This window comes from Xanthomonas hyacinthi (assembly GCF_009769165.1).
GTDB lineage: Bacteria > Pseudomonadota > Gammaproteobacteria > Xanthomonadales > Xanthomonadaceae > Xanthomonas_A > Xanthomonas_A hyacinthi.
This window is the reverse complement of record NZ_CP043476.1, coordinates 1,483,104-1,598,446: the sequence shown is the minus strand read 5'-3', so window position 1 is coordinate 1,598,446 and position 115,343 is coordinate 1,483,104. Positions and strand designations below refer to the sequence as shown.

Below are 115,343 nucleotides of genomic sequence, written 5' to 3'. Positions count from 1 at the left end.
GGCGGCCCACCTCGTCGTTGCGGGCCAGCAGGTCGATGTCCTTGTCCAGGCCCAGCGCGGTCAGCACGCGCAGCATGGTGGACAGGCTGAGGGCCGGATCGCCGCGCTCGAGTTTGCCCACGGTGGGCACGCTCACGCCCACCCGGGCGGCGAGTTCGGCCTGGGTCATCTGCCGGCGCAGGCGCGCGGCGCGCAGGCGCTCGCCCAGGTCGCGGATCTGGCGCTGGGCACGGGGCATCGCGGGCGGGGTTCGCTTTGACATGGGAAATTAAATTACATTTCCAGCCGGGAAATGCAAATTAATTTTCTCTGGAGGGAACTCCTATTCCGCGTGGCCAGATCGATTGCCCCGATCCGAGTGGGTCGGCCGACGGCGGCGGCCAGGCGCTGACGTGTACAGCGACGGACTGGGTGCCTTCCCGGTGCTGGAGGCCGAGTACGCTCACACGGTGATCGAGGGGCGTGGCCGCCGCCGCTGCGAGCAAGCCAACGCCCGCTGGGTCAATGTGGTGCTGTCCAACCTGAAGCGGTCGCTACCATGCCTTCAAGTTCAACAAGGACGCGCATCGCGATCGGGCCGAGACCCAATGTGGTTCAACCGGCGCTTCGATCTGACGGTTCTGGTGCCGGTGCCGCGCTAGCTGGTGGCAGCGGCCAGGCTCACGCCCTGGCCGCAGGCCACGCTGCGCGCCGCGCCGGTCTTCTCGGCTGAAGTAGCGTGCTAATCAGGTGCGGTCTTGATGACGGCTCTGGTCAATAAACGCAAGGTGGACGTGCAAGCCAGCCGGTGCAGTATTTTCGAGATCTATCTGAAATAGCGAAGTTGTGTTGGTGCATTGTCGTAGCGATACAGTACGCTTCTAATTGATAATAGTGAGGGGTGCTTTTAATCGTTAGGATGCTTCTAGTGAATGAAATCAATCACTCAAAAATTGCAAGGACGAGTCATGTTGAAAATCCGAGTGGTTAAGGCAATGCTGCGCGTCACCGCCGCAGCGGCCATTTCATTGCTCGTCGTGTTCAGCGCCTCGGCGCAGACGGTTCGGTATGTCCATACGGATGGGCTGGGTTCGGTCGTGCTGACGACGGACAAGGACCGGAACATCGTCGAGCGCAGCGAGTACGATCCGTATGGCAGCCTATTGAATCGCCCGTTGACGGATGGGCCTGGTTATACGGGGCATGTCATGGATGCGGCGACGGGGCTGGCATATATGCAGCAGCGGTACTATGACCCTAGCATTGGGAAAATGCTCAGCGTTGATCCGGTTACTGCCTATGAAAGCAGTAATTGGAAGCAATTCAATCGATACGCCTACGCTATCAATAATCCCTACCACCGCCCATGTGTCGGCATCGCTGCACAAGGTGAGCGAACGTTTCGATATGCCGTGCGGATCAGGGCTGGAAGCGCCACCGCATCTGTGCAGCAACGCCGGATGCGGGGACGGGCGCAGCCTTGCGCACCCAATTCCACGAGACGCTTCGCGTCGGACCCTCACCCCAACCCCTCTCCCGGGGGAGAGGGGCTGCCGGACCCAGGGGGGGAGGGGCTGCTGGCCGACTATTTGTACGGCCCCGGGCCGCGCCAGACCAATTGGCCCTGCTTGTAGACCTGCAGCATGGTGATGACGTCGCGGGCGTCGCCGATGGCCTTCAGTTCCGGGGAATCCGGCGGCAGCGCGCGGCATTTGCCGGAGCCGCGCTTCATCGCGATCTCCAGCGGGCAGGCCATGCGGTACTGGGTGCCGGGCAGCAGGATGAAGAATTCCTTCATGCCCTGGTCCATCCAGGCGCGCAGCAGGGTTTCGCTGCGCAGGTCGTAATAGACCAGGTAGCCGCCCAGTTCCATGCTGGGGCCGGCATCGGTCGGATCGCCGCGGCGGCCGCCGCGGCCGGCGCCGTCGCGCACCAGCCCGGCCTCGTTGGGGCCGAGGTCCTGGTCGATCGCGCCCGGCGGCCGCCCGGTCCAGGTCTCGCGGCGCTGGGTCGGTTCGGGTTCGCTGGCGGCGGCCTGGGCCTGCTGCTGCGCGGCGTCGTCCGCTTGCGGCGGGGCCGGTTGCGCGGCGGGCGTGGGCGGGCGTTGCGTCTGGCTGCCGGCCGCGGCGACCGGATCGGGTGGCGGCACCGGAGCGTCGGCATGCGCAACCAGGGTGGACTGGACCGGCGAGGTCGCCGGCCGCGTCTTGGCCGGCGCCGGCTTGTGCTTGGGCTGCGGGCTGGGCGGCGTCTTGAGCGGATGCACGGGCTGGCGCGTGGCGCCGATGAAGTCCACCTTGGTTCGGCCGCCGCTGGCGGCGCCTTGCGGCGTGTTCATGGTGGGCGGGTCGGCCAGCAGCAACAACAGCAACAGCAGCAGGTGCAGCACTGCGCTGACGATCGCGGCAATCCAGGGGTCCAGGCGTTCGTCCCAGCATATGGCCCGGGGGTTCGCGCGATGCGACGCGTTGCTCATGCCGCCGCGGGGGCGTCGGGAGTGCGGGCCTTCATGGGGGGTCTGCAGGGTACGGCCGGTGGGGGCGCCATCGTAACGCGGACCAGGCCTGCTTCATTTGTCGGGCCGCAGCGCGCTTAGGGTCTGTTGGCGTTGGCGGGACACGGCGATCCGGCCAGGCCGTGCCTGCGCGCGGTCGGCGCGCGCAGCGTCCGCAAGAATGCACGGAGTCCGCGGCCGGCCCAATGGGACGCGCCAGCGCGGCGCTGCGGCCGCCCGGCAGCTGCCGGGATCAGCCGCCGCGCAGTGCCATCTTCCGTCTCATGCCCAGATGCCGCCGGACCTGGGCGCCGCGCTCGCCGCGGATCCGGCGGCCCGCGCCACCTGCGACGCCATCACCGCGCCGGCGCGGCGCGACTGGATCTTCTGGAGCGTGTCGGGCAAGAAGGCCGACACGCGGCTCAAGCGCATCGCCAGCGCCTGCGCCATGCTCGCCTCGGGCAAGCGCCGCGCCTGCTGCTTCGACCGCTCGGGCATGGACAGCAAGTCGCTCGGCGCGCCGGACGCGGCGGAATGACCGGTGGCGGTGTGTCGCGCCCGCGCCCGTGCGCCGCGCTCGGGCCGCCGGTGGCCGCCACGGCGTCCTCGCAAACCGCCGCCTATACTCCGGCGGTATCCACTTGAAGGATCTGAGCATATGAGCGCACCCGCATCGCCGACCGCCGCCGCTTCCGGCGCCGCGCCCGGCAGTCTCCGCCGCTCGGTGTCCAATACGCTCAAGGGCTCGGCCGGCAACCTGGTCGAGTGGTACGACGTCTACGTCTACTCGGTGTTCGCCACCTACTTCGAGTCGCAGTTCTTCTCCAAGGAAGACAAGAACGCCACGATGTTCGTGTGGGCGATCTTCGCGATGACCTTTCTGATGCGGCCGATCGGCGCGTGGTACTTCGGCCGCTTCGCCGACCGCTACGGCCGCCGCCTGGCGCTGACCATCTCGGTGTCGCTGATGGCGGTGTGTTCGTTCGTGATCGCAGTGACGCCGACGGTGGCGACGATCGGCATCGCCGCGCCGATCGTGCTGCTGCTGGCGCGGCTGCTGCAGGGCTTCGCCACCGGCGGCGAGTACGGCACCAGCGCCACCTACATGTCCGAGGCGGCGATTCCGGGCCGGCGCGGCTTCCTGTCCTCGTTCCACTACGTGACCCTGGTCGGCGGCCATGTGCTGGCGCAGGCGACCTTGCTGGTGATGCTGCATTTCTTCGACACCGCGCAGGTGTCCGCGTGGGGCTGGCGGGTGGCGTTCGGCCTCGGCGGCATCGGCGCACTGGTGGTGTTCTGGCTGCGCCGGTCGATGGACGAGTCGCTGGGTTCGGACTCCATCGCCGAGGCCAAGAAAGGCGGGGCGCGTGCGGCGGGTTCGCTGCACGAGCTGTTCGTGCACCAGTGGCGGCCGCTGCTGCTGTGCTTCCTGGTGACCGCGGGTGGCACCATCGCCTTCTACACCTATTCGGTCACCGGGCCGAAGATGATCCAGACCGCGTTCGCCGGCGACGACGTGATGGCCGGCACCATCATCAACCTGGTCGCGCTGACCGTGCTGATGCTGATGCAGCCGGTCGGCGGCTGGCTGTCGGACATCGTCGGGCGCAAGACCCTGCTGGTGTTCTTCGGCATCGGCGGCGTGCTGTACACCTGGTTCCTAGTGCTGGAACTGCCCAGGCAGAGCGATTGGCTGACCGCGTTCGCGATCCTGACCGGCGGCTTCGTGATCCTGACCGGCTATACCTCGATCAACGCGGTGGTCAAGGCCGAGCTGTTCCCGACCCACATCCGCGCGCTGGGCGTTGGCCTGGGCTATGCGCTGGCGAACTCGGCCTTCGGCGGCACCGCGCCGCTGCTGTACCAGGCTTCGCTGAAGACCGGCCACGTCACCGCCTTCGTCTGCTACGCCACGGCGGTGATCGCGGTCTCGCTGGTGGTGTACATATTCTGCCTGAGCAACAAGGGCGCGAACTGGCTCGACGACGAGCGCGCGCTGCGCGCGCGCCGAAGCGCCAAGGCGGCGGCCGCGCGTAGCTGACGCCAGCGGCGCATGCACGGGCGTGGCCTGGCCACGCCCGGCAGCGGCGCGTGCTGCCCTCCCCGCCGGGGCGGGCAGCCGCCCCGGGTTCGGCGGCGCGCGTGCGACTCGGGTACCATGCAGCCCCCCCTCACGGGCGTTTTCGCTCATGGCCGACTCCAAGAAGACCCCCGATGCCCCGGTCACCCAGGACCAGGCCGAAGCCGCCGTGCGCACCTTGCTGCGCTGGGCCGGCGAGGACCCGGAGCGCGAGGGCCTGCTGGACACGCCGCGGCGCGTGGCCGAGGCCTATGGCGACTGGTTCAGCGGCTATCGCGCCGACCCGCGCGAGTACCTGCTGCGCACCTTCGAGGAAGTGGCCGGCTACGACGAGCTGATCGTGCTGCGCGACATCGAATACGAGAGCCATTGCGAGCACCACATGGCGCCGATCATCGGCAAGGTCCATGTGGGCTACCTGCCGCGCGGCAAGGTGGTTGGCATCAGCAAGCTGGCGCGCGTGGTCGAGGCCTACGCGCGGCGCTTCCAGGTGCAGGAAAAGATGACTGCGCAGATCGCGCAGTGCATCCAGGACGTGCTGCAGCCGCTGGGCGTGGGCGTGGTGGTGGAAGGCGCGCACGAGTGCATGACCACCCGCGGCATCCACAAGCGCGGCGTCAGCATGGTCACCTCGAAGATGCTCGGCACCTTCCGCGAGGACGCGCGCACCCGCGCCGAGTTCCTGCGCTTCATCGACGGCGGCAAGCGCTGAGCGTGCCGCGAAGCGGTGATGGCTGATAGATTGATGTATCCATAGGTCGATGGCGGCCAACCCGAGCAACGGCATGCAGATCGAATCCATAGAAATCAAGAACTACAGGCTGTTTCGCGACGCCAAGCTGACCCATGTGCCACGGCTTTGCGTTCTGGTAGGCGCGAACGGAACCGGGAAGTCGACGCTGTTCGATGTGTTTTCCTTCCTGAAAGACTCACTCTCGATGAATGTGGGTAAGGCGATCGCGAAGCGTGGCGGCTATCGAGAGGTTGCCAGCCGAGGATTCGCGAATGAACCCATCGAATTTACCTTGCAGTTCCGACTGGAGATCACCGGCAAAGAGCGGCTGGTGACATATGTGCTGAAAATTGCGCCTGGTTCCGGGTCGCGTGTGGAAATCGAACGTGAGGTGCTGCGTTATAAGCGTGGCAGCTATGGTGCGCCGTTCCGCTTCCTGGATTTCGCGCATGGCAAGGGGTACGCGATCACCAATGAAGAGGAGTTCTCCAAGAAGGACGAAGAACTCACCCGGGAAGAGCAGGAGTTGGACTCCCCCGACATTCTGGCTATCAAGGGTCTGGGTCAGTTCGAGCGGTTCAAGGCGGCCAGTGCGTTTCGCTTGATGATCGAACATTGGCATGTCTCCGATTTCCACGTTTCCGAAGCCAGGCCTAGTCAGGAAGAGGGCTTTGCGGAACACCTGTCAACGCGTGGGGACAATCTTCCACTGGTTGCCAATTACCTTTACGAAAACCACCGCGATCGGTTCGATCGTGTGTTGCAGGCGATGAGTCGACGTGTTCCTGGCGTCTCCGTGGTGCAGCCGCAGCAGACGGTCGATGGGCGTCTGGTGTTGCGTTTTCAGGATGGCAGCTTCAAGGATCCCTTCATCGGCCGCTATGTTTCCGATGGCACCATCAAGATGTTCGCGTATCTGGTGCTTTTGAACGATCCCAAGCCCTACCCTCTGCTGGCCGTCGAAGAACCCGAGAATCAGCTCTATCCCGAATTGCTGCCGGACCTGGCCGAAGAGTTCCGTGAATACGCCAGGCGCGGTGGGCAGGTATTCATCTCCACGCACTCGCCGGATTTCCTGAATGCCCTGACGTTGGACGAGATCTATTGCCTGCGCAAGGAGAATGGGTTCACCACCATTACCCGTGCCAGCGACTCGGATAATGTGCGCGCCTTGTTCGAAGCGGGAGATTTGCCCGGCTACCTCTGGAAGCAAGGACTGTTCGAGGGCCTGAACCGGGACGTGGCCTAATGCAAGGACGGATTATTTTCTTGCTGGAAGAGCCTTCGATGAAGGTGTTGTTGGATGGATTGCTGCCGCGTCTGCTACCGGGCTGGGAGAAAGGCCGGGATTTCCAGTGCGTGCCGCATGATGGGAAGAGCGATCTCGAGCGCAGTTTGCGGATAAAGCTACGCGCCTGGCGTGTTCCGGGCGACCGCTTCGTCGTGGTGCGCGACAACGATGGTGGCGATTGCCTCGACATCAAGCGTCGTCTTGCGCAGCTCTGCGAACAACACGGGCGCCCGGAGACGTTGGTGCGGTTGGTCTGCCAGGAACTTGAAAGCTGGTATATCGGCGACCTGAAGGCCTTGGCTTCGGCATATCCCGAATACAAGCTCGACACTCCTTCACTGCGCAAACGATTCGCACAGCCGGATACATGGCGAAAGCCTTCGGTGGAATTGGAACGGCTGATCCCTGAATTCCAAAAGCGCAGTAGCGCGCGTTTAATGGCGGATCACTTGCAGAAAGACGGAAATGGCTCGCCAAGTTTTCGCGTCTTCGTGAGTGGGGTGCGCCGGTTGGCGACGCAGATGGGCTGCCCAGTCGCGTCATGAAGCACCGCGCCCGCATCGCCCGCTACCGCAGCCTGCGCGAACAGCCGCTGTGGAAGCTGCTCGCCGCCGACCAGGCGCCGGAAGTCGTCGGCCTGCTGCAGTCCCTGCTGCTGGATACCGAACGCCGGCTGCCGGCGGCGGCGTTGCACGAACGCCTGCAGCGCATGCTCGACGAACTCAATGCCGAGCAGCTGTCGCGCGAGCTGCCGCGCACCGCGCAGGCCTACGTCGCGCACTGGCTGGCGCAGGGCTGGCTGGAGCGGCGGCTGCCGGACGGCGCGCAGCAGGAGGAATACGAACTGTCCACCCAGGCCACGCAGGCGATCCGTTTCGCCGATGGCCTGGAGCACGCGCGCGGCGCGGCCACCGAGAGCCGATTGGCGCTGGTGATGCAGCAGCTGGCGCAGCTGGCGGCCCTGACCGAGACCAATCCGGATGCGCGGCTGTCGGCGCTGCGCGATGAGCGCGACCGCATCGATGCGGAGATCGCGCAGGTCTCCAAGGGCAAGGTGGCGGCGCTGGACGGCAAGCGCGCGCTGGAGCGCGCACGCCAGGTGATCGCGCTGGCCGACGAACTGACCGAGGATTTCCGCCGCGTGCGCGACGATTTCGAGCAACTCAACCGCGACTTCCGCGAGCGCATCATCGACGACGAGGGCGAGCGCGGCGAGATCCTGGGCAAGCTGTTCGAAGGCGTGGACGTGATCGGCGACAGCGATGCCGGGCGCAGTTTCCAGGCGTTCTGGGCCTTGCTCAACGATGCCGAGCAGAGCGCGCAACTCGACGCGGCGCTGGAGACGGTGCTGGCGCGTTCGTTCGCGCGCAAGCTCGACCGGCGCGAGCGCGGCTTCCTGCGCGGGCTGACCGGCACCATGCTCGAGCGCGGCGGCCAGGTGCACGACGTGATGCAGCATTTCGCGCGCAGCCTGCGCGGTTTCGTGCAGAGCCGCGGCTATCTGGAGCAGCGCCGGCTCAACCAGCTGCTCAAGCAGGCGCAGGCCGAGGCTCTGGCGCTGCGCGATCACATCCCCGCCCAGCGCAGCATCGGCCGCGACCTGAACCTGACCACCAGCCGGCTGCGCTCGCTGGCGCAATGGCGGCTGCACGACCCGCGCCAGCAGCAGGTCGAGGGCGGCATCCAGCGCAACGAGGCGGCGGCGATTTCGCTGGACAGCGTTGGCGAGCTGGTGGCGCAATCGGAAATCGACTTCCGCAGCCTGCGCCGCGACCTGTACGACCTGCTCGGCGAACAATCGCAGCTGTCGATCGCCCAGGTACTGGCGCAGCGCGAGGCCAGCCAGGGCCTGGGCAGCGTGATCGGCTATCTGTCGCTGGGCACGCGGCATGGCGTGGTCGCCGCCGGGCAGCACGAGATCGCGCAATGGCGCGGCGGCGACGGCCAGTGGCGCCGCGCGCGCATTCCGCTGGTGTGGTTCACCCAGGAGAAACGCCATGAACTGGCATGAGCACGAGCAGCACGAGCTGGATGCCGAGCAGGAACGCCTGCCCGACGCGGCCGACAGCGCGGCGCCCGCCGTCGGCAGCGGCCTGTTCCCCGGCGACAGCGGCCGCCTGCCGGTGGAGGCGCGGCGTGCGCTGTGCCAGCTGCTCAGCGGCCCCAGCGTGGACGCGCAGCGCCACAGCAAGCTGTGGCCGGCGCTGCTGCGCAGCGAGGCGGCGATCCGCAGCGCCCTGGCCGACCTGTTCCTGGAACTGGTGCTGGACCGCGAGGCCGGCATCGCCTTCACCCGCCAGGCCGACACCGGCGAACTGGAAGCGCCGGTGCTGCTGCGCTCCTCGCCGCTGACCTTCATCGATTCGGTGCTGCTGCTGCACCTGCGCCAGCAACTGGCCGAAGCCGATGCGCGCGGCCTGCGCGCGGTGGTGGAGGAAGCGCAACTGGGCGAGGCGCTGGCGGTGTACGAGAAGAACCTGTCCACCGACCGCGCCGGCTTCCTGCGCCGGGTCGGCAACGCCGTGCAGAAGATGAAGGACAACCACATCCTGACCCGCCTGCGCGGCGAGGACGAACGCTACGAAGTCTCGCCGGCGCTGAAGCTGCTGTTCTCAGCCGAGGACGTCGCCGCGCTGGCGCAGGTGTACCGGCAGCTGCGCGAAGGCCCGGGCAGTGGCGAGGACGCCGCCGAGCCGGCGCAGGAATCCTAGGACGCGCTTTGGCAGGCGCAGGCTGCCGCGGCAGCACCCGTGCCGGCTTGGTTCCGTGCGTCCCCGTCCCTAGGGCGTGTCATCCATCCCCGCGCAGGCCGCGCCGCGCTTGCGCGTGCATGCGGCAAGGAAGAGGGAGGAAGTGGACACCTGTCCACGCCCGAGCGATGACGCGGCCGCGTGCGTGCGCAAGAACGGCCCTGCGGGTTGGATCTGGCAGGCGGCCAGCCGGCGCCGCGCGGCTTGACCTGACCGCCAGTCAGGCGCTGCGCCACGCAGCACCCGCTGACGGCCTGCCAGATCCAACGCGGCCTACTCGGGAATGGCTGACACGCCCTAGACTGTACCGATGAAATCCTCCGCTTCCACGCCTGGCCTGTTCGCCGGCGATCTGCCCGATCCGCGCCTTCAGCAGTTCCGCATGCGCCGCCTGCAGGTGCACAACTGGGGCACGTTTTCCGGCCTGACCGAGATCCCGATCGCCGCGCGCGGCTTTCTGTTCGTCGGCCGTTCCGGCTCGGGCAAGTCCACCCTGCTCGATGCGATGTCGGCGTTGCTGACCCCGCCGAGCATCGTCGATTTCAACGCCGCCGCGCGCGAGGCCGAGCGCAGCGGCCGCGACCGCAACCTGGTCTCCTACGTGCGCGGCGCCTGGGCCGACCAGCAGGACAGCGAATCCGGCGAAATCGCCACCCAGTACCTGCGCAAGGGCGCGACCTGGACCGCGCTGGTGCTGGAATACCGCAACGGCGAGGACCGCGTGGTCAGCCTGGTGCGGCTGTTCTGGATCGCCGGCAACGGCACCGCCGCGGCCGATGTGCGCAAGCACTACATGGTGGCCGAGCGCGCGTTCGATATCGCCGCCGACCTGGACGGCTTCGACCTGGACCTGCGCAAGCTCAAGCAGCGCCTGCACGACGTGCACCATTTCGACAGCTTCGCCGGCTACGCCGAACGCTTTCGCCACCAGCTCGGGATCGGCAACGAGATGGCGCTGCGGCTGCTGCACAAGACCCAGTCGGCGAAGAACCTCGGCGATCTCAACGCCTTCCTGCGCGGCTTCATGCTCGACGAGCCGAAGACCTTCGACGCCGCCGAGCGCCTGGTCGGCGACTTCGCCGAACTCGACGGCGCGCATCAGGCGGTGGTGACCGCACGCCGCCAGGTCGAGACCCTGCTGCCGGCGCGCGGACACCACGCCGAGCTGATGGCGGTGCGCCGCCAGCGCAGCGAGCTGGACGAACTCAAGCTCGGCATCGACAGCTACCGCGAGCAGCGCCGGCTGGCGCTGCTGGACGCGCGGCTGCAGGAACTGGATACCCGCGATCGCGGCCTGGCCGGCGAGGAAGGGCAGCGCCGCGCCGCGCTGGACAACCATCAGCGGCGCCTGGACGACCTGGAGGCGCAGCGCCGCGCGCAGGGCGGCGAGCGCATCGATGCGCTGGAGCGCGAGCGCGACCAGCAGCAAGCCGAACGCGACCGCCGCGCCGCCAAGCGCCGCCAGGCCGAGCAGGCCTGCCGCCAGCTGGAGCAGGGCCTGGCCGGTAGCGCGCAGGGCTTCGCCGAACAGGCCGCGCAGGCGCGCGCGGCGCTGGAGGACGGCACGCGGGTGGCGGCCGAACTCGACGAGGCGATCGGCGAGCGCATGGCCGGCAAGCGCGAAGACGAAAAGCGCTTTGCCGAGGTCCGTGCCGAGATCGACGCGCTCAAGCGCAACCCGTCCAATATCCCGGCGCCGATGCAGGCGCTGCGCGCGCGCCTGAGCGCCGACACCGGCGTGCCCGAGGCCGCCTTGCCGTTCGTCGGCGAGCTGCTGCAGGTGCGCAGCGAGGACTCCGACTGGCGCGGCGCCATCGAGCGCGTGCTGCACGGCTTCGCGCAATCGCTGCTGGTGGACGAGCGCCATTACGCCGACGTGGCCGACTGGGTCAACCGCACCCATCTGGGCATCCGCCTGGTCTATTACCGGGTGCGCGACAACGAACACGCCTTGCCTGGGCGCGCGCCGGCCGCCGCCTCGCTGCTGCACAAGCTGGAACTGCGCGAGCACGCCTGCGCCGGCTGGCTGCGCCGCGAACTGGGCAAGCGCTTCGACTACGACTGCGTGGACAGCGCCAAGGCACTGCGCCATGCCGAGCGCGCGATCACCCGCGAAGGCCAGGTCAAGCATCCCGGCGAGCGCTACGAGAAGGACGACCGGCATGCGGTGAACGATCGCCGGCGCTGGCTGCTGGGCTTCGACAACCGCGACAAGCTGGCCTTGTTCGAAGAAGAGGGCGTGGCGCTGGCGCAGCGCATCGCCGCCTGCGACGCCGACGTGGCCGCGCTGCGCACGCGCCGCGAACGCGACGGCGCGCGGCGCCTGGCCCAGCACACCCTGGCCAACCTGGCCTGGGAGGAGATCGACGTGGCCGCGCCGCTACAGCGCCTGGACGACATCGCCACGGCGCTGCGCCAGTTGCGCGAGGGCGATGCCAACCTGCGCGCGTTGGGCGCGGCGATCGACTTGGCGCGCGCCAACGTCGAACAGGCCGAGCGCACCTATGAGGGCGTGCACAAGGAGCGCGCGAAGCTGGAAGGCCAACGCGAAAGCTGGGAGAAGGTCCGGGCCGGGTGCGCCGATGCCCACGCACGCAAGCTCACACCGCTGCAGGAGCGCGGCCTGGGCGAACGTGTGCACGGCCTGGGTGTGCTGAGCCTGGAAAACCTGGACGCGCATTTCCGCGAGATCACCAAGGTGTTGGAGGAGCAGCGCACCGAATCGCTCACCGCGCAGAACCGCATCGAGCAGCTGCTGCTGGAGTGCTTCAAGCGCTACTGCCGTGCCTGGCCCGAAGACAGCGGCGACTTCACCGTCAGCGTGGACGGCGCCGAGGATTTCCTCGCGCGCCTGCAGCGCCTGGAACGCGACGGCCTGCCGCAGCACGAGGCGCGCTTCTTCGAGCTGCTGCAGAGCCAGAGCAAGAACAACCTGCTTGCCTTGCAGCGGCATACCGCCGAGGCGCGCAAGTCCATCGCCCAGCGCCTGGACGAGGTCAACGCCAGCCTGGAGCAGGTGCCGTTCAACCGCGGCACCTTGCTGACCATCGAACTGGGCGACCGCCGCCTGCCGGAGGTGATCGAGTTCCACCAGCGCCTGCGCGACGTGCTCGGCCACCACCAGACCGAGCAGCGCGAACTGGCCGAGCAACAGTTCGCGGTGCTGCGCGAACTGGTGCGCCGGCTCGGCTCGCAGGACGGCGAGGACAAGCGCTGGCGCGAACTGGTGCTGGACGTGCGCCTGCACGTGGAATTCGTCGGCGTCGAACTCGATGCCGCCACCCGCCAACAGGTGGAGATCTACCGCAGCGGCGCCGGCAAGTCCGGCGGCCAGCGGCAGAAGCTGGCCACCACCTGCCTGGCCGCGGCGCTGCGCTACCAGCTCGGCGGCGAGGACGGCGAACTGCCGCGCTATTGCGCGGTGGTGCTGGACGAAGCCTTCGACAAGGCCGACAACGAGTTCACCGCGCTGGCGATGAACATCTTCGAGAACTTCGGCTTCCAGATGGTGGTGGCCACGCCGCTGAAGTCGGTGATGACCCTGGAACCGTTCATCGGCGGCGCCTGTTTCGTCGAGATCAGCGGCCGCCACGATTCGGGCGTGCTGCTGATCGAATACGACGAGCAGGCGCGCCGGCTCAAGCTGCCCGAGCGCAGCCGCGGCGCGGCGGAGCCGCCGGCGGTGGAAGGCGCCGCGACCGCGCCGAGCCGCTTGCGCACGGGCCCCGCAGCGGTCGTGCGCGGCGCTGCCGGTGATCCTGCGGTTGCCGATGGCCCCACGCCGGTCGCGCCGTGCCCGCGCCGCACGCCGCCCAAGCCGAACAATCCGTCCAAGGCCTGACCTGGATGGCGCGCGCTAACGCGATGCTGCTGCCCGACGCCGCGCTGGCCGCGCTGCGCGGGCAATGGCGGCTGCACCGCGGCGCCTGGCTGCTCGGCGAGGCCGCACCGCAGCCGGTGACGCTGCGCATGCCGACCCAGGCCCAGGCCAGCGCCGGATTCGACGCGTTCGGCGCCTGGCTGCGGGCCTGGCGCGCCACGCCGTTGCCGGGGCAGGTGGAATGGCGCGAGGTCAAATGGCCGCAGCTCGGTGCGCAATGCCTGCCGCAGGCCTGGCAGGTGAGCGCCGATGAGGCGGCGCTGGCGCTGGGCGAGCAGCCACGTTGGCAGCGCGCACGCCAGCGCTGCGCCGTTCTCCTGGCCCGTTGGCCACAAGCAGCCGGCCTGGCCGCGCGTCTGCGCCGGCAGTTCGACCTGCTCGCCGATGCGCCGGAACCGGAGTTCGCGCGTCTGCTCGCGGTGGTCGACTGGCTGCAGGCGCATCGCAACAGCGGCCTGTTCCTGCGCCAGCTGCCGATCGCCGGCATCGACAGCAAATGGATCGAGCCGCGCCGCGGGATCGTCGCCGACTGGCTGGCCGGGCTGCGCGACAGCGCCGAACCGCGCGGCTTCGACAGCCTGTCCGGGCTGCGCCGCGCGCCGGACCGGGTGCGCCTGCGCCTGCTCGATCCGATGCTGCGCGCGCAGCTTGGCGGGCTGGAGGACGTGCACGCGCCGATCGCGCAGATCGCCGCGCTGCAGCTGCCGGTACGCCAGGTGCTGATCGTGGAGAACCGCGAGACCGGCCTGGCCTGCGAAGACCTGCCCGGCACGCTGCTGCTGATGGCGCGCGGCTACGCGGTGGACTACGTGCGCGCTATCGACTGGCTGCAGGGATTGCCGCTGTACTACTGGGGCGATATCGACACGCACGGCCTGGCGATCCTGCATCGGCTGCGCCAGCACGCGCCGCGGACGGTCGCGCTGCTGATGGACGCAGCCACCTTGCGCGATACGCCATCCGAGCTGTGGGGACACGAGCGCCGCCAGCATCGCGCGCAGCGGCTGGACGCGCTCACCACCGCCGAGCAGGCCTTGTACACCGACCTGCGCAGCGGCCGCTTCGGCCCCGCCCCGCGCCTGGAGCAGGAGCGCATCGCCTGGGATTACGCATGGCCACGCATCCGCGCCGCGCTGGTCCGATAGCGCGCCGAACCGCCCGGCCTCAGCGCAGCAGGTCCCAGCCCATCTTGCCGATCAGCACCACCACCAGCACCAGGAACAGCTGCCGGATCAGCGGCGTGCCGCCGCGCAGCGCCAGCCGCGTGCCGGCCACCGCGCCGCCGATGTTGGCCGCGGCCATCGGCACCGCCACCGCCAGCAGCACCTGCCCGCTGGGCACGAAGAAGCACAGCGCGGCCAGGTTGGTGGCCAGGTTGACCACCTTCGCCGCGGCCGAGGCGCGCAGGAAGTCCAGCCCGAAAAAGCGGATGAACAGGAAGATCAGGAAGCTGCCGGTGCCGGGGCCGAAGAAGCCGTCGTAGAAACCGATCGCCGCGCCCATCGCCAGCGCGATGGCCAGTTCGCGGCGGCCGATGTGGCGCGGCCGGTGCAGCGCGCCGAAGTCCTTCTTGACCAGCGTATAGGCCAGCATCGCGATCAGCAGCGCCAGGATCAGCGGCCGCACCGCCTGTTTCGGCAGCAGGCTGACCGTGCTGGCGCCGAGGAAGGAACACGCGAACGCCGCCGCGGTGGCGTACAGCACCGGCCGCCACGGGAAGCGCAGGTTGCGCGCATAGCGCCAGGCCGATACGCCGGTGCCGGCCATCGCGCTGAACTTGTTGGTGCCCAGCAGCACCGCCGGCGCCTGCTGCGGCAGGGTCGCGAACAGGCCCGGCAACTGGATCAGGCCGCCGCCGCCCACCGCCGCATCCACCAGCCCGGCGACGAAGGCGATGCACAGCAGCCAGGGCAGCTCGGTCGGGATCGACTCCAGCAAGGCGGCGCTCCGGGCGATGGGGGCGCAAGCATAGCCGGGGCCGCCGCGCAGGGCAGCGCTGGCGTGCGCCGCGCCGCCGCAGCCGGCACAATCGGCGCATGCCTCCGTCCGCTCCGCGCCTCGCCGATCCCTGCCCCTGCGGCCGCCCGCGCGATTACGCGCAGTGCTGCGGGCTGTACCACGCCGGCGCCGCGGCGCCCGATGCCGAAACCCTGATGCGTTCGCGCTACAGCGCCTATGTGCGCCGCGATGCCGACTACCTGCGCGCCAGCTGGCACCCGTCCACGCGCCCGGCGGAACTGGAATTGGATGCGCACACCACCTGGCTCGGCCTGACCGTGCAGCGGGTCCTCGCCAGCGGCGGCGACCGCGCCGAGGTCGCGTTCCTGGCGCGCTACCGCGTCGGCGGCGGCAGCGCCGTGCGCATGACCGAGCACAGCCGCTTCGTGCGCGAGGACGGCCACTGGTACTACCTGGATGCGCTGGACTGAACCGATGCGCAGCGGCGGCATCGGAGTTGCGGGGCGCGGGCCGATGACGTCGGCAGTGTCCGCCGTTGCTGCCGTCGCGATGTCTTTCGTGTTGAGCGCGCTCTTCGCCCGGTGGCGCCGCTGGCGCGGCGGCGGCCGGGCATTCCTGTCGGGCTGCCTGCTGCTCGCCTGCGCCGCCGCCGCGGCGGCACCTGCGCCGGTGCTGCAAGGCGCCTGGCGCCCGGTCGCCGCCGCCGACCGCGGCGCGGCGCCATCGCGCGCCGATCCGGCGCTGCGCCGTTTCGATCCGGCGCGGCTGACCGCGCTGCGCGGCGGCGATGCCGGTGCCTGGGTGCTGCTGTGGCCGGCGCAGGGGCAGTGGCCGCCGCCGCCGTGGGTGCTGGAAGTGCCCAGCCCGGCGCTGCAGCGGGTCACCCTGCTGGCACCGGTCGTTGGCGCGGCGCCGCAGCAGCGCGGGTTGATGCGCGACGACCCGCAGGCGCTGCCCGGCAATGGCCGCCTGGGTTTCCGCATCGAGGCGCTGCCGGGGGCCGGGCAGCCGCTGCGGCTGTGGCTGGACCAGCGCGGGGTCATGCCCGCTTCGCTGCGCTTCCAGCTGCGCAGCGAGTCCGACTACCTGCGCCAGGACGGCCGCTGGCTGGTGATCGCCAGCCTGAGCTTCGCGATCATGCTGAGCATGGCGGCGATGGCGCTGGTGTTCGCCTGGCGCCTGCGCGAGGCGACGTTCCTGTACTACGCCGTCTACGTGCTCGGCTACGGCCTGGTGATGGCGCTGGAAACCGGCTATGTGGTGCATCCGCTGGGGCTGGAGGCGACCGGCCAGGCCGCGCGGTTCTGGGGCCGGCTGGGCACCACCACCTCGATCGTGGCCGCGGTGCTGTTCCTGGAACGCTTCGCCGACTTGCCGCAGTACCTGCCGCGCGCGCGACGCTGGCTGCGCGGGTATGCGGCGCTGGTCCTGCTGATCGGGTTGCCGGCGCTGCTGCCGCTGCCATGGCTGGACGCGCTCGGCCGCACCCTGGTCAACCCGCTGCTGATCCTCGGCGGGCCGTTGCTGATCGGCATCGCCGTGGCGGCGGCGTGGCGCGGCTCGCGCTATGCCGGGCTGTTCCTGCTCGGCTGGACGCCGCTGCTGCTGGTCACCGTCTGCAGCAGCTTGCAGGGCTTCGGCGTGGCGGCGAACTGGACCTGGAGCGAGGAAGCCGCACTGGCCGCCGGCGCGTTCGAGGCGCTGGTGCTGTCGCTGGGCCTGGCCGAGCGCAGCACCTCGCTGCGCCGCGACCGCGACCAGGCGCGGCAGCTGGCCGATCTGGATCCGCTGACCGGCCTGCTCAACCGCCGCGCCTGGCACGAGCGCCTGAGCGCGCTGAAGCAGGCCATGCGCCGCCGGCGCCAGCCGTTGGCGCTGATGTTCCTGGACGTGGACCACTTCAAGCGGCTCAACGACCGCTATGGCCACCGCGCCGGCGACGACGGCCTGCGCGCGCTGGCCCAGGCGCTGCGCGAAGAACTGCGCAGCGACGACCTGGTCGGCCGCTACGGCGGCGAGGAGTTCGTGATCGCCTTGCCCGGCACCGATGCGGCGCAGGCCACCCCGATCGCCGAGCGCATCCGCGAACGCTTCCGCGAGCAGGCCGCGCTGGCCTTTCCCGACCTGCAGCCGACGGTGAGCATCGGCGTGGTCCAGCTGCGGCCCGGCGACGATGCCAACGACCTGGTGCAGCGCGCCGACGAGGCGCTGTACGCGGCCAAGAGCGCAGGCCGCAACCGCGTGGTCGCCGTGCATTGAAATGAGCGCTGTGCGGCAGCGCATCGGGATCGGTGCGGGTGGCGACGGCAATCCACTGTGGGACTTCAGTCGCGACGGGCTCTACCGGGAAAGCCCGTCGCGACTGAAGTCGCTCCCACAACAGCACAGGACCCTGCAAGACCGCCACCACGCGGGCGCACCGCACCACGTGAGCAACCCATTCCCCACGGTTGTTTATGATGTCCGGCCTGCTGTTGGCGAGGACCTTTCGATGATGCGTTTCGCCTGGGCCTTGCTGCTGGCCGCGCCCTGCGCCGCCGCGCAGACCCTGCCCGCGCCGCCGCCGGCGCCGGCGCCGGACCCCGCGTTCGTCGGTTGCCTGTCCACGCTGCGCGCCGCCGCCGCCAGGAGCGGCGTGGCCGCCACCGCGTTCGACCGCTTCACCGCTGGCGTGCAGCCGGACATGAGCGTGTTGCCGCTGCTCGACGCGCAGCCCGAATTCACCACGCCGATCTGGGACTACCTGGCCGGGCTGGTGGACACGCAGCGCGTCGCCGACGGCCGCGCGATGCTGGCCACCCACCGCGAGTTGCTCGCCCAAGTGGCGCAGCAGTACGGCGTGGACGCGGAAACCGTGGTCGCGGTGTGGGGCGTGGAGAGCGACTACGGCCGCGTCTCCGGCAAGCGCCCGCTGCTGGTGTCGCTGCTGACCCTGGCGTGCAACGGCCGCCGCCAGCCGTTCTTCCGCGGCGAACTGTTCGCGCTACTGAAGCTGCTGCAGGCCGGCGACCTGCAGCCCGACGGCCTGACCGGCTCCTGGGCCGGCGCGTTCGGGCATACCCAGTTCATGCCCAGCACCTATGCCCGCGTTGCCGTCGATGGCGATGGCGACGGCCGCCGCGACCTGGTCGCCAGCATTCCCGATGCGCTGGCGTCCACCGCCAACTACCTGAAGCTGGCCGGCTGGCAGAGCTGGCAGCCGTGGGGCATGGAGGTGAAGCTGCCGGCCGGCTTCGATCCGGCCCTGGCCGGGCGCACCCAGCGCCGGCCGCTGTCCGACTGGCGCACGCGCGGCGTGACCGCCACCGACGGCAGCGCGCTGGAACTGCCCACGCTGGCGCCGCAGACCCCGGCCGCGGTGCTGATCCCGGCCGGCACGCAAGGCCCGGCGTTCCTGGTGTTCCGCAACTACGACGCGATCTACGCCTACAACGCCGCCGAAAGCTATGCGCTGGCGATCGCGCTGCTGTCCGACCAGCTGCGCGGCAAGCCCGGCCTGGCCCGCGCCTGGCCCACCGACGACCCCGGCCTGGGCCGTCCGGAGCGGCGCGAACTGCAGACCCTGCTGCTGGCGCGCGGCCACGCCATCGGCCAGGCCGACGGCATGATCGGCAGCGCCAGCCGCCGCGCGATCCAGGCCGAGCAGCTGCGCCTGGGCCTGCAGCCGGCCGACGGCCGCGCCGGGCAGCGCATCCTCGACGCGCTGCGCCGCGAGGCGCCCGGCTTTCCAGCCGCCGCACCCGCCGCACCGACCACGCCGACCACGCCGACGCCAGCACCCGCACCATCCACGCCGTTCGGCGGCAAGCCCGCCACCGCGTTCCGCGTGCCGGCGCGCTACCCGGCCTTCGTCCAATCCCCCGCGCCACGGAGCATCACCCCCATGTCCGAGATTCCCGGCCTGAGCACAGGCGATTTCCACGGCTACCCCTCGCTGCTGGTGGAGACTCCTCACTCCACCGCCGCGATCAGCCTGTTCGGCGGCCAGTTGCTGTCGTTCGTGCCCAAGGGCGGCACCGAAGTGATGTGGCTGTCGCCGAGCGCGCAGCCCACGCCGACCCCGATCCGCGGCGGCACCCCGGTGTGCTGGCCGTACTTCGGCCGCCAGGGACAACCCGACGACGTGCCGGCGCACGGCTTCGTACGCACCGTGCCGTGGCAACTGCAGGACGCGCGCCGCGAGGCCGACGGCAGCATGCTGCTGACCCTGGCGCCGCCGGACTTCGACGACCTGCCGCTGCGCCTGCGCATGCAACTGCGCATCGGCGCGACCCTGGAGCAGCGCCTGATCACCGACAACGTCGGCCGCGAACCTGCGCGCTTCACCCAGGCGCTGCACAACTACTTCCACGTCGCCGACGCCACCCAGGTGCGGGTGCAGGGCCTGGACGGGCTCGACTACCTGGACAAGTTCGAAAACTACGCCACGCCGCACCGCCAGCACGGCGACTGGAGCCTGCAGGACCCGCGCGACCCGGGCCGCAGCGACCGCATCTACACCGGCGCCGGCGGCCGCTACACGCTGCTCGACCCGGGTCTGCAGCGCCGCATCCAGATCGCCACCGCCGGCAGCCGCACCCTGGTGGCCTGGAATCCTGGCGAAGCCGGCGCACAGAAGATGCTCGACGTCGGCGCCCACTGGCGCCAGTTCGTGTGCCTGGAAGCGGCCAACGCCGGCCCCGAGGTGATCGAACTGGCCGCCGGCGCGCAGCACGTGCTGCAGCAGACCATCGCGGTCGCGCCGCTGTGACGGCGCGCGCTGCCGCGAGCGTTCGCGCCGGATAGGCAGGGGCTGCGGTGGCCTCAGTTCCTCAGCCGCAACCGCGTTATCGACCGGCACCAGGCGGAATCGACCGCTCCAGGCCAACGCGACCCCTGTGGGAGGGACTTCAGTCCCGACGCGCTGTACCGACAAGGCGTCGGGACCGAATCCGCCCGCCGCGATTGCACTCTGCGCACAGATGCTCCTGCGGGCAGGCAATCACAATGGCAGATACCGTCCGGATCACTGGGACCTTGGGCCATCAGCCCCGTTCCACGGCTCTGGCGCCGGGCCATCGGCCGTTTCCCGGTCGCCACCGCAGCCGCTGCCGCCGCGCCCCCAGCCCCACCCGCAACCCCACGCCTGCCGATTACACTGCCGCCTCCATCGGGAGACCATGCCGTGCATTCCTCGCCCCCTGCTGCGCGCACGCGCCGCGCCGCCCTCGTTTTCATCTTCATTACCCTGCTGATCGATGTGCTGGCCTTCGGCGTCATCATTCCGGTGCTGCCCGGGCTGGTGCGCGGCTTCACCGGCGGCGATTTCGCCACGGCCGCCAAGTGGGTCGGCTGGTTCGGTTTCCTGTTCGCCGCGCTGCAGTTCGTCGGCTCGCCGCTGCAGGGCGCGCTGTCCGACCGCTACGGCCGGCGCCCGGTGATCCTGGCCTCGTGCCTGGGGCTGGGCGTGGACTTCGTGGTGATGGCGCTGGCGCAGAGCCTGCCGCTGCTGCTGCTGGCGCGGGTGGTGTCGGGCGTGTTCGCGGCCAGCTTCACCACCGCCAACGCCTACATCGCCGACATCACCACGCCGGACAAGCGCGCCCAGGCCTACGGCATGATCGGCGCCGCGTTCGGGCTCGGCTTCGTGATCGGGCCGCTGCTCGGCGGCTGGCTGGGCAGCTACCATCTGCGCGCGCCGTTCTGGTTCGCCGCGGCGCTGGCGCTGCTCAACTTTCTCTACGGCCTGTGGGTGCTGCCCGAATCGCTGGCGCCGGAGCGGCGCACGCCGCGCCTGGACTGGGCGCACGCCAATCCGTTCGGCGCGCTGCGGCTGCTGCGCAGCTACCCGCAGGTGTTCGCGCTGGCCGCGGTGATCTTCCTGGCCAACCTGGCGCACTACGTGTATCCGAGCATCTTCGTGCTGTTCGCCGAGTACCAATACCAGTGGGGACCGAAGCAGGTCAGCTGGGTGCTGGCCCTGGTCGGGGTGTGCAGCATCGTGGTCAACGCGCTACTGGTCGCGCGCGTGGTGCGCCGGCTCGGCGAACGCGGCGCGCTGCTGTTCGGGCTGGGCTGCGGGGTGGCCGGCTTCGCCATCTACAGCGTCGCCGGCAGCGGCGCGATGTTCCTGCTCGGGGTGCCGGTCAGCGCGCTGTGGGCGGTGGCCGCGCCGTCCGCGCAGGCGATCGTCACCCGCCACGTCGGCGCCGATGCGCAGGGCCGCGTGCAGGGCGCGTTGATGAGCCTGGTCAGCCTGGCCGGCATCGTCGGGCCGCTGCTGTACGCGTGGGTATTCGCGCTGTTCATCGGCAACAACGCCCCGGCGCATCTGCCCGGTGCGCCGTGGCTGCTGGCCGCGCTGTTGCTGGCCGTCGGCTGGGTCCTGGCCTGGCGCCGCGCGCGCCTGCCGGAGCGTGCGGCCGCTGCCGCTTAGCGCCTGTCCCGATCCCACCCGCGCCGCGGCCGGCGGATGAATCGCTCAGTTCGAAGGGCGCGGACCTGCGCGCCGCCACCGCCACCGCGTCGGCTGGAGCCACATATCCAGCAACGCCTGGAGCAGGCCCTGCCCACCCCGGCGCTGCGCCAGGCCGCAGTCGGCGGCGCCCGCGCGATGTTCGCGCACTTCCACACCCACTTCGCCCTGGAGGCAGTTGCATGAGCGAGACCGTCGCGCCCCTGGACATGGCCGCCTGTGCGCGCGAGCCGATCCATCGATCCAGCCGCATGGCGTGCTGTTGGTGATCGAACCCGGCGACGGCCGCATCGTGCAGGCCAGCACCAGCGCCGCCGACCTGATCGGCGTGCCGCTGGCCGACCCTACGACGCGGTGCTGACGCTGCAGGACCCGTGGGCGTCGGCGGACGCCGCCGAACGCACCAAGCTTGGCTACAGCGACGTCGGCTTCCCGCGCCGCGCCACCGCCCCGCGGCAGCGCTGGGCCGGCGCCTGGCACCTGTACCCGGAGCAGTGGCTGCTGGAACTGGAGCCGCGCGGTGCGCCGCTCGCCGACGCCACCTTGCGCGAGGCCTTGCCGCTGCTGCGCCGGCTCGAGACCGACAGCAGCATCGACGAGGCCTGCCAGCGTGCGGCCAAGAGCCTGCGCACGCTGATCGGCTACGACCGGGTGATGATCTACCGCTTCGACGACGAGTGGAACGGCGATGTCGTGGCCGAGGCGCGCGCGCCCGAGCTGGAGTCCTATCTCGGCCTGCACTATCCGGCCAGCGACATTCCGGCGCAGGCGCGCACGCTGTACCTGCGCAACCGCGTGCGCCAGATCGCCGACGTCGGCTACATCCCCTCGCCGATCCAGCCGGTCCTGCATCCGCGCTTGCGCGCGCCGGTGGACCTGAGCGACGTCAGCCTGCGCAGCGTCTCCCCGGTGCACCTGGAATACCTGGCCAACATGGGCGTCAGCGCCACCCTGGTGGCCTCGATCGTGGTCAACGACGCGCTGTGGGGGCTGATCGCCTGCCATCACTACCGCCCGTACTTCTGCAACCACGAGATGCGCGACGTCGCCGACGCGGTCGGCCGCGCCCTGGCCGGGCGCATCGGCGCGCTGACCGCGGTGGCGCGCGCGCATCGAATCGGTGCTGCTGACCGTGCGCGAGAAGCTGATCACCAACTTCAACGAAGCCGAGGCCCTGACCGGCGACCTGCTCGACGACATGGCCTCGGACCTGCTCGACGTGGTCGATGCCGACGGCGTGGCGGTGTTCCATCGTACCGCTGATGCCGCAGGCGCGCAGCGCGCTGCTGTGGACCCGCCGCGAACAGGTGCGCACGGTCAACTGGGCCGGCAACCCGCAGCTGTCCAAGCTGCAGGACATTCCCAACTCGCGCCTGTCGCCGCGCAAGAGCTTCGACCTGTGGCAGGAAACCGTGCGCGGCCGCGCGCGGCCATGGTCGCCGCTGAGCCTGGAGTCGGCGCGCAGCCTGCGGGTGCTGATCGAGCTGATGGAGCGCAAGCGCTTCCAGCAGGATTTCGCGCTGCTGGAGGCCTCGTTGTCGCGGCTGCGCGAACCGGTGGCGATCATCGAACGCGGCAATGACGGCCGCCCCAGCCGGCTGGCGTTCGTCAACGACGCCTTCGCGGCGCTGTACCAGCGCGAGATCGCCGAGCTGGTCGGCTGCGAGCTGGAGCGGCTGTACGCCAGCGATGCCGCCGCCGCGGAAACGCAGCGCATCGCCAGCTTGCTGCGGCAGGGGCGTGCCGCTTGCCGCTGCGCATCGAAGCCGCCGCACCGGCGCATCGCCAGTTCGATTTCGAACCCTTGCCCAGTCCGTCCGGCGTCTCCACCCACTGGCTGCTGCAGCTGCGCGACCCGCGCTGAGCGACGCCGTGGCGGCGTGCGCTCAGCGCGTGCGCCGCCACAGCAGCGCCGTCGCCGCACCGGCCAGCAGGCCCCAGAACGCGGCGCCGATGCCGAACAGCGACAAGCCCGATGCGGTGACCAGGAAGGTGATCAGCGCCGGCTCGCGCTCGCCCTCGTCCTTCAGCGCCATCGCCAGGCTGTTGCCGATGGTGCCGAACAGCGCGATGCCGGCGATCGCCATCACCAGTTCCTTCGGGAACGCGGCGAACAGCGCCGCCACGGTCGCCCCGAACAGGCCGATCAGCAGGTAGAACAGACCGGCGAACACCGCGGCCATGTAGCGCCGCTGCGGATCTTCCTGTGCCTCGCGGCCCATGCAGATCGCCGCGGTGATCGCCGCCAGGTTCAGGCCGAAGGCGCCGAACGGCGCCAGCAGCGTATTGACCACGCCGATCCAGCCGATCGTCGGCGAGATCGGCACCGCATAGCCGGAGGCGCGGATCACCGCCACGCCGGGCAGGTTCTGCGAGGCCATCGTCACCACGAACAGCGGCAGCGCGATGCCGAACAGCGCCTGCCACGACAGCGTCGGCCAGACCCATACCGGCCGCGCCAGGCGCAGCTGCGCGGTTTCCAGATGCAGCGTGCCGCTGCCGGCGGCGATCGCGATGCCCACCGCCAGCGTCGCGATCACCGCGTAGCGCGGGAATGCGCGGCGTCCCAGCAGGTAGACCGCGAACATCGCCAGCGCCATGCCCAGTTGGCTCTGCATCGCCACGAACACGTCCAGGCCGAAGCGCAGCAGCACCCCGGCCAGCATCGCCGAGGCCAGCGACACCGGAATGCGCCGGATCATCCGCTCGAAGATGCCGGAGAACCCAGCCGCGGTACCGAGCAGCGCGGCCAGCACGAACGCGCCGATGGCATCGGACAGCGGCAAGCCGCCGCCGCTGCTGATCAGCATCGCCGCGCCGGGCGTGGACCAGGCCGTCACCACCGGCATCCGGTAGCGCAGCGACAGGCCGATGCAGGTGATGCCCATGCCCAGCCCCAGCGCCCACATCCACGACGCGATCTGCGCCTGCGAGGCGCCCAGCGTGCGTGCGGCCTGGAACACGATCACCGCCGAACTGGCGAAGCCGACCAGCACGGTGACGAAGCCGGCGACCAGCGCCGGCAGTGAGGCGTCGCGCCATAGGGAGCGTCCGGTAGTGGAGGGCATTGCGAGGTCCTGCAGGGGGTGAACCCGCATTCTCGGCCAAGCGCGCCGCCAACGGCAGCAGCGGCGTGAGGCCGCCGCCGACGCGCGCGGACGTGGTGCGTGCGCGTTCTACAATGGGAACGCTGCCGGGAAGTGTCTGCAATGGCCGCATACACACCGAGCGCAAGAAAGCGGTTGACGTTTTTTCCTGGCCCGGTAGACTGCGCGGCCCGCTACGCAGCTGCCGATCTTCGGCTCGATAGAAGCGAAGCGGAGCCGGAAACACCTGGCGAACATCTGGTGTTGACGGTGTGAAAAAAACGGCTAATATGGCCGGCTCGCTTCAACGAAAAGACCTCAGGGTCTTCCGTAAGAAGCGACGTCAACCTCCTGATAAATCAGGGTATTGACGGCAACAAAAAAGCCGTTATGATGTGCGGCTCGGTTCGGCGAAAGGCCTTCGGGTTTGGAGTTGGAGCGGCGTCAGGGCCTCGAAACGCGGTGTTGACGGAAGGAAAAAGCCCGCTATAATGGGCGGCTCGCTGCGACGGAAACGTCGCCGTGACACGGGAAAGGCGCTGAGGCCGGCCCCGACGTTCTTTGACAGTGTGCGCAGGTAACTTGTGAGGGCGCCTGCAGGTGGAAGTATGTCCATCTTGCAGACGTTCGAATCAAGCGCAACAAATCAATTGCTAAGCAAGCGAGACGTAGGCTTGGTTTGAGCTCTGCATATCAAAGTATTGACCTTCGGGTCTGTAATTTTAAGTGAAGAGTTTGATCCTGGCTCAGAGTGAACGCTGGCGGCAGGCCTAACACATGCAAGTCGAACGGCAGCACAGTGGTAGCAATGCCATGGGTGGCGAGTGGCGGACGGGTGAGGAATACATCGGAATCTACCTTTTCGTGGGGGATAACGTAGGGAAACTTACGCTAATACCGCATACGACCTTAGGGTGAAAGCGGAGGACCTTCGGGCTTCGCGCGGATAGATGAGCCGATGTCGGATTAGCTAGTTGGCGGGGTAAAGGCCCACCAAGGCGACGATCCGTAGCTGGTCTGAGAGGATGATCAGCCACACTGGAACTGAGACACGGTCCAGACTCCTACGGGAGGCAGCAGTGGGGAATATTGGACAATGGGCGCAAGCCTGATCCAGCCATGCCGCGTGGGTGAAGAAGGCCTTCGGGTTGTAAAGCCCTTTTGTTGGGAAAGAAAAGCAGTCGGTTAATACCCGATTGTTCTGACGGTACCCAAAGAATAAGCACCGGCTAACTTCGTGCCAGCAGCCGCGGTAATACGAAGGGTGCAAGCGTTACTCGGAATTACTGGGCGTAAAGCGTGCGTAGGTGGTTGTTTAAGTCCGTTGTGAAAGCCCTGGGCTCAACCTGGGAATTGCAGTGGATACTGGGCAACTAGAGTGTGGTAGAGGATGGCGGAATTCCCGGTGTAGCAGTGAAATGCGTAGAGATCGGGAGGAACATCTGTGGCGAAGGCGGCCATCTGGACCAACACTGACACTGAGGCACGAAAGCGTGGGGAGCAAACAGGATTAGATACCCTGGTAGTCCACGCCCTAAACGATGCGAACTGGATGTTGGGTGCAACTTGGCACGCAGTATCGAAGCTAACGCGTTAAGTTCGCCGCCTGGGGAGTACGGTCGCAAGACTGAAACTCAAAGGAATTGACGGGGGCCCGCACAAGCGGTGGAGTATGTGGTTTAATTCGATGCAACGCGAAGAACCTTACCTGGTCTTGACATCCACGGAACTTTCCAGAGATGGATAGGTGCCTTCGGGAACCGTGAGACAGGTGCTGCATGGCTGTCGTCAGCTCGTGTCGTGAGATGTTGGGTTAAGTCCCGCAACGAGCGCAACCCTTGTCCTTAGTTGCCAGCACGTCATGGTGGGAACTCTAAGGAGACCGCCGGTGACAAACCGGAGGAAGGTGGGGATGACGTCAAGTCATCATGGCCCTTACGACCAGGGCTACACACGTACTACAATGGTGAGGACAGAGGGCTGCAAACTCGCGAGAGTGAGCCAATCCCAGAAACCTCATCTCAGTCCGGATTGGAGTCTGCAACTCGACTCCATGAAGTCGGAATCGCTAGTAATCGCAGATCAGCATTGCTGCGGTGAATACGTTCCCGGGCCTTGTACACACCGCCCGTCACACCATGGGAGTTTGTTGCACCAGAAGCAGGTAGCTTAACCTTCGGGAGGGCGCTTGCCACGGTGTGGCCGATGACTGGGGTGAAGTCGTAACAAGGTAGCCGTATCGGAAGGTGCGGCTGGATCACCTCCTTTTGAGCATGACAGCTACGCCTGTCAGGCGTCCTCACAAGTCACCTGCATTCAGAGAGTTCCGCCACAGGGCGGGGCACCCCGATTTCGGGGCCATAGCTCAGCTGGGAGAGCACCTGCTTTGCAAGCAGGGGGTCGTCGGTTCGATCCCGACTGGCTCCACCAGATTGCAGATCCCTCTGCAAGCGCCCGCACATCGGTGTGCGGACTGTCTAAGGGAACTGCGAGAGCCAAGACTTTGGGTCTGTAGCTCAGGTGGTTAGAGCGCACCCCTGATAAGGGTGAGGTCGGTGGTTCGAGTCCTCCCAGACCCACCACTCTGAATGTATGAAGCACACGAAGAATTTAGATGCGCCAGCAGTGAGGCTGGTGCGTGTTCTTTTAAAATTTGTGACGTAGCGAGCGTTTGAGATCAACTATCTCGACGTGTCGTTGTGGCTAAGGCGGGGACTTCGAGTCCCTAGAGTGAGTCGTTATAGTTCGCGTCCGGGCGTTGTACCCCCGGACTCAGCATGACCTCGAGGCAACTTGAGGTTATATGGTCAAGCGAATAAGCGCACACGGTGGATGCCTTGGCGGTCAGAGGCGATGAAGGACGTGGCAGCCTGCGAAAAGTGTCGGGGAGCTGGCAACAAGCTTTGATCCGGCAATATCCGAATGGGGAAACCCACTGCTTCGGCAGTATCCTGCAGTGAATACATAGCTGCTGGAAGCGAACCCGGTGAACTGAAATATCTAAGTAACCGGAGGAAAAGAAATCAACCGAGATTCCCTAAGTAGTGACGAGCGAACGGGGACTAGCCCTTAAGCTGGTATGGTTCTAGAAAAACAACCTGGAAAGGTTGGCCATAGAAGGTGATAGCCCTGTATTTAAAAGGGCCATTCCAGTGAAGACGAGTAGGGCGGGGCACGTGAAACCCTGTCTGAACATGGGGGGACCATCCTCCAAGGCTAAATACTCCTGACCGACCGATAGTGAACCAGTACCGTGAGGGAAAGGCGAAAAGAACCCCGGAGAGGGGAGTGAAATAGATCCTGAAACCGTGTGCGTACAAGCAGTAGGAGCTCGCAAGAGTGACTGCGTACCTTTTGTATAATGGGTCAGCGACTTACTGTTCGTGGCAAGCTTAACCGTATAGGGGAGGCGAAGGGAAACCGAGTCTGATAAGGGCGCATAGTCGCGGGCAGTAGACCCGAAACCGGGTGATCTAGTCATGCCCAGGGTGAAGGTCAGGTAACACTGACTGGAGGCCCGAACCCACTCCCGTTGCAAAGGTAGGGGATGAGGTGTGATTAGGAGTGAAAAGCTAATCGAACCCGGAGATAGCTGGTTCTCCTCGAAAGCTATTTAGGTAGCGCCTCGGACGAATACTGCTGGGGGTAGAGCACTGTTATGGCTAGGGGGTCATCGCGACTTACCAAACCATTGCAAACTCCGAATACCAGTACGTACTATCCGGGAGACACACGGCGGGTGCTAACGTCCGTCGTGAAAAGGGAAACAACCCAGACCCACAGCTAAGGTCCCAAATTCACTGCTAAGTGGAAAACGATGTGGAAAGGCACAGACAGCCAGGAGGTTGGCTTAGAAGCAGCCACCCTTTAAAGAAAGCGTAATAGCTCACTGGTCGAGTCGGTCTGCGCGGAAGATTTAACGGGGCTAAGCAGTGAACCGAAGCTTGGGGTGCATCGCGTTAAGCGATGCGCGGTAGAGGAGCGTTCCGTAAGCCTGCGAAGGTGGATTGAGAAGTCCGCTGGAGGTATCGGAAGTGCGAATGCTGACATGAGTAACGATAATGCGGGTGAAAAACCCGCACGCCGAAAGCCCAAGGTTTCCTTGCGCAACGTTAATCGGCGCAGGGTGAGTCGGCCCCTAAGGCGAGGGCGAAAGCCGTAGTCGATGGGAAGCAGGTTAATATTCCTGCACCTCGCGTAAGTGCGATGGAGGGACGGAGAAGGTTAGGTGTACCGGGCGTTGGTTGTCCCGGGGAAAGGCGGTAGGTTTGGATCTTTGGCAAATCCGGGATCCTTTAAGACCGAGCACCGAGACGAGTCTTTTAGACGAAGTCACTGATACCACGCTTCCAGGAAAAGCTCCTAAGCTTCAGCTTACGCAGACCGTACCGTAAACCGACACAGGTGGGTAGGATGAGAATTCTCAGGCGCTTGAGAGAACTCGGGTGAAGGAACTAGGCAACATGGCACCGTAACTTCGGGAGAAGGTGCACCCTTTTTGGTGGCTCATGCGAGCTATAGCTGAAGAGGGTCGCAGAAACCAGGCCGCTGCGACTGTTTATCAAAAACACAGCACTCTGCAAACACGAAAGTGGACGTATAGGGTGTGACGCCTGCCCGGTGCTGGAAGGTTAATTGATGGGGTCAGCCGCAAGGCGAAGCTCTTGATCGAAGCCCCAGTAAACGGCGGCCGTAACTATAACGGTCCTAAGGTAGCGAAATTCCTTGTCGGGTAAGTTCCGACCTGCACGAATGGCGTAACGACAGCGGCGCTGTCTCCACCCGAGACTCAGTGAAATTGAAATCGCTGTGAAGATGCAGCGTTCCCGTGGCAAGACGGAAAGACCCCGTGAACCTTTACTATAGCTTTACACTGAACGTTGAGTTCGTCTGTGTAGGATAGGTGGGAGGCTATGAAACCATGGCGCTAGCTGTGGTGGAGCCAACCTTGAAATACCACCCTGTCGTGCTTGACGTTCTAACCTAGGTCCGTAATCCGGATCGGGGACCGTGTATGGTGGGTAGTTTGACTGGGGCGGTCTCCTCCTAAAGAGTAACGGAGGAGCACGAAGGTACGCTCAGCGCGGTCGGACATCGCGCACTGTGTGCAAAGGCATAAGCGTGCTTGACTGCAAGATCGACGGATCAAGCAGGTACGAAAGTAGGTCTTAGTGATCCGGTGGTTCTGTATGGAAGGGCCATCGCTCAACGGATAAAAGGTACTCCGGGGATAACAGGCTGATACCGCCCAAGAGTTCATATCGACGGCGGTGTTTGGCACCTCGATGTCGGCTCATCACATCCTGGGGCTGTAGTCGGTCCCAAGGGTATGGCTGTTCGCCATTTAAAGTGGTACGCGAGCTGGGTTCAGAACGTCGTGAGACAGTTCGGTCCCTATCTGCCATGGGCGTTGGAAGTTTGAGAGGGGCTGCTCCTAGTACGAGAGGACCGGAGTGGACGAACCTCTGGTGTTCCGGTTGTCACGCCAGTGGCATTGCCGGGTAGCTATGTTCGGAAGCGATAACCGCTGAAAGCATCTAAGCGGGAAGCGCGCCTCAAGATGAGACTTCCCGGGGCACAAGCCCCCTTAAGGAACCATGGAGACTACGTGGTTGATAGGTCAGGTGTGTAAGTGCAGCAATGCATTGAGCTAACTGATACTAATGATCCGTGCGGCTTGACCATATAACCTCAAGGTGCTTCCAAGCATCCCTTAGCACGACACACGTCGATAGCTATCCAAGCGCTCGCTACGTCACACCCTATGAGAGGCTGGCGCCCAATGCCGTCCTTCCCACACCGCACACACGTGCGCTGTTCGAAGACGCATCGCGGCGACACTCCAACCGTCTCCCTGGTGAAATTAGCGCTGTGGAACCACCCGATCCCATCCCGAACTCGGAAGTGAAACGCAGCTGCGCCGATGGTAGTGTGGCTCAAGCCATGCGAGAGTAGGTCATCGCCAGGGGCTTTACCCCAAATCCCCGTCCACCAGGACGGGGATTTTTTATTGCGCGCTGCCAAAAGCAAAAGCGCGCGCACCTCCGTCTTCTGTGCGCTCACCACGCGCGCAGCGACCCGCGCTCCTCCACGCCCAAGTGGCCTGCGGCCGGCAGCGATGCATCTCCGTCTTGCTCCGGTGAACCGGAACCGCCCCGGCTCCACGGAATCCGGCGCGGTTCACCTGCGTCCTGCGATGACGCTTCCCGGTGCGTTTGCCCTGCGCCTGCATGGCTCGCTCCGTTCCACCGACGATGCGCGCTTTTAATGCCTGTCGGCTTAGACTTTTTGTCCGCTATGCCAGCTTTGACGTGCGCTGCCGGCTCCGACGGCATCGAGGCCGCGCATGCCGCAGTCCCTTCCCCCGTCACCAGAGAACCCTCCCATGAGTCAAGCCAATGGATACGCCGCACTGGCGTCGGATCAACCGCTGACCCCCTATGCGTTCGAGCGCCGCGCGAATGGACCGCACGACGTCAGCATCGAGATCCTCTATTGCGGCGTCTGCCATTCCGACCTGCATACGGCGCGCAACGAATGGCACAACACCCAGTATCCGTCCGTACCCGGACATGAAATCGTCGGGCGCGTGACTGCGGTCGGCGACCAGGTCGAGGCCTTCAAGGTCGGCGACCTGGCTGGCGTCGGTTGCATGGTCGACAGCTGCCGGCATTGCGCCTCCTGCGCCGATGGCGAAGAGCAGTACTGCGAAAACGGTTTTGTCGGTACCTACAACGGTCCCATGTTCGGCGGCGAGAACACCTATGGCGGCTACTCCGACCATATCGTGGTCGACCAGAAGTACGTGCTGCGTATCGGTCACGCCGAAAAGGACCTCGCGGCGGTGGCGCCCCTGCTGTGCGCCGGCATCACCACCTATTCGCCGCTGAGCCATTGGAAGGTGGGGCCGGGCAAGAAGGTCGGCATCGTCGGCCTGGGCGGCCTGGGCCACATGGGCGTGAAGATCGCGCACGCGATGGGCGCGCATGTGGTGCTGTTCACCACCTCGGCGGGCAAGAAGGACGATGCCTTGCGTCTGGGCGCCGACGAAGTGGTGGTGTCCAAGCTGCCGCAGCAGATGGCGGCGCATGCCAACAGCTTCGACTTCATCCTCAACACTGTCGCCGCCGCGCACGACCTGGACGCGTTCCTGGCCCTGCTCAAGCGCGATGGCACGATGACGCTGATCGGTGTACCGGCCGAACCGCATCCGTCGCCGACCGTGTTCAACCTGATCATGAAGCGCCGGCAGCTGGCCGGTTCGCTGATCGGCGGCATCCGCGAGACCCAGGAGATGCTCGACTTCTGCGCGAAGCACGGCATCGTGTCGGACATCGAGACGATCGGGATGGCGCAGATCAACCAGGCCTACGAGCGCATGCTCAAGGGCGATGTGAAGTACCGCTTCGTCATCGACATGGCCAGCCTGGAGAAGGCCAAGCAGGCCGCTTGATGCAGTGGCATGGCCGGCCGCGCAACGATGCGGCCGGCCATGCGCTCTCGCTGCGCAATGTTCGACCAGACGCCTGGGCGCGCGAGTGCCCAGGCGTTTTTTTGTGCGGGTCATGCGCCATGACCTTGCGTTGGATCGGTTTGCGTCTCGGTGGTGACAGGCAACGAAACTTGTCGCGGTGGCTCTGGGTGAATTCAGGACCATCCGTTACAACACGCCATATCAGGACGCCCGTCGCGGCTGATCCCGAAAAGGGGACGAGAGCCGCTCCTACAGGTAGGCGCTCTGGCTTCAAGCTTCAGCGGTGATGGTCGATGCCGTGCAGAACAGTTCGAAACGACAACGGCGCCGCAGCGCCGTTGTCGCGACCGTCGCGAAGCGACGCGTCAGCCGATCATTTGCCCGGCGCGGCCGTTGCCGGCTTGGCGTCGCCCATCATGCTGTCGCGGGCCGCCCTGAACGGATTGTCCTGATACCAGTTCGGCCACGTGTCGCCTGCCGCCAGTTCCTTGCCGACGCCGTAGATGGCCTGCAGGTCGTCCATCACGCCATCGAGCTTCCAGGTGGCCGGATCGTACTGGTCGGCGGGCGTGTGGTAGCGGTGCTTGCCGTAGTCCTCGAAGGCGCGCTTGCCGGCATCGAGGCCGCCATCGATCAGGTCTTCGCCGCCATCGATGTACAGCGCCGGCACGCCGGCCTTGGCGAAGTTGAAGTGATCGGAGCGGAAGTAGAAGCCGCTCTGCGGCGACGACTCGGCATGCAGCACGCGGCCCTGCGCGGCGGCGATCGGCTTGAGCAGGTCTTCCAGTTCGGAACTGCCGAAACCGTTGACCACCAGATCCTTGGCGCGGCCGGCGACCGGCATGGCGTCGAGGTTGATGACGCCGGCGATCTTGTTCAACGGGAAGGTCGGGTGGGCGACGTAGTACTTGGAACCGAGCAGGCCCGACTCTTCCAGCGTCACCGCCAGGAACACCACCGAGCGCTCCGGCCTGGGCTGCTGGTGCACGAACGCGTCGGCGACCTCGAGGATGCCGGCGACGCCGGTTGCGTTGTCGACCGCGCCGTTGTAGATGTTGTCGCCGGCTTCGCCCGCGTGCTTGCCCAGGTGATCCCAGTGCGCCATGTACAGCACCGCTTCGTCGGCGCGGCTGCCGCCGGGCAGCACGCCGACCACGTTGCGCGATTTCTTCTCGGAGATCGTGCTCTTCAGGTCCACCGACAGCGTGGCCTTCAGCGGCACCGGCTTGAAGCCGCGCTTGCTGGCGTCCTTGTAGGCCTGGTCCAGATCCAGCCCGGCGTCGGCGAACAGCTGCTTGGCGGTCTGCGCGGTGATCCAGCCCTGCGCGGGGATGCGCGGTTCCGGATCGTCCTTGGCCGGCAGGTCGTATTGCGCGCCGGACCAGGAGTTCTTGACCACGTCCCAGCCGTAGCTGGCGCCGGGGGTGTCGTGCACGATCAGCGCGGCGACCGCGCCCTTGCGCGCGGCTTCCTCGAACTTGTAGGTCCAGCGCCCGTAGTAGGTCATGCGCTTGCCTTCGAACAACGCGCCGTCCTCGGTGTGGAAGCCCGGGTCGTTGACGAACATCACCACCGTCTTGCCCTTCCAGTCCTGGTCTGCGTAGTCGTTCCACTTCTGCTCCGGCGCGTCCACGCCATAGCCGACGAACACCATGTCGCTGGCGTCGATCTTGACCTCGGTCTGGCCGGTGCGGGTGCCGATCACCATGTCGGTGCCGAACTTCAGTTCGCGCGGCGTGCCGTTCTGTTCCAGCTTCAGCGTGGTGTTCGGATCGGCCGTGGTCTCGGTCATCGCCACGTCCTGGAACCAGCTGTCGCCGTTGCCCGGCTGCAGGCCGATGCGCTGCATCTGGTCGCGGATGTAGGCGACGGTTTTCTCCTCGCCCGCGGTGCCGGGGCCGCGGCCTTCGAACGCGTCCGAGGACAGGGTCTTGACCAACTCGCCGAAGTCGGCCGGCGTGATCTCGGGAGAGAAGGCGTGGGCCGCAGCAGTCACCGGAGCGGGTGGCGCGGCATCGGCGTCCGGCGCCGGCGCCTCGCGCTTGCACGCGGTCAGCGCGGCCGCGGCGGCCAGGCACAGCACAAGCTTGCGGGACATGGGGGCTCCGGGGGGTCTGAGGAATCCCGATTCTATAGGCAAGTCCCGCGCACGCGTTGCCGGCGGCGTCGGCAATGCCTGATCAGTTGTCCGGCGCGGTGTCGCCGTCGAACGGCTGCGCGGTGGCGCCGCTGATCGGACCGGTCTTGGCGCTGCGGTGCACGTACAGGGTCACCTCGCGCTCGAAATGCAGCGGTCCGTCGATCACCGCGCGCGGGCCGATGATGATGCGCGGCTTGCGCGCCGGCTTGAACGACATGCTGAAGCTCGGCTTCTTGATCTCGATCCCGCCGCCGAGGTGCGAGTCGTGGCCGACGGTGATGTCGCCGTTGACCGTCTCGATGCCGCCCTGCAACTGCGTGACGACCAGGCCGATGCCGCCGTTGACGCTCTCCACGCTGCCGCCGATGCGGCTGCCGCGGTCGACGAAGATGCCGCCGTTGACCGTCTCGATGGAATCGGAGATCTGCACCTGCTGGCCCACGCGGATGCCGCCGTTGACCGTGGACAGGCCTTTGGCCTGCGCGTTGTCGGCGATCTTGAGACCGCCGTTGACGGTTTCCACATCGCCGACGCGGGCGCCGGATTCGACGCTGATCCCGCCGTTCACCGTTTCCAGATCGCCGTACTGCTTGCCGGCCTCGGCGGTGATGCTGCCGTTGACCTTGCTGATGCCTTCCGCCGCCAGGGCGGGACCGGTGAGCAGGGCCAGCGCCAACAGGACCGATACATGCGTACGCTTCATCACCCACCTCCACAGGGCCGGCCAGTCGCGGCACCACTTGTGCGGCGATCACAACACGCTTCGCTACAATCCGCACCTGCCTGAAGTCATTGGACCCGCCCTTGCCCGCAACCGTTTCCGCTCCGTTGCGCCCCGCCTCGCCCAGCGCGGTGCGGCGGCGCCTGCCCGCCTGCCGGTGCGCGGCGACGCGGCTGCTGGCGGCGACGGCATTGCTGCTGATCGCGGCGCTGGCGCTGGCGCAGAACCCGCGCGAGGCCGAGCGCCGCCTGGAGAAGGTGCGCGGCGAACTGAAGAGCGTGGCCGAGGAGCGGCGCCAGCTGGAAGGCAAGCGCGGCGACGCCGCGCGGCAGTTGCGCGATGCCGACGAGAAGGTGGCCACGACCGGGCGCAGCCTGGCGCAGACCCAGCAGGCGCTGCGCCAGCATCAGCAGACCCTGGCCGAACTGGAGCGCAAGCGCGACGCGTTGCGCAGCGGCCTGGTGCGACAGCGCGCCGAACTGGCGCAGCTGCTGCGCGCGGCGTATGCGGTCGGCAGCAACGCGCCGCTGAAGCTGCTGCTGGCGCAGGATCGGGTGGCCGATGCCAACCGGCTGCTGGCCTATCACCGCTATCTGCAGCGCGAACGCGCGCAGCGCATCGCCAGGCTGACCCAAGAGCTGCAGGCGCTGCAGCAGGTGCAGCGCGAGGTGGCGGCAAAGCAGCAGCAGCTGAGCGCAGCGCAGCGCCAGCAGCAGGAACAGGCGGCGGCCTTGCAGCGCGACCGCAAGCAGCGCGCCAGCCTGGTGTCCGAACTGGACGAGCGCTACCAGGACCGCAGCGAGCGCGAGAAGGCACTGGGTCAGGACGCCAAGGCGCTGGAAACGCTGCTGGCCAATCTGCGCGCGGCGGCGGCGCGGGCCGAGGCCGAGCGCCGCGCGGCGGCCAAACGCGCCGCCGCCGAACAGGCCGCGCAGGCCAGGGCTGCGGCGAAGAATCCTGCGCGCGGCGGCAGCAAGGTGCCGCCGAAGGTGGTGGCGTCGGCACCGGCGCTGAAGGTTGGCGGCCTGGGCTGGCCGCTGTCCGGCGACCTGATCGCGCGCTATGGCGGCAGGCTGCCCGACGGGCGCACCAGCAGCGGCGTGCTGATCGCCGCGCCGGCCGGCAGCACGATCACCGCCGTGGCCGACGGCACGGTGGTGTTCTCCGACTGGATGACCGGTTACGGCATGATCCTGATCGTGGACCACGGCAACGGCTACATGAGCCTGTATGCCCACAACGACACGCTGTTGCGCGATCCCGGCGCGCGGGTCAAGCGCGGCGATGCGGTGGCCAAGGTCGGCAATTCCGGCGGCCAGGGGCGCCCGGCGCTGTATTTCGAGTTGCGCCGCAACGGCCAGCCGGTGGATCCGTCGTCGTGGCTGCAGCGCCGCTGAGCGCCGCCGCGGCGGCGCATTCAACGCGAATTTAGCCTGCTTTCGCGCATAATCCGGTCAGTTGCGCCGTGCACGGCGCAGACCATCCCCCCAATCGGAGTGCTTCATGCGCGTAGTTCTGTCCGCTGCCCTGTTGCTTGCTCTGGCGCCGCTGCCGTCGATGGCGCAGAGCGCCGGCGAACAGGCGCCCACGGCCCCGGCGGCCAGTGCCGACGATCCGGACGCCACCGAATCGGCCACCTCGCGCGTGCCGCTGGACGAGATCCGCCGCTACGTGGCGGTGTACAACGCGGTCAAGGAAGCCTACGTCGATCCGGTCGACGACAAGAAACTGATGCAGTCGGCGATCCGCGGCCTGCTGCTCGACCTGGATCCGCACAGCACCTATTTCAGCAAGGAAGACGCCGAGGCCTTCGACGAACAGGCCACCGGCGCCTACGACGGCATCGGCGTGGAGCTGCTGCAGCTGCCGGACAACACGCTCAAGGTGGTCTCGCCGATCGACGACACCCCGGCCGCGCGCGCCGGTGTGCGCGCGGGCGACATCATCGTCGCCATCGACGGCAAGCCGATCAGCGCGGTCAAGGCGATGGAGCCGTTGCGCGGCGCGTCGGGCAGCAAGGTGGTGCTGACCATCGTGCGCGAGAAAGTGGACAAGCCGTTCGACGTGACCCTGACCCGGCAGACCATCCGCGTGGCCAGCGTGCGCAGCCGCATGCTCGAGCCGGGCTACGGCTACATCCGCATCAGCACCTTCCAGGCCGATACCGGCGCGGATTTCCACAAGCAGCTGCAGCAGCTGCAGGCCCAGTCCGGCGGCAAGCTGCGCGGCCTGGTGCTGGACCTGCGCAGCAATCCCGGCGGCCTGTTGACCGCGGCGGTGCAGGTGGCCGACGACCTGCTCGACAAGGGCACCATCGTGACCACGCGCGGGCGCATCTCGGTCAGCGATTCCAAGTTCGACGCCACCCCCGGCGATCTGCTCAACGGCGCGCCGATGGTGGCGCTGGTCGATGCCGGGTCGGCCAGCGCCTCGGAGGTGCTGGCCGGCGCACTGCGCGACAACAAGCGCGCGCGCATCGTCGGCAGCCGCACCTTCGGCAAGGGCTCGGTGCAGACCGTGCTGCCGCTGGACAACGGCGACTCGGTCAAGCTGACCACGGCGCGCTACTTCACGCCCAGCGGCAAGTCGATCCAGGCCAGCGGCATCGTGCCGGACGTGGTGCTGCGCCCCGATGAGAGCAAGGAGGACGCGGACACGCCGGCGGTGCTGGCCGACTACAGCGAAGCCACGCTGCCCGGCCACCTGCATGGCGACGACGAAGGCGCCGAGGGCTATAGCGCCGGCGACGTGCTGCCCGGCGATGCGCCGATCGCGCAGGCGCTGGCCGAACTGAAGCAGCCCGGCGCGGTGGCCAGGGCCGCGGCCGCCAAACAGGCCAGGGCCAAGCCGAAAGCCACCGCGCCGAGCGTCGCCAAGCCGGCGCCGCTCGCGCCCAAGAGCGTGGCGCCGAAGAGCGACGCACCGAAGGCCGAGCCGCCCAAGCCCGACGTGCCCAGGCCCGACGCACCCAAGATCGATACGACGGCGCCGCCTTCGGGCGACTGAGGCCGTGGTCGCCGCGCGCCGCGCCGGCCTGTGGCGCGCTGCGGTGGAGGTGCCGGGGTACGACGCGCCGTGCACAGCCCTGCACATCAGCAACTCAGCGCATTTCGATCCGCATGGTGCCTCTTGTGGGAGCGACTTCAGCCGCGACGAAGGGTCCTGTCGGTAAAGCCCGTCGCGACTCCCACAAGGTGTAGAGAACCGATGGGAAACGTACCGCTTGTCCGCGATCGGGAACCGCCTCGGCTCAGCGCGGTTTGCCCGGCATCGGGAACGGGGTGATCACCTTTTCGCCGGTGGCCGCGTCGCGGATCGCGGACTGGCCTTTCTTCTCCACTTCCTCGATGCGCACGATGCTCTGCATCGGCAGATGCAGCATCTTGGTGTCGCCGAATTCCTCGCGCAGGCGTTCTTCGGTGGGATCGACGACCAGGCCGTCGTGCAGGTCGAACAGCAGTGCGCCGATTTCGCTGAAGCCCCACAGGTGACTGCTGCCCACGTGTTGCGCGTACAGCTCGTACACCTTGCCGTGGTTGAGGAATGTCACTTTGTACAAGGGCTTGGCCATGCGCGAAGTATAGAGCGCGGCAGCGCCGCGGCGTGCCGGCTCAGAAGCCCTTGCGCTTGCGCAGGCGCCGCGCGATCGCCGCGCGCACGTACAGCCCGTAGGCCATGCCGAGGGTGAAGCCGGTCAGGTGCGCGGACCAGGCGACCATGCCGAAGGCCGGGCCGATATAGGCGAACACCACCTGCAGCGCCGCCCAGGTGCCGATCAGCAGCGAGGCCGGCGCGCGCACGAATTCCAGGAACAGTCCCAGCGGCAGCACCACGCCGAGCTTGGCGCGCGGGAACAGCGCCAGATAAGTGCCGATCAGCGCCGAGACCGCGCCGCTGGCGCCGATGATGACCCGATCCGGGGTGCCGATCGCGAACACCGCCGCCAGGTTGGAGAGGGCGCCGCCACCGAGGAACAACAGCAGGAAGCGCCACGGCCCGAGCACGCGCTCGGCGGGCAGGCCGAAGATCAGCAGGAACACCAGGTTGCCGAGCAGGTGCGACCAGTCCGCATGCAGGAACAGCGCGGTGAACAGGCGCAGCACGCTGCCGTCCTGCACCGTCGCCAGCCAGTCGCGCGGGCTGGCGACGCCGGCCGAGAGCGCGCCCCAATCCAGCCACAGCGTGGCGCGCGCTTGGTCGGGACGGCTGATCGACCACAGGAACGCCAGCCACATGGCCGCGAACAGCAACGGCGTGGCCCAGCGCAGCGTGGTCCGGTCGCGGGAGGGGATGGAGACGAACATGCCAGTAGCGGGGAACGCGGTCTGTAACGATACCGGCTTCATTCGGCTGAACGCATGCCCACTTCGCATGAAGCTGAACGGGCGATATTGTTATTAGGTTGGGTTAACACAGGTGGTTATACTGCATACGGCGTCGTATGTCGGGAGGGGACTCCGGCGCGCATTCCTGGCTCGTTCAGCGGGATGCGCAGACGCGGACACAGACATTTTCGTCTTCCGGAGAGAGTAACAAGCCATGCAAAACGCAACCCAGTTCGTCCGTTTCACCGCCCTGGCCGTCGGTATTGTCGGCGCCCTGACCATCGGTCAGGCGCATGGCGCCGCGTTTCAGCTGAAGGAAAACAGCGCCAAGGGCCTGGGCCGTGCCTTCGCCGGCTCCGGCAGCGCCGCCGGCGACGCCGCGATCATCGTCAACAACCCGGCCGGCATGCGTCAGCTCGACGGCAAGCTGTTCCAGGCCGACGTCAGCGCGATCCAGTTCTCGGCCAAGTACAAGGGCGATGGCAGCTACGCCACCGGCTCGGCGATCTCCGGCGGCGACGGCGGCGATGCCGGCACGATCGCGCCGGTCCCGGCGGTCTACTTCCACCTGCCGTTCGGCGAGAACAACAACATGCACTTCGGCACCTCGCTGACCGTGCCGTACGGCTTCAAGACCGAATACGACCGCGACTGGGTCGGCCGCTACAATGGCGTCAAGACCGAACTGCAGGCGATCGACCTCAACCTGGCCTTCTCCTACGACGTGAATCCGTACGTGTCGTTCGGCGCATCGGTGTTCGCCGAGCGCCTGGACATCGACCTGTCCAACGCGATCGATCTCGGCAGTGTCCTGGCCGCGCGCCGGGTGCCGGGCTTCGCGCCGGGCAGTGCCGACGGCTTCTCGCGCATCAAGGGCAACAGCACCGATGTCGGCTACACCCTCGGCGGCCTGTTCAGCATCGACGAGAACACCCACATCGGCTTCAGCTACCGGTCGAAGGTCGAGCACAAGATCACCGACGGCGATGCCGACTTCACCACCCCGGCCAACGCCGCCACCGTGCTGGCCGTGGCCGCGTCGGGCACCTTCGTCGACACCAAGGGCCGCGCCACGGTGACCCTGCCGGCCAGCGCGACCGCCAGCTTCACCCACAACATCAACGAGCAGTGGACGGTGATGGCCGACGTCACCCGCACCGCCTGGAGCAAGTTCGACCAGGTGACGGTGGACTTCGCGAACAACCAGCCCGACAGCGTGCTCAACTTCGCCTACAACGACACCACCTTCGTCTCGATCGGTGCCGACTACCGCATGAGCGACACGCTGACCCTGCGTGGCGGCCTGGCCTACGACGAAACCCCGACCAGCAACGAACACCGCGACGTGCGCGTGCCCGACGCGAGCCGCAAGTGGGTCTCGCTGGGTCTGAGCTGGCGTCCGTCCGAGCAGGCCGAGTACAGCTTCGGCTATACCCACCTGTTCACCAGCGATCCGAGCATCAACTCGACCACCGCCACCGGCAACACCCTGATCGGCAGCTACGACGTGAGCGGCAACGTGCTGGCGGCTTCGGTCAACTACACGTTCTGATCCGGCCGGTACTGCAGCGACATCGCCGCGGCGCAGGCCGCGGCGAACAAAAAGCCCCGCTTCGGCGGGGCTTTTTTTGTGCAACCAGGGATCCCGCAGCGCGTGCGGCTTCTAGCTCGAGAGCCTGTTCGGGCACCTTGCGACACAACATTGTGCCAGCGGCCGATGCATCTGCATGGCTGATGGGCGCATGAGGATACGGCGACGGAGCTGTCGATCCGTCGCCAAGCACGCTGAGCTGTCGCGGCTGAAGCCGCTCTACAGAAATGTCGGAGGGAACCTCGCGGCCGGTCAGTCGCCCAGGGTCGGCAACGAAGCATTTCAGTCGCCCAGGGTCAGCAGCGAGGCATTGCCGCCGGCCGCGGTGGTGTTGACCGTGACCACCTTCTCGGTGGCGAAGCGCAGCAGGTAGTGCGGGCCGCCGGCCTTGGGGCCGGTGCCGGACAGGCCCTGGCCGCCGAACGGCTGCACCCCGACCACCGCGCCGATCTGGTTGCGGTTGACGTAGACGTTGCCGACCCGCACGCGCGCGGCGATGCGCTCGATGGTCTCGTCGATGCGCGAGTGCACGCCCAGGGTCAGGCCGTAGCCGGTGGCGTTGATCTGCTCGATCACCGCGTCGAGCTGATCGGCCTTCCAGCGGATCACGTGCAGCACCGGCCCGAAGATCTCGCGCTGCAGCTGCGCCAGCGACTGCAGTTCGTAGGCGCGCGGGGCGAAGAAGCTGCCGTGCGCGGTGCCGTCGTCGGTCGCCGCCACCGCGATCAGGCGCGCTTCGCGGTCCATGCGCGCGGCGTGGTCGCTGAGGATCTGCAATGCGTCGGCGTCGATCACCGGGCCGACGTCGGTGGACAGCAGGCCGGGATCGCCGATCTTCAGTTCGGCCATCGCGCCGGCGAGCATGGTCATCACCTTGTCGGCGATGTCGTCCTGCACGAACAGCACGCGCGCGGCCGAGCAGCGCTGGCCGGCGGAGATGAAGGCGCTGGCGATCGCGTCCTTGACCACCGCCTCGGGCAGCGACGAGGAGTCGGCGATGAATGCGTTCTGGCCGCCGGTCTCGGCGATCAGCACGCCGATCGCGGCGTCGCGCGCGGCCAGCGCGCGGTTGATCGCGCGCGCGGTCTCGGTCGAGCCGGTGAAGGCGACGCCGGCCACGCGCGGGTCGCGAGTCAGCGCGGCGCCGACGGTGGCGCCGTCGCCGGGCAGGAACTGCACCGCCGCTTCCGGCACGCCGGCCTCGTGCAGCAGCTTCACCGCGGCATGGCCGACCAGGTTGGTCTGCTCGGCCGGCTTGGCGATGACGCTGTTGCCGGCGGCCAGCGCCGCGGCGACCTGGCCGAGGAAGATCGCCAGCGGGAAGTTCCACGGGCTGATGCACACGAACACGCCGCGGCCGTGCAGCTGCAGTTCGTTGGATTCGCCGGTCGGCCCGGGCAGGCGCTCGGGCGCGCCGAACTGGGCGCGCGCCTGCCCGGCGTAATAGCGCAGGAAATCCACCGCCTCGCGCACTTCGGCGACGCCGTCGGGCAGGGTCTTGCCGGCTTCCTTGACGCACAGCGCGATGAACTCGGGCATGCGCGCTTCCAGCAGGTCGGCGGCGTGCTCGAGGATGGTGGCGCGGCTGGCGGCCGGGGTGCGGTTCCAGCCCGGCTGCGCGGCCACCGCATTGGCCAGCGCCTTCTCCACGGTGGCGGCGTCGGCCGGCTGCCAGCGGCCAACGGTCTGGCGGCGGTCGGCTGGATTGAGCACCGGCAGCGCTTCGCTGGCGATCACCGCGCCCGGCACCAGCGGCGCGGCCTGCCAGGGCTTGATCGCGGCGTTGAGCTGGTCGGCCAGCGCGCGCAGGTCGTTGTCGTTGGCGAGGTTGGCGCCCATGGAATTCTTCCTGTTGTGGTTCTGGCTGCGCAGCAGGTCGGCCGGCAGCGGAATCTTCGGATGCGGGATGGAGGCGAACGCGGACACCGCTTCGACCGGGTCGCGGATCAGCTCCTCGATGGCCACGTCCTCGTCGGTGATGCGGTTGACGAAGCTGGAGTTGGCGCCATTCTCGAGCAGGCGCCGCACCAAGTACGGCAGCAGGTCCTCGTGCGAGCCGACCGGCGCGTACACGCGGCACGGCACGCCCAGGCGCTCGGCGGGGATCACCTCGGCGTACAGGTCGTCGCCCATGCCGTGCAGTTTCTGGTGTTCGTAATCCTTGCTGCCGGCGATGGCGCGCACCGCGGCGATGGTCTGCGCGTTGTGGGTGGCGAACATCGGGTACAGCGCGTCGCTGTGCGCGAACATGCGCCTGGCGCAGGCCAGGTAGGACACGTCGGTGTTCTGCTTGCGGGTGAACACCGGGTAGCCCGGATGGCCCTCGACCTGCGCGCGCTTGATCTCCGCGTCCCAGTACGCGCCCTTGACCAGGCGCACCGGGATGCGGCGGCCGACGCGGCGCGCCAGCTCGGCGAGGAAGTCGATCGTGTACGGGGTGCGCTTCTGGTACGCCTGCACCGCCAGGCCATAGCCTTCCCAGCCCTGCAGCGACGGATCGGAGAAGGTGGCCTCGATGATGTCCAGCGACAGCTCCAGACGGTCGGCTTCCTCGGCGTCCACGGTGTAGCCGATGCCGTAGGACCTGGCCAGCTGCGCCAGCTCCAGCACGCCCGGCACCAGCTCGGCCATCACCCGCGCGCGCTTGGCGTGCTCGTAGCGCGGGTACAGCGCGGACAGCTTGATCGAGATGCTGGGCGCGGCGAACACGTCGCCGCCCTGGTACGAGCCGTTGGGGCCGCTGCGCCCGATCGCGTGGATCGCCTGGCGGTAGGCGTCGAGGTAGCGGTGCGCGTCCTTCATGGTCAGCGCGCCTTCGCCGAGCATGTCGAACGAGTAGCGGTAGTGCGCGTTGTCGCCCTTCTTCGAGCGCGACAGCGCCTCGCCGATGCTGCGGCCCATCACGAACTGGTGGCCCATGATCTTCATCGCCTGGCGCACCGCCAGGCGGATCACCGGCTCGCCGACGCGGCCGATCAGGCGCTTGAACGCGCCGGCCACGTCGGCGCGGGTCAGGTCGTTGATCTGCACCAGCTTGCCGGTGAGCATCAGGCCCCAGGTGGAGGCGTTGACCAGCACCGAGTCGCTCTCGCCCATGTGCTTGTTCCAGTCCCCATCGCCGAGCTTGTCGCGGATCAGCTTGTCGGCGGTCTCCTGGTCGGGGATGCGCAGCAGCGCCTCGGCCACGCACATCAGCAGCACGCCTTCCTCGCTGCCCAGGTCGTACTGGCGCATGAAGGCCTCGATCGCGCCCTGGTTCTGGGCGCGGGCGCGCACGCGAGTGACCAGGTCGGCGGCCAGCGCCTGCACCCTGGCCTGGTCGGCGGCGGGCAGGCGCGCCTGCTCGAGCAGTTCGCGCACGTGCTCGGCCTCGTCCTTCAGCCACGCGGCGGTGATCGCGGCGCGCAGGGCCTGGCCGGCGGGGGGCAGTTCGGGGGCAAGCAACGGCGCGGGAGACGCGGACGGCATCGCCGGTGCGGAACCGGCGCCAGACAGAGCGTTCATGCAGGAAGAACCAGGGAAGATGCGCGCATTTTATGCCAGCGCCCGCTTGCGCACGCCGTGCCGCGATGCCTGAACCTGCGCGGCGAGAAATCCGGTTGCAATGCAGCATTTTTTATGATGAACCCGCGCTTGCCGGCACGCAGGCCCGGGGCTACCATCGAATCGTTGTTCGCGGCTGGCACAGCGCGGCGGCTCGGAAGCGCGGTTCGACATGATCGAAATGTGTCCGTTTTCTGCGGAAGAAGCGGGGACGCAGCTGCGGCTGCGGCCGCCACGGGCGCTCAGTGCCCGGCAATTCGTGATGTTGTTCGCGGCGCTGGCCGGGGCGATGTGGGTGGTGGCGGTGTTGGGGTGGTTCGCCGGCAACGTGTTCGCGCCGGCGTTCGCCTTGTTGCACAGCATCGTGGTGGCGCTCGCGCTGCGCTGGTCATGGCGCAGCGGCGAGCGCGAAGAGGACATCCGGGTGGGTCCGGGCTGCGTGGAAGTGACCCGCACGAATGCAGGAACGCCGGCGTTCCGCGCCCACCCGCATTGGGTGCGGTTGCGGATCGAAGGCGACGACAGGGTGGTGCTGGCGTGCAGCGGCAAGCAGGTCCGGGTCGGCGAGTTCCTCGGCCCGGGCGAGCGCCGCGAACTGGCGCAGACCCTGGAAGGCTTGCTGGCGGCCGCGACCGGCCGCAACCGATGACGCTCCAAGGGGTCTAGGCAATGAAGCGAAGCGGTAGATGGAAGCAACAGGCGGTCAGGGGCGCACTGGCATTGGCGGCGGCGCTGGCCGCACCGCTGGCGTGGGCACAATCGGCCGATCCGAAACCCTGGCAATTGAACATGGGCCGCGGCGTCACCCAGAGCGCGCGCAACGCCTACGATTCGAACATGCTGTCGCTGTGGATCTGCGCGGTGATCGGCGTGCTGGTGTTCGGCGCGATGGGCTATGCGATGTTCAAGTTCCGCAAGTCCAAGGGCGCGGTCGCGGCGCAGTTCAGCCACAACACCAGGGCCGAGGTGATCTGGACGGTGATCCCGGTGCTGATCCTGATCGCGATGGCGTGGCCGGCCACCGCCAAGCTGATCGCCATGTACGACACCCGCGGCGCCGAGCTGACGGTCAAGGTCACCGGCTACCAGTGGATGTGGCGCTACGAATACCTGGGCGAGAACGTCTCCTTCACCAGCCGCCTGGCGCGCGACTCGGACCGCATGCGCCAGAGCGGCAAGGTGCCGACCCTGCAGAGCAATCCGCATTACCTGCTCGATGTGGACAACCGGCTGGTGCTGCCGGTGAACACCAAGGTGCGTTTCGTGATCACCGCCGACGACGTGATCCACGCTTGGTGGGTGCCGGCGCTGGGCTGGAAGCAGGACGCCATCCCCGGGATCATCAACGAAGCCTGGACCGACATCGACACGCCCGGCGTGTACCGCGGCCAGTGCGCCGAACTGTGCGGCAAGGACCACGGCTTCATGCCGATCGTGGTCGAGGCGGTGTCCAAGCAGGACTTCCAGAAGTGGCTGGCGTCGCGCAAGCCGGCACCGGCCGCGCCGGCCGCCGCACCTGCCGAAGCACCCGCCGCGCCGGCGGCTGCGGATGCGCCCGCGCCCGAGGCCACCGCGCCGGCCGCGCCGGCCGCGCCGCCGCAGGCCATGCTGCCCCGCCTTCGTTCCGGCTCGCACCTGACCGTGCAAGCCGCCTGATCTCCTGCATTCCTTTTTGAGGTAGCCGCCATGGCCCATTCCGCAGTCGATCACCACGACGAGCACGGGCATCAGCAGAGCTTCGTGGAACGGTGGTTCTTCTCCACCAACCACAAGGACATCGGTACGCTGTACCTGCTCTTCAGCTTCATCATGTTCATCATCGGCGCAGGGATGAGCGTGGTGATCCGCGCGGAACTGGCGCAACCGGGCCTGCAGTTCGTCAAGCCCGAGTTCTTCAACCAGATGACCACCGTGCATGCGCTGGTGATGATCTTCGGCGGAGTGATGCCGGCCTTCGTCGGCCTGGCCAACTGGATGATCCCGCTGCAGATCGGCGCGCCGGACATGGCCCTGCCGCGCATGAACAACTGGTCGTTCTGGCTGCTGCCGGTGGCCTTCACCCTTCTGCTGCTGACCCTGTTCCTGCCCGGCGGCGCGCCGGCCGGCGGCTGGACCCTGTATCCGCCGCTGTCGCTGCAGGGCGGCTACAACGTGGCCTTCAGCGTGTTCGCGATCCACGTCGCCGGCATCAGTTCGATCATGGGCGCGATCAACATCATCGCCACCGTGCTGAACATGCGCGCGCCCGGCATCGACCTGCTGAAGATGCCGATCTTCTGCTGGGCCTGGCTGATCACTGCGTTCCTGCTGATCGCGGTGATGCCGGTGCTGGCCGGCGCGGTGACCATGCTGCTGACCGACAAGTTCTTCGGCACCAGCTTCTTCAACGCCGCCGGCGGCGGCGACCCGGTGATGTTCCAGCACATCTTCTGGTTCTTCGGCCATCCCGAGGTCTACATCATGATCCTGCCGGCGTTCGGCGTGGTCAGCGAGATCATCCCGACCTTCAGCCGCAAGCCGCTGTTCGGCTACCAGGCGATGGTGTACGCGATCGCGGCGATCGCGTTCCTGAGCTTCATCGTCTGGGCCCACCACATGTTCACCGTGGGCATGCCGCTGGGCGGCGAGATCTACTTCATGTTCGCCACCATGCTGATCTCCATCCCCACCGGGGTGAAGGTGTTCAACTGGGTCAGCACCATGTGGCAGGGCTCGCTGACCTTCGAGGCGCCGATGCTGTGGGCGGTGTCGTTCGTCATCCTGTTCACCATCGGCGGCTTCTCCGGGCTGATGCTGGCGATCGTGCCGGCCGACTTCCAGTATCACGACACCTATTTCGTGGTCGCGCACTTCCATTACGTGCTGGTCACCGGCGCGGTGTTCGGGCTGATCGCCGCGGTCTACTACTGGTGGCCGAAGTGGAGCGGGCGCATGTACAGCGAGGTCTGGGCCAAGTTCCATTTCTGGTGGACGATGCTGTTCGTCAACCTGTTGTTCTTCCCGCAGCACTTCCTCGGCCTGGCCGGCATGCCGCGGCGCATCCCCGACTACAACGTGGTGTTCGCCGACTGGAACCTGGTCAGCTCGATCGGCGCGTTCGGCATGTTCGTCACCCCGTTCCTGATGGCCGGCATTTTGCTGGCGTCGCTGCGCAACGGCGCGCGCGCCGAGGCGCGTTCGTGGGAAGGCGCGCGCGGCCTGGAATGGACCGTGCCGTCGCCGGCGCCGGCGCATACCTTCACCCTGCCGCCGGTGCTCAAGCCCGGCGACCTGGCCCACGACGACATCAGCCACTGATGACCGCGCAACCGCCGCTCGACGACCTGGCCCTGCGCCGCAAGCGCGCCGTGCGCACCGCGCTGCTGATCGGTGCGATCGCGGTGCTGATCTATGCCGGCTTCATCCTGTCCGGGATACTGGGCCGATGAACGTGCCGGCGCCGCGCGTGCACAGCAGCGCCGGGCTGTTCAAGCTGGTCGGCGTGGCGCTGGCGGTGTTCGTGCTGACCTTCTCGCTGGTGCCGCTGTACCGCATCGCCTGCGAAAAGGTGTTCGGCGTGCGCCTGGAGCGCGGCCCGGGCGAAGGCCCGCAGGCGGGCAAGCCGTTGCTCGGCAAGCGCACGGTCAAGGTGGAATTCGACGGCGGAGTGAACTCCAAACTGCCGTGGTCGTTCCATCCGGAACAGCTGACCATGGACGTAGTGCCCGGCGAACTCAATGAAGCGCTGTACTACGCGCGCAACGACAGCGCGCGTGCCATCGTCGGCAGCGCGGTGCCGTCGGTGGCGCCGGCGCGCGCCTCCGGCTACTTCACCAAGACCGAGTGCTTCTGCTTCACTGCGCAGACCCTGCAGGCCGGCGAGAAGCGCGACATGCCGGTGCGCTTCATCGTCGATCCGAACCTGCCCGGCGACATCACCACCATCACCCTGTCGTATACCTTCTTCAAGAACGATGCGCTGAGCGCGGAACTGGGATCGCCGAAACTGGCCGGTTCCGTGCGCGCGGCCCCCTGACCCGACCCGGAATGCCCGCCATGGCCCAGCCCAGCACCGACGCCACCGCCTATTACGTGCCCAGCCACAGCCGCTGGCCGTTCATCGGCTCGATCGCGATGTTCGTGACCATGATCGGCGTGGCCAGTTGGCTCAACGACGCGGCCTGGGGCAAGTGGACCTTCTTCACCGGCATCGCGATGCTGGTGGCGACCTTGTTCATGTGGTTCGGCGACGTGATCCGCGAATCGATCGCCGGCCACTACAACCGCCAGGTCGACGTGTCGTTCCGCATGGGCATGGTCTGGTTCATCTTTTCCGAAGTGATGTTCTTCGGCGCGTTCTTCGGCGCGCTGTTCTACACCCGCACCTTCATCCTGCCGTGGCTGGGCGGCGACGGCGACGGGGTGATGACCAACGCGCTGCTGTGGGACGGCTATTCGGCGGCGTGGCCGACCAACGGCCCGGGCGCGATCGGCGGCCAGTTCCAGACCATCCCGGCGTGGGGCCTGCCGCTGATCAACACGCTGATCCTGCTCAGCTCCGGCGTGACCCTGACCATCGCCCACCACGCCCTGAAGGCCGGCCAGCGCACGCGGCTGCTGGTGTTCCAGGGACTGACCGTGCTGCTGGGCTGCGCCTTCCTGTACTTCCAGGCCGAGGAATACATCCACGCCTACAAGGAACTCAACCTGACCCTGGGTTCGGGCATCTACGGCTCGACCTTCTTCATGCTCACCGGCTTCCACGGCGTGCACGTGTTGCTGGGCACGATCATGCTGCTGGTGATGTGGCTGCGCGCGGCGCGCGGGCATTTCAGCCGCGACAACCACTTCGCCTTCGAAGCGGCGGCGTGGTACTGGCACTTCGTCGACGTGGTGTGGCTGGCGTTGTTCCTGTTCGTCTATGTGCTTTGAGAGCTGGGAATGGGGAGCCGGGAATGGGGAATCGGAAAGGCAGGAGCGCTGCTCTTGCGATTCCCCATTCCCCATTCCCGATTCCCCACTCCCGGCGTCTCAGCGGCCGAGCCCGTGCGGCTTGATCACGCCGGTGTAGATGCCCAGGATCACCAGCAGGATCAGGCACACCGATAGGCCGATGCGCCAGGTCAACGCGTTCACCGTGCGCTTGCTCTGGCCGCGGTCCACCAACAGGTAGTACAGGCCGGCGCCGAGGTTCCACAGAATGACCAGCAGGAACGCGACGATCAGCAGGGTTTTCAGCGAGTCGTTCATGGGCGTCTCGGTGCACGGTATCGCCGCATTATGACCTTGGCCGCGTCCTCGCGCGTCGCTGCGCGCGCGCGCCTGCCGCTGTGGCTGGGCTGGAGCGTCGCGCTGGCGGTGGCGCTGTGTTTCTGCGCGCTCGGCCGCTGGCAATTGCTGCGCATGCACGAGAAACAGGCGCTGCTCGCGCAGGCCGCGCACATCCGCGATCGCCCGCAGGCGCTGGCCGCTGCCCTGCGCGGCGGACGGCCGGCGCAACTGGCCTGGGTGCACGGCAGTGGCCGTTTCCTGCCCGGGCAGATCCTGCTCGACAACCAGCTGCGCGAGGGCCGCAGCGGGGTCAAGATGTACCAGCCGTTCCTGGCCGATGGCGCGCGCGCGCCGCTGCTGGTGGAACTGGGCTGGCTGCCGCTGCCGGCCGATCGCGCGCTGCCGACGCCGGTGCCGCTGCAGGGGCAGTACACGCTGGTCGGCCTGCTCGGGCCGGCGCCGTCGCATGGGCTGGCGCTGGGGCCGGCGCTGGTCGCCGCGCCGGCGCCGCAGCTGTGGCTGGCGATGCGCCTCGAGCCGGCGGCGATCGGCCAGGCGCTGGGACGCCGCGACATTTTGTCGCAGGTGCTGCGCCTGGATCCGGCCCTGCCGCTGGGCTATCCGCGCGACCTGGACATGCTGCCGAACACGCTGCCGCCCGAGCGCCACCTGGGTTACGCGGTGCAATGGTTCGGTCTGGCGCTGGCCGTGCTGATCACCGCGGGCCTGCTCAGCTGGCGCGCGCGCAAGGGGCGGGGCGGGCGCTGAGCGCGCGCGCATGAGAAAATCCCCGGCATGAATGCCTCCCCCTCGGCTCCACGCCAGGCGACCGCGCGCGGCCGCTGGACGTTGATCGCGCTGTTCGCCCTGTTCTTCGGCTCGATGCTGGTCGCCGGTGCGCTGCGTTTTTCCGGCTGGCAACCGCCCGGCAACCGCAATCACGGCGAGTTGCTGCAGCCGCCGGCCGATCTGCGCGCGCTGCAGCCGCGGCTCGAGGACGGCCGCGTCTACGCCTGGCAGCCGCAGCAGCGGCTGTGGCGTATCGCGCTGGCGCCGCCGCGCGACTGCGGCAGCGCCTGCGAGGCGTTGGCACGCGATCTGGACAAGGTCTGGCAGCTGTTCGGCCACGATGCCGACCACGTGCAGATCCTGTGGATCGGCGCGCCGCCGCCGACGCTGCGCGCGCTGCCGCAGCTGCGCGTGCTGCGCGCCGACGCGGCGCTGCTGGCCGGCCTGCCGCGCGTGCACGATGCGGCCGGGGTGCCGGTCTATGTGATCGATCCGAACGGCTTCGTGGTGCTGCGCTACGCGCCGGGCTTCGACCCGGCCGGGCTGCGCGCGGATGTGTCGAAGCTGCTGAAACTCCTGTGAGTCGTCCCCCTATGAACCTGTTCGCGCCGCCGGCGCTGTTTCGGCACTTCCACCGCATGGCCTGGCTGGCGGCGCTGTTCACCGCCAGCACGATCATGTTCGGTTCGTTCGTGCGCCTGTCCGATGCGGGCATGAGCTGCCCGGACTGGCCGACCTGCTATGGCCGGGTGACCTGGCCACAGACCAGCGACGAGGCCAACACGCATGCGGCCAGCAAGATCCGCCCGCTGGAGACGCACAAGGCCTGGCGCGAGCAGGTGCACCGCTTCCTGGCCGGGGCGCTGGGCGTGGAAGTGCTGGTGCTGTCGCTGCTGGCCGCGCGCCGGCGGCGCCTGGGCATCGCCCAGATCGTCGGCGCCGCGCTGCTGGTGGCGCTGTCGATCCCGCTGTACATGTCCGGCTGGCCATCGCTGGCGATGGCGCTGGCCGCTGCCGGCGAAGCGATCCTGTTGCTGGCGGCGCTGCGCTGGTCCAATAGCGACCTGGCGCGCGCGGCGGTGCTGACCCTGGCGGTGGTGATCTTCCAGGCGCTGCTCGGCATGTGGACGGTGACCCTGCTGCTCAAGCCGATCGTGGTGATGGGGCATCTGCTCGGCGGCCTGTTGATGTTCTCGCTGCTGGTGTGGATGGCCTGGCGCGCCACCCACCTGCCGATCACCCTGGCCGATGCGGCGCGGCTGAAGTGGCTGCTGCGCCTCGGCGTGGCGCTGCTGGCGCTGCAGATCGCGCTCGGCGGCTGGGTCAGCGCCAACTACGCGGCGCTGGCCTGCGGCGGCGGCAGCTGGTCGGCCGACAACTTCCCGCGCTGCGTCAGCCAGTGGTGGCCGCCGCACGATTTCCGCGCAGGCTTCACCCTGTGGCGCGGCATCGGCGTGGACTACGAAGGCGGCGTGCTCGACGGCGCGGCGCGCATCGCGATCCAGATGGCGCACCGGATGATGGCGCTGCTGGTGGCGGCCTATCTGCTGTGGCTGGGCTGGCGGCTGAGCCGCTCGCCGGGCATGCGCGGCTGGGCGGCGGCGCTGGCGCTGCTGCTGCTGGCGCAGGTCAGCCTGGGCATCCTCAACGTCAAGCTGGCGCTGCCGCTGCCGGTGGCGGTGCTGCACAACGCCGGCGCGGTGGCGCTGCTGTTCGTGCTGGTGTCGCTGCTGGCGCGGCTGCGGGCGCCGCAATGAGCGCCAAGGGCATGCATTGGCGCGACTATTGGGATCTGACCAAGCCCAAGGTGGTGGCGCTGATCGTGTTCACCGCGCTGGTCGGCATGTGCCTGGCGGTTCCCGGCGTGCCGACCAGGGCGCAGGTGCGCACTGGCTTGATCGGCTTCTTCGGCATCTGGCTGGCGGCGTCGGCCGCGGCGGCGATCAACCAGTTGCTGGACGCGCGCATCGACGCGCAGATGGCGCGCACCTCGTGGCGGCCGCTGGTGGTGGGCAAGGTGCTGCCGTGGCAGGTGCTGCTGTTCGCCACGCTGCTGACCGCGCTGTCGATGGCGATCCTGGTGATCTGGGTCAACACCATCACCGCGGTGCTGACCTTCGCCTCGCTGATCGGCTATGCGGTGATCTACACCGTGTTCCTCAAGCGCACCACGCCGCAGAACATCGTCATCGGCGGCCTAGCCGGCGCCGCGCCGCCGCTGCTCGGCTGGGCCGCGATCACCGGCATGCAGGGCCAGTGGGACTGGGCCTACGCCTCGCTGCTGGTGCTGATCATCTTCGTGTGGACGCCGCCGCACTTCTGGGCGCTGGCGATCTTCCGCCGCGCCGACTACGCCAAGGCGTCGGTGCCGATGCTGCCGGTCACCCACGGCGTGGCGCATACGCGCAAGCAGATCCTGGTGTACACGCTGCTGCTGGTGGTGGCGACGCTGCTGCCGGCGGCGGTGGGCATGAGCGGCGTGTTCTATCTCGGCGGCACGCTGGTGCTCGACGCGGTGTTCGTCTGGTACGCCTGGCGCATGCTCGATCCGCCGGACGAGATGTTCTCGATGCGCATGTTCGGCTATTCGATCGTGTACCTGATGGCGCTGTTCGCGTTCCTGCTGGTGGATCACTGGCTGCTGCCGGGCTGAGCGGCCCGGGGAGTCTGTATGCAGCGGCTGCGGCGGTGATGTGCGCAGCCGGCGACTGGCTGGCTGCGGATGCCGTCGGGGCTGAAGCCCCTCCTACAGTGCACCCGGCAAGCCGGTCGCAAGTCCTGTGTGCGAGCGACTTCATTCGCGATGAACGAAGTCATGGATCTGCCCTGTTGTAGGAGCGGTTTCAACCGCGACGAGCGGAGTGGTCCAGCTATCCGGCTTCGGAACCTGTCGGGACTGATGGCCCAAGGCCACCCAGAGTCCCTCCTACAGTGCACCCAGCAAGCTGGTCGCAAGTTCCTGCTGGAGCGACTCCGGCGGCCTCGACCCATCAGTCGCGACGAGCGAAGCGGTCGACCTGGCGGCGGCGACTAGCTGGGGCTGGCATAGCCGCAGGTTTTCCTGCTTCGGATCGTCGCTCAGCTCAGCCAGTGCTGGCAGCTGTCGCGGTCCTGGCTGCCGCAGCTTTCCTGCATCTTGTGCTGCAGCCGCGCGAGCACCGCGCTGCCGCCATGGCCCTTGCTCCAACCTTGCAGGGTCTTGGCCAGCGTGTCGAAGCGCTGCCGGGTGCGCTGGTGGTAGCCGCCGGGCTGTGCGGCCAGTTCGGCGACGACCTGGCCGGCCGCGGCCTCGATCGCGGCCGCATTGTCCGGCTGCAGCCGGATCAGGCCATCGACGTAGAGCACGCCCCACTGCACCCGGGTGGCGGGGCCTTCGGCGCTCTCGTAGGCCTTCTTCAGCCAGTACAGCGCGGTCTGCTTGTCGCCGCGCGCCTCGGCCAGGCCGGCCAGTTCCGGCATGTAGTAGTACGGCGTCTTGCTGTGCCCCAGTTCGGCCAGCAGCAGCTGTTCGGCGCCGGTGCGGTCGCCGGCGTCGTCGAGCAGGCCGGCGGCGGTGCTGATCGTGGACTGGCGTTCGTAGTCGGTCTTGGCCGCCTGCTCGGCCCACTGCACGCGTTGCTGCACCTTGGCGACCACCGCGGCCGGCAGCGGCGGATGCGGCGTATCGCCCGGGTCGGCCGGCTGGCCCTGCGCCAGCCGCGCCAGCTGGATGTCGGCGTACGCGGTATCCAGACGATCGCTGATCGGCAGGCTGCTGTCGGCATAGACCCGGTCCAGCGCGCCGGTCAGCGCGTTGGACAATGTGGTCCGCTCGCTGGCATCGGCGGCCGCGGCCTGCACCAGTTCGCGGGCGGAATAGGTCAGCGTGCTGCGGTTGGCGCGGACTTCGGCCGGATCGGCCAGCACCGCCTGCAGCAGGCTGCGATCGGCGGCGCGGCGCTTGGCGTCCGCCACGCCGGCCTTGTCCGGATCCTGCGCGGCCAGCGCCAGCAGCGCGAAGCGGCGTTGCAGCGCCGGTTGCGGCGCGGCGGCGGCCAGCTGCGCGAGCACGCCGGCGGCCTGCTCCGGCTTGATCAGCTGGTTGGCGTCCACCGCCCAACCGTACTCGCCGAGCAGGGTCCAGTCGTCGGCGTCGAGCGTGGCCGGTGCGTGCAGCGCCTTCTGCAGCAACTGCGCCGAGCTGGTGGTGCGGGTCGCGGCCACGCGCAAGGCCTCGGCCAGGCGCGCGGTGTCGCTGTCGCCGGCCAGGCGGGTGACCTCGCTGCGGTCCGGGCGCAGCACGATGATGGTCGGATAGCCCTTGATCCCGAAGCGTTCGCCCCAGGCCTGCGCGCCTTGCGAATCGCCGTCCAGGTGCACCGCGACGAAGGCGCGGGTGCGGGCGATGAAGGCCGGGTCCTTGAACAGGGTGGCCTTGAGCCGGTTGCACGGCGGGCACCAGGCCGCGCCCCAGTACAGCAGCACCGGCTTGTTCTGCTCGCGCGCTTCGGCGAAGGCATCGTCGACGTCGCCCTCGCGCCAGGCGATGCCGGCGCTGTCGGGCGCCTTGGCCGATGTGGCGGCCTGCGGCTTGGCGGGAGCGGGCGGCTTGTCGCAGCCGCCCAGCGCCAGCGCTGCGGCCAGGCTGGCGGACCTCATCACGGAAAGGCGGAGCGTGCGGCGCATACGTCGGTCACCGGGTGGAGAGGGGCGGCGGCGCACGCCGTGCAGGCCATGGCACCAATCGCGCACTGTACCCAGCGGCTGGCGCCGCGGGGACCTGGCGGACATGCCGGTTGCGCATCTGCATATGCCGCGATTCAGCAGCAGCGCGCGGCGCCGTGCGGGCGCTGGCGACGGCGCGGCCTGCATTGCGCAGTCTTCCGGTTTCGCCAGCGCGCAAGCCGATGCATCGCTGCCCGGCGCACCGTGCTTAGCCGCGCTGCGCGGCCCGGCCGTCGCGCGCATAGCGCTGCGCGACGAAGGCGCAGACGATCAGCTGGATCTGGTGGTAGATCATCACCGGCAGCACGATCGCGCCCAGGCTGCCGCTGGCGAACAGCACCTTGGCCATCGGCACGCCGGTGGCCAGGCTCTTCTTCGAGCCGCAGAACACGATCGGGATCTCGTCGTGGCGGCCGAAGCCCAGCCGCCGCGCGGCGAAGGTGATCAGCGCCATCGCCAGCGCCAGCAGCAGCGCGGCCACCAGCGCCACGCCGAGCAGTGCCGGCAACGGCGTCTTGCGCCACAGGCCTTCGATCACCGCGGCACTGAAGGCGGTGTACACCACCAGCAGGATCACCCCCTGGTCGGTGTAGCGCAGCACCGCGCGGCGCCGTTCGACCCAGGCGCCGACCCAGGGCCGCAGCAGGTGGCCGGCCACGAACGGCACCAGCAGCTGCAGCATGATCTTGCCCATCGCCTCCAGCGGGTTGGCCATCGCGCTTTGCGCGCCGGCCAGCAGGCCCATCAGCAGCGGCGTCAGGAACACCCCGAGCAGGCTCGACAGCGAGGCGCTGCACACCGCCGCCGGCACGTTGCCGCCGGCCATCGAGGTGAACGCGATCGACGACTGCACGGTAGACGGCAGCGTGCACAGGAACAGCACGCCGATATACAGCTCCGGGGTCAGCAGCCAGTGCGACAGCGGCTTGAGCAGCAGTCCCAGCAGCGGGAACAGCACGAAGGTGGCGGCGAGGATGGTCAGGTGCAGGCGCCAGTGCAGCGCGCCGGCGACGATTGCCTCGCGCGACAGGCGCGCGCCGTGCAGGAAGAACAGCGCGGCGATGGCGATGTCGGTGACGGCGTCCATGATCGCCGCGGCCTGCCCGCGCACCGGCAGCAGCGAGGCCAGCAGCACGGTGCCGAGCAGGGCCAGGGTGAACGGTTCGATGCGGAGTTTTTTCAGCAGGCTCATCGGGGAGGGAATCTCGGCGAAGGGGGCCGCCGGCAGCGGCGGCGCGGGAAGTGCGATGGCGATGCTGCGTGCCGAACTACGCCGTCGTGCGGATGGCGCGCGACCGCGGCGATAGCGCAGGACGCGGTTGCGCCGCGTGTAGGCCATCGTAGACCACGGACGGCGGCGAGGGCCGCGTGCGAGCGCGCGAGCGCGCTGCGGATCGCATGCGCCGCACGCCGCGCCCGGTGCCGGTCGTCCATGCACGCAAGCCGCGCCGGCACGGCACGCATCCTGGTCGCAGGCAGGCGCATCACGTCAGCGCGCACCGGGGCGCAGCCGCAGCAGCTCGCGCAGTTCGTACTTGTCGGTTTCGTCCAGGCCCTGCGCGCGCTGCTTGGCCTGCAGTTCCTCCAGTCGCTGCTGCAGGGTCTGCCGCTCCAACTGCACCACCACGTCGTGCAGTTCCTGGCGCCAGCTGGCGGTCTCGCCGGGAATCTCCTGCACCGCCAGCTTCTGCAGCGCGGGCAGTTCCTCGCGTTCGTGGAAGTGCTCTAGCAGGGCGCCGGTGGAGATGTCCGGGCGCGTGTGCACGATCTGCAGCAGCTCGAGCATCAGTTCGATGCCGGGCAGGCGCAGGCCGGCGAACGGGTAGGGCGGGGGCAGGTCCAGCGCCAGCGAGGGCGTATGCAGCAGGCGCACGATCGCCTCGCGCACCAGGCTGCGCTTTTGCGTCGGCCGTGCCGCGCGCGGCGGCGGCTTGGCCAGCTGTGCGGCGGCGGGCGCGGGGCCGCCGATGCCGGTGATCTCGGCCAGGCGCTGGCGCATCAGGTCGCCGAAGGCGCCATCGGGGATCTGCGCCAGCATCGGCCGTGCGCGCTCGGCCAGCCGCGCCTTGCCGTCGAGCGTGGCCAGGTTGACCTCGCGCGACAGCTCGTCGAAGAAGAACTGCGACAGCGGCGTGGCCTGCTGCAGGCGCGCGGCGAAACCGTCGGCGCCTTCCTTGCGCACGATGCTGTCCGGGTCCTCGCCGTCGGGCAGGAACAGGAAGAACGCCTGGCGCCCGTCCTTCATCCGCGGCAGCACCGATTCCAGCGCCTTCCAGCCGGCGCGGCGGCCGGCGGCGTCGCCGTCGAAGCAGAAGAACACGTCCGGCGCATTGCGGAACAGCAGCTCGGCGTGCTCGGAGGTGGTCGCGGTGCCCAGCGTCGCCACCGCCTGGGTGACGCCGAACTGGAACAGCGAGACCACGTCCATGTAGCCCTCGACGACGATCAGCCGCTCGATCTTCTGGTTGGCCTGGCGCACCTGCCACAGGCCGTACAGCTCGCGGCCCTTGTGGAACAGCGCGGTCTCCGGCGAGTTCAGGTACTTGGGGCCGTCGTCCTTGTCCATGACCCGGCCGCCGAAGGCGATGACCCGGCCGCGGCGGTCGAAGATCGGGAACATGACCCGGTCGCGGAACTTGTCGTAGACGTGGCCGCGCTCGTTCTTGGAGAACAGCCCGGCGCGCTCGAGCAGCTTGTGGCGGCGCTCGTCGGTGCCCAGCGCGTCCTTCAGCGCGCTGTAGCCGTCCGGCGCGTAGCCGATCTGGAAGCGCGCGCGGTTGTCCGCGTCCACGCCGCGGCCGTCGAGGTAGCCGCGCGCCTTGTCGCTGGACTCGAGCTGGCGCTGGAAGAACTTCGCCGCCGCGTCCAGCGCCGAATACAGGTCGCGATGGTCGTCGCCGGCGGCCTGCGCGGCGCCGCGCTGCTGCGCGTCGCGCGGCACTTCCATGCCGGCGCGCTTGGCCAGCTCGTCGACCGCGTCGAGGAACTCGAGGCGGTCGTAATTCATCAGGAAGCTGATCGCGGTGCCGTGCGCGCCGCAGCCGAAGCAGTGGTAGAACTGCTTGGTCGGCGACACCGTGAACGAGGCCGAACGCTCGTCGTGGAACGGGCAGCGCGCCGCGTATTCCTTGCCCTGGCGCTTCAGCGGCACGCGCGTGCCGACCACCTCGACGATGTCGGTGCGGGCGAGCAGGTCGTCGATGAACGCGTCGGGGATGCGGGCCATGGGCGATAGGATGCCATGCGTCCGCGCCGCCGCCACGGATCGGGCCGCAAACCCTGGCGTTGCGGTGCTACAGCTGCGGCGGAATCGCGGTGATCGCGCTGGCGTCGATCCCGGCCGCGGCGAGCGTGCGCCGCGAGCGCAGGCGTTCGTCGATCACCGCGGTGATCAGCGCGCCGACGAAGAACACCACGGTGGCGTAGTAGATCCACACCAGCAGGATCACCAGCGCGCCCATCGAGCCGTAGGCGCTGCCCGGCGCGGCGGTGGCGATGTATGCGCCGATCGCATAGCGGCCGGCCACGAACAGGCAGGCGGTGATGGCGCCGCCGATGAACGCCTGGCGCCATTCCACGCGCCGGTCCGGCAGGTAGTGGTAGAGCACGGCGAAGGCCAGGATGTAGATCGCCAGCGTGGAGGCGTAGCCCACTGCCGGCAGCAGCGAGGGCAGGCGCGCGAACAGCACTTGCACCACCGTGGTCAGGATCATCGAGATCAGCAGCAGAAAGCCAAGCCCCAGCACCACGCCGAAGGAGAACACGCGCTTTTTCAGCCATGCCACGATGCCTTCCAGGCGCTGCTTGTCGGTGCGGAAGATCAGGTTCAGCGCGTTCTGCAGCTGCGCGAACACCGCGGTGGCGCCGACGAACAGCAGCAGCGTGCTCCACAGCCCGGCCAGCGAGCCGACGTTGGGCTGGTTCTTGGCGTTGTCGATGATGGTCTGCGCCACTTCGCGCGCGCCATGCCCGGCCAGCTGCCCGATCTGTTCGATGAAGGCCTGCTGCGCCTGCGGGTACAGCGAGGCGGTCAGCCACAGCAGCAACACCAGCAGCGGCGCCAGCGACAGCAGGGCGTAGAACGACAGCGAGGCCGCCTGGGTCATCACGTCGATCTCGACGAAACGCCGCAGCAGCGCCGCCGGCAGGCTCTGCTGCAGGCGTTCCAGGTGTTTGTGCAGGCGGGCACTCGACAACGGCAGGGACATGGGAACGGGAACGGCCTTGCAACGGGCGCGGCATCGCGATGCCGGCCCGCGTGTGCGCGAAAAGGTGTCGCAGGCTCGCCGGCGTTGTAGCAGCCCGGCGCCGAAAGGCGGGTGAAGTCGCCCGACCGGGAACGCCCGCCGCCGGATCAGCCGGCCAGCTGCTGCTTGACCAGCACCGAGACCAGGCCCATGTCGGCCTTGCCGGCCAGCGCCGGCTTCAGCGCGCCCATCAGCTTGCCCATGTCGGCCGGGCCGCTGGCGCCGGTCTGCGCGATCGCGGCCTGGATCGCGGCGAGGATCTCCGCCTCGCCGAGCTTGGCCGGCAGGTAGCGCTCGATCACCACGATCTCCTCGCGCTCGATCGCCGCCAGGTCCTCGCGGCCGGCGGCGGCGTACTGGTTCACCGAGTCCTTGCGCTGCTTGACCATCTTGTCCATCACCGCCAGCACCGCGGCGTCGTCCAGCACCGCGCGCTCGTCCACTTCCTTCTGCTGGATCGCGGCGTTGATCAGCCGGATCACGCCCAGGCTGTGCGTGTCGCGGGCCTTCATCGCGGCCTTCATGTCGTCGGTGAGCTGCTGTTTGAGGGTCATGAGGGACTCCAAAGGGAAGGGAAAAAAGGGGGGCGTTCTAGGCGCTGCGCTGTATCGGCCCGGAAAGGACGATGGTGGCCGCTGGCAAAGGGCGCGGCGCCGGCAGGTGCACCGCGTGGCCGGTCTCGATCGCGCGGCGGGTGTCGATGCGCGGCGGTTGCGCCGGGCACGGAGCCGCCAATGCGGCCGAGCGTGAATCGAGCCTACACAAAAAGCCGGCGACGCTTGCGCGTGCCGGCTTCGTGGGCTTAACGTAGCGGATGCCGAAACCGGCACAACCCGCTACCGCAAACCGCGATCCTCAGTACAGACGCTGGCGCTTGGTGACGTCGCGAGACGTCCGGCGCAGCTGACGCTTCACCGCAGCTGCGGCCTTGCGCTTGCGTTCCTGGGTCGGCTTTTCGTAGAACTCGCGCTTGCGGGTTTCGGCCAGCACGCCGGCCTTTTCGCAGGTGCGCTTGAAGCGACGGAGCGCAAACTCGAAGGGCTCGTTCTCGCGGACTTTGACGCTGGGCATGGAATCTCCGGGACACAATGGTGACCGGGTCACGCCCGGCGAGCCGCACATTATAGCGACTGATTTCCTGGCTGCAAGCGGGGCGTTTGCCTGCCGCCGATTCGGCCCCACAATGGCAGGCATGAGAGTCCTCGGCATCGAATCCAGTTGCGATGAAACCGGCGTCGCCGTCTACGACACCGCCCTGTCCGGCGCGGCCGCGCTGCGCGCGCATGGGCTGTACAGCCAGATCGCGCTGCACGCCGAATACGGCGGGGTGGTGCCGGAACTGGCCAGCCGCGACCACGTGCGCAAGCTGCTGCCGCTGATCCGCCAGACCCTGGCCGAGGCCGGGCTGCGCGTGCGCGACCTGGATGGGGTGGCCTATACCGCCGGCCCGGGCCTGGTCGGCGCGCTGCTGGTCGGCGCCGGCATGGCCCGCGCGCTGGCCTGGGCGCTGGAGGTGCCGGCGATCGGCGTCCACCATATGGAAGGCCACCTGCTGGCGCCGCTGATGGAGGATCCGGATCCGGTGCACGGCGTGCCGGCGCCGCCGTTCGTGGCGCTGCTGGTGTCCGGCGGGCATACCCAATTGATCGCGGTTGAGGCGATCGGCCAGTACCGCCTGCTCGGCGAGACCCTGGACGACGCCGCCGGCGAGGCCTTCGACAAGACCGCCAAGATGATGGGCCTGCCGTACCCGGGCGGCCCGCAGCTGGCCGCGCTGGCCGCGCTGGGCACGCCGGGGCGGTACCGCTTCGCGCGGCCGATGACCGACCGGCCCGGGCTGGATTTCAGTTTCTCCGGACTCAAGACCCAGGTGCTGCTGGCCTGGCGCGGCAGCGACCAGAGCGAGGGCACCCGCGCCGACATCGCCCGCGGTTTCGAGGATGCGGTGGTGGACACGCTGGCGATCAAGTGCGAGCGCGCGCTGCAGGCGGCGGGCAGCGCCACCATCGTGGTCGCCGGCGGCGTCGGCGCCAACCTGCGCCTGCGCGCCAAGCTGCAGGCGATGGCGCAGGCGCGCGGCGGCCGCGCCTGCTTCCCGCGTCCGGCGCTGTGCACCGACAACGGCGCGATGATCGCCTTCGCCGGCGCGCTGCGCCTGCAGGCCGGCCAGTCCAGCGACGCGGCGGTACGGGTGACGCCGCGCTGGGACATGGCGTCGCTGCCGCCGTTGGCGGCGGCGGCGGGAGAATCGGGAATGGGGAATGGGGAATCGTAAAAGCGGGCTACGTGCGGCCTTTGCGTCTGTTTTTGCGTTTGCTCTTACCATTCCCCATTCTCGGTTCCCCATTCCCAGCTCCCCATGGATAAAGTCTTCATCGAAGGTCTAGAGATCGACGCGCTGATCGGCATCTACGATTGGGAGCGGCGGATCCGGCAGACGCTGCGCTTCGATCTGGAGATGGGCTTCGACAACCGCGTGCCGGCGGCCAGCGACGACATCGCCGATACGCTCAACTACAAGGCGGTCGGCAAGCGCCTGGTGGAGCTGGTCGAGCAGTCCGACTACGGGCTGGTGGAGACGCTGGCCGAGCGCTGCGCGGCCGCGGTGCTGGCCGAGTTCGACGTGCGCTGGCTGCGGCTGAAGCTGAGCAAGCCGGGCGCGGTGCGCGGTGCGCAGGCGGTGGGCGTGATCATCGAGCGCAGCCGCGACGCCGGCTGAGCGCGGCCGGCCGCGGCCTCGCCGCGGCCGCTTGACGCTCATTCCGGTTCCGGGCATGTTGCTGTGCAACGCAACACTCGGCCGACCGCGCCTGGTGGCGTACACCGACGGGGCACGATGGACTGGAGCAAGTACCGCACGGCCACCTACGACGAGCTGATCCAGGCAGATGGTCAGCCGCGTCCGGCCGCCCGCCGGGTCATCGAATACCTGTCCAGCCTGTCCGGGCGCGAACTGTCCGAGCGCCAGCTCGCCGCCGATGTCGCCGCGCGGGTCATGGGCATCACCTTCACCGTCTATTCCGACGGCCGCAACGTCGATCGCACGCTGCCGTTCGACCTGATTCCGCGGGTGATCCCGCTGCGCGAATGGCAGCGCACCGAGGCCGGGCTGAAGCAGCGCATGCGCGCGCTCAACCTGTTCATCGGCGATGTCTACGGCGCGCAGCGCATCGTCAAGGACAAGGTGTTCCCGGCGATGCTGCTGGAGCATTCGGTGAACTTCCGCCCGCAATGCGTGGGCATTACCCCGGCGCTGGGGGTGTGGGCGCATATCTGCGGCTCGGACCTGGTGCGCGACGCCGACGGCACGCTGTACGCGCTGGAAGACAACCTGCGCATTCCCAGCGGCGTGTCGTACATGCTGGAAAACCGCATGGTCGCCAAGCGCGTGTTCCCGGAGCTGTTCGAGACCAGCGCGATCCTGCCGGTGGACGAGTATCCGGCGCAGTTGTACGACACCCTGGCCGCGCTGTCGCCGCGCCCGGGCGACCAGCCGGTGATCGCGCTGCTGACCCCGGGCATCTTCAACAGCGCCTATTTCGAGCACGCCTACCTGGCGCAGGCGATGGGCATCGAACTGGTCGAGGGCGACGACCTGTTCGTCGCCGACGACGACTGCACCTACATGCGCACCATCTACGGGCCGCGCCGGGTCGATGTGATCTATCGCCGGGTCGACGATCTGTTCATCGATCCGGAGGTGTTCCACCCCGAGTCGGTGCTCGGCGTGCCCGGGCTGATCCGCAGCTGGCGCGCCGGCAAGGTGGCGCTGGCCAATGCGCCCGGCGCCGGCGTGGCCGACGACAAGGTGGTGTTCGCCTACGTGCCGAAGATGATCCGCTATTACCTGGACGAGGAGCCGATCCTGCCCAACGTGCCCAGCTACCTGTGCCACGACGACAAGGACTGCAAGTACGTGCTCGAGCACCTCGACCAGCTGGTGGTGAAGCCGGCCAACGAATCCGGCGGCTACGGCATGCTGATCGGGCCGCGCTCGACCAAGCGCCAGCGCGACGAGTTCCGCAAGCTGATCCAGGCCGATCCGCGCAACTATATGGCGCAGCCGACGCTGGGCCTGTCCACCGCGCCGATCGTGACCGAGGTCGGCCCGTCGGCGCGGCATCTGGACCTGCGCCCGTTCATCCTGTCGCGCGAGGACGTCTACGTCACCACCGGCGGGCTGACCCGGGTGGCGATGGAAGAGGGCTCGCTGGTGGTCAATTCCTCGCAGGGCGGCGGCGCCAAGGACACCTGGGTGGTGGACCTGGACGAGGAGACGGACTGATGCTCTCGCGGGTCGCCGACAACCTCTACTGGTTCAGCCGGCATGTGCGCCGCGCCGAAACCACGGCGCGGCTGGTCGGGGTGGGCAGCCTGCTGCAGCTGGACCTGCCGCGCTCGGTGCGTTTCGCCTGGCGGCCGATGATCGATACGGTCGGCGCCGGCGAGATCTTCAACGTCTGGTTCCCGCAGGCCGGCGACGATGTCGGCGACGCCGACGTGGTGCGCTTCCTGCTGCTGGATGAGCGCAATCCGTCCTCGCTGCGCAGTTCGGCGCGGCAGGCGCGCGAACTGCTGCGCGGCATCCGCGACACGCTGCCGCAGGAAGTGTGGGAGGCGGTCAACGACCTGCACCTGTACATCGACGCCAACGGCGAGCGCAGTGTCGGCCGCCGCTACCGGATGGAGTTCCTCGGCCACGTCACCGACGCCTGCCTGAAGGTGTCCGGCCTGCTCACCGCCAACGTCAGCCGCGACATCGGCTTCCAGTTCCTGCGCCTGGGCACGGCGATCGAACAGGCCGACATGACCACGCGCATCATCGATGCCGGCGCCTCGGGCCTGATCACGCCGCGCAAGGCCGACGATCTGGAGGCCTACCAGAACATGCAGTGGATGAGCGTGCTGCGCTCGCTGGCCGCCTACCAGATGTACCGGCGCCACGTGCGCCAGCGCGTCACCGGCGAGCACGCGCTGCGCTTCCTGCTGCAGAACAACGATTTCCCGCGCAGCGTGCATTTCTGCCTGTCCCGCGCCCAGCACATCCTGCCGACGATGCCCTCGCGGCCGAACGTGGAGCGCGCGCTGATGCGGATCAACGGGCTGGTGCGCAATGCCGACCCGGCCTATCTGGCGCATCACAATTCGGCCGAGTTCATGGACGAGATCCAGACCCACCTGGGCTACCTGCATACCGCGATCGCCGAGGCCTATTTCAGTTCGTGAGGCGGCCGCGGCCGGCATGGCGCCGGCCGCGCATCGCCGCCGAGGGCGGTGCGGGCAAGGTGTCGCAAGATGTTTGAGATGCAGTCCGGCCGTCGCTGAAGGGAAGCGCAGGCGCGATCGCCGTCGCTGGCAGGTACTGCGTGCCGGCCGTGGCCGGCCCGGGTCGCCGCGCTCACACTGCAAACGGCTGGGCTGCGGGATGCGGGGGCGCATGGGGGCGGGCGGCGGCGTCGGCAGCCGGCGGTAGACAGTTTTCTGAAGAGGTGGATCCGGCGCCGGCATTTGCTCTTTCCTCTGGCCGGAGAGCTAGAATTGCCGGCTATGTAAACGTTTTCTCAAAGGACCCCATGGCTTCGGATCGTATCGAATCGCTCATCGCCCGCATGACCGTCGAAGAGAAGGTCGGCCAGCTCGGCGTCTTTGCCGACATGGTGCGCCCGTTCGCGCCGGACGTGAATCCGGAAGCGAACGTCAGCAATGCCGACGAGGTGCTGCAGCAGGTGCGCGCCGGCCTGGTCGGCTCGCTGTTCAACGGCGTGGGCGCCGAGCTGGGGCGGCGGATCCAGCAGACCGCGCTGGAAGAGAGCCGCCTGGGCATTCCGGTGATCCTGGCCGCGGACGTGATCCACGGCATGCGCACCGTGTTTCCGATCCCGCTGGGCGAGGCCGCCAGCTTCGAGCCGGCACTGGCCGAGCGCACCGCGCGCGCCACCGCGATCGAGGCCACCGCCGCCGGCATCCACTGGACCTATGCACCGGCGGTGGACATCGCCCGCGACCAGCGCTGGGGCCGCGGCGCCGAGGGCGCCGGCGAGGACGTGGTGCTGGGCTGCGCGTTCGCCGCCGCGCGCGTGCGCGGCTTCCACGGCCCGGACCTGCGCGCGCACGACGCGCTGCTGGCCACGCCCAAGCACTTCGCCGCCTACGGCGCGGTCGCCGCGGGCATGGAATACAACAGCGTGGACATCGCCCCGCAGACCCTGCGCGACGTGCACCTGCCGCCGTTCCAGGCCGCGTTCGGCGCTGGCGCGCTGAGCGTGATGACCTCGTTCAACGACATCAACGGCGTGCCGGCCAGCGCCAACCACGAACTGCTGACCGAGATCCTGCGCGGCGAGTGGGAATTTCCCGGCGTGGTGATCTCCGACTACACCGCCGACATGGAGTTGATCGCGCACGGCTATGCGGCCGACGAGCGCGACGCGACCAGGAAGGCGTTCCTGGCCGGCATGGACATGAGCATGCAGAGCGGCTTCTACGCCGCGCATCTGCCGTCGCTGGTGGCCGACGGCGAAGTGCCGATGGCCGCGCTGGACGCGGCGGTGCGGCGGGTGCTGGCGCTGAAGGAAGCCATCGGCCTGTTCGACGATCCGTACCGCTCGCTGGACCCGGCGCGCGAGGCCGACCAGTCGCACATCGCCGCGCACGACGCGCTGTCGCGCGAGGCGGCGCGGCGCTCGATCGTGCTGCTGAAGAACGACGGCGACGTGCTGCCGCTGCGCAGGCGCGGGCAGAAGATCGCGCTGATCGGGCCGTTCGTGCAGGACCGCGAGAACATCGAGGGCTGCTGGACCCTGTTCGGCGACAAGACCCGCTACGTGACCCTGGAAGCCGGCGTGCGCGCCGCGCTGGACGCCGCCGATGCGCTGAGCGTGGTGGCGGGCTGCGAGCTGGAAGCGCCGCTGGACGGCGGCATCGCCGCCGCGGTGGCGGCCGCGCGCGGCGCCGACGTGGCGGTGCTGGCGCTGGGCGAGCCGCAGCGCTACAGCGGCGAGGCGCAGTCGCGCACGCAGATCGTGCTGCCGCCGGCGCAGCAGGCGCTGGCCGAGGCGGTCGCCGCCACCGGCACGCCGCTGGTGGTGCTGCTGCGCAACGGCCGCGCGCTGGCGTTGCAGGGCGCGGTGCGCGACGCGGCGGCGATCGCGGTGACCTGGTATCTGGGCACGCAGACCGGCCCGGCGGTGGCCGATGTGCTGTTCGGCGACTACAACCCGTCGGCGCGGCTGCCGGTCAGCTTCCCGCTCGATCCGGGCCAGCAGCCCTACTTCTACAACCACGCGCGCACCGGCCGGCCGGAACTGCCGACGATGAGCGAATTCAAGGCGCGCTGGCGCGAGATCCCGAACGCGCCGCTGTACCCGTTCGGCCACGGCATCGGCTACACCCGCTTCGCCTATGGCGCGCCGCAGCTGGATCGCACGCAACTGGGCTGGGACGAGACGCTGATCGTGACCACCCGCATCGACAACGTCGGCGCGCGCGCCGGCGAGGAAGTGGTGCAGCTGTACGTGCACGACCGCGTCGCCAGCCGGGTGCGCCCGGTGCGCGAACTGAAGGGCTTCCGCAAGGTGCAGCTGGCGCCTGGGCAGGGCATGGACGTGGTGTTCGCCCTGGACCGCCGCAGCCTGGCCTTCAGCGGCCGCGACGGCCGCTGCGCGGCCGAGCCGGGGCTGTTCGACCTGTGGGTCTGCGCGTCGTCCGCCAGCGGCGAGCCGGTCGGCTTCGAGTTGCTGCCGCAGGCGTAGGGACGCCGCGCGCAGGCGCAGCGGCACGCGCGCCTGCCCGGTGCAGGCCGATGCGCTGCCTGCGGCGGCCCTGTCTACGCGGCGCGAACGCCGCGCGTGATCGCGGCCACGGCTTGGCCGCTGCATGCTTGCCGTCCACGCCGGGTTTGCTAGCTTCGGCCTTCGACCCCATCCGATAGGTGCACGTCATGCAGCGTTCTCCCCTGGGTTTGGCCTGTGCATTGCTGGTGAGCCTGGCTGTATCCGCCGCACACGCGGCGCCGGCCGCCAAGAGCGCCGAACGGCGCGGCGACTGGCCGTTCTCGGCGACGCCGTTCGCCAGCTTCAACGAGCCCTGGGCGATGAGCTTCCTGCCCGACGGCAGCGCCCTGATCAGCGAGAAGGGCGGCACGCTCAAGCGCTTCGACCCGGCCAGCGGCCGCACCGGCGCGGTCAGCGGCGTGCCCGCGGTCGCCTATGGCGGCCAGGGCGGTTTTGGCGACGTGCTGCCGCATCCGGGCTTCGCCCAGAACGGCTGGGTGTATCTGAGTTACGCCGAGGCCGGCAGCGGCGCCACCCGCGGCGGCGCGGTGGCGCGTGCCAAGCTGACCCTGGACGGCAATGGCGGCGGTGCGCTGTCGCAGCTGAAGGTGATCTGGCGCCAGCAGCCCAAGGTGTCCGGCAACGGCCACTACGGCCACCGCCTGGCGTTCGGTCCCGACCGCAAGCTGTGGATCGGTTCCAGCGAGCGGCAGAAGTTCGATCCGGCGCAGGACATGAGCGGCAACCTGGGCAAGATCGTGCGCCTCAACGACGACGGCAGCGTGCCGGACGACAACCCGTTCGCGCGCCGCGGCGGCGCCGCCGCGCAGGTGTGGTCGTTCGGCCATCGCAACGTGCTCGGCCTGGCCTTCGACGCCAACGGCCAGCTGTGGGAACACGAGATGGGCCCGGCCGGCGGCGACGAGCTGAACCTGATCCAGCGCGGCGCCAACTACGGCTATCCGATCGTCTCCAATGGCGACCATTACGACGGCCGGCCGATTCCCGACCATTCCACGCGCCCGGAATTCGCCGCGCCCAAGGTCAGCTGGACGCCGGTGATCTCGCCGGCCGGTTTCGTCATCTACGGTGGCAGCACCTTCCCGCAGTGGCGCGGCAACGGCTTCATCGGCGGGCTGTCCTCGCAGTCGCTGGTACGCATCGAGTTCAACGGCGAGAACGCCCGCGAAGCGGCGCGCTACGACATGGGCAAGCGCATCCGCGAAGTGGAGCAGGGCCCGGATGGCGCGCTGTGGCTGCTGGAAGACGGCAGCGGCGGACGTTTGCTGAAGCTGCAGCCGGTGGAGAGCTGAGCCAACAGAACCGTGCCGAGGGTGATGCGTTGCCGCGCCGGTGAGATCGGCGTGGCGACGTGTTGGCGGGATGTGGCCGCTATGCGCGGGAAATGGTTGCGGTGCAGCCGCCATCGGGCGTTCGGTTGCGCCGGTCGCGGCTGAAGCCGCTCCTGCAAAGGAGGCTACGCCTTACTGGGCGGCTCGTGTAGGAGCGGCTTCAGCCGCGACCAAAAACCGTCCGCATGAGGCGCTCACCGAAACGAACAAGCTCATCGGAAATCGCGCGCGACCCCGACCCGCGCCACGTCGATAGCCGCGCAGCGATTCGCAAAGGCCTGCCGACGCGACCGCAACGGCAGCCTTTCCAGCGGCAATCACCCACTCATTCCTGACCCGCCCGCTCCCAGGCGCGGCGCACCGCATGACGCGCCTTGCTCCAGCTCAGCGTCTGCGATCCCTTGGTGCTGTCCCAGTCGCGGTGCAGTTCCGCCTCGACCTGTTCGTAGGCGAGATTGAAGTTGCGCACCCGCGCCTCGTGCCCGGCGTGGTACGCCGGTTCGTAGTCCTCGAAGCGCTCGCCGTCGCTGTAGTAAGGCTCCTCGGTAAATTGCTCGCGCCAGTATTGCGAGACCAGGCTGCGGTCCTCGTCGTTGGGTGCGCGGCCGGGAATCTGATATGGAACGCTCATCGTCGTCTCCTGGGCGAATGTGGCTTCCGACGTTAGCGATGGCACCGTTAATGCGATTCCAGCATCGCGTGATCGGTGCATGAAGCGAGCAAGCGGGCGTTTATTTTTCGGCACGCCCAGGTGCCGCTACGCGGCGCGGCGCGGATGGATTACGATCCGGCAACGCCGCTTCCCCACCGCAGGATCCCATGGCCGCTACCGGTATCGCCTTGCTGACCCCATACCTGGCCACCGCCGGCATCGGCTGGCTGTACTACCGGCGCATTCGTCGCTATTTCGGCCGCCAGCCCTGGCAGCCGCGGCGGACCGTGGCGCGGATGCTGCTGCTGTCGCTGGCGACGGCCGGCCTGAGCTACCTGGCGGCGGTGCTGCCGCCGGTCCGTCTCGGCATGGCGCTGGGGGTCGTGGCCGGCGCGGCGCTGGGCGCTTTCGCCTTGCACCACACCCGCATCGAATTGCTCGAAGGCCGGCGCTACTACACGCCCAACCCCTGGATCGGCGCCGGACTCGGCGTGCTGCTGATCGGGCGCCTGGCCTGGCGCTGGGCCAGCGGTGCGTTTTCCGGCGGCGGCGCGCAGTCGCTGCACAACGCCAGTGCGCTGACCCTGGCGATCGCCGCCGCGCTGGTCGCCTACTCGCTGGTGCACACCGGCGGCTTGCTGCTGCGCATGCGCGCGCTGGCGCCGGCAGCGCCGGATGCCGGCGGAGCGAGCACCGGCGTCGGCAACGGCAAGCCGTGAAAATGCGCTGACAGATTGTCGATGGCGAGTTGCACGGTGGCAGCGATCGCCTCGGGCGAGCGTCCGGCGATATGCGGGGTCAGGATGACGTTGGAAAGCCGGGCGATCGGCTCGGGGACGTTCGGCTCGCCTTCGATCACATCGAGCGCCGCCCCGGCAATGCGCCCATGTTGCAAGGCGTCGCCGAGCGCCGCCGTATCCACAACGCTGCCGCGCGCAATATTGATGAGGAATCCATCCGGCCCAAGGGCCTGCAGGACGTCGGCATCGACCAGGTGGGCCGTGGTGGTGCCGCCCGGCGTGGCGATCACCAGGAAATCGCACCATTCGGCAAGGGCGACAGGCGTCGGCATGTAGAGATATGGCGTTGCCTCGCGCGGGCGGCGAGTGTGGTAGGCCACGGCCATGGCGAAGCCGCCGGTGGCGCGCTGCGCGATCTGCATTCCGATATTGCCGAGGCCGAGAAGGCCGAGCCGCTTGCCGGAAATCGTCGGGCGCGGCTGTCGCGATCGTGTCCATTCCCCTCTGCGCACCGCCGCGTCGGCCTGCGCAATGCCGCGTGCGATCGCCATCAGCAGTGCCATGGCGTGGTCGGCGACACAGGCGTCATTCGTGCGCGCGCCGTTGCTGACGGCGATGCCGCCGGCTTCGGCGGCGGCCAGATCGACGTTTTCGTAACCGGCGCCGAGCGCGCAGATGATTTCCAGTTTTGGCAGCGCCACGATGTGCTCGGCGCTCAGGCCGGTGGAGCCGTTGGTCAGCGCGGCCCGGATCCGGTTTCTCAGCGACGGCTTCAGCGCGGCAAGATCCGCGGCATTCGACGCGACATGCGGATGGAAACCCGCTCGTTCCAGGCGGCTTAAAGCGTCCGCTGCGAGTTCGATCAGAACCAGGAGATGGATGTTCATGGCGCCTATTCGGAGAACGGCGGGTTGCGTTGCCTGAGATTACGCCCGGTTGCATTGCCATGAAAGGCGCGAACCGGCAGCGTCCCGCCGATTGCCGCCTTCGCTTCGCCGATGGCGCCTGCAACACTGCGCCGCTCGCGATGCAGCCTCGAATCGTGAACGGTGTGACAACGGTCCGGCGGGGGAGTATGCTCCGCTGCCGCAAGCGCGCTGCGTCCATGCCGCGCTGCGTCCCTGTTCCCTCCAGCCGTCGCCAGAGGATTCCTTTCCTGCCTGGAGGTGTTGTCGTGCCCGTTGCTCCGTGCCGTGTTGCCCAGATCGACCGCCATCGTCGTGGCGCCATCTCGTTGCCGCCGCTCGCTGCGTTGATGCAGGCGTTGTCCTGGGTGTTGGGCTTGTCCCTGTTCGCGCCTGTCGCCGGCGCGGCCGCTGTGCCGGCCGAACCGGCGCCGCCGGAGGCTGCGCCGACGCTGGAGACGGTGCAGGTCACCGCCAACCAGCTGGGCACCGTCACCGAAGGCACTGATTCCTACACGCCCGGCACGATCGCCACCGCCACCCGCCTGGTGCTCAGCCCGCGGCAGACGCCGCAGTCGATCAGTGTGATCACCCGCCAGGAAATGAATGACTTCGCCCTCAACGGCATCGACGACGTCATGAAGGTCACCCCCGGCATCAGCATCGTCACCTACGACAGCGAGCGCACCGAGTACTACGCGCGCGGCTTTGCCGTGCAGAACTTCCAGTACGACGGCATCCCGATGGCGCGCGATTCGGCGTATTCGGCGGGCAATACGCTCAGCGACATGGCCATCTACGATCGCGTCGAAGTGCTCAAGGGCGCCACCGGCCTGCTGACCGGCATGGGCGATCCGGGCGCGACCATCAACCTGGTACGCAAGAAGCCGACCCGCGAACTGGCCGGCAGTGCCACGCTGGGGGCGGGTTCGTGGGACAGCTATCGGACCGAAGTGGATGTCGGCGGACCGCTGACCGAAAGCGGGCGGGTACGCGGCCGCGCCGTGGCCGCCTACCAGGACAAGCATTCCAACGTCGACCACTACCAGCGCAGCAACCAGGTGTTCTACGGCATCCTCGAGGCCGACCTCACCGACAGCACGCTGCTCACCGTTGGCGCGGATTACCAGGACAGCGATCCGCAGGGGTCGAGCTGGGGCGGTATTCCGCTGCTGGACAGCAACGGCAACTTCAACAAGATGCCGCGCTCGTTCAACAACGGTGCGCGCTGGAGCCGCTGGGGCCAGTACGTCCGCACCGGCTTCGCCACGCTGGAACACACCTTCAGCAACGATTGGGTCGCCAAGCTGCAGCTCAATCACCAGGTCAACGGCTACGACGCAGCGCTCGGTGCGGCGGCGGGCGGCAATCCCGACCCGGCGACGGGGGAAGGGGTGAGCATGTGGCTGGGCAAGTACGTGGGCAAGACCACCAGCAATGCGGCCGATCTGTATGTGAGCGGCAAGTTCCAATGGTTCGGTCGCGAGCACGAGTTGGTGGCCGGTGGCAGCGTGTCGCGCAAGCGCTGGGTCAACAACGGCTATTCGCCGCAGTCGGGTTACCAGACTGCCGTGGCCGACTACCGCGCCTGGACCGGCGATGTTGCCGAGCCGGACTGGCAGTGGAGCTACGGCAACAACGAAGTCACCCGCGAGAGCGGTGCCTACGTGGTGGGCCGTTTCGACCTGGCCGATCCGCTCAAGCTGATCGTCGGCAGCCGCATTGCCAACTACAAATCGCCCGATACCGACAAGAGCGGCGTGATCGTGCCGTACGCGGGTCTGGTCTACGACCTCAACCGCAATTTCTCCGTGTTCGCCAGCTACAGCACCATCTTCAAGCCGCAGGACAACCAGGACGAGCGAGGCAAGGTGCTCGACCCGCTGGAAGGGCGCAGCTATGAGGCGGGCCTGAAGGGGGAGTTCTACGACGGCCGCCTCAACGCCAGTGCCGCGGTGTTCCAGCTGGAACAGGACAACTACGCACAAGCGACCGGTGGCAAGACGCCCAGCGGCGGTATCGCCTACGAAGCCCTGATGGGCGTACGCACCAAGGGCTATGAGCTGGAGCTGTCCGGCCAGCTCGCACCGGGCTGGCAGGTGCAGGGCGGTTATGCGCACAAGATCGCCCGCCAGCAGTCCATCAAGGTGTCCACGCTGGAGCCGGAAGACCAGTTCAGCCTGCACACCAGCTATCGCTTGAGCGGGCCGCTGCAGGGCTGGAGTCTGGGGGGCGGCGCGCGTTGGCAGGGCAGCACGTTCGGCACGATCAGCAACCCGGCCAACGGCGCCAGCCTGGTCCATCGTACCGAGCCGTATTGGCTGTTCGATGCGATGGCGCGCTACGCGTTCAACGATCGGCTGTCGGCCACGCTCAACGTCAACAACCTGCTCGACAAGCACTACTACACGATCTTCAGCTGGTACAGCACTTACACCTGGGGTGAGCCGCGCAATGTGCGGCTGACGCTGACGTATAAGTTCTGAGTGGTGTCGGTGCGGAGGCCCTGGATGGGGCCTCCCGCCATTGCGCCATTACCGCGCTACGCCGACCGACGAAACCTACGGCGCCTTGCGCGGGAAGCGGTAGAACAGCGCCCCGACCAGTAGCGCCACGCCGGCCGCGGCCAGGTTCTGCCAGCTGGCGCTAAGCAACAATGCCAACGCCAGCAGCAGGGCCGCCAGCGGAATCAACGGGCCGCCGGGCAGGAGCAGCGCACCGGGCCGGTCGCCATAGCGCCGTGCCAGCACCAGCACCGCCGCGGCGGTGCCGATGTAGGCGAACAGGCGGGTGACCATCGACAGCAGCGCCAGCTGCACGAACGAGCCGGACAGCGCCAGCGCCAGCGACAGCACGCCCTGCAGCAGGATCGCCGCGGCGGGCGTGCGGAAGCGCGGATGCACCCGCGCCAGGAACGCCGGGCCGTAGCCGTCCTGGGCCAATGCGAACAGGAAGCGCGGCCCCAGCATCACCGTATTGCTGGTGGTGCCGAGGATGGAGATGGTGGCGCCGACGGTGAGGATCAGCGCCAGCGTCTCGCCGCCGAAGCCGCTGGCGGCATCGGCCAGCGGCGTCGCCGACTGCGCCACGTTCGCCAGCGTGCCCTGCGCGACCACTTGCACCGCGGCGTAGATCAGGGTGACGGTGACGATCATGGTGATCAGCGCGAACGGCACGTCGCGGCGCGGATTGCGGTATTCGCCGGCGGCGGCGGGGATGTTCTCGAAACCGGCGTAGGCGAACAGCAACAGCAGCGCCGCTTCGCCCATGTTGCCGAAGTCGCGCGGGTCCGGCGCCTGGCCCGAGAACGCCCACGACCAGTCCACGTAGAACAGGCCGATGGCCACGAACAGCAGCAGCGGCACCAGCTTGCCGATCACCAGCGCCACGCCGGTGCGCGCGGCCGACTTCACCCCGATCACGTTGATCGCGGTGAGCAGGCCGAGCGAGCCGACCACGATCGCCAGGCGCGCGCCGCCGCTGGCCGCGGCCGGCCAGAAGCGCACCACCGCATCGGCCAGGCCGTTGCCGAGCGCGGCCGCCGAACTGATCCGGGTCAGCCAGATCATCCAGCCGATCTCGAAGCCGGCGAAGCGGCCGAACGCCTCGCGCGTATACAGGTAGCTGCCGCCGGGCTCGTCGAAATAGCTGGCCGCCTGCGCGTAGCACAGCACCAGCAACCCCACCGCCAGCCCGGCGAGCAGCACCGCCCACAGGCTCATCGGCCCGAGCAGCGCGGCGGTGGCGGCGGGCAGCAGGTAGATGCCGCTGCCGATCACGTCGTTGATCGACAGCCCGACGATCTGCCAGCGGCTGACCGCGCGGACCAGGCTCGGTTCGGGTGCGTGGCTCATGGTGCCGGCTCCGCCGCGGGCAACGCCCAGGCGCCGCGCAGGCGTGCGTAGTCCTTGCGTGGCAGCAGCACGAACAGCGGCGCGGCATCCGGCCGCAGCCAGGCCAGCAGGCGCTGCATGTTGGCCGGCTCCATCGCGGTGCAGCCGGCGGTGGCCTCGCCCGCGGCACGCCACAGGTGGGCGAAGATGCAGCTGCCGGCGCCGGGCCGCGCCTGCGGGTTGTGGCCGATCACGAAGCCTTCTTCGTAGCGACGGTCGCCGTCGTGGTGCAGGTCCAGGCGCATCGGCTCGGTGGAGCCGGCCACCGCGTCGGCGCCGACCCGGTCGGCGTCGACGATGCGGTTGTACAGCGGCGAATCGGGCACGTCGATGCAATAGCTGCTCTGCTGCATCGGCTGGTACGGCAGTGCGCTGTCGATGCGCTGGGCGTAACCGAAGGCTTCGCCGATGCTGAAGATGCCGGCCGGGCTGCGGCCGTCGCCTTCGCGCTTCTGCGGGCCGTCGCTCTGCGCCGGATGCAGGCCCAGCCCCCAGGCGCTGCCGTTGCGGCCGAGCGCGACATCGAAGCGCTGGCCGTGCGCGCGCCAGCCCTGCGCCGTGCGTTCGAACGCCTGCAGCTGGCCGCGCGGGCTGTCCCAGTCCGGTGCCACAACCAGCACCAGCTGGCGCGCCTGTTGCAATGCCGGTGGCGTGGGGTCGCCGGTGGCGGCCAGGCACGTGCCGGTCACGGCGATGCACAGCAGTGCCATGGCCGCCAGACAGTTGCGGCGGACGCTGCCGGTCTGCGTCAGGGCGGACAACCATGGGAATTTCGGCATGCGCATCTCCGGTCACGATCGGGCATCGGGCAGGTGCTGGGCCCGCTGCAGGTTCACCGCCAGCTGCCGCCTGCGGTCGGTTGGTTTGGCGCATCGGACCGACCGCGAAGTCGAGCAGATGCAGCAATGCTGCAAGGTACAACAGTTGTTCGCTGTGCGGCGCGTGATCATGCACGTAGACAGTCCGTGCGGTGTCGGCAGGCGCTGTGGATCGGCGTGCCGATGGTGTGGTGCGTTGTGGTGGGGGCTGTTGGCAGTGCGCGCGCGACGCAGCAAGCTCACTCGGCTTGCTGCGCAGCTTTATCGTGCGCCGCCGCCGCCGCCGCCGCCGCTGTTGCTGTTGCTGTTGCTTTTTTTGCTTTTGATCTTGATTTACCGGGTCCCTTACGTAGCGGCGAATAGGGCGGGAAAAACCCCGAAGGGGCGGCGCACAGGGATGTGCGCCGTTCGCGGCAGGGGCAGGATGCCCCTTCCGCGAATCCCGTCCTATTCGCGGACCCGGAGCGCGAAGCGCGGAGGGCGCGAAGTAGGGTGTGCTTTCTTTTGGTTACTTTTCTTTGCACAAGCAAAGAAAAGTAACTCGCCGCAGGCGAAAGCTGTTGCCTTTGCGATGGCGATGGCGATGGAGGAATCATTGTAGGAGCGGCTTCAGCCGCGACTGATTCTGTCAGGAAGGTGTCGCGGCTGAAGCCGCTCCTACAAAAGCAACACCGAAGCAAACAAAAACAAACACCAAAGCAAAGGCTTCCGCCCTTGGCGGGTCACTTTTCTTTGCTCGCGCAAAGAAAAGTAACCAAAAGAAAGCGCGCCCTGCCTTGCGCCCTCCGCGCTGCGCGCTACGGGTCCGCGGATGCACCGGGGATTCGCGGAAGGGGCATCCTGCCCCTGCCGCGAACGGCGCACATCCCTGTGCGCCGCCCTTCGGGTTTTTCCCCGGTCCATCCGCCGCTGCGGAAGGGAACCCGGTAAAAGCAAAAGCAGAAGCAACAGCACAGCAGAGCACAGCAGAGCAGAGCAAAACAAAAGCAGGTGGCAACCGAGATCTGTTTAGCGTTTCAGATGACGCCTGCCGAAGTCCCGGTGGTTGCCGCCTTGACACGCACTGGCGTCACCGCCGCACGTGGTGATGGCAAGCGCGATCGCGATGGAAACTGTCGCATGCGCCGGCCGTGCGCATTGCAGCGCATGCGCCGACGCGCCCAGATCACCCGCGCGGCGGCAGCAATTCCAGGCCGCGGATCTCGCGGATGCCCAGGCCTGGCGCGTCGGTGATGGTGATCTGCGACTCGTCGAAGATCACCCCGCCGTCCACCGGGTTGAACATGCCCAGCGACGGGCCGTCCAGGTCCACCTTGGTGATGATGTCGGCCTTGGCCACCGCCAGGTGCACCGCCGCCGCCACGCTGATGCTCGACTCGAGCATGCAGCCGATCATGCATTGCACCCCATACAGCGCGGCGATGTCGGCGATGCGGATCGCGTTCGACAGCCCGCCGGTCTTCATCAGCTTGATGTTGATGATGTCGGCGGCGCGGCGCTGGATCAGGTCGAAGACCTGTGTCGGTGAGAAGACGCTCTCGTCGGCCATCACCGGCGTGTCGACCCGCTCGGTCACGTACTTCAGCCCGTCGATGTCCCAGGCCTTGACCGGTTGCTCCAGCAGTTCCAGCGCTACGCCGGCGTCTTCCAGCGTGCGCATCGCGTACACCGCCTGCTTCGGCGTCCAGCCCTGGTTGGCGTCCAGGCGCAGCAAGGCGCGGCCTGCGACCGCGACGTGGATCGCCTTGACCCGCTCGATGTCCACGTCGATGTCCTTGCCGACCTTGATCTTCAGCGCCGTGAAGCCGCGCCCGAGCGCGGACAGCGCATCGGCCACCATCTTGTCGATGGCGTCCACGCTGATGGTGATGTCGGTGCTGATCACCGGATCGCCGCCGCCGAGCATTTGGTACAGCGGCGCGCCGTACAGCTGCGCCCACAGGTCGTAGACGGCGATTTCCACCGCGGCCTTGGCGCTGCTGTTGCGCTCCAGCGCACCCTGGATCAGCCCGGTGAGGCGGTTGAGGTTGGCCACGTCCTCGCCGATCAGGCGCGGCTTGATGAAGCGGTCGATCGCTTCGATGATCGAGCCGTGGGTGTCGCCGGTGATCGGCGCGGTGGCCGGCGCTTCGCCATAGCCGATGTGGCCGCTGTCGGTGTGCACCAGCACCACCACGTCCTCGACCGTTTCCACGGTGCGCAGCGCGGTCTTGAACGGGGTCTTCAGCGGCACGCGCAGCATGCCCAGTTGGATGTCGGTGATCTTCATTCGATAGGGCGCGGGCGGACGCGTTGGATGCGGGTGATGCGGTCGATGAAGGGCACGCCGTCGCTGAGCAGCATTGGTTCCAATGGGGTCACCGAGACGCCGTTGAGGTGCGCGCGCTGCAGCTGCCCGGACGCGTCGCGGTAGCTGGCGCCGGCCACGTCGTGGATCACCCAGGTATGGCCGCGCTCGTGGCCGATCACCATCATCACGTGGCCGGGGATGTACACCAGATCGCCGACCTGCAGTTGCGCCAGCGCCTGTTGCCGTTGCGCCAGCGGCGCGGCCGCCGTGTAGGGAACGGCGGCGAGGCTGGGGCTGCGCGCCTGGTCGCCGGTATTGCGCGGCAACGCGATGCCCAGGCTGCGGTAGACGTCGGAGACGAAGCCGCTGCAGTCGCGCGCGTCGTAGTCGTTGCCCCAGCCGTAGCGCTCGCCGAGGAATTTGAATGCCTGACGCAGCAGGTTGCGTTGCGTCACCGGCAGCGGTGCGGTGGCGACGTCGGCACCGCGCGGCACCAGCACGGGCGCCAGCCGCAGCCGGCCATCGTCGTCGCGCAAGGGCAGCTGCACCACGTAGGCGGCCAGCGGCGACTGGCCGTTGACCGCCTGTTGCGCCGGCCAGTCTTCGCGCAACGGCAGGCTGCTGCCCATGTCCAAGGACAGTTGCGACGCCGCCGGCAGTTCCGGGGTGAAGGCGGTCAGCGCACGCGCGCCAGTCACCACCAGCCGCGGCGTGCTTTGCGCGTAGCCGAGCACGCTGTCGCGATCGCCTTCGGCCACGCGTTCGCGTTCGATCCATGCCGCGTAGTTCGGCGCCAGCACGAACAGCCACTGGCCGTCGCGGCTGGCGTGCAGGATCGCCACCGCGATGCCGGGATACAGCGCCGATTCCTGGAAGCGGTCGATGTCGTGGTCGTCGCGGCTGCTGAAAACGCGTTGCCGGGTCGGGAAGGTGCGCAGGTCGGCGCGGCGGACCACCAGTGCGTAACGTGGCGCGACCTGCGCGGGAATCGTGTCCAGGGCGAGCGCGGACTGCAGCGCTGCCAACTGCACCGCATCGAGCGTGGCGCCGCGCGCGTCATAGAGCGTGCGCGTCGGCGGCGCCGACAGCGTCAGCACCTGCGCGCGGACCTGCGCTGCGCTGTAGCGATCGGGCAACGCCTGCAAGTCGTGCATCGAGGCATCGTGGCGCAGCAGGTGCGCATTGAAGGCCTGCACTTGCGCCGCGTCGAGCAGCGGTGGCTGTGCATCGGGCACGCGCGCGATCCAGTACTCCGCCTGCAGTTGGCTGGCCTGCACTTGGAACGGCACATCGCCTGCAACGCTGGCCGCGGCGATGGGCGCGCTCAATGCTGCGGCCAGTAACAGACACAGGCCACGCATCGTGTTCATCGGACCCCGGGCGGTGGAAAGAGCGCCGGACGGCTGCGCGTCGGCTTCCGAATAGTCATTTCCTCGATCCGGCTTGTCAAGAATGCTCGATTGACATGCCATTTCGCGCCGTGCTAAACCAAAAACGCAGGGGCGAGGAACCGGTGGCGACAGGCGCCGGTCCCGTCAGCAGCGAGGCGATGGCCTGGGGGTTGCGGGCGCACGTCGCAGGGGGCGCTGTTGGGCATCCGCACCTGGGGAAAGTCACGATTACAGAGGAGGGCGCCGTGCTGCGGCCGTGTGCCATGTTGTCCGCGTAGGTGCCCAGGGAAGGCGGCCGGCTGTTGGCCTGCGTCGACTTGGGGTGCCGTCGTCAGCGTCCGTCGTCGATTGCAGGAGAGAGCCGCATGCCCACCCGAGTCCAGCACTCCCGTTGTCCCCTCCGACCGTCTCGCCTCGCGCTCGCGCTGCTGGCCGGGTTCGCGGTGCCGCCGCTCGCCGCGGCGCAGGACGCGGCCACCGCCACGCGCGACCTGGACAAGGTCACCGTCACCGGTTCGCGCATCGCCCGCTCGCAGGTGGAAGGGCCGGCGCCGGTGACCGTCATCACCGCGCAGGACATCCAGAAGCAGGGCTTCAGTACGGTGTGGGAATCGCTCGGCACGCTGACCCAGTTCAGCGGCAGCGCCTTCAACGAAAGCGATCAGACCGGCAGTTCGCCCAACGGCCAATACCTCAACCTGCGCGGCCTCGGTCCGGGCTATCAGCTGATCCTGCTCAACGGCAAGCGCATGGCCGATTACCCGCAGTCCTACGGCGCCAACGGCACCGCGGTGAGCCTGGGCAGCATTCCCGCCGCGGCGGTGGAGCGCATCGAGGTGATGAGCGGCGGCGCCTCGGCGATCTATGGTTCCGATGCGGTGGCCGGTGTGGTCAACATCATCACCAAGCGCGATTTCAGCGGCGACACGCTGCGTCTGCGTGGCGGCACCAGCACGCGCGGCGGTGGCGACAGCGGCCAGCTGCAATGGAGCGGCGGGCGCACCGGCGACCGTTGGAGCCTGACCTACGCGTTCGAACGGCTGGACCGCGAAGCGATCGTCGCCAGCCAGCGCGACTTCATGGATTCGTACTACGACCATCCGGCCAACAAGGCCGATCCGTCCAGCCCCAATGCCTCGATTTCCGGGGTCTACCTGCGCCGCGGCAACACCTATCTGTGGCCCAGCGGCGGCACCCTGTCCACGTCGGCCAGCGCGCTGGACGCGGCCTGCGCGGCAACCAACCCGGCGTTCGTGCCGTACAAGACCGCCGACAGCCTGGCCGCGGCCAATCGCTGCGGCGCGTTCGGCTACTACGAAGGCCGCTCGGTGCAGAACGGCTACGGCAAGACGTCCGCGTATCTGTCAGGCAGTTTCGATTTCAGCGACGACGTCACCGCCTATGCGCAGGTGCTGGCCAACCGCTCCAAGGACGAAAGCTCCAGCCAGACCCACTACTACATCGGCGAGGGCGCGTTCACCGTCTACGATCCGGACCTGGGCCTGGTCACCGCGCAGCGCATCTTCCTGCCGTCGGAAGTGGGCGGGATCAAGAACATCGAGTACGACGAGAAGTCCTGGAACCTCAACGTCGGCGTGCGCGGCAAGCTGTTCGACGGCCGCTTCGACTGGGACGCGAGCGTGTCGATGTCGCGCTACGACATCACCACGCGGCGCCCGCGCTTCCTCACCAACGCGGTGCGCGACTACTACATGGGTCCGCTGCTGGGCTATCGGCCCGACGGCACCGAGATCCGCGAGTTCTACGCCGACAAACTGTTCGCACCGGGCAGCGCGGCGCTGTACGACCAGCTCACCACCGAGGTGGTGAGCCGCGGCGAATCCAGCACCGACCAGGCCCAGTTCGTGTTCAGCGGCGACCTGTTTGCACTGCCGGCCGGCATGGTGCAGATCGCCACCGTGCTGGAGGCGGCGCGTCAGAAGTACGACCTCGCTCCGGATCCGCGCACCACCGTGGACTACACCGGCAGCGAGCGCATCTACAACCTGACCCAGACTCCGGGCGGCGGCCCGCGCGACCGCTACGCTGCCGGCCTGGAACTGCGCGTGCCGATCTTCAGCCGGCTCAGTGCGACGCTGGCCGGGCGCTACGACAAGTACGACGACATCACCGCGGTCGACGATGCCACCACCTGGCAGGCCGGGCTGGAATGGCGGCCGTTCGACAGCCTGCTGCTGCGCGGCAGCCACGCCACCAGTTTCCGCGCGCCGGACCTGCTGTGGATCTATGCCGGCACCAGCGCCAACAATCCCACCGTCACCGACGAATATCTGTGCCGTCGCGACGGCCTGGATCCGCTGTCGGCCGCGTGTTCGAGTGCGCACGAGTACCAGACCTTCTCCACCCAGTCGTCCAATCCGTCGCTGGAGGAGGAAAAGGGCAAGTCGACCACGCTGGGCTTCGTGTGGGACGTGCTGCCGACGCTGTCGCTGAGCGCGGACTACTACCGCATCGAACTGGAGGGCCGGGTCGAGTCGATTTCCAGCGAGAGCCTGCTGGAGAACAACGCCAACTGCCTGCTCGGCAGCGATCGCGCCGGCAATGCAGTAGATACCGCGTCGGCGGCCTGCCAGTTCTACATCCAGTCGGTGACCCGCAGCCCCGGCACTGACCTCACCGCCGAAGGCCAGATCACCGCGTTCGAAACCTTCCCGATCAACCAGTCGCTGATGCGCACCGATGGCGTGGACGCCAACCTGCGCTACAACGTCGACGTTGGCGACTGGGGCGCGCTCGGCCTGCAGGCCGGCTATACCCGCGTGCTGAAGATGGAAGTGGCGCAGTTCGCCGGGGCCAAGCCGGTGGATGTGATGAACGACGTCGATTACCTGGCATTCCGCACCCGCACCAATTGGCGTGTGAACTGGAACATCGGCGACTGGTCGACCAGCCTGTACGGCTACCGCTACGGCTCGCGTCCCAATTACGCCGAGAGCGCACGCGTGGCGCCGTACGTGATCTGGAACGCGGACATCGCCAAGCGGATCACCGACAAGGCCACGCTCGGCCTCAGCGTGTTGAACGTGTTCGACAAGATCCACCCGCGCGACGACACCTACACCACCTGGCCGTACTTCCCGCGCGTGTACAGTGCGATCGGGCGTCAGCTGTACGCCAACTTCACCTACACCTTTTGAGGACGCGCGTGCGAGGCGACGCTGCCACGCCGAAGACGACACGGCCGCGGATGCCATCGCGCCGCGTTGCAAGCGCACGGCGCATGCGCAGCTGCCTGCTCGCGATTTGTCTGACGTTGCCGGCGTTCGCGGCGGCGGCGCCCGGCGCTGCTGACGCGCCGCCGCCGCGCGCCGAACTCGACCGCCTGTTCGAGCAGGCGATGACGCACTACCGGCTGCCGGGGCTGGCCGTCGGCGTGATCGAGAACGGCGAGGTGGTCTATGCGCGCAGCGCCGGCGAGCTGCGCGCCGGCAGCGGCGAGCACATCGATGGCAAGACGCTGTTCAAGATCGCCTCCAACAGCAAGCCGATGACCACCGCCTTGCTGGCGCGCTTGGTCGATGCCGGCAAGCTGCGCTGGGACGACCCGGTGACCAGGTACCTGCCGCAGTTCCGCATGTACGACCCGTGGGTCACCCGCAACATCCAGGTGCGCGACCTGCTGATCCACAACAGCGGCCTGGGCCTGGGCGCCGGCGATCTGATGCTGTGGCCGGAACCCAATGCGTTCAACCGCGCCGACATCATCGCCGGGCTGGCCTACCTCAAGCCGACCCACAGCTTCCGTGCGCACTACGCCTACGACAACCTGCTGTACGTGGTCGCCGGCGAGGTGGCGGCGCGCGCCGGCGGCAAGCCCTACGAGCAACTGTTGCGCGAGCAGGTATTCGCGCCGCTGGGCATGCAGCGTTGCCAGGTCGGCGCCTGGGACCGCGATGCGGTCGGCAACGTCGCCCAGCCGCATATGCGTCAGGGCGAGGCCAACGTGGTGGTGCGCGCGGACCCGGCGCGGATTGCGGATTCTGCGTCGATGGCGGCCGGCGGCGTGCGTTGCAGTCTCGACGACATGCTGGCCTGGATGCGCGCCTGGCTATCGCCCGGCAATGATGCCGTGCCCTGGCTGTCGCCGGCGCAGCGCCAGGCGCTATGGACGCTGCACACGCCGATGCCGATCTCCGCGCAGATGCGCGACTGGGACGGCACGCGCCTGTACGGCTATGGCTACGGTTGGCGCCTCTCCGATGTGGACGGGCAGTGGCAGGTCGCGCATACCGGCACCTTGATGGGCATGTATTCGGCGCTGGTGTTGCTGCCGGATCGACGCAGCGGCTTCGTCATTCTCAGCAACGGCGAGGGGAGCGAAATGCGCACCACCTTGGGCGAGGCGCTGCTCAAGCAGTTCACCCGTCCCGGCGAGGGTGCGCTGGATGTCGTGCACTACGCGACGCTGCTCGAACGCGCGCGTGCGCAGCCGGCCGACACGGCATCTGCCGCGGTCGATACGTCTGCGCGCGTGCCGGCGGCCATCGCCGCGTCGCGCGACCGGCAAGGCGTGTGGCGCGATCCGTGGTTCGGCGAGGTCGCGCTATGCCCGCAACAGGGAGTGTTGCGCTTCCAGGCGCGCAAGTCGCCGCTGCTGCGCGGTCAGGTCATGCAGGTCGGCGCGCGTTGGCTGGTGGACTGGGACGATGCCAGCGTCGATGCCGAGCCGTGGCTGGACTTCGCTGCAGGCGCCGACGGCGCGCAACGGATGAAACTGGCGCATGTCGATCCGAACGCGGATTTCAGCTACGACTATGCCGATCTGCAATTCGTGCGGGTGGGGCCTTGTCCCGTTCTTGTGGGAGGGACTTCAGTCCCGACGCTTCAGCGGTGAAGCCCGTCGGGACTGAAGTCCCTCCCACAGTTCCTCCAACAACAATCCAGTTCACCCAACTTCTGATACTCCTGTTGCATGCGATTGCTGTTCACTTGCCAGATGCCCTGGAATCTCCCCATGACCCAACCCTTCCCCACACCCGCATCGCCCCGCACTCGCTGGCTGGCACCGCTGGCGCTCGTCGCCCTGCTCGGTGCCTGCGCGCACGCGCCGCAGCGCAATCCGCTGGCCGAGTGGGTGCCGTCGCCGAACCAGGATCTGCGCCGGCCGATCCTGATCGTGATCCACTACACCGACCAGGACTCGGTGCAGCGCAGCCTGGATACGCTGCGTTCGCACAACAGCAAGGGCAAGGTCAGCGCGCATTACCTGATCGGCCGCGACGGCAAGCGCTACCAATTGGTCAGCGACGAGCGCCGCGCCTGGCACGGCGGCGCCGGGCGCTGGGGCAGGATCACCGACATCAATTCCGCCTCGATCGGCATCGAGCTGGACAACGACGGCAAGACCCCGTTCGCACAGGCGCAGATCGACAGCCTGCTGCTGTTGCTGGAGGACCTGTGCACGCGGCTGCGCATCCCGCGCACGCAGGTGGTGGGGCACGAGGACTTCGCGCCCACGCGCAAGGTCGATCCGGGTCCGCTGTTTCCGTGGAAGCGCCTGGCCGAGGCCGGTTTCGGCCGCTGGCCCGCCGCGGACACGCCGCCGGCACCGCCCGGTTTCGACCCGTGGCAGGCGCTGGCGCTGATCGGCTATCCGATCGACGACCGCGCGGCCACGCTGCGCGCCTTCCATCACCATTACCGCGGCAACGATGCCACCGCGTTCGATGCCGAAGACCTGCGCATTCTCCATGCCTTGACCCAGCCGGCGCAGGCGCGGCCGCAGCCGACTCCGGCGCTGGAACAGGACGTGCCGTAGCGCTGCTGGGTCGTCCGACACTGCATGCAGGTGGCCACGCCTGTGCCGCCGCATCGACCTGCGGCGGGACATCCATTGGATCCAACGCGTTCTTGGTAGCATGAGCGCGCCAAGAACTCCAAAGGACGCAGTGATGAGGCTCGCAAAGACAGCCCTGTGGGCGGCAACGCTCCTGTTGCTCGGCGGTTGCACGGACAAGGCCGCCGACACCGCGCCGGCAGGCACGCAAGCGCAACCCGCGGCGACCGCTGCCGCCGCGCCTGCACCCACGTCCGCGGCCACGCAACCCGAGCCGGTCGGCGTCGAGGTGCCGGCACCCGGGCAGGTGCTCGCCGATATCTATGGGTTGAAGGGCGACGGATCGGCGTCCTACACGATCGACAACGGCGCGGTGGCCAGCTTCTGGTACGGCTACCGCTTCGACCTCGGCGGCAAGCAGTACTACACCGGCTTCGCCAACGCGGGTCCGGAGAAGTACGGCAAATCCGAGGAAGAGACGACGCCGGATCCCGCCGTCGGCGTCAGCATCAGCCAGGCCACCTACGTGCTCGACAATGCGGACGGCAAGCCGGTCTGGACGCTGTTCCACGCGCAGCAATGGGCCGGCGATTTCGGCGGCAACGAGAAGGCCGACGCGCTGGACCAGAAGCGCAAGCCGCAGAGTACCCAGACCAAGGACGGCCACCTGCTGCTGGCGCTGCCGACCACGCACTTCGCCGATGGCATCACCAGCTCGGGCTTCGCCGTGTTCACGTTCGACCCGAACAAGAACGACCTGGGCGACTACAAGGGCTGGGTCTACCTGGGCACCGTGGCCACCGGCGAAGACAACGGCGCGGCCTGCGACGACGAGGGCACCATGAAGTGCGCGTCCAGCACCGGCACGCTGAGCTTCGAGCCCGGCAGCGGGCCGGTGCCGAGCCTGCGCGTGGCCATGAGCGGCACCGCCATCGCCGGCCCCGGCAAGGTCCGCAGCCTGGGCGCCGCCGACGTGGTCACCTATACCTACGATGCGGCCAAGCACCGGTACACGCCGCCGCTGGACCGCTGAGTACCCCGCGTGCCGGCCTCTTGCGGGCCGGCACACGGCGCGGACCGGACCGGCCGGACCGGCTGGTTTCGGGCGCGGGAACTGGGTAAGATGCGCGCACGGGGCCTGATGATCAGGCGAGTCATTCGCGAGCGGCAATGGATGCTGCACTCGCCCGAAATGCCGGAGTGGATCGCCGGCTTGCGGTTCGCCATGCGCGACCGCCATCACCGCCCCTGCTTTGGGGCCGGATTGCAATCCACCTTACTCTGTCCGAAGCCACGCCTGCGAGGAGATCTGCGTCTCCGCGGGTCGCGCCGTGTCTGCGATGCGCACGATGGCGGCATCCGGATACGGCGGCGTGGCGTGTCGGGATTTTCAGGAGTGTTTTCCGGCTTCTTCAACGAATACAGGATGTTCTGCACATGTCCAATGACAACAAGCTTGCCGTCGCAACCGAGGCGCCGCCGTATCCGGGCAGCGTGCTGTATCTGATCTACGGTCTCGACGGCGATGGCGCCATCTCGTACGAAATCGACAACGGCGCCGTGGCCAGCTTCTGGCACGGCCAGCACTTCGATCTGGGCGGCAAGCACTATTACACCGGCTTCGCCTACGCCACGCCGAACAAGTACGGCAACGACGAGGCGGAAACCTTTCCGGATCCGGGCGAGGGCGTGTCCATCAGCCAGGCCACGTTCCTGTTGACCGCGCCGGGCAGCGAGCGGCCGTGGATGCTGTTGCATGCGCAGCAGTACGTCGGCACCTTCGGCGCTTACGAGCGTGCCGATGCGCTCGACGCCACGCGCAAGCCGCAGCATCAGGTCCTGGACAACGGCCACCTGCTGCTGGCGGTGCCGACCTCCAGCTTCGGCAACGGTGTCACCAGTGCCGGCTTCGCCCTGTTCACCTTCGACCCGAACAGGAACGACCTGGGCGACTACCAGGGCTGGGTGTATCGGGGAACGGTGGCGGCTGGCGAGGACAACGAGGCCAGCAGCGACGAAGAAGGCGTCGTCCCGCACGTTTCCAGCATCGGCACGCTGAGCTTCCAGCCGGTGCCGGGCGAACCGATGCCGGCCGTGCAGGTGACGCTGAGCGGCACCGCGGTCGCCGGTCCCGGCAGGGCACGCATGCTCGATGCATCCGATGCGGTGCTCTATGCGTACGACCAGGCGAGCGGACAGTATCTGCCGAAACACGGCGGATAAGGCAGCAACACCGCACCACCCGCAATTCCCGCAGTCCCGAACAGTTTTGTTGACCGCGCACTAACAAGCTCACGGACGAGCTCGGTTGACCTTGGCGGCGCAGGCCGCTGTATATCAACCTCAAGGAGTAACACGAGATGGCACGCGATTATACGAAGGCCGAGAACCTCGACATCATCGAGCGTGAGGCCAAGGAACGCCACATTCCGGTCGACGATTTCATGCGTTTCGCCTATATCGAAACCGGCGGCAAGTTCGACGAGCAGGCCAGCCGCGGCCCGAACAGCGCCAAGGGCCTGTTCCAGTTCACCCCCGGCACCGCAGCGGCCTACGGCATCAGCGGCCGCGAACTGGATGCGGTGGCCAATACCGACGCCGCGGCGCGGCTGTACCAGGACAACCAGCATTCGCTGACCCGGCAGCACGACAAGGACCACCGTCCGTACCTGTCCGGCAAGCCGCAGCCCGATGGCCTGGACATGTACATGGCGCACCAGCAGGGTGCCGGCGGCTACCGCTCGATCCAGGCCGCGGTCGCCAGCGGCAGCTTCGCGCGCGAAGACACGCGCCCGAACATCCTCAACAACGTGCCGCGCGAAAAGGATGCGGCCGGGGCCAAGCAGTTCGAGGCCTACACCGGATCTTCGCTGGCCGAGTTCAAGAAGATGTCCGACCAGGACATGGCCAAGACCTTCCTGAAATACTGGGACACCAAGTTCGACCACATCGCGATCCCGGAAAAGGGCATCAAGCCGGTCGCCGAAGGCCAGGCCCAGGCGACGCCGGGCCAGCACGCCGAGCAGCGCACGCAGGCGCCCCAGGCGGCCGCGCAGGCCACGCCCGCCGCCGCCAAGCAGCAGGGCGAGCACGACGGCATCCAGCTCACCGCCGCGCACGCGATGGGCGTCAAGTACGACGACGTGCAGTACGCGATCAATATCAAGGGCCACAAGCTCTACCACCCCGGCGTGGACGGCAAGCACCTGGAGCAGGGTTACATCGATTGCTCCGGCTGGGTGTCCGAACTGCAGAACGCCACGATGCGGGAAATCAACCAGAAGGCCGGCCATACCGTGTTCGGCCGCGAGGACATGCTGTCGCAAGGCATGAACGGTTCCGGCGGCATCGTCAAGAAGGCGTTCGACAGTTCCGGTGTGCTGTTGCAGGGCCAGGACGTGTTCAAGCCGGGCGCGCTGAAGGAAGGCATGGTCATCGGTGTGGATGCCGGCAACACCAAGCACGAGCACTGGAAGGGCATCGACCACATCCTGATGGTGGTGCGCGATCCCAAGAGCGGCGAACTGCAGGTCAGCCAGTCCAGCGGCAGCAAGGGCGTGAACACCATGCCGTTGGACGACTATCTGGCCGGCCACAAGAACGCCAAGCTGTTCGCGTCCGATCCGCTGGCCAAGGCGCGCGACCTGCTGCAGGACAAGCAGCAGACGCAGTCGCAGGACCACAGCCAAGGCCATGAGACGCGCACGTCGCTGAAGCCGGGCGAGCAGGGCCCCGACGTGAAGGCGATGCAGCAGGGCCTGATCGAGCTCGGCATCAAGGACAACAGCGGCAAGCTGCTGAGCGGCACCGGCTACTACGGCGACAAGACCAAGGAAGTGGTGGCCAACCTGCAGCGCGAGAAGGGCATCGAGCCGACCGGCGTCGCCGACAAGATCACCCTCGATGCGCTGAGCAAGCTGCAGGCGCAGAGCAAGGGCGGTGCCGAAGCCAAGCTCGCCAACCCGGCCGTGGCTGAGGCGCAGCGCGCCGAAAATCCGCTGTTCAAGCAGGCGCTGGAGCAGCTGCAGAAGCAGGGGCCGAACGGCGGCTTCAACAGCCGCGAGGAAATGCAGCGTGCGGCCGGGCAGGTGGCGTTCGAGGCCAAGGTGGGCGGCATGTCGCGCATCGACGACGTGGTGCACAGCACCGACGGCAAGGGCCTGATCGCGGTGGAGCGCAATCCGAACAACCCGCACGACGTGAACCGCGCCTACGTGGACAAGCAGCATGCCGCGACGGTGCCGCTGGAGCAGAGCCAGCAGCAATTGGCGGCGGAAACCCAGCGGCAGGCGCAGGAGCAGACCCAGGATCAGCGCACCCAGACGCAGTCGCAGACGCGCTGATCCGTGTCGCCGGCATCGGCTGCCGCCGTCAGGCGTGTCGGATGGCAGCCGATGCCGGTTCGATCATCGATCGGGCTGGCGTCCGACGCGTACTCGAAGCTGCATGGCTCCTCCGTCTACCGACGCCCGTGTCGGCGGTTGGGTGTTGTGCGCGAAGTGGCCGATCGTGCCTCCGAAGTGGATTCGCGGACGGGAGCGTGTTTCACAGGACCTGTTTTGGCTGCGATGTTCCGGGCTTGCGCGTCGCCCTGAAGTCGTTCCGACAGTGAGGGCGTTTCGCGGCTGTTTTCAAGATGCCGTCGGCAGCCTGTCTGCGTCGTTTGAACGGACGTGAAGCGGTGACGTCGCGATCCGACGATCCGGTGGACACGGTTTCGATGATCGTTTAGAACTGCCCTCCCTTACATGCATCACCACAAGGCGAATTCCAACAGTGGCCATCGTCAAGGTTCTTCATGTTTCCTGCCTGCTCGCGCTATGCGGCTTGACCGCGGCGTGTAACGGCGGATCTTCCGCTCCGGCGCCGGCTGCGGCCGCCGCTGCAACTGCGCCAGCGGCCACGCCGGCGTCGGCGCCACCCGCGGGCGATGCGCTTGCGGCGAATGCGCAACCGGCAGGTGCGCAATCCACCCAGGCGCCTGCTGCCGCCGCGCCCTTACACACTTCAGGAGAGACTCCCGTGCTACGACCGTCCTACGACGCATGCATCAGCGCCGCCGCAGGCGTGACCCCGACGATGCAGGACTGCATCGAGACCGAATACGCATACCAGGATGGCCGCCTGAACACCGTCTACAAGGCGTTGATGGCCAAGCTGGGCGATGCGGAAAAGAACGCGTTGCGCGAGCAGCAGCGCAAGTGGATCGCCGATCGCGACGAGAAGTGTTTCTACGATCCCGACAGCGGGCAGGCGGGGCGCGTGGACGCCGCCGAATGCCGTCTCGACATGACGGCCAAGCGCGCGGACGAACTGGAAGCGCGCTGATTCCTGCAATGGTTTTTGCAACGCAACTTTTCAGACAAGGAGATGGACGATGAGCGACAAGGATTGGGAACTGGGTCAGACCTCGAAGCATTACGAGACCGGCGGACGCGGCGCGAGCACGGTGTCCTCCGGCATCGACGATCCGGGTGGCGTGTCCTACGGTTCCTATCAGATGACCTCCCAGGTCAAGACCAAGGAAGGCACGGTCATCGTGGGAGGGACCGTCGCCGCCTTCGTGAAGGACAGCAGGTACGCCGACGACTTCGCCGGCCTGAAGCCCGGCTCGGCCGAGTTCAGCGCGAAGTGGAAGGACCTGGCCAACACCGACGACAGCTTCGCGCAGGAACAGCACGACTACATCAAGCGCACGCACTACGACAAGCTGGTCGATCGGCTCAAGGACAAGGGCCTGGACCTGTCCGAGCGTGGTCCGGCGGTGCAGGATGCGCTGTGGAGCACCGCGGTCCAGTACGGCCCCGGCAGCGACAAGAAGCCGGGCGGCTCGGGCGTGTTCCTGAAGGGAATGGAAGCGAAGTTCGGCAAGGACTACGACCTGGCCAAGCTTTCCGACAAGGACATCGTCGGCGCGGTGCAGGACTACAAGGCCGAGCACGTCAAGGGACTGTTCCCGCGGGTGGAGAAGCAGAGGACCCTCGACTCGCTGCAGAACCGCGCCGAAAACGAAAAGGCGGACCTGTTCAAGCTGGCCGACCAGGACAAGACGGTCACCAGGACCGGCGAGCAGCACGACAGCCGCGAGCGTGCGTCGCAACCGGGCAAGTCGCATGGCGGCAACGGCCCGCACGCGGACAACGGCGACGGCGTGCTCAAGCGCAACGCGCAAGGCGTGGCGGTGAAGGACCTGCAGGAGAAGCTGTCCACGCTCGGCTACCTGGACGCGAAGGACGCCATCGGCAGCTACGGTCCGAAGACCGAAGCGGCGGTGGAGAAATTCCAGCAGGACCACCGGCTCAAGGGCGTGGACGGCAAGGCCGGCCCGGAGACGCTCGCCTCCATCGACAAGAGCCTGCAACGGCAGCAGGGCGTCGACCAGTTGCGCCACGACAATCCGATGTTCGATCAGGCGGTCAAGCAACTGGAGAAGCAGGGGCCGAACGGCGGTTTCGGCAGCCGCGAGGAGATGCAGCGCGCGGCTGGCCAGGTCGCGTTCGAAGCCAGGGTCAACGGCATGTCGCGCATCGACGACCTAGTGCACAGCACCGACGGCAAGGGCCTGATCGCGGTGGAGCGCAACCCGAACAACCCGCACGATGTGAACCGCACCTACGTGGACCGGCAGCAGGCTGCGACGGTGCCGCTGGAGCAGAGCCAGCAACAGTTTGCGGCCGAAACCCAGCGGCAGGCGCAGGCGCAGGAACAGACCCAGGACCCGCAGCGCACCCAGGCGCAGTCGCCGACGCGCTGATCGGCAACGCCGGTCGCGGCTGCCGCCGACAGCCATGTCGGACGGCAGCCGCTGCTGCGTCGCGCTGCCGTCGCACTCAGGCGACCGCTTGGGCCCGGTTTCGACGATCGTTCAGGACGATCGTTCAGAACGTCTCTCCCTCCTTCAGTTGGAACCCAGCCCGGGCACCGCCTACGACGTGCCGATCCGCCGAGCCCACCGCTGCGCTTCACAGGCCAAGATCATGTCCGGTATGCGCACCTTCATCGACCTGCAATGTCCGTATTGCTCCTCCGCACTCAAATGACTGTACTGATTTCTCATTCCAACACCCTACTCGGTAAGGTGTTGCACTTGGATGTTGTCTGCCGGGTCCTGAGTGTCTACACAACCCTGGGCGATTCATGATAGGGTCGGGAACGTCGACAGGGATGTTAACGAAAACCCATGCCGTCGACTAGCTGGCCGTACTCAGGCTTGTAAGCCTGATATGGCTTCTCATCGGGATTTAAGGAGATCACGATGCTCGGCCCCATCACTTCCATTTTTCCGTCGCTTCCTTTTGACGTTGCTGTCCACGGTTCATCGATGCTTGAGTCCACGATTGAGCCGGTCACTATCGCTGTAGCAATCGTCATCGCGGTTCTGCCCCACTAACGTGTACAGGGAGTACACGAAATGAATAACATCAACGATCTTCCCTGCCTACCCTACGACGTGGGTCTGATCGGTAGCTGCGCACTTGACGAGAGTACGGGGCCTGTCTGCGCAGGTGTCGGTGTCGCAGCTGGCATCTTGATCAACCGCGGCATCCATCCCGCGAGCAGCTGACGCACGTTGCGACCTATGAGCAGTGGGCAGGGGAAATCCTGCCCACTGTTTAAGCTTGATCGACCGGCCCGAAAGTCTTCTGAAGATGCCGTCTTGCAGCTTTTCTATGCAGCTTTTCTATATTCCTATCCGTCGATAAATTTTTCCATAATGCCAACCAAGTCGGAGGCAGAATTAATCGTGAAGAATTCTGATCAGACCCAAATAATGGCAAACGACTTGGAGACGCAGAAGATCTTCTTCACCCTCAATGGCGCCGGGAATCGCTTTGATGATCGATTCGTCGAGACCGGGCTGCCTGAAAAGATCGACATGATTTCTTCTGCCCTGTCCGAAGAAATAAGTGCGAACGAAGTAGAGCTCAGCCTTAGGAAAATCAGCGCGCTCTTCACGCCTGATCTCATCAAGGAATTTATTCAAGAGGAATCCAGCAGATTCAATCAATCGTCGATTCACACAATTGCGACGCAATTCCTCGAAAGTGAAGCGTTCTACGGCGTGGTTTTTTATTCAAACCCACACGTAAATATTTCTGTTCTAGCCCTCCCGCCCGTTGTAATTTCTTTAAAACAGGCCAAGAATCTAGCCAAGAATAAAAAGAGTGTCACCGTTCAGGGCAACGATACTCTGATGAAATTCATCTCGCCAGGTGACGCAACAATTGAGCTCTGGCACGCTGAGCCTTTTGGTTCGGCCACAGCACTCGGCAATCAAACAGCCGTCCCTTTGCCTTATATAAATCCTGTACGTGGAGAAAGTGTGTTCTTGGAGGGAGGGCGCCATGGCCTGTCTATCAAGCACTGCATTAGCTCTGTGCTCATGGTATTGATCACCCGCAGGCGCCCTCGCACGTCCGTCTCAGCACACTATAGGACAGATGACGGCAGCTTGTTTTCCTGTTCGTCAGCAAGTGTTATGTCTTCACGAGCGCAGCTATTAGTAACCACGGTTCGTGAACTCGGCTTCAGCAAGGGAATTTCTACGCTAATTGAGCTCCTCGATCACCCGGATCATTTCGTCAGATGGCACGTCATGCGAGAAGCGCTAGCCTTAGACATGGCTGTTGCAAAGCCTCACTTAGTGAGACTTGCGTCAAACGACGTACATCCGCAGGTTAGGGAAGTTGCAAAAAAATCTCTTGAAATTCTTTCGAAGGCCCAGCAATGCCACTAGTGATCGATACCGAAGACCAGCCAACCTCTGATCTCGAAGCACTAGTCGAAAAACTCCATCAGGATCGTTTCGATCCGACCGATCATGATTCGTTCGTCGAAGTCGCTCCAGCACTGAAGGCACTCGGAAATAACCGCACATTCCTTGCCGAAATGATATGCAAGGAGCTGGGAGATTATCGATCTATACAACCAAGTAACTCTTACTCTCCGCAGGTCTTCATGCTATACGGCCCCCAACGACGCGGGCAGTCGTTCTTCATTCGTGCTTGCTTGTGGGCAAGCGAGAACGAATAGATCATGAAAGTCAGCGGTACAGATCCTTTTTTCTACTATAAGCCACATGATCACAACTTCAATTTCATGACGGTGGGATATCACGGCCCTGGATATTGGAGTGATTATTACGAATATGAGTACAAAGATAAAATTGGCTACAAGGGCGAAGATGCTGATCTCAAGTTCGTTGAAAGAACTCGCCTTGAGGCCGGAAAGGTAATGCTTTACCGGGCTTTTACAGATATCCATAACCAGCTACCGGCCGACAAATTCTCCATCTCGCTGAATATCATGGAGAATACGATGAGGTCCAGCGTTATGGACCAGTATGCCTTCGACATCGACAAGGGCTCAATCTCCGGGGTCATAAATCGCATTGGCGCAGCGCCACTCTTCCACATACTCGCAGCTCACACCGACAGCGAGTCCCAAGGCATTTTAGAGAAAATCGGCCGAAAACATCCGCTCGAACGAGTTCGCATGTGCGCCTACCATGCGTTTGCATCAGCCAAGACTTCTGCAGAAGAGGCGCTGGAGATATATGCCGGGATTGGCGATACAGATCCAGCGTTTCTGAGGGAATGGTCCCGTATATATACCGCGGACCTTGAGAAGTTAATCTCTCCACCCTCGGTCGGCCTAGGTGGCACGACATGTTGAGGGTGCTCAACATGTCGAAAAAATTCGGGAATTTTCCTGCCGTCAGTGACGTTAGCTTGAGCGTTAAAGGCGGGCAAATTCTCTCACTTATCGGTCCTAACGGAGCGGGAAAGTCTTCCACTTTCAGGATGATTGTCGGTCTTTTACGGCCAGACTCTGGCAGTGTCGTGATTCAAGACTCCAGCGCAATCCGAGAGGTGAGGAGGGAGGATGTCGGCTTTCTCCCGGAAGAGCGTGGCTTGTACCAGGACGTTCGTATTGGCGATGTTCTCGAATACTGGGGCCGTATACGAGGAATGTCTAAAGCCGATTCGAAGTCAGCATCACGCCATTGGTTGGATAAATTTGAATTGAGCGGAAAGAGAAGTGAAAAGGTCAGCACTCTTTCCAAGGGTAACCAGCAAAAATTGCAACTAGCTTGCTGCCTGATCCACCAGCCACGATATCTCATCTTGGACGAGCCGTTTTCCGGCCTTGACCCAGTAAACCAAGAGGCCGTTTCCACATTATTGCACCAGCAGTGTCAACTTGGAGTTGGAATTCTACTTTCGGCGCACCAGCTCTCATTGGTGCAGCGGATCTCAGATCATATTCTGATAATAAAGCAGGGCCAGATAGTAAGCGACTCCCCTCCTGACAATGGCCAGGCACAAATCCATCCTGCTATCAGAGCAGTGCAGATCTTCTTTAATGACGATATAGAGCCAGAAAATTCCGACCACTGGGATGCTTCTGAGGTCGTTTCAGCCAATCCTGGCAACTTGACGCTACGCCTGCAGGTTGCGACGCCAAGCGAATTTTACTCTAGACTTTCAACCATTGCTGCACGCGCTGACGTGCGTGACATTGGCATCATTAAAGAAGATCTACATCAGAGGTATCTTTCGGTGGTCAAAGATTCTCCGCAATCTTCCAAGAGTTCCCAATGAACGACTCAAGAGTATGGTCGGTTGCGAAGTTCGAATTCCTGCGTTTCTTTGATTTTCGCGGCGAAGTAATTAGTCTTTTGATCCTTATGCTCTTGGCTGCGTTGCGCTTCGGCGGCGAGGCGATTTTGAACGCAGGGTCGAAAGCGCCGGTGCGGATCGCCACCTCGATACAAGGTCTTCCGCTCGCTAACGGCGATGGCCGCTTTCATTTCGAACCCATCTCTCCGAGGGACCTTGAACGAAAGAAACTTGAACTGAAGGGCGATCAACTCGATGGCATCCTGCTAGAAGCTACTGATCACGGATCATCTGGTTATACGCTTTTGGTGCACAGATCACCCAATTGGACCGATGAATTTCAAGAACTCATGCAAGCTCATCAGCGTAATCTGCGCATCCAGACTGCCGGGCTTTCCATGCCGGCTTACGAGCGGATCAACGAGCCCGTGAATTTTGATCTAGCTTATATCGACTCCGCCTTTAGACCCAAGACAGCATCAGTTTATGGGTTCGCCATTGGCTTTATTGTACTGACTATGCTGGGCGTCATCGGCTGCCTCTCAATGCTGGTGCAGGGTATCGCAGGTGAGAAATTTGGTCGCATCAGTGAGATGGTACTGACCGCGCTCCCAGCACAAACATGGCTAGACGGGAAGATCATTGCCGCAACGCTGCATGGCCTTAAGACCATCGTCACTTATGCGATCTACACGTCGCTGGCCGCAGTAGTGATGGGCTTTGTTCAACTATCTGTTGTCGTCGATCTTCTGGCGCAATCGAGCATAGTGGGGCTCCTTGTATTGATATGCGTACTGGGATTGTGTTTTTGGAATTGTTTTTTCGCCTTAATTGCCGCCATCCTTCCAAGTGAGCAGTCAGCTATACGAAACACATTGCCAATTCTTCCAATATCATTTCTACTCATTTCATTGACTGGCGCAAAGCATCCGCAAAGCGAGTTCCTTGAATTTCTCTCTATCTTTCCTCCATCATCGATGGCCGCGATGCCTGTTAGACTACTGAATGGCGCTGTTCCTACGCTAGACGTAATCCTGGCGCTGATCTTCAGTGTAATAACTATCGTTCTACTTAGGTTTCTTGCAGGCCGTGTATTTGTGTACGCCACGATAAGCGCGGGTTCCTCCACAACCATTCTCGATTATATTAATTTCGTTTTCCGGGACAAAAAAGCAATCCGGTGAAAATAGTCGTGGTACTGGAATATATTGCAGCTCTGGTCCAGGTTAATTATTATTATTGCAAATTTTAAAGAATTTCCTGCGCTGGTAGTAGATTATTAGAAGATTAAATTCATAGCCATGGTGGCAACAAGTAAGCATAGGGAGGATTAATATGGCATCATCTGAATTGTCGTTGCATGCAGATAGAATTCCTCATGCCAGACGTCTATCTAGCCTGTCTCAGGAACGTTTGGCATCCAAGATTGAAGTCAATAGAAGCGCTGTTGCCCACTGGGAACGCCATGATGGATGGTTACCAGGCTCAGCATGCGCCCAGCAAACGCAGCAGGCCGGCCAGCCAAGCCGGATCGGCGGCTGCCACGTGCAGCACGATGCCGCCGGGCAGACCGATCTCCACACGCGCCTCCTGCACCGCCGGGGCGACCCGGATCGGCAGCACCACCGCCGACGCCGGCTGCACCGGCCCGATCAACTTGCCCCGCCAGTAGCCGAAGCTGGCCAAGGACACCCCATGCGCCCTGCAGTAAGCCGCTTGAGTGTCGCCGCTGGACTGCCATGCCTGCACATGCGCAGACCACTCCCGCTGCTTGTCTTGCATCGATCAACTCCGTCCAAAAAGGACCTCTCTCTCAGCGCCACGCGTGCAGCCAGTACAGGTGATGTCACCGGACGCTTACCGACGATTGTTGTCTGCTGACGAGTGTCCGCGTGCCAGCCGACGTCGACTGGCGCGCGTCCCTCCTGAATCCAACGGTGCCTGCAGTCCGCCCTGCACCGCGATGGCCTATGCTGCGCAAATGCCGCCTATCGCCTGCGCCGCTCCGCATTCCGTGCCGTGTCGCATGCGCCTGGCGCCGCCTGCGCAACGGGCCGTGTTCGCCTTGCTCGGCGCATGCGCCGTCGCCATGGCAAGCGGCGCGGCGAGTGCGGCGATCGCCCCGGTGCTGTCGCCGGCGACCACGCCTGCGCAAGCCGGACTGGTGGACGTGCACGAGGTCGCGCCGGAGATCGCGCTGGACATCCGCTACGCCGGCCACGACAACTTCACCGGCCGCCCGGTGCCCGGCTACGAGGCGCCGAAGTGCTATTTGCTGGCCCCGGTCGCGCAGGCGCTGGCGCGCGTGCAGCACGCGCTGCGCGCCGAGGGTTACCGCCTGCAGGTATTCGACTGCTACCGGCCGCAGCGCTCGGTACGCGCCTTCGTCGCCTGGGCAGGCGATCTCAACGACCAGACTGCCAAGGCGCGCTACTACCCGCACCTGGACAAGCGCGTGCTGCTCGGCGACTACATCGCCGAGACCTCCGGCCACAGCCGCGGCGCCACCGTCGACCTGGGCCTGCTCGACTGCCGCAGTGGCCATTGCACGCCGCTGGACATGGGCACCGGCTTCGACTTCTTCGACCCGGCTGCGCATACCGATGCGCCAGGCATCGAGGCTGCCCAGCGCGCAAACCGCCAGCAGCTTTTGCGCGCGATGGCGGCGCAGGGCTTCGCCAACTATCCGCTGGAATGGTGGCACTACACCTTCCAGCCCGAACCCAGCCCCGGCACCGCTTACGACGTACCGGTACGCTAGGCTTTCCGTCTCGCATCGACAGGCGCAGATCATGAGCGGCATACACATTTTCACCGTCCTGCAGTGTCCATATTGCGGCGAATGGATCGACCTGGCGCTGGACCCGTCGGTCGAGGCGCAGCAGTACGTGGAGGATTGCCAGGTCTGCTGCCGACCAATGCGGGTAACGGTGGGCTGGGATGAGGACGGCGAACCGGTGGTGAGCGCCAGTGCCGAGAACGATGGCTAGCGCGTTTCGGCAGCTGGGCTGGCGGCGGCGAAACGTTTGTGGGAGAGATGCCAGGTGGCCGCGGGCCATCCATCGTCACAGGCGCTACCGATAGAACCTGCCGCGACCATGCACCCACACGCTGCCTGGATTGCAAAGCAAGGGTACGCACACGCGGCCAGCCGCACCCCCTAGACTGGCGCTCTCCTCGACCACAGGAAGCACCGCAATGAACCTGCCGCTGCACTTCGGCCTGCTGGGCTCGCTCGAAGCCGGGCTGATCGCGCTCGCGGTCGGGTTCCTGATCTATGCGCTGTGGCATCGCCTGTGCCGCTGGCTGCAGTGGTCGGAAGGCCATACGCTGGGCTGGTCGTGCCTGATCGCGGTCGCCGTGTCCGCCGGGATCGATTGCTGGAACCTGTTCTACACCGGCATCGTGCGCCTGGAATCGCCGTTGTACGCGCGCTTGGCGCTGGCCAGCATCCACGATCCGAACGAACTGGGCGCGCGGGTGGTGCTGGAAGTGGCCGGCGCGCTTGCTGGCGTGGCCGCCGGGTGGATCGCGTTCAGTTCGCGTTCAAGCGAAAACTCCGGCGGCGGCGACCGCGAAATCGGGTGAAACACACGCTTTTTTTCCAAGTTCCGAACACCTCGAACGAAGGCCTTACCGCATGCTCACCGGGTGCTAACCAGGGCGGTAGCGCGTGTTTTCGCTGTGGTGGTTAACCTGGCGTTGCGTGCGCTTTTTCGCAGGGGAATGGATTCAGCCTGGTACCGGCAGGGTGTGGCCATGCACCGGATTCGACCGGGCATGCCACAACCGAGAGAGCATAGGAGACCACCCATGAAGATTCGCAACCGCACCCCGCTGATCGGTACCGCCGCCATTCTCGCCGCCGCGCTGGCGTTGCCGGCCTTCGCCCAGGACGCGCAGAGCGATGCCGCGACCCAGGCGCAGTCGCCCACCAGTGCGACCGGCCAGCCTGCGCAGTCGAGCGCGTCGGGCGGCGGCCAGACCTGGGCGGATGTCGACACCGATGGCGATGGCGCCATCAGCAAGCAGGAGGCGCAGGTCAACGCAGGCCTCAGCCAGATCTTTGCGCAGGCCGATGCCGATCACAACGGCAAGTTGACGCCGGACGAATACAAGGCGTATGTGGCCAAGCAGCAGGGCGGTGCGGCCGGCAGCAACGGCCAGTAACGCAGCAGCAGGCCGATCGCGACAGCTGATGCGCGTGTGGACGAGCGCGCGTCGGCTCCTGAGCGGGACCGCCACAAAGCAGTCCCGCGCTGAATCGAATGCGATACGTGGGCAAGGAAGGGCGGCTTGGTGCCGCCCTTCTGCCACGTGCGCTTCACCAAAGAACACGACACGAGCACGGCCGCCGGCGACGGCGCACGGTGTAGGGTAGCGGTCCGCCGATCGACGAGGCTGCCATGGCCCTTTCCCGCCGCTCGCTATGCCTGTGCCTGGTGCCGCTGCTGACCGGTCTCGCCGCGTCGGGTCTGGCCGCCGCGCAGCAGGACCCGACTGCGCCCACATTGCCGCAGCCCATGCCGACGCCCGCGCCTACCCCGGCGCCGACGGCGCTGCCGCCGTTGCCTGCGCCGCCGGCATCGACCTTGCCGGTGCCGGCGGCGCCCGCCAGCGATGCCGGCGCCGCGGCAGGCGCGCGCAGCTTCGCCGCGTTGGACCTGGACCGCGACGGCCGTATCGGCCGCGCCGAAGCCGCGGCGGACCCGGTCCTGCGCGAAACCTTCGACACGTTCGATGCCGATGCCGACGGCGTGCTGTCGCGCCAGGAGTACGCGCATTACCAACCCGGCCCCGGGGACCCTGCAGCGCAATAAGCCGCGCTGCTATGCTTGCGCGATGCCTACGCCTACCGCTCTGCGCTCCTCCGCCATCGCTCTGGTCGGCTTCGACGGCGACGATACCTTGTGGAAAAGCGAGGACTACTACCGTGACGCCGAAGCCGCGTTCGAGGCCATCCTCGGCCAGTACCTGGACCTGCGCGACGCCGGCACGCTGCAGCATCTGCTGGCGGTGGAGCGGCGCAACCTGAAGGTGTTCGGTTACGGCGCCAAGGGCATGACCCTGTCGATGATCGAGGCGGCGATCGAACTGACCGAGGCACGCATTTCCGCGCGCGACCTGCAGCGCATCGTCGAGATCGGCCGCGCCACGCTGCAGCATCCGGTGGAGGTGATCGCCGGCGTGCGCGAGGCGGTGGCCGCGATCGCCGCTGAATTCGACGTGGTGCTGATCACCAAGGGCGACCTGTTCCACCAGGAGGCGAAGATCGCGCAGTCCGGGCTCGGCGCGCTGTTCCCGCGCATCGAGATCGTGTCGGAGAAGGATCCGCGGACCTACGCCAAGGTGCTGGCCGAATTCGGCATCGGCGCCGAGCGCTTCGTGATGATCGGCAATTCGCTGCGCTCGGACGTGGAGCCGGTGATCGCGCTCGGCGGCTGGGGTATCCACACGCCGTATGCCACCACCTGGGCGCACGAGGCCGAGCATGGCCTGTCCGCCGACGAACCGCGCCTGCGCGAGGTGGCCATGGCCGCGGACTGGCCGCAGGCGGTGGCCGAGCTGGACCGGCATGCGGCCACCCAAGGCCCGGTGCCGTCGGCGTAAGAGCTGTCGGCCTAGGACGGAAGGCGCCCGCACCTGGTGCGCTGTCGGCCAGGCACGCGGTGTTGCCCGCAGTGGCGCGCACGCGGCGGGCCGGGGTCTGCATCGGCATTGCGCCGTGCGTCGGCCGGCGCGTGCATCAAGGCGGTCGGCGGCGCCGCGCCGATCTTCGTGTGACATCAGCGGCCGCCGTCGGCCGCGCCTGACAGCGGTGCCGGCATCCGGCAGAATCGAGGCATGCCGACCCGCCTGCGCTGCGCCTGTCTGATCCTGCCGCTGGCGCTATGCCTGGCGGGCACGGCGGTGGCGCAGGATGCGCCTGCGCCGGGCGCCAGCGCAGAGGCTGCCGCGGCACCCGGCAGCGGCGATGCCTGGGTCGACCGCCAGCTGCTGGACATCGACCGCTACGCCGCGCGCTACCCGGACAGCTTCCTCGACGAAGTGGCGCGCTACGCGCAGCTGCCGCGCGGCTACGCCGAGGCATTGCTGCGCGAGCGCCGCTGGGCGCCGCGCGACGTCTATGCCGCCTGCTTCCTGGCCAAGGCGGCAGCGCTGCCGTACCGCGAGGTGGTGCGCGCGCGCGCGGCAGCCGGCGCGACCGCACGCTGGGCGGACGTGGCGAACGCGCTGCAGGTCGAGCCGGGTTCGCTCACCTACCGTGCGCTGCGCCACGCCATCGTCGCCAGCTACGACCACTGGGATCGCCCGATCGTGCTGGATGCGCTGTTGCGCCGCCAGCTCGGCGATCGCGCGCAGCGCGAGCAGGCGGCTGCGCAATAGGCGCGGCCGGTGCCGCGCCGGGCGCGCGGTCGGCGGTTCGCGGCTGATGGGGAGCCTCCGTTCACATGCCCGCATTGCCCAGCCACCCGGCGAGTTCCTGGCTGCGCTGCAACCGCGCGACTGGCCGCGCCGCCGCCGCGGCGCGAGAATAGGCGTTCTGCCGGACCTGGTGCCCGGCACTCCTGCCGCTCCGGATCCCCCGATGACCACTGCCTTCGTTTCGCCCGATGCCATCCGCAGCCTGTTCGCGCAGGCCATGTCCGACATGTACCGCACCGAGGTGCCGCTGTACGGCACGCTGATGGAGCTGGTGGCGCAGGTCAACGCGGCGACCCTGGCCGCCGCTCCGGCGCTGGACGCGCAGCTGCAGCGCAACGGCGAGTGCGCGCGGCTGGAGCAGGAGCGGCATGGCGCGATCCGCGTCGGCAGCGCCGAGGAACTGGCCACGCTGCGCCGGCTGTTCGCGGTGATGGGCATGCATCCGGTCGGCTACTACGACCTGTCGGTGGCCGGCGTGCCGGTGCATTCCACCGCGTTCCGCCCGCTCGACGCGGCGGCGCTGGCGCGCAATCCGTTCCGGGTGTTCACCTCGCTGCTGCGGCTGGAACTGATCGAAGACCCGGCGCTGCGCGCGCAGGCGGCGCAGATCCTCGCGCAGCGGCGCATCTTCACCGACGGCGCGCTGGCGCTGATCGAACGCGGCGAGCGCGACGGCGGCCTGGGCGAGGCCGACGCGCAGCGCTTCGTCGCCGAGGCGCTGGAGACCTTCCGCTGGCACGGCGACGCGACCGTGACGCTGCCGACCTACCGCGCGCTGAGCGAGGCGCACAAGCTGATCGCCGACGTGGTCAGTTTCCATGGCCCGCACATCAACCACCTGACCCCGCGCACGCTGGACATCGACGCGGCGCAGGCGCAGATGCTGCGCCGGGGCATCGACGCCAAGGCGGTGATCGAAGGCCCGCCGCCGCGGCGCTGCCCGATCCTGCTGCGCCAGACCAGCTTCAAGGCGCTGCAGGAAACGGTGCGCTTCCCGGCCGGCGTCGGCGCCGCCGAGGCCGGCACCCACACCGCGCGCTTCGGCGAGATCGAGCAGCGCGGCCTGGCCCTGACCGCGAAGGGCCGCGCGCTGTACGACGCACTGCTGGAGCGCGCACGTGCCGCCGACGGCAGCGCCGGCGGCGACTACGCGGCGCGCCTGCAGGCCGCCTTCGCCGAGTTCCCCGACGACTACGCCACGCTGCGCCGCGAAGGCCTGGGCTATTTCCGCTACGCATTGACCGATGCCGGCCGCGCGGCCGGCACCGCGGCCTTGGCCGGCAGGCCCACCGAGTCGCTGATCGCCGACGGCCTGGCCAGCGCCGACCCGATCGTCTACGAGGACTTCCTGCCGGTCAGCGCCGCGGGCATCTTCCAGTCCAACCTCGGTGGCGGCGAACAACGCGCCTACGCCGCGCACGCCAACCGCGCCGCGTTCGAGCAGGCGCTGGGGGCGGCGGTGCACGACGAATTCGCACTCTATGCCGGCATCGAGCGCGCCTCGCTGCAGGCACTGCAGGGTTGAGCCGTCACACGCCCCGCTCCGATCGGGAGAGGGGCGCGAGGGGACGGGCGCGGATTGGCGGACTCGCCGGCCCTCTGCTCCCGCCGGGAGAAGGGGCGCAGCTTCGGTGGCGTAGCGTCGGAGCGTTGATCGCCTTGACGCCGACCGGGATCGGAAACAGATCGCCGGTCGGCAGCAGGATTATTGAAATGGCATGGCAGACGGATTTTCCTTTGCCAGCGCTATCAGTGTATTGACCAAAGTCCTGGCGTCGTTTGCCTTGCTGGCAACTTCAGCGACCTTCGGATGCACGCGCTCGCCATTAGCGAGGTTTTTAAGCGCTTTATTGATCTGTACCATTACTGCATTATTCACCTCTACGGAACAATCAGTATCAAGGCCCGTCACCATGCTCGAGGCTTCAGTCAGGACGTCCAGGTCGACGCCAGCGGCTCCTCCGCTTGACCCCTGCACTCCGGCGCGAGCGAGCTGTGCTTGTGGCCTGGTCTGCGCTGCCGGCTGAGTGATCCCGGGATGTTGGGTGGAGGAACGGTTGATACGACGCTGAAGCTGGTTCAGACGGCGCTGAAAGTCGTCCGCCCCGTATGTGTTAGCACCGGCCAGGCGGCCACGCATCTGCGTTAGCAGATCTGCTGCATCAGGTACATGATAGATGAGCCCGTGATTGCTAAGAACTTGGCGTGACAGCAGCTCAGCCTGCGGGATCAGGTTTCTCTCGATATGCTGAATCAGCATCTGCTGCTCCACGGAGTTCGTTTGCATCGCTCGTCTTGCCGGCGCAGGCGACCGCACTGGGCGATTAGCTAGTCCGTGCAGAGGCGATTGCCCCGGTGTGGGGACGGGCGTTGCTTGCGCTTGTCGGGGCGGGGTCGCGTACGCGCGATCATCGTAGGCTGCGGGCGCATCACCGTGTCTGATGCCGCTTGCACATAGATTGCCGATCGTTCTTTCCTTTATGGCCGAGTGTAGGCGCCAGTAGACCATTACGCTGTTCCGGGAGGCGTGCGATGACGGAATAAACGATTCCGGGTCCGAAGCGGCTTGGACTTAATTTGCAAGTGCAACACGCCCGATGCCGCGATCGAACCCTGGCGGCGCGAGGGCAACGCGGAACGACCGAAGAAGCGCTTGAACGGACCGACGCCTGCGGCCGCTGCAAAGCGACCGGCTGCACCGCAGGTTTCAGTTCGCGCTAGCTCATCGCAGGTGCATCCGGCCGGCACCTGGCGCCGTGCTGCGCGGTGCCCGCCGGCGTGCCCGCCGCGCGCGCCAGCGCTCGCGCAGGCACGAGAAGATCACGTACAGCGCCGGGGTGCTGAGCAGGGTCAGGCTCTGCGAGATCAGCAGCCCACCGATCATCGCGATGCCCAGCGGGCGGCGCAGCTCCGAGCCTTCGCCCAACCCCACCGCCAGCGGCACCGCCGCCAGGATCGCCACCATCGTGGTCATCATGATCGGGCGGAAGCGCACCACGCAGGCTTCGCGCACCGCCTCCAGCGGCGACTTGCCGTGCTGGCGCTCGGCGACCAGCGCGAAGTCGATCATCATGATCGCGTTCTTCTTGACGATGCCGATCAGCAGCACCAGCGCGATCATCGAGATCACCGACAGCTCGGTGTTGGTGACCCACAGCGCCAGCAGCGCGCCCATGCCCGCGGCCGGCAGCGTGGACAGGATCGTCACCGGGTGCACCAGGCTCTCGTACAGCATGCCCAGCACGATGTAGACCACCACGATCGCCGCCAGCACCAGGATCAGCATCGAGTTCGGCTGCAGCGCCACGCCGAAGCCGCCGCCGTCGGCGATGCGGATGTCGCCGGGCATGCGCAGGCCGGCGACGGTGGCGGCGATGATCGCGTCGCCTTCGCCGGTGCTCACCCCGGGCGCCAGGTTGTAGCTCAGGTCCATCGTCGTGTACTGGTTCTGATGGGTGATCTGCGGCGGCGCCAGGCCCGGCACCTGGTGCGCCACCGCGGTCAGCGGCACCATCGCGCCGCTGCGCGTGGGCACGTAGATCCGGTCCAGCGCCGCCGGCGTGGCGGTCTGCTCGGGCAGCGCGTTGACCACCACGCTGTACTGGTTGAGGTCCGAATAGATCGTGGAGATCTGGCGCTGGCCGAACGCACCGTACAGCGCCCCGTCGATCGCGCCGATCGACACGCCCAGGCGCGCGGCCTGGGCGCGATCGATGACGATGTTCTGGCGCAGGCCGGCGGTGTCCACGTCGGTGCCGACGTCGCGCAGCTTCGGGTTCTGTTTCAGCGCCGCCTGCAGCTTGGGCAGCCATTCCTGCAGGCTCGCGTTGTCGTTGCCCTGCAGCGAGACGCGGTACTGCGCGCCCTGGCTGGTGCCGCCGCCGCCGTCGCTGGGCAGATCCTGGATCGCGCGCAGGCGCAGTTGCAGGTCCGGGTAGCGGTCGGCCTTGGCGCTGAGCCGGGTCAGCACTTCCGCGGTGGTCTCGGTGCGGCCCTCGTCGCGGCGCTTGAGCTCGATGTTGAAGCTGGCGCTGGAGCCCTGGCGGCTGCTGCCCAGGCGCGCGCCGACGATCTTCACCGCCGGATCGGCCATCAGCATGTCGGTGATGCGGCGCTGGCGCTTGACCATGTCGGCGAAGGACACGGTGGCGCTGGAACTGGCGCGGCCCCAGATCAGGCCGGTGTCCTGCGCCGGGAACGAGCCCTTCTTCACCGCGCCGGCCAGGAACACGGTGGCGGCGATCAGCAGCAGCGGGGTCAGCGCCAGCAGCAGCGCGTGGCGCAACGAGAAATCCAGCGCCACGGTGTACACGCGCAGCATGCCGGCGTGCACGCGCTCCAGCCATGCGCCGAAACGGCTGGGCCGCTCCGGTTCGGCATGCGCGGACAGGAAGCGGCTGCACAGCGCCGGGGTCAGGGTCAGCGAGACCACCGCCGAGACGCAGATCGCCGCGACCAGGGTCACGGTGAACTCGCGGAAGAACGCGCCGATCATGCCGCTGGCGAACAGGATCGGGATGAACACCGCCACCAGCGAGGCGGTGATCGAGACGATGGTGAAGCCGATCTCGCGTGCGCCGGCCAGCGCCGCGTCCAGCCGCGACATGCCTTCGTCGAGGTGGCGCATGATGTTCTCGATCACCACGATCGCATCGTCCACGACGAAGCCGATCGCGATCACCAGCGCCAGCAGGCTCAGGTTGTTCAGGGTGAAGCCCATGACGTACATCGCCAGCGCCGCGCCGGCCAGCGACAGCGGCACGGTGGCCGCGGCGATCAGCGTCGGCGCCAGCCGGCGCAGGAACAGCGCCATGGTCAGCACCACCATCGCCAGGCTGATCAGCAGCGTGGCCTGGACCTCGTTCAACGAGGCGCGGATGGTCGGCGTGCGGTCGAAGTAGGCGGACATCCTGGTGCCCGGCTGCAGGTAGCCGCGCAGCATCGGGATCTGCGCCTTGACCCGGTCCACCGTCTCCACGATGTTGGCGCCGGCGCGGGTGAACACATACATCACCACCGCCGGTTTGCCGCCGAACCAGGCCGCCTGGTAGGCGTCCTGCTGGCCGTCGTAGACGTTGGCGATGTCGCGCAGGCGCACGGTGCGGCCGTCCTGCTGCGAGATCACCACCTGGCCGAAGTCGGCGGCCTTGGCCACCGAATCGTTGGCCACGATCGCGGTGGTGGAGCTGCCGTCGCTGAGGAAGCCGGTGGGCGAGGTCACGTTGGCCGCGCGCACCGCATTGCGCAGGTCGTCCGGGGTCAGCCCCATCGCGTTGAGCGCGCGCAGGTTCACGTCCACCCGCACCGCCGGGGTGGAGGCGCCGCCGATGTCGACCGAGGCCACGCCGCTGATCTGGCGCAAGCGCTGCGCCAGCAGCGAGTCGGCGACGTTGTACAGCGCGTCGGCCGATTGGGTGTCGGAGGTCAGCGCGATGGCGATGACCGGATCGTCGTTGGGATTGGCCTTCTGGTAGCGCGGCGTGGACAGGCCCGAGGGCAGGTCCGCCTGCGCGGAATTGATCGCGGTCTGCACGTCCTGCGCCGCCGAATCGATGTTGCGGTCGCTCTGGAACATCATGAACACCTGGCTGTTCCCCTCCGAACTGGAGGAACGCATGGTGTCGATGCCGGGGATCTGGCCCAGGTGCCGCTCCAGCGGCGCGGTGACCGTGGACGCCATCGTCGAGGCATCGGCGCCGGCCTGGCTGGCCTGCACGAAGATCACCGGGATCGAGATGTTCGGCAGCGCCGCCACGCCCAGGCGCAGGTAGCACATCATGCCGATCGCGAACAGGCCGATGGCCAGCAGCGTGGTGCCGATCGGGCGGCGGATGAAGGGGCCGGAGAGGTTCATTTTGCCGGGACTCGGGAATCGGGAATGGGGAATCGGAAAGCGGGGCACCCCTGCGCTTGTTGCTCGCGCACGCCATGGCGCGTTCTCGGAAACCTTAAGCCGCACTCGCCCCGCGATTCCCCATTCCCCATTCCCCATTCCCAGCCCCTCACGCCGGCCGCTCCGCCGCCGCCACTGCCGCCTCGCGCTGCGCCGCGCGGCGCTCGCGGTAGGCGCGCAGGCGCTCGGAGAAGCGCTCCATGTACAGGTAGATCACCGGCGTGGTGTACAGGGTGACCAGCTGCGACAGCAGCAGGCCGCCGACGATGGCGATGCCCAGCGGCCGGCGCAGTTCCGAGCCGATGCCGTCGCCCAGCGCCAGCGGCAGCGCGCCGAGCATCGCCGCGGCGGTGGTCATCATGATCGGGCGGAAGCGTAGCAGGCAGGCACGGCGGATCGCATCGTGCGCGTTGGCGCCCTCGCGGCGCGCGTCGATCGCGAAGTCGATCATCATGATCGCGTTCTTCTTGACGATGCCGATCAGCAGCACGATGCCGACGATGCCGTCCACCGACAGGCTCAGCCCGCACAGCATCAACGCCAGCAGCGCGCCGACGCCGGCCGGCGGCAGCGTGGAGATGATCGTCAGCGGATGGATGTAGCTCTCGTAGAGCACGCCGAGCACGATGTAGATCAACACCACCGAGGCCAGCAGCAGCCACACGATGTCGGTCTGGCTGCCGGTGTATTCGGCGGCCTTGCCGATGAATTCGGCATGCAGCTGCGGCGGCAGTTGCAGCTGCTCGTTGGTCTGCTCGATCGCCGCCACCGCCTGCGACAGCGAGTAGCCAGGCGCCAGGTTGAACGACACCGTCACCGCCGGTAGCTGCTGCTGGTGGCTGACCACCAGCGGCGTGGTGGTGACCCTGGCCGCGGCCAGCGCGGCCAGCGGCACGGTGCCGCCGCTGCCGACGGCGATGCCGGTGTTCTGGTTGCCGATGCCGGTGGCGGTGGACGAGTTGCTGGAGGTGGTCTGGCCGAAGCTGGTGGCGTTGCTGGCGGTCAGCGCGCCGCTGCCGTTGCTGGCCACCGCCAGCTGCTGCAGCAGCGCGGTGCTGTTGCGGAACTGCGGCGCCACTTCCAGCACCACGCGGTACTGGTTGAGCTGGGTGAAGATGGTGGAGATCTGGCGCTGGCCGAAGGCGTCGTACAAGGTGTCGTCGACGGTCTGCATCGGCACGCCCAGCGCGCTGGCCTTGTCGCGGTCGACGGTCAGTTCCAGCGCGCGGCCCTGGTTGGCCAGGTTGTTGTCCACGTCGGCCAGTTCCGGGCGCTTGCGCAGCGCTTCGGTCAGGCGCGCGCCCTGGGTCGCCAGCTCGGCGCTGTCCACGTCCGACAGCGAGTACTGGTATTCGGTCGCGGCCACGCGCGTGTCCAGGGTCACGTCCTGCACCGGCTTCAGGGACAACGCCACGCCCGGCAGCCCGGCCACCGCCTTCTGCAGCCGCGGCAGCACGGCGTCCAGGCCGTCGCGGTCGGTGCGGGTCTTCAGCACGATGCTCAGCTGGCCCTGGTTGAGGGTGGGATTCATCGAGCCGGCGCCGATGAAGGCGGCCACCCCGGTCACCGCCGGGTCCTTGCGCAGCGCCGCGGCCACCGCTTCGGTGCGCTGCTGCATCTGCGGGAACGCCACGTTCTGGTCGGCCTGGACCACGCCGGTGATCAGCCCGGTGTCCTGCTCGGGCAGCAGGCCCTTGGGGATCACCACGTACAGCACCACGGTCAGCACCATCGTCGCCAGCGCGATCGCCAGGGTCAGCGGCTGGTGCCCGAGCACCCAGTCCAGGGTGCGCTCGTACAGCGCCACGGTGCGCGTCCACACGGTGGTCTTGCCGGCCGCGGCCGCGCGCTCGTGCGCGTCCTCGCCTTCGGGCAGCGCGTCGGGCTTGAGCAGGTAGGCGCACATCATCGGCGTCAGCGTCAGCGACACCAGCATCGAGATCACCACCGCGATCGACAGCACCCAGGCGAACTCGTGGAACAGGCGGCCGGTGACGCCGGGCATCAGGATCAGCGGCAGGAACACCGCCACCAGCGACACGGTCAGCGACAGCACGGTGAAGCCGATCTGCTTGGCGCCGATCTCCGCCGCCTCGCGCCCGCTCTTGCCCTGCTCGATGTAGCGCACGATGTTCTCGATCATCACGATCGCATCGTCGACCACGAAGCCGGTGGCCACCACCAGCGCCATCAGCGACAGGTTGTCCAGCGACATGCCGGCGAAGGCCATCACCGCGAAGGTGCCGGCCAGCGACAGCGGCACCGCCACCGAGGGGATGATCGTGGCCCACAGCCGGCGCAGGAACACGAAGATCACCGCCACCACCAGGACGATGGTCAGGATCAGGGTGAACTTGACCTCGTGCACCGAGGCGCGGATGGTCTCGGTGCGGTCGGAGAACACGTCCAGGCGCACGCCGCTGGGCAGCACCGCCTGCAGCTGCGGCAGGATCGCGCGGATCTGCTCCACCGTCTGCACGATGTTGGCGCCGGGCTGGCGGCGGATCTCCAGCAGCACCGCAGGCTTGCCGTCGGCCCAGGCGGCGAGCTGGTCGTTCTCCACCCCGTCCACCACCTGCGCCACGTCCGACAGCCGCACCGGCGCGCCGTTCTTGTAGCTGATGATGGTGTCGCGGTAGTCGGCGGCGCTGGACAGCTGGTCGTTGGTGCCGATGCTGTAGGACTGGGTCTTGCCGTTGAGCGAGCCCTTCGGTGCGTTGACGTTGGTCTCGGTCAGCGCGCTGCGCAGCGCCTCCATGGTCAGGCCCATGTTCGACAGCTGCGCCGGGTTGACCTGGATGCGCACGGCCGGGCGCACGTTGCCGGCGATCGACACCAGGCCCACCCCGGGCACCTGCGACAGGCGCTGCGCCAGGATCGAGTCGGCGTAGTTGTTGACCTCGCGCAGCGGCAGCGTCTCGGAGCTGAGCTTGAGAGTGAGGATCGCCGCATCGGCCGGGTTCACCCGGTTGTAGACCGGCTGGTAGGGCAGCGACGAGGGCAGGGTGGACTGGCGGATCGCCGCCTGCACGTCCTGCGCGGCGATGTCGATGTCGCGGTCCATCGCGAACTGCAGGATGATCGTGGACAGGCCCGCCGACGAGTCGGAGGTCATCATCTGCAGCCCGGAGATCTGCCCCAGCTGCCGCTCCAGCGGCGTGGTCACCAGCGAGGCCATGGTGCTGGCGTTGGCGCCGGGATACTGGGTGGTCACCACCAGGCTGGGCGCGTCGATCTCCGGCAGCGCCGACACCGGCAGCTGCCGGTAGCCGAGGATGCCGAGCAGCAGCACGCCTGCCATCAGCAAGGTGGTGGCGATCGGGCGGCGGATGAAGATCGTCGAAAAGCCCACAGGGGTGTCCTTGCTCGGAAGTCGGGATGGAGCGGATCGATCTGCAGCGGCGCCGATGGCGCGCGCGGTGCCTGGGGGCGTGCGGCGTTCGGCCCTTGGCCGTGCGCGCTCGCGCGGCCGGACGCAGGGCGCCGGGCCGCGCGCCGGGCCTCAGCGCGGTCCGCCGCCGCGACGGCCGCCGCCGCCGTCCTTGCGCTGCTGCTTGCTTTCCGCCGCCTTCAATTCGGCCTCGGTCGGCTGCGGCGGCGCTTCGCCCGGCTGCAGCGGGGTGACCTTGGCGCCGGGCTTGAGCCGGAACTGGCCTTCGGTGACCACCCGCTCGCCGGCCTTCAGGCCCTGCTCCAGCTGCGCCTGACTATCGCCCACTTCCACGCCCTGCTTGACCGTCCGCATCTTGACCGTGTTGTCGCCCTGCACCACGTACACGTAATCGCCGTCGGGGCCGCGCTGCACCGCCTGGGCCGGCACCACCACGCCGCTGGCCAGCGTGCGCAGGGTCAGCCGCACGTTGACGAACTGGCCCGGCCACAGCGCGTTGCCGGGATTGGGGAACTCGGCGCGGACCTTGAAGGTGCCGGTGTCGCTGCTGATCTGGTTGTCGATCACGTCGACCCGGCCGTCGCCGGCGATCACGTGCGCGTCGGTGCGGTCCAGCGCCGCCACCGTCAGCGGTCCGGCCGCCTGCGCCTCGCGCAGGCCCTGCAGTTCGCGTTCGGCCAGGTTGAAGATCACGTAGATCGGATGGATCCGGGTGATGGTGACGATGCTGCTGCTGGTGCTGACGATGTTGCCCGCGTCCACACCGCGGAGGCCGGTGATGCCGTCGATCGGGGCGAGGATGCGGGTGTACTGCAGCTGCACCTGCGCCGCGCGCATCGATGCGTCGTTGGCGGCGACCGCGGCCTCGTACTGCGCCACCTGGTTGCGCTGCGTGTCCAGGTCGGTCTTGGCCACGTACTGGCGGTAGGCCGGCGAATCGGAGCGCTGGAAGGTGGAGCGGGCGGTGGCCAGCAATGCCTGGTTCTGGCGCTTGCTCGCCGCCGCCTCGTCGTAGCTGGCCTGCAGCGAGCGCGGGTCGATCTGCGCCAGCACCTCGCCCTTCTTCACTTCCTGGCCTTCGCGGAAGTTCAGGCGCATCAGCTGGCCGCCGACCTGCGGGTTGACCGTGACCGTGGCCAGCGCGGTCACCGTGCCGGTGGAGGTGGCGTAGATCGGCACCGACTGGCTGCTGGCGGCGACCACGGTGACCGGGATCGGCGTGCCGTCGTCGGGATCGCCATCCGTCCCCGCGCCGCCGTGGCCACTGCCGCTGCGCAGGAAGCGCGCGCCCACCAGCACCACCACCACCGCTGCAACGATCAGCAACGCAATCTTCCAGAAACGCGACATCCGGGGGAACTCCTGTGGCGAGGCGGGGTCGTGGACCCTCCCGCAGTGGCTGATGCGACAAGCGGTGAAGCATATCGCCAGCGCGTTGCGATTGGACCATGACTGAAGGGAGGGGGGACATGCGCCTGCGGCCATTGGCGCTGGTAGCGGCAACGCACCGGCGCCGGATCGGTTGACACGGATTCCTAAGGGTTTTTTTGCCGCGGCGGAGCGCTGATCGATGCCGGCCCGCCGCGAATGCAATACATTGACTGAACGCCATGCAAAACCCGATCGGAGATTCCCCATGCCGCGCCTGTCCCGTCTGCTGTCCGCGATGCTGCTCGCCGTCCCCGCGCTGGCCTGCGCCCAGTCCGCCGAACGCCCGGAAGTGGCGGCCGCGGCGTCCAGGCTGCAGCCCAAGGTGGCCGAGTGGCGGCGCGACTTCCACCAGCACCCGGAGCTGTCCAACCGCGAGCAGCGCACCGCGGCCAAGGTCGCCGAGCGGCTGCGCGCGCTGGGCCTGAAGCCGCAGACCGGGATCGCCCACCACGGCGTGGTGGCGATCATCAAGGGCGCGCTGCCGGGGCCGAAGATCGCCCTGCGCGCGGACATGGACGCGCTGCCGGTGACCGAGCAGACCGGCCTGGCGTTCGCCTCCAAGGCCACCGGCGAGTACCGCGGCGAGACCGTCGGGGTCATGCACGCCTGCGGCCACGACGCCCACACCAGCATCCTGCTGGGCGTGGCCGAAGCGCTGGTGGCGATGCGCGCGCAGCTGCCGGGCGAGGTGATGCTGGTGTTCCAGCCCGCCGAGGAGGGCGCGCCGGGCAACGAGGAGGGCGGCGCTTCGCTGATGCTGAAGGAAGGCCTGTTCCGCGACTTCAAGCCCGACGCGATGTTCGGCCTGCACGTGTTCTCCAGCGTGCAGGCGGGCAAGATCGCGGTGCGCGGCGGCCCGCTGATGGCCGCCTCGGACCGCTTCAGCATCAAGGTGATCGGCCGCCAGACCCACGGCTCGGCGCCGTGGAACGGGATCGACCCGATCGTGGCCAGCGCCGACCTGATCGGCGCGGCGCAGACCGTGGTCAGCCGCCGCGCCAACATTTCCAGGCAGCCGGCGGTGCTCAGCTTCGGCGCGATCAAGGGCGGCATCCGCTACAACATCATTCCCGACGACGTGGAGATGGTCGGCACCATCCGCACCTTCGACGAAGGCATGCGCCAGCAGATCTTCGCCGACCTGAAGACCGTCGCCGAGCACACCGCCGCCGCGCACGGCGCCAGGGCCGAGGCGCACGTGCCCGACCAGGACGGCAACCCGGCCACGGTCAACGATCCGGCGCTGACCGCGAAGATGCTGCCCAGCCTGCAGGCGGTGGTCGGCGCCGACAACGTCTACGAGCCGCCGCTGCAGATGGGCGCGGAAGATTTCTCGTTCTACGCGCAGCAGGTGCCGTCGATGTTCTTCTTCGTCGGCGCCACCGGCCCCGGCATCGATCCGGCGACCGCGCCGAGCAACCACTCGCCGCAGTTCCTGCTGGACGAATCGGCGCTGGACGTGGGCCTGCGCGCGCTGCTGCAGGTGTCGCTGGACTATCTGGGTATGAAGCGGTGATTCGGGAGTCGGGATTGGGGATTCGTAAAAGCAGTTGTCCGGGGCGGAGATAGCGCCGCACTCCCTCGCACTTCTGGATCCGGATGGATTGGCCAAGGCGCACCTCGCGCGGTGCGCTTTTGCCAATCCCGACTCCCGACTCCCCAATCCCCGCCCCATACACCTGCCAGCCAGACCGCGCCCGCTAGACTGGCGCGCATGAACACCCCCCAGGATTCCAGTCTCGGCCGCGAGGTCGCCTATCCCTCGCAGTACGATCCCGCGCTGCTGTTCCCGATCCCCCGCGCCGGCGGCCGTGCCGAGATCGGCCTGGACGCCGCGCCGCTGCCGTTCTTCGGTCTCGACCGCTGGCATGCCTACGAACTGAGCTGGCTGGACGCGCACGGCAAGCCCTGCGTGGCCACCGCCACCTTGCAGGTGCCGTGCACCTCGCCGCAGCTGATCGAATCCAAGTCGCTCAAGCTCTACCTCAACGCGCTCAACGCGATGCGTTTCAACAGCGCCGAAGCGGTGCGCGCCTGCATCGTCACCGACCTGTCGGCGCGCGCCGGCGCCGACGTGACCATGGAGTTCGGCCTGCCGCCGGTCGATCCGCTGGGCGAAGGCGACTCGCTGGATGCGCTGGACATCGCCATCGACTGCTACGGCCCGCCGCGTCCGCAGTTCCTGCTCGCCGCGGCCGACGACATCGTCGAGGAGACGCTGAGCAGCGCACTGCTCAAGTCCAACTGCCCGGTCACCGGTCAGCCCGACTGGGCCACGCTGTGCGTGCGCTACCGCGGCGGCCGCATCGACCGCGAAGGCCTGCTGCGCTACCTGATCAGCTTCCGCGAGCACGCCGGCTTCCACGAACAGTGCGTGGAGCAGGTCTTCCACGACCTGCTGACCCGCTGCCGCCCGCAGTCCTTGCAGGTCGAGGCGCGCTACACCCGCCGCGGCGGCCTGGATATCAATCCCTGGCGCG

At 67.4% G+C, this 115,343-nt stretch carries 87 protein-coding genes, 2 tRNA genes, 3 rRNA genes and 3 pseudogenes (2 of these 95 cut by a window edge); 67 read left to right on the top strand and 28 right to left on the bottom strand.

Annotated features, from left to right (window positions below; all coding sequences use genetic code 11):
* Positions 1-238: the 5' portion of a helix-turn-helix transcriptional regulator gene (locus tag FZ025_RS07185; protein WP_080999079.1), read on the bottom strand. It extends 56 nt beyond the left edge of the window; only the first 238 of its 294 coding nucleotides appear in the window; its start codon is at positions 236-238; its stop codon lies off the left edge, out of view.
* Positions 239-353: 115 nt separating this feature from the next.
* Between FZ025_RS07185 and FZ025_RS07180 the strand changes: the two are divergent.
* A pseudogene (locus FZ025_RS07180) lies at positions 354-725 on the top strand (transposase); the annotation flags it as partial.
* A gap of 186 nt (positions 726-911) precedes the next feature.
* Positions 912-1,613, top strand: a complete 702-nt coding sequence (locus tag FZ025_RS07175; protein ID WP_104558418.1) for an RHS repeat domain-containing protein — start codon at positions 912-914, stop codon at positions 1,611-1,613.
* Here the strand turns inward: FZ025_RS07175 and FZ025_RS07170 are convergent.
* Positions 1,565-2,455: a plasmid stabilization protein ParE gene (locus FZ025_RS07170; RefSeq protein WP_104558419.1), complete on the bottom strand. Its 891-nt coding sequence runs from the start codon at positions 2,453-2,455 to the stop codon at positions 1,565-1,567. The two genes, FZ025_RS07175 and FZ025_RS07170, sit on opposite strands and share 49 nt — an antisense overlap.
* A gap of 310 nt (positions 2,456-2,765) precedes the next feature.
* Here FZ025_RS07170 and FZ025_RS07165 point away from each other — a divergent pair.
* From FZ025_RS07165 to FZ025_RS07125, 9 genes and pseudogenes are all read left to right on the top strand, one after another.
* Positions 2,766-3,011 (top strand): annotated as a pseudogene (locus FZ025_RS07165) (YdeI/OmpD-associated family protein); the annotation flags it as partial.
* Between the two features lie 120 nt (positions 3,012-3,131).
* Positions 3,132-4,514, top strand: coding sequence for an MFS transporter (locus FZ025_RS07160; RefSeq protein WP_104558420.1), 1,383 nt, complete (start codon positions 3,132-3,134; stop codon positions 4,512-4,514).
* A gap of 148 nt (positions 4,515-4,662) precedes the next feature.
* Positions 4,663-5,265, top strand: coding sequence for a GTP cyclohydrolase I FolE (gene folE / locus FZ025_RS07155; protein ID WP_104558421.1), 603 nt, complete (start codon positions 4,663-4,665; stop codon positions 5,263-5,265).
* Positions 5,266-5,338: 73 nt separating this feature from the next.
* Entirely contained in the window at positions 5,339-6,535 is a 1,197-nt protein-coding gene (locus FZ025_RS07150) for an AAA family ATPase (RefSeq protein ID WP_104558439.1), read from the top strand.
* Positions 6,536-6,573: 38 nt separating this feature from the next.
* Entirely contained in the window at positions 6,574-7,122 is a 549-nt protein-coding gene (locus tag FZ025_RS07145; protein WP_244292473.1) for a DUF4276 family protein, read from the top strand.
* Positions 7,119-8,588: a DUF3375 domain-containing protein gene (locus tag FZ025_RS07140; RefSeq protein ID WP_104558422.1), complete on the top strand. Its 1,470-nt coding sequence runs from the start codon at positions 7,119-7,121 to the stop codon at positions 8,586-8,588. The genes FZ025_RS07145 and FZ025_RS07140 overlap by 4 nt, the downstream gene beginning before the upstream one ends.
* On the top strand, positions 8,575-9,288 hold the full coding sequence (locus FZ025_RS07135; RefSeq protein ID WP_104558423.1) for a DUF4194 domain-containing protein: 714 nt from the start codon (positions 8,575-8,577) through the stop codon (positions 9,286-9,288). Before FZ025_RS07140 ends, FZ025_RS07135 begins: the two co-directional genes overlap by 14 nt.
* Before the next feature lie 349 nt (positions 9,289-9,637).
* Positions 9,638-13,168, top strand: coding sequence for an ATP-binding protein (locus FZ025_RS07130; protein ID WP_046980656.1), 3,531 nt, complete (start codon positions 9,638-9,640; stop codon positions 13,166-13,168).
* A 5-nt stretch (positions 13,169-13,173) separates the two neighbouring features.
* Complete coding sequence (locus FZ025_RS07125; RefSeq protein ID WP_046980659.1) at positions 13,174-14,352, top strand: Wadjet anti-phage system protein JetD domain-containing protein; 1,179 nt, start codon at positions 13,174-13,176, stop codon at positions 14,350-14,352.
* A gap of 19 nt (positions 14,353-14,371) precedes the next feature.
* Here the strand turns inward: FZ025_RS07125 and FZ025_RS07120 are convergent, their stop codons facing one another.
* A complete protein-coding gene (locus FZ025_RS07120) occupies positions 14,372-15,145 on the bottom strand; it encodes a sulfite exporter TauE/SafE family protein (RefSeq protein ID WP_046980655.1) in 774 nt (257 codons plus the stop codon).
* A 98-nt stretch (positions 15,146-15,243) separates the two neighbouring features.
* On the opposite strand from FZ025_RS07120, the gene FZ025_RS07115 reads away from it, so the two are divergent.
* The 5 genes and pseudogenes from FZ025_RS07115 to FZ025_RS07090 all read left to right on the top strand — a co-directional run bounded on the left by FZ025_RS07115 (position 15,244) and on the right by FZ025_RS07090 (position 23,484).
* Entirely contained in the window at positions 15,244-15,636 is a 393-nt protein-coding gene (locus FZ025_RS07115) for a YchJ family metal-binding protein (protein WP_046980654.1), read from the top strand.
* Between the two features lie 79 nt (positions 15,637-15,715).
* Positions 15,716-17,425: a GGDEF domain-containing protein gene (locus tag FZ025_RS07110; RefSeq protein WP_158185533.1), complete on the top strand. Its 1,710-nt coding sequence runs from the start codon at positions 15,716-15,718 to the stop codon at positions 17,423-17,425.
* A 232-nt stretch (positions 17,426-17,657) separates the two neighbouring features.
* A complete protein-coding gene (locus FZ025_RS07105; protein WP_244292472.1) occupies positions 17,658-19,916 on the top strand; it encodes a lytic murein transglycosylase in 2,259 nt (752 codons plus the stop codon).
* A 414-nt stretch (positions 19,917-20,330) separates the two neighbouring features.
* On the top strand, positions 20,331-21,581 hold the full coding sequence (locus tag FZ025_RS07100) for a TCR/Tet family MFS transporter (RefSeq protein ID WP_104558425.1): 1,251 nt from the start codon (positions 20,331-20,333) through the stop codon (positions 21,579-21,581).
* 221 nt (positions 21,582-21,802) lie between these two features.
* Positions 21,803-23,484: pseudogene (locus FZ025_RS07090) on the top strand (GAF domain-containing protein).
* A 22-nt stretch (positions 23,485-23,506) separates the two neighbouring features.
* Here the strand turns inward: FZ025_RS07090 and FZ025_RS07085 are convergent.
* Positions 23,507-24,688 (bottom strand): benzoate/H(+) symporter BenE family transporter, encoded by a 1,182-nt coding sequence (locus FZ025_RS07085; protein ID WP_046981555.1) that lies wholly within the window; start codon positions 24,686-24,688, stop codon positions 23,507-23,509.
* Positions 24,689-25,429: 741 nt separating this feature from the next.
* Here FZ025_RS07085 and FZ025_RS07080 point away from each other — a divergent pair.
* From FZ025_RS07080 to FZ025_RS07055, 6 genes are all read left to right on the top strand, one after another.
* Positions 25,430-26,974, top strand: a 16S ribosomal RNA gene (locus FZ025_RS07080).
* Between the two features lie 86 nt (positions 26,975-27,060).
* Positions 27,061-27,136, top strand: a tRNA-Ala gene (locus FZ025_RS07075).
* Between the two features lie 75 nt (positions 27,137-27,211).
* A tRNA-Ile gene (locus FZ025_RS07070) sits at positions 27,212-27,288 on the top strand.
* Positions 27,289-27,511: 223 nt separating this feature from the next.
* Positions 27,512-30,391, top strand: a 23S ribosomal RNA gene (locus FZ025_RS07065).
* 168 nt (positions 30,392-30,559) lie between these two features.
* Positions 30,560-30,674, top strand: a 5S ribosomal RNA gene (rrf, locus tag FZ025_RS07060).
* The 16S, 23S and 5S rRNA genes sit together here with 2 tRNA genes alongside, the layout of an rRNA operon.
* Before the next feature lie 417 nt (positions 30,675-31,091).
* Entirely contained in the window at positions 31,092-32,159 is a 1,068-nt protein-coding gene (locus FZ025_RS07055; RefSeq protein WP_046980645.1) for an NAD(P)-dependent alcohol dehydrogenase, read from the top strand.
* A gap of 394 nt (positions 32,160-32,553) precedes the next feature.
* Here FZ025_RS07055 and FZ025_RS07050 read toward each other — a convergent pair whose 3' ends face one another.
* Together FZ025_RS07050 and FZ025_RS07045 are read right to left on the bottom strand one after the other, a co-directional pair.
* Positions 32,554-34,278 carry a M28 family metallopeptidase gene (locus tag FZ025_RS07050; protein ID WP_046980644.1) on the bottom strand — a complete coding sequence of 575 codons (1,725 nt, stop codon included), beginning with the start codon at positions 34,276-34,278 and terminating at the stop codon, positions 32,554-32,556.
* A gap of 82 nt (positions 34,279-34,360) precedes the next feature.
* Entirely contained in the window at positions 34,361-35,023 is a 663-nt protein-coding gene (locus FZ025_RS07045; RefSeq protein WP_046980643.1) for a DUF4097 family beta strand repeat-containing protein, read from the bottom strand.
* A gap of 101 nt (positions 35,024-35,124) precedes the next feature.
* Here FZ025_RS07045 and FZ025_RS07040 point away from each other — a divergent pair, with 101 nt between their 5' ends.
* Both FZ025_RS07040 and FZ025_RS07035 read left to right on the top strand, forming a co-directional pair.
* Positions 35,125-36,438, top strand: a complete 1,314-nt coding sequence (locus tag FZ025_RS07040; protein ID WP_386269725.1) for a murein hydrolase activator EnvC family protein — start codon at positions 35,125-35,127, stop codon at positions 36,436-36,438.
* 106 nt (positions 36,439-36,544) lie between these two features.
* A complete protein-coding gene (locus FZ025_RS07035; protein WP_046980642.1) occupies positions 36,545-38,047 on the top strand; it encodes a S41 family peptidase in 1,503 nt (500 codons plus the stop codon).
* Positions 38,048-38,291: 244 nt separating this feature from the next.
* On the opposite strand, the gene FZ025_RS07030 is transcribed toward FZ025_RS07035, so the two are convergent.
* Both FZ025_RS07030 and FZ025_RS07025 read right to left on the bottom strand, forming a co-directional pair.
* Positions 38,292-38,612 (bottom strand): DUF1820 family protein, encoded by a 321-nt coding sequence (locus tag FZ025_RS07030; RefSeq protein WP_046980641.1) that lies wholly within the window; start codon positions 38,610-38,612, stop codon positions 38,292-38,294.
* A 40-nt stretch (positions 38,613-38,652) separates the two neighbouring features.
* Positions 38,653-39,345 (bottom strand): rhomboid family intramembrane serine protease, encoded by a 693-nt coding sequence (locus tag FZ025_RS07025; protein ID WP_046980640.1) that lies wholly within the window; start codon positions 39,343-39,345, stop codon positions 38,653-38,655.
* 235 nt (positions 39,346-39,580) lie between these two features.
* On the opposite strand from FZ025_RS07025, the gene FZ025_RS07020 reads away from it, so the two are divergent.
* Positions 39,581-40,918, top strand: coding sequence for an outer membrane protein transport protein (locus tag FZ025_RS07020; RefSeq protein ID WP_046980639.1), 1,338 nt, complete (start codon positions 39,581-39,583; stop codon positions 40,916-40,918).
* A 321-nt stretch (positions 40,919-41,239) separates the two neighbouring features.
* On the opposite strand, the gene putA is transcribed toward FZ025_RS07020, so the two are convergent.
* Positions 41,240-44,425, bottom strand: a complete 3,186-nt coding sequence (gene putA / locus FZ025_RS07015; RefSeq protein WP_386269953.1) for a bifunctional proline dehydrogenase/L-glutamate gamma-semialdehyde dehydrogenase PutA — start codon at positions 44,423-44,425, stop codon at positions 41,240-41,242.
* A 247-nt stretch (positions 44,426-44,672) separates the two neighbouring features.
* Here putA and FZ025_RS07010 point away from each other — a divergent pair, with 247 nt between their 5' ends.
* Genes FZ025_RS07010 through FZ025_RS06990 form a run of 6 tightly spaced genes read left to right on the top strand, consistent with a single transcriptional unit; the run spans position 44,673 to position 49,411 of the window.
* On the top strand, positions 44,673-45,149 hold the full coding sequence (locus FZ025_RS07010; protein ID WP_046980637.1) for a DUF2244 domain-containing protein: 477 nt from the start codon (positions 44,673-44,675) through the stop codon (positions 45,147-45,149).
* A 20-nt stretch (positions 45,150-45,169) separates the two neighbouring features.
* Positions 45,170-46,156, top strand: coding sequence for a cytochrome c oxidase subunit II (gene coxB / locus FZ025_RS07005; protein ID WP_104558526.1), 987 nt, complete (start codon positions 45,170-45,172; stop codon positions 46,154-46,156).
* Positions 46,157-46,186: 30 nt separating this feature from the next.
* Complete coding sequence (gene ctaD / locus FZ025_RS07000) at positions 46,187-47,797, top strand: cytochrome c oxidase subunit I (protein WP_104558527.1); 1,611 nt, start codon at positions 46,187-46,189, stop codon at positions 47,795-47,797.
* Positions 47,797-47,928, top strand: coding sequence for a hypothetical protein (locus FZ025_RS22680; protein ID WP_280117179.1), 132 nt, complete (start codon positions 47,797-47,799; stop codon positions 47,926-47,928). Before ctaD ends, FZ025_RS22680 begins: the two co-directional genes overlap by 1 nt.
* Positions 47,925-48,515 (top strand): cytochrome c oxidase assembly protein, encoded by a 591-nt coding sequence (locus tag FZ025_RS06995; protein WP_046980975.1) that lies wholly within the window; start codon positions 47,925-47,927, stop codon positions 48,513-48,515. The genes FZ025_RS22680 and FZ025_RS06995 overlap by 4 nt, the downstream gene beginning before the upstream one ends.
* Before the next feature lie 20 nt (positions 48,516-48,535).
* Complete coding sequence (locus FZ025_RS06990; protein ID WP_046980974.1) at positions 48,536-49,411, top strand: cytochrome c oxidase subunit 3; 876 nt, start codon at positions 48,536-48,538, stop codon at positions 49,409-49,411.
* A 99-nt stretch (positions 49,412-49,510) separates the two neighbouring features.
* Here the strand turns inward: FZ025_RS06990 and FZ025_RS06985 are convergent, their stop codons facing one another.
* Positions 49,511-49,729: a twin transmembrane helix small protein gene (locus FZ025_RS06985; protein ID WP_003480622.1), complete on the bottom strand. Its 219-nt coding sequence runs from the start codon at positions 49,727-49,729 to the stop codon at positions 49,511-49,513.
* A gap of 30 nt (positions 49,730-49,759) precedes the next feature.
* On the opposite strand from FZ025_RS06985, the gene FZ025_RS06980 reads away from it, so the two are divergent.
* The 4 genes from FZ025_RS06980 to cyoE are packed head-to-tail and all read left to right on the top strand — an operon-like array spanning position 49,760 to position 53,192.
* Positions 49,760-50,518, top strand: coding sequence for an SURF1 family protein (locus FZ025_RS06980; protein ID WP_046980973.1), 759 nt, complete (start codon positions 49,760-49,762; stop codon positions 50,516-50,518).
* 27 nt (positions 50,519-50,545) lie between these two features.
* Positions 50,546-51,121, top strand: a complete 576-nt coding sequence (locus FZ025_RS06975) for a hypothetical protein (RefSeq protein WP_046980972.1) — start codon at positions 50,546-50,548, stop codon at positions 51,119-51,121.
* A gap of 11 nt (positions 51,122-51,132) precedes the next feature.
* Complete coding sequence (locus FZ025_RS06970) at positions 51,133-52,296, top strand: COX15/CtaA family protein (RefSeq protein WP_046980971.1); 1,164 nt, start codon at positions 51,133-51,135, stop codon at positions 52,294-52,296.
* Complete coding sequence (cyoE, locus tag FZ025_RS06965) at positions 52,293-53,192, top strand: heme o synthase (protein ID WP_046980970.1); 900 nt, start codon at positions 52,293-52,295, stop codon at positions 53,190-53,192. The genes FZ025_RS06970 and cyoE overlap by 4 nt, the downstream gene beginning before the upstream one ends.
* Positions 53,193-53,617: 425 nt before the next feature.
* Here cyoE and FZ025_RS06960 read toward each other — a convergent pair whose 3' ends face one another.
* The 6 genes from FZ025_RS06960 to rpsU all read right to left on the bottom strand — a co-directional run bounded on the left by FZ025_RS06960 (position 53,618) and on the right by rpsU (position 60,561).
* Positions 53,618-55,204: a thioredoxin family protein gene (locus tag FZ025_RS06960; RefSeq protein WP_046980969.1), complete on the bottom strand. Its 1,587-nt coding sequence runs from the start codon at positions 55,202-55,204 to the stop codon at positions 53,618-53,620.
* 247 nt (positions 55,205-55,451) lie between these two features.
* Positions 55,452-56,435, bottom strand: coding sequence for a bile acid:sodium symporter family protein (locus FZ025_RS06955; protein ID WP_046980977.1), 984 nt, complete (start codon positions 56,433-56,435; stop codon positions 55,452-55,454).
* A 297-nt stretch (positions 56,436-56,732) separates the two neighbouring features.
* Positions 56,733-58,469, bottom strand: a complete 1,737-nt coding sequence (dnaG, locus tag FZ025_RS06950; protein WP_046980968.1) for a DNA primase — start codon at positions 58,467-58,469, stop codon at positions 56,733-56,735.
* 67 nt (positions 58,470-58,536) lie between these two features.
* A complete protein-coding gene (locus FZ025_RS06945) occupies positions 58,537-59,451 on the bottom strand; it encodes a YihY/virulence factor BrkB family protein (RefSeq protein ID WP_046980967.1) in 915 nt (304 codons plus the stop codon).
* 146 nt (positions 59,452-59,597) lie between these two features.
* Positions 59,598-60,044 (bottom strand): GatB/YqeY domain-containing protein, encoded by a 447-nt coding sequence (locus FZ025_RS06940; protein WP_046980966.1) that lies wholly within the window; start codon positions 60,042-60,044, stop codon positions 59,598-59,600.
* Between the two features lie 301 nt (positions 60,045-60,345).
* Positions 60,346-60,561, bottom strand: a complete 216-nt coding sequence (gene rpsU, locus FZ025_RS06935) for a 30S ribosomal protein S21 (RefSeq protein WP_003465342.1) — start codon at positions 60,559-60,561, stop codon at positions 60,346-60,348.
* Between the two features lie 121 nt (positions 60,562-60,682).
* Between rpsU and tsaD the strand changes: the two genes are divergently transcribed.
* The 6 genes from tsaD to FZ025_RS06905 all read left to right on the top strand — a co-directional run bounded on the left by tsaD (position 60,683) and on the right by FZ025_RS06905 (position 68,575).
* Positions 60,683-61,765, top strand: a complete 1,083-nt coding sequence (gene tsaD, locus FZ025_RS06930) for a tRNA (adenosine(37)-N6)-threonylcarbamoyltransferase complex transferase subunit TsaD (RefSeq protein ID WP_104558528.1) — start codon at positions 60,683-60,685, stop codon at positions 61,763-61,765.
* Between the two features lie 84 nt (positions 61,766-61,849).
* Entirely contained in the window at positions 61,850-62,209 is a 360-nt protein-coding gene (gene folB / locus FZ025_RS06925) for a dihydroneopterin aldolase (protein ID WP_046980963.1), read from the top strand.
* 117 nt (positions 62,210-62,326) lie between these two features.
* Entirely contained in the window at positions 62,327-63,775 is a 1,449-nt protein-coding gene (locus FZ025_RS06920) for a circularly permuted type 2 ATP-grasp protein (RefSeq protein ID WP_046980962.1), read from the top strand.
* Positions 63,775-64,716 (top strand): alpha-E domain-containing protein, encoded by a 942-nt coding sequence (locus FZ025_RS06915; protein ID WP_104558529.1) that lies wholly within the window; start codon positions 63,775-63,777, stop codon positions 64,714-64,716. The genes FZ025_RS06920 and FZ025_RS06915 overlap by 1 nt, the downstream gene beginning before the upstream one ends.
* A gap of 347 nt (positions 64,717-65,063) precedes the next feature.
* Positions 65,064-67,241, top strand: a complete 2,178-nt coding sequence (locus tag FZ025_RS06910) for a glycoside hydrolase family 3 N-terminal domain-containing protein (RefSeq protein ID WP_104558530.1) — start codon at positions 65,064-65,066, stop codon at positions 67,239-67,241.
* 188 nt (positions 67,242-67,429) lie between these two features.
* A complete protein-coding gene (locus FZ025_RS06905) occupies positions 67,430-68,575 on the top strand; it encodes a PQQ-dependent sugar dehydrogenase (RefSeq protein ID WP_046979581.1) in 1,146 nt (381 codons plus the stop codon).
* A 364-nt stretch (positions 68,576-68,939) separates the two neighbouring features.
* Here FZ025_RS06905 and FZ025_RS06900 read toward each other — a convergent pair whose 3' ends face one another.
* Entirely contained in the window at positions 68,940-69,245 is a 306-nt protein-coding gene (locus tag FZ025_RS06900) for a hypothetical protein (RefSeq protein ID WP_046979580.1), read from the bottom strand.
* 188 nt (positions 69,246-69,433) lie between these two features.
* Here FZ025_RS06900 and FZ025_RS06895 point away from each other — a divergent pair, with 188 nt between their 5' ends.
* Positions 69,434-69,985, top strand: a complete 552-nt coding sequence (locus FZ025_RS06895; RefSeq protein ID WP_046979579.1) for a CcdC protein domain-containing protein — start codon at positions 69,434-69,436, stop codon at positions 69,983-69,985.
* Here the strand turns inward: FZ025_RS06895 and FZ025_RS06890 are convergent.
* Positions 69,877-70,893, bottom strand: a complete 1,017-nt coding sequence (locus FZ025_RS06890; protein WP_046979578.1) for a 2-hydroxyacid dehydrogenase — start codon at positions 70,891-70,893, stop codon at positions 69,877-69,879. The two genes, FZ025_RS06895 and FZ025_RS06890, sit on opposite strands and share 109 nt — an antisense overlap.
* A gap of 368 nt (positions 70,894-71,261) precedes the next feature.
* Between FZ025_RS06890 and FZ025_RS06885 the strand changes: the two genes are divergently transcribed.
* Positions 71,262-73,397: a TonB-dependent siderophore receptor gene (locus FZ025_RS06885; protein WP_046979584.1), complete on the top strand. Its 2,136-nt coding sequence runs from the start codon at positions 71,262-71,264 to the stop codon at positions 73,395-73,397.
* Positions 73,398-73,472: 75 nt separating this feature from the next.
* Here the strand turns inward: FZ025_RS06885 and FZ025_RS06880 are convergent, their stop codons facing one another.
* The 4 genes from FZ025_RS06880 to FZ025_RS06865 form a co-directional block, all read right to left on the bottom strand.
* Complete coding sequence (locus tag FZ025_RS06880) at positions 73,473-74,765, bottom strand: APC family permease (protein WP_046979577.1); 1,293 nt, start codon at positions 74,763-74,765, stop codon at positions 73,473-73,475.
* Complete coding sequence (locus FZ025_RS06875) at positions 74,762-75,514, bottom strand: L,D-transpeptidase family protein (RefSeq protein ID WP_104558548.1); 753 nt, start codon at positions 75,512-75,514, stop codon at positions 74,762-74,764. Before FZ025_RS06875 ends, FZ025_RS06880 begins: the two co-directional genes overlap by 4 nt.
* A 1,273-nt stretch (positions 75,515-76,787) precedes the next feature.
* The gene (locus FZ025_RS06870) at positions 76,788-77,891 is read right to left on the bottom strand and encodes a dipeptide epimerase (protein WP_046979970.1); all 1,104 of its coding nucleotides are present in this window, start codon (positions 77,889-77,891) and stop codon (positions 76,788-76,790) included.
* Positions 77,888-79,282: a C40 family peptidase gene (locus FZ025_RS06865; protein WP_046979969.1), complete on the bottom strand. Its 1,395-nt coding sequence runs from the start codon at positions 79,280-79,282 to the stop codon at positions 77,888-77,890. The genes FZ025_RS06870 and FZ025_RS06865 overlap by 4 nt, the downstream gene beginning before the upstream one ends.
* A gap of 386 nt (positions 79,283-79,668) precedes the next feature.
* On the opposite strand from FZ025_RS06865, the gene FZ025_RS06860 reads away from it, so the two are divergent.
* The 9 genes from FZ025_RS06860 (at position 79,669) to FZ025_RS06820 (ending at position 92,140) form a co-directional block, all read left to right on the top strand.
* Positions 79,669-82,461, top strand: a complete 2,793-nt coding sequence (locus FZ025_RS06860) for a TonB-dependent receptor plug domain-containing protein (RefSeq protein ID WP_053057280.1) — start codon at positions 79,669-79,671, stop codon at positions 82,459-82,461.
* Between the two features lie 83 nt (positions 82,462-82,544).
* Entirely contained in the window at positions 82,545-84,158 is a 1,614-nt protein-coding gene (locus tag FZ025_RS06855) for a serine hydrolase domain-containing protein (RefSeq protein WP_046979968.1), read from the top strand.
* Positions 84,159-84,278: 120 nt separating this feature from the next.
* Positions 84,279-85,082, top strand: a complete 804-nt coding sequence (locus tag FZ025_RS06850) for an N-acetylmuramoyl-L-alanine amidase (protein ID WP_046979967.1) — start codon at positions 84,279-84,281, stop codon at positions 85,080-85,082.
* Between the two features lie 133 nt (positions 85,083-85,215).
* Positions 85,216-86,133, top strand: a complete 918-nt coding sequence (locus tag FZ025_RS06845) for a hypothetical protein (protein WP_046979966.1) — start codon at positions 85,216-85,218, stop codon at positions 86,131-86,133.
* Positions 86,134-86,537: 404 nt separating this feature from the next.
* A complete protein-coding gene (locus tag FZ025_RS06840; RefSeq protein WP_046979965.1) occupies positions 86,538-87,323 on the top strand; it encodes a hypothetical protein in 786 nt (261 codons plus the stop codon).
* Positions 87,324-87,460: 137 nt separating this feature from the next.
* The gene (locus tag FZ025_RS06835) at positions 87,461-89,443 is read left to right on the top strand and encodes a peptidoglycan-binding protein (RefSeq protein WP_046979964.1); all 1,983 of its coding nucleotides are present in this window, start codon (positions 87,461-87,463) and stop codon (positions 89,441-89,443) included.
* A gap of 679 nt (positions 89,444-90,122) precedes the next feature.
* Positions 90,123-90,428 (top strand): lysozyme inhibitor LprI family protein, encoded by a 306-nt coding sequence (locus FZ025_RS06830; protein ID WP_046979963.1) that lies wholly within the window; start codon positions 90,123-90,125, stop codon positions 90,426-90,428.
* A 49-nt stretch (positions 90,429-90,477) separates the two neighbouring features.
* Positions 90,478-91,854: a peptidoglycan-binding domain-containing protein gene (locus FZ025_RS06825; protein WP_046979962.1), complete on the top strand. Its 1,377-nt coding sequence runs from the start codon at positions 90,478-90,480 to the stop codon at positions 91,852-91,854.
* Positions 91,855-91,888: 34 nt separating this feature from the next.
* Positions 91,889-92,140, top strand: coding sequence for a hypothetical protein (locus FZ025_RS06820; protein ID WP_146093547.1), 252 nt, complete (start codon positions 91,889-91,891; stop codon positions 92,138-92,140).
* 127 nt (positions 92,141-92,267) lie between these two features.
* On the opposite strand, the gene FZ025_RS06815 is transcribed toward FZ025_RS06820, so the two are convergent.
* Entirely contained in the window at positions 92,268-92,471 is a 204-nt protein-coding gene (locus FZ025_RS06815) for a hypothetical protein (protein WP_146093548.1), read from the bottom strand.
* A gap of 286 nt (positions 92,472-92,757) precedes the next feature.
* Here FZ025_RS06815 and FZ025_RS06810 point away from each other — a divergent pair, with 286 nt between their 5' ends.
* From FZ025_RS06810 to FZ025_RS06790, 5 genes are read left to right on the top strand one after another with little or no spacing between them, the layout of a single operon-like run.
* On the top strand, positions 92,758-93,837 hold the full coding sequence (locus FZ025_RS06810; protein WP_158185532.1) for a HEAT repeat domain-containing protein: 1,080 nt from the start codon (positions 92,758-92,760) through the stop codon (positions 93,835-93,837).
* Positions 93,837-94,133 (top strand): hypothetical protein, encoded by a 297-nt coding sequence (locus FZ025_RS06805; protein ID WP_146093550.1) that lies wholly within the window; start codon positions 93,837-93,839, stop codon positions 94,131-94,133. Before FZ025_RS06810 ends, FZ025_RS06805 begins: the two co-directional genes overlap by 1 nt.
* Before the next feature lie 3 nt (positions 94,134-94,136).
* A complete protein-coding gene (locus FZ025_RS06800; protein WP_053057279.1) occupies positions 94,137-94,775 on the top strand; it encodes a hypothetical protein in 639 nt (212 codons plus the stop codon).
* Positions 94,769-95,704, top strand: coding sequence for an ABC transporter ATP-binding protein (locus tag FZ025_RS06795; RefSeq protein WP_104558535.1), 936 nt, complete (start codon positions 94,769-94,771; stop codon positions 95,702-95,704). Before FZ025_RS06800 ends, FZ025_RS06795 begins: the two co-directional genes overlap by 7 nt.
* Entirely contained in the window at positions 95,701-96,906 is a 1,206-nt protein-coding gene (locus FZ025_RS06790) for an ABC transporter permease (protein ID WP_046979960.1), read from the top strand. Before FZ025_RS06795 ends, FZ025_RS06790 begins: the two co-directional genes overlap by 4 nt.
* A gap of 301 nt (positions 96,907-97,207) precedes the next feature.
* Here the strand turns inward: FZ025_RS06790 and tnpA are convergent, their stop codons facing one another.
* Positions 97,208-97,504: an IS66 family insertion sequence element accessory protein TnpA gene (tnpA, locus tag FZ025_RS06785; protein WP_046979959.1), complete on the bottom strand. Its 297-nt coding sequence runs from the start codon at positions 97,502-97,504 to the stop codon at positions 97,208-97,210.
* A 307-nt stretch (positions 97,505-97,811) separates the two neighbouring features.
* Here tnpA and FZ025_RS06780 point away from each other — a divergent pair, with 307 nt between their 5' ends.
* From FZ025_RS06780 to hglS, 8 genes are all read left to right on the top strand, one after another.
* A complete protein-coding gene (locus tag FZ025_RS06780) occupies positions 97,812-98,483 on the top strand; it encodes a M15 family metallopeptidase (RefSeq protein WP_104558549.1) in 672 nt (223 codons plus the stop codon).
* A gap of 31 nt (positions 98,484-98,514) precedes the next feature.
* Entirely contained in the window at positions 98,515-98,712 is a 198-nt protein-coding gene (locus tag FZ025_RS06775) for a CPXCG motif-containing cysteine-rich protein (RefSeq protein ID WP_046979958.1), read from the top strand.
* Positions 98,713-98,920: 208 nt separating this feature from the next.
* Entirely contained in the window at positions 98,921-99,310 is a 390-nt protein-coding gene (locus FZ025_RS06770) for a hypothetical protein (protein ID WP_046979957.1), read from the top strand.
* A gap of 225 nt (positions 99,311-99,535) precedes the next feature.
* A complete protein-coding gene (locus FZ025_RS06765) occupies positions 99,536-99,892 on the top strand; it encodes an EF-hand domain-containing protein (protein WP_046979956.1) in 357 nt (118 codons plus the stop codon).
* Between the two features lie 353 nt (positions 99,893-100,245).
* Positions 100,246-100,542 (top strand): EF-hand domain-containing protein, encoded by a 297-nt coding sequence (locus FZ025_RS06760; RefSeq protein ID WP_104558550.1) that lies wholly within the window; start codon positions 100,246-100,248, stop codon positions 100,540-100,542.
* A gap of 22 nt (positions 100,543-100,564) precedes the next feature.
* Positions 100,565-101,332 carry an HAD family hydrolase gene (locus FZ025_RS06755; protein ID WP_046979955.1) on the top strand — a complete coding sequence of 256 codons (768 nt, stop codon included), beginning with the start codon at positions 100,565-100,567 and terminating at the stop codon, positions 101,330-101,332.
* A gap of 234 nt (positions 101,333-101,566) precedes the next feature.
* A complete protein-coding gene (locus FZ025_RS06750) occupies positions 101,567-102,109 on the top strand; it encodes a hypothetical protein (protein WP_046979954.1) in 543 nt (180 codons plus the stop codon).
* Between the two features lie 202 nt (positions 102,110-102,311).
* Positions 102,312-103,673 (top strand): 2-oxoadipate dioxygenase/decarboxylase HglS, encoded by a 1,362-nt coding sequence (gene hglS / locus FZ025_RS06745; RefSeq protein ID WP_104558536.1) that lies wholly within the window; start codon positions 102,312-102,314, stop codon positions 103,671-103,673.
* A gap of 180 nt (positions 103,674-103,853) precedes the next feature.
* Here the strand turns inward: hglS and FZ025_RS06740 are convergent, their stop codons facing one another.
* From FZ025_RS06740 to FZ025_RS06725, 4 genes are all read right to left on the bottom strand, one after another.
* Entirely contained in the window at positions 103,854-104,435 is a 582-nt protein-coding gene (locus FZ025_RS06740) for a hypothetical protein (RefSeq protein WP_046979952.1), read from the bottom strand.
* Between the two features lie 435 nt (positions 104,436-104,870).
* Positions 104,871-108,002 (bottom strand): efflux RND transporter permease subunit, encoded by a 3,132-nt coding sequence (locus FZ025_RS06735; RefSeq protein WP_104558537.1) that lies wholly within the window; start codon positions 108,000-108,002, stop codon positions 104,871-104,873.
* A 148-nt stretch (positions 108,003-108,150) separates the two neighbouring features.
* Positions 108,151-111,393, bottom strand: a complete 3,243-nt coding sequence (locus FZ025_RS06730; protein WP_104558538.1) for an efflux RND transporter permease subunit — start codon at positions 111,391-111,393, stop codon at positions 108,151-108,153.
* Between the two features lie 150 nt (positions 111,394-111,543).
* A complete protein-coding gene (locus FZ025_RS06725; protein WP_046981356.1) occupies positions 111,544-112,782 on the bottom strand; it encodes an efflux RND transporter periplasmic adaptor subunit in 1,239 nt (412 codons plus the stop codon).
* Between the two features lie 286 nt (positions 112,783-113,068).
* Between FZ025_RS06725 and FZ025_RS06720 the strand changes: the two genes are divergently transcribed.
* Both FZ025_RS06720 and queF read left to right on the top strand, forming a co-directional pair.
* Positions 113,069-114,379, top strand: a complete 1,311-nt coding sequence (locus FZ025_RS06720) for a M20 family metallopeptidase (protein ID WP_046981355.1) — start codon at positions 113,069-113,071, stop codon at positions 114,377-114,379.
* Positions 114,380-114,577: 198 nt separating this feature from the next.
* Positions 114,578-115,343 carry the 5' portion of an NADPH-dependent 7-cyano-7-deazaguanine reductase QueF gene (gene queF / locus FZ025_RS06715; protein WP_046981354.1) on the top strand. Its footprint extends 53 nt past the window's final position, so the window shows 766 of its 819 coding nt (coding positions 1-766); its start codon is at positions 114,578-114,580; its stop codon lies off the right edge, out of view.

Bases quoted from the DNA above. Each gene is read 5' to 3' on its own strand.
- FZ025_RS06720 (WP_046981355.1), top strand. From the start codon at position 113,069: ATGCCGCGCCTGTCCCGTCTGCTGTCCGCGATGCTGCTCGCCGTCCCC.
- FZ025_RS06815 (WP_146093548.1), bottom strand. From the start codon at position 92,471: ATGACGATTGCTACAGCGATAGTGACCGGCTCAATCGTGGACTCAAGC.
- FZ025_RS06755 (WP_046979955.1), top strand. From the start codon at position 100,565: ATGCCTACGCCTACCGCTCTGCGCTCCTCCGCCATCGCTCTGGTCGGC.
- folE (WP_104558421.1), top strand. From the start codon at position 4,663: ATGGCCGACTCCAAGAAGACCCCCGATGCCCCGGTCACCCAGGACCAG.
- putA (WP_386269953.1), bottom strand. From the start codon at position 44,425: ATGCCGTCCGCGTCTCCCGCGCCGTTGCTTGCCCCCGAACTGCCCCCC.
- FZ025_RS07130 (WP_046980656.1), top strand. From the start codon at position 9,638: ATGAAATCCTCCGCTTCCACGCCTGGCCTGTTCGCCGGCGATCTGCCC.
- FZ025_RS06775 (WP_046979958.1), top strand. From the start codon at position 98,515: ATGAGCGGCATACACATTTTCACCGTCCTGCAGTGTCCATATTGCGGC.
- FZ025_RS06995 (WP_046980975.1), top strand. From the start codon at position 47,925: ATGAACGTGCCGGCGCCGCGCGTGCACAGCAGCGCCGGGCTGTTCAAG.
- FZ025_RS06960 (WP_046980969.1), bottom strand. From the start codon at position 55,204: ATGCGCCGCACGCTCCGCCTTTCCGTGATGAGGTCCGCCAGCCTGGCC.
- FZ025_RS06780 (WP_104558549.1), top strand. From the start codon at position 97,812: ATGGCAAGCGGCGCGGCGAGTGCGGCGATCGCCCCGGTGCTGTCGCCG.
- FZ025_RS06915 (WP_104558529.1), top strand. From the start codon at position 63,775: ATGCTCTCGCGGGTCGCCGACAACCTCTACTGGTTCAGCCGGCATGTG.
- FZ025_RS06905 (WP_046979581.1), top strand. From the start codon at position 67,430: ATGCAGCGTTCTCCCCTGGGTTTGGCCTGTGCATTGCTGGTGAGCCTG.
- tnpA (WP_046979959.1), bottom strand. From the start codon at position 97,504: ATGCAAGACAAGCAGCGGGAGTGGTCTGCGCATGTGCAGGCATGGCAG.
- FZ025_RS06895 (WP_046979579.1), top strand. From the start codon at position 69,434: ATGGCCGCTACCGGTATCGCCTTGCTGACCCCATACCTGGCCACCGCC.
- FZ025_RS06870 (WP_046979970.1), bottom strand. From the start codon at position 77,891: ATGAAGATCACCGACATCCAACTGGGCATGCTGCGCGTGCCGCTGAAG.
- FZ025_RS07135 (WP_104558423.1), top strand. From the start codon at position 8,575: ATGAACTGGCATGAGCACGAGCAGCACGAGCTGGATGCCGAGCAGGAA.
- FZ025_RS07030 (WP_046980641.1), bottom strand. From the start codon at position 38,612: ATGGCCAAGCCCTTGTACAAAGTGACATTCCTCAACCACGGCAAGGTG.
- FZ025_RS06920 (WP_046980962.1), top strand. From the start codon at position 62,327: ATGGACTGGAGCAAGTACCGCACGGCCACCTACGACGAGCTGATCCAG.
- FZ025_RS07055 (WP_046980645.1), top strand. From the start codon at position 31,092: ATGAGTCAAGCCAATGGATACGCCGCACTGGCGTCGGATCAACCGCTG.
- FZ025_RS06765 (WP_046979956.1), top strand. From the start codon at position 99,536: ATGAAGATTCGCAACCGCACCCCGCTGATCGGTACCGCCGCCATTCTC.
- FZ025_RS06740 (WP_046979952.1), bottom strand. From the start codon at position 104,435: ATGCAAACGAACTCCGTGGAGCAGCAGATGCTGATTCAGCATATCGAG.
- FZ025_RS06890 (WP_046979578.1), bottom strand. From the start codon at position 70,893: ATGAACATCCATCTCCTGGTTCTGATCGAACTCGCAGCGGACGCTTTA.
- FZ025_RS06900 (WP_046979580.1), bottom strand. From the start codon at position 69,245: ATGAGCGTTCCATATCAGATTCCCGGCCGCGCACCCAACGACGAGGAC.
- FZ025_RS06990 (WP_046980974.1), top strand. From the start codon at position 48,536: ATGGCCCAGCCCAGCACCGACGCCACCGCCTATTACGTGCCCAGCCAC.
- FZ025_RS07150 (WP_104558439.1), top strand. From the start codon at position 5,339: ATGCAGATCGAATCCATAGAAATCAAGAACTACAGGCTGTTTCGCGAC.
- FZ025_RS06820 (WP_146093547.1), top strand. From the start codon at position 91,889: ATGTCGGACGGCAGCCGCTGCTGCGTCGCGCTGCCGTCGCACTCAGGC.
- FZ025_RS06795 (WP_104558535.1), top strand. From the start codon at position 94,769: ATGTTGAGGGTGCTCAACATGTCGAAAAAATTCGGGAATTTTCCTGCC.
- FZ025_RS06970 (WP_046980971.1), top strand. From the start codon at position 51,133: ATGAACCTGTTCGCGCCGCCGGCGCTGTTTCGGCACTTCCACCGCATG.
- FZ025_RS07125 (WP_046980659.1), top strand. From the start codon at position 13,174: ATGGCGCGCGCTAACGCGATGCTGCTGCCCGACGCCGCGCTGGCCGCG.
- FZ025_RS06955 (WP_046980977.1), bottom strand. From the start codon at position 56,435: ATGAGCCTGCTGAAAAAACTCCGCATCGAACCGTTCACCCTGGCCCTG.
- FZ025_RS06940 (WP_046980966.1), bottom strand. From the start codon at position 60,044: ATGACCCTCAAACAGCAGCTCACCGACGACATGAAGGCCGCGATGAAG.
- dnaG (WP_046980968.1), bottom strand. From the start codon at position 58,469: ATGGCCCGCATCCCCGACGCGTTCATCGACGACCTGCTCGCCCGCACC.
- FZ025_RS07110 (WP_158185533.1), top strand. From the start codon at position 15,716: ATGTCTTTCGTGTTGAGCGCGCTCTTCGCCCGGTGGCGCCGCTGGCGC.
- rpsU (WP_003465342.1), bottom strand. From the start codon at position 60,561: ATGCCCAGCGTCAAAGTCCGCGAGAACGAGCCCTTCGAGTTTGCGCTC.
- FZ025_RS06760 (WP_104558550.1), top strand. From the start codon at position 100,246: ATGCCGACGCCCGCGCCTACCCCGGCGCCGACGGCGCTGCCGCCGTTG.
- FZ025_RS06835 (WP_046979964.1), top strand. From the start codon at position 87,461: ATGGCACGCGATTATACGAAGGCCGAGAACCTCGACATCATCGAGCGT.
- FZ025_RS06735 (WP_104558537.1), bottom strand. From the start codon at position 108,002: ATGAACCTCTCCGGCCCCTTCATCCGCCGCCCGATCGGCACCACGCTG.
- FZ025_RS06910 (WP_104558530.1), top strand. From the start codon at position 65,064: ATGGCTTCGGATCGTATCGAATCGCTCATCGCCCGCATGACCGTCGAA.
- FZ025_RS06880 (WP_046979577.1), bottom strand. From the start codon at position 74,765: ATGAGCCACGCACCCGAACCGAGCCTGGTCCGCGCGGTCAGCCGCTGG.
- FZ025_RS06860 (WP_053057280.1), top strand. From the start codon at position 79,669: ATGCCCACCCGAGTCCAGCACTCCCGTTGTCCCCTCCGACCGTCTCGC.
- FZ025_RS07010 (WP_046980637.1), top strand. From the start codon at position 44,673: ATGATCGAAATGTGTCCGTTTTCTGCGGAAGAAGCGGGGACGCAGCTG.
- tsaD (WP_104558528.1), top strand. From the start codon at position 60,683: ATGAGAGTCCTCGGCATCGAATCCAGTTGCGATGAAACCGGCGTCGCC.
- FZ025_RS06865 (WP_046979969.1), bottom strand. From the start codon at position 79,282: ATGAACACGATGCGTGGCCTGTGTCTGTTACTGGCCGCAGCATTGAGC.
- FZ025_RS06750 (WP_046979954.1), top strand. From the start codon at position 101,567: ATGCCGACCCGCCTGCGCTGCGCCTGTCTGATCCTGCCGCTGGCGCTA.
- FZ025_RS07025 (WP_046980640.1), bottom strand. From the start codon at position 39,345: ATGTTCGTCTCCATCCCCTCCCGCGACCGGACCACGCTGCGCTGGGCC.
- FZ025_RS07020 (WP_046980639.1), top strand. From the start codon at position 39,581: ATGCAAAACGCAACCCAGTTCGTCCGTTTCACCGCCCTGGCCGTCGGT.
- FZ025_RS06975 (WP_046980972.1), top strand. From the start codon at position 50,546: ATGAATGCCTCCCCCTCGGCTCCACGCCAGGCGACCGCGCGCGGCCGC.
- FZ025_RS06875 (WP_104558548.1), bottom strand. From the start codon at position 75,514: ATGGCACTGCTGTGCATCGCCGTGACCGGCACGTGCCTGGCCGCCACC.
- FZ025_RS06845 (WP_046979966.1), top strand. From the start codon at position 85,216: ATGAGGCTCGCAAAGACAGCCCTGTGGGCGGCAACGCTCCTGTTGCTC.
- FZ025_RS07160 (WP_104558420.1), top strand. From the start codon at position 3,132: ATGAGCGCACCCGCATCGCCGACCGCCGCCGCTTCCGGCGCCGCGCCC.
- cyoE (WP_046980970.1), top strand. From the start codon at position 52,293: ATGAGCGCCAAGGGCATGCATTGGCGCGACTATTGGGATCTGACCAAG.
- FZ025_RS06980 (WP_046980973.1), top strand. From the start codon at position 49,760: ATGACCTTGGCCGCGTCCTCGCGCGTCGCTGCGCGCGCGCGCCTGCCG.
- FZ025_RS06770 (WP_046979957.1), top strand. From the start codon at position 98,921: ATGAACCTGCCGCTGCACTTCGGCCTGCTGGGCTCGCTCGAAGCCGGG.
- FZ025_RS06800 (WP_053057279.1), top strand. From the start codon at position 94,137: ATGAAAGTCAGCGGTACAGATCCTTTTTTCTACTATAAGCCACATGAT.
- FZ025_RS06985 (WP_003480622.1), bottom strand. From the start codon at position 49,729: ATGAACGACTCGCTGAAAACCCTGCTGATCGTCGCGTTCCTGCTGGTC.
- FZ025_RS07145 (WP_244292473.1), top strand. From the start codon at position 6,574: ATGAAGGTGTTGTTGGATGGATTGCTGCCGCGTCTGCTACCGGGCTGG.
- FZ025_RS22680 (WP_280117179.1), top strand. From the start codon at position 47,797: ATGACCGCGCAACCGCCGCTCGACGACCTGGCCCTGCGCCGCAAGCGC.
- FZ025_RS06850 (WP_046979967.1), top strand. From the start codon at position 84,279: ATGACCCAACCCTTCCCCACACCCGCATCGCCCCGCACTCGCTGGCTG.
- FZ025_RS07035 (WP_046980642.1), top strand. From the start codon at position 36,545: ATGCGCGTAGTTCTGTCCGCTGCCCTGTTGCTTGCTCTGGCGCCGCTG.
- FZ025_RS07045 (WP_046980643.1), bottom strand. From the start codon at position 35,023: ATGAAGCGTACGCATGTATCGGTCCTGTTGGCGCTGGCCCTGCTCACC.
- FZ025_RS07170 (WP_104558419.1), bottom strand. From the start codon at position 2,455: ATGAGCAACGCGTCGCATCGCGCGAACCCCCGGGCCATATGCTGGGAC.
- FZ025_RS07105 (WP_244292472.1), top strand. From the start codon at position 17,658: ATGATGCGTTTCGCCTGGGCCTTGCTGCTGGCCGCGCCCTGCGCCGCC.
- coxB (WP_104558526.1), top strand. From the start codon at position 45,170: ATGAAGCGAAGCGGTAGATGGAAGCAACAGGCGGTCAGGGGCGCACTG.
- FZ025_RS07175 (WP_104558418.1), top strand. From the start codon at position 912: ATGAAATCAATCACTCAAAAATTGCAAGGACGAGTCATGTTGAAAATC.
- FZ025_RS06725 (WP_046981356.1), bottom strand. From the start codon at position 112,782: ATGTCGCGTTTCTGGAAGATTGCGTTGCTGATCGTTGCAGCGGTGGTG.
- hglS (WP_104558536.1), top strand. From the start codon at position 102,312: ATGACCACTGCCTTCGTTTCGCCCGATGCCATCCGCAGCCTGTTCGCG.
- folB (WP_046980963.1), top strand. From the start codon at position 61,850: ATGGATAAAGTCTTCATCGAAGGTCTAGAGATCGACGCGCTGATCGGC.
- FZ025_RS06840 (WP_046979965.1), top strand. From the start codon at position 86,538: ATGTCCAATGACAACAAGCTTGCCGTCGCAACCGAGGCGCCGCCGTAT.
- FZ025_RS07050 (WP_046980644.1), bottom strand. From the start codon at position 34,278: ATGTCCCGCAAGCTTGTGCTGTGCCTGGCCGCCGCGGCCGCGCTGACC.
- FZ025_RS06790 (WP_046979960.1), top strand. From the start codon at position 95,701: ATGAACGACTCAAGAGTATGGTCGGTTGCGAAGTTCGAATTCCTGCGT.
- FZ025_RS07085 (WP_046981555.1), bottom strand. From the start codon at position 24,688: ATGCCCTCCACTACCGGACGCTCCCTATGGCGCGACGCCTCACTGCCG.
- FZ025_RS06885 (WP_046979584.1), top strand. From the start codon at position 71,262: ATGCAGGCGTTGTCCTGGGTGTTGGGCTTGTCCCTGTTCGCGCCTGTC.
- FZ025_RS06945 (WP_046980967.1), bottom strand. From the start codon at position 59,451: ATGTCCCTGCCGTTGTCGAGTGCCCGCCTGCACAAACACCTGGAACGC.
- FZ025_RS06855 (WP_046979968.1), top strand. From the start codon at position 82,545: ATGCGCAGCTGCCTGCTCGCGATTTGTCTGACGTTGCCGGCGTTCGCG.
- FZ025_RS07115 (WP_046980654.1), top strand. From the start codon at position 15,244: ATGCCTCCGTCCGCTCCGCGCCTCGCCGATCCCTGCCCCTGCGGCCGC.
- FZ025_RS06825 (WP_046979962.1), top strand. From the start codon at position 90,478: ATGAGCGACAAGGATTGGGAACTGGGTCAGACCTCGAAGCATTACGAG.
- ctaD (WP_104558527.1), top strand. From the start codon at position 46,187: ATGGCCCATTCCGCAGTCGATCACCACGACGAGCACGGGCATCAGCAG.
- FZ025_RS07140 (WP_104558422.1), top strand. From the start codon at position 7,119: ATGAAGCACCGCGCCCGCATCGCCCGCTACCGCAGCCTGCGCGAACAG.